Below are 115343 nucleotides of genomic sequence, written 5' to 3' on the forward strand. Positions count from 1 at the left end.
ATTTTTGGAGAATTATCCAGGTTAAACATGGTAAACGTACCATTTGTTTTAAAATAAGCAAATCCTACAAAATTAGAGACGTTGGTATCGGTTAAGGCTACGGATGCTCCCTCCTGATTTTTAGCATTGGTTGTTTCCCAAGGAGTGGAGGATAATAGCTGTGAAGGAGTGGATTGTGGTTCCGTAATCACGATTTCCTCTTCGTCGTCAGAGCACGAGGCAACTGTCGTTATGACAGCTAATAATGTCAGCAAATAACATAACTTTTTTAATATTTTCATAATGGATAGGTTTTAAACAGGACAAACTTATCCTTTATAAGAATCAAAAGATTGTATGAACTATTTCTTTTGTTGTAAAAAATATCATTGATTATTGCTATTCAGTTATATCAAAAATGATATAGCTGATCAACAATAAAAATTTTTGATATTTGTACATTTGATAATCCAAGATGAGAATATACCATGTATGATGAAACGCTTATTCTTGATAAAGAGATAAAGGATTCTTTTCAGGTCAGGAAAATTACCCGTTCGGTTTTTAAAAATGCCGGTATGGTAAGTGTTATCTATAATCGTGTATTGATTATTCATGAAGGAAATGGGAAAATTATTATTGATGACGAGCAATATGATATTACAGGCTCAGAAGTATTCGTCATATCCAAAGGTCAGCTATTTTCCTTTTCTTCTCTTACTCAATTATCCGGATTTGAGATAAGCTTTGGGGATTGTTTCTGGGAAAAAGCACCTTCAAGCGCATCTAACTGTAAATTATTGCTTTTTAATGACGCTGCTCTTCATCAGAGATTGCCCTTACGTGAGAAGGATTTTTACGATCTAAATCCCGTTTGTGAAATTCTTTTAAAGGAATATTCCGATGCAGACTATCCCAATAAGTTAGATGCTATGGCAGCTTATTTAAAAATTCTGATGATTAAACTGGCCAATGCAATGCCCTCATTTCAGCAAGGAATTGATGATTTTGATAATCAGATCTATCGTAGGTTTTTGGAACTGGTCAATACCCACTACAACCAGATGCATGATGTATTATATTATGCGCAAAAACTGTCTGTAACACCTCGTAAGCTTTCCGAAATATCAAAAAAGAAAAGTGGTAAAGGCGCTAAGGAAATTATTGCAGGACAGGTGATTGCCGAATCGAAGCGCCAGTTACAGTTTTCGGCTAAAACCGTAAAAGAAATAGCTTATGATCTTTCCTTCAGTACACCAGAACAATTCAGCCATTTTTTTAAAAAACAAACCAATACATCACCGCTTGATTACCGTAAGATTTTCGTAAATATTGGCAGGTAATACGAAGATTCTGACATTCCGGTCATAGACATACTCACCTATTTTTGTATCTATTAAAATATAAAAATATGTCAGTTCAAAGATTAAAAAATGTTGCAGGAATTGCCATTCCGGACAGTAAAATTGCTACAGAAGCTACCGAGTTATTATTAGAACACGGAACCGAATTCATCTATAATCATTCCCTGAGAGTGTTTCTTTTTTCTTCATTGAATGGAAAAAGGAACAATATGGATTATGATGAAGAACTTCTTTATGTAAGTTCTGTTTTTCATGACCTTGGCTTGGTACCTCATTATAGCAGTCCAGATTTAAGGTTCGAGGTTGATGGAGCGAATGCAGCAAGGGATTTCCTGAAAAGTCATGGGCTTCCAAAAGATCAGCTACAATTGGTTTGGGATACGATAGCATTTCATACAACAATTGGAATCGCAGAACACAAAGAAAATGAAGTTGCCCTTATGTATTCGGGGGTAGGACTGGATGTTATGGGAGAAGGCTATGAGCACTTAAGCGAGGCCAACCGAAATGCAATTATAGAGGCTTTTCCTAGAAATGATTTTAAAAATAAAATTATTCCTACATTCTTTGATGGATTTAAACACAAGACGGAAACTACTTTTGGTAATATAAAAGCTGATGTATGTGCTTTTATGATTCCTAATTTTGAAAGAAAAAATTTCTGCAATTGTATTTTACATTCTCCATGGAGTGAGTAGACCGTTTTATTGTAAATTTACATATAAATGAAAAATATCACCATAGCATATGGATTTACAACTTGAAAAGAACAAGGAGATCGTAAGACGTTTCAATAAGGAAGTTATTGAGGAAGGTAATGTTGAGGTCTTTGAAGAATTAATGGATGAGCATTTCATCAACCATTCCGCTCCGCAGGGTGCTGATAATAGAAAACAGGGAATGATTAATACCTTTAATGGGGTGTTAAGGCCAGCAATGCCTGATATTCAGGTGACTATTCTTCAACAAATTGCTGAGGGAGATCTTGTAACTACAAGAAAAAATATCTCTGGAACCCACACCGGAAATTTCATGGGGATTGCACCATCGCATAGAAGAATAAGCATCGATGTTATTGATATTGTTCGTCTTAAAAATGGAAAATACGCAGAACATTGGGGGATTAATAATTTATCAGTTGTTTTAGCACATCTAAAAAACGATCAGTAATCATTCATGGAAAAAAAAATCCTTATCGATAAATGATAGGGATTTTTATTAGTTCTTAAAATTACTTTCAATGGATAGAATGCATCTTATTGTATTTTAAATTTTTCATTTTTACAGTCAAGAATCACTTTATGATGTAGAAACAGTTTGTTTCCAACCATTCCCTGCATACCGGAAAATTTCATCAGTAAATTTTGAACACCGGAAGTTCCTTCAATATAAGTTACCTCCTGAAGCCTTAAACGGGTATTGCTAAATTGGATTTCCTTATTAGCTTTAGCAGAAATAATGTCCAGGGTCGCCCCCCACGAATTGCCTTTTTCCTTTTTTAAAATACTGTTTTTCGTTTTATATTTTTCCCAGTTTTCTTTGTTGGTAATGAGTTCATATGCACTGGTTCCACTGTCATACATTACTTTCAGGTTCTTCTGATCGATTTTTGTGGGAAGAAGTATTTTCCTTTTTTTAAATTCAAAATCATTAAAATCAATTTCTGAAACACTATCAACAAAAGAACAATAGTTATTGGGAAAATCCAAAACAATGATCCTCTTTTCCAGAAGGTCTGTCCCTATTGTCCCGATAATATTTTTGGCATCAGGATCTTGGTAATTCACCTTGCTCCCATAGTCAAGTAGTTGAAAATCATGAGATGAAATAATCATGTCACCAACATTCATATTCAGATTAGCCGTTCTATGGTCAATATTCTTTAACGGAGAGAAATGCGGAAAATTTGTAATAATAGATTGCAGGGAATGAGAATAAAAAACAGTGACCGGAGATCCAAAATCCAGCTGCATATATAGTGGGTAATCTACACCTTTAATTTTGATGGGAAGAAGTACAGCTGCATAAGGTGTATCTCCATCCGAAATCCACAATAAAGGAATTTTTTTTGCATTTCCTGATACCGTTAAATAATTTTCAGGGGGTGTAAATTTCTTATTAAAATAAACATATCCACCAATGCCTGAAAGAATAAGAATAAGCAAAAATATCACTACAATTTTCTTAAATATTTTCATTTTATTTTTTTCTTCAAGATTCGGAATTTATCAGAAGAATTATTGGTAAAATGAGATGACAATCTTACGTCAATTGTGTGCCAGCTTTATAAAATGTTGTTTTTCAGTTTTATGTATACTTTTCCTTTTTGATTTAAACTCATTCCATTTTTAAAAATGATAAACAAATTGATGGCAATGAGAATAATCAATACGGGAAGAAATATGGGAACTCGGGTGGAAATAGATTTCTGAATAAAAGGACAGATGATCATCAGAATACTGGTAAGGGCAGTCCATATAATCTGAATGGATAGTATGTCTTTGCCAAGTTTTCTGGTATTAAGATCTTTAGTTTTATAAGTTAAAAAAGCGGGAAGAATAATATTAGTAAATGGGATAAGCAAAAATAATGAAGCTGAAATATTAATAAGCTTTGCGCGGCTGATATCTGCCTCCTCATGACCTTTAGGTGACAGTATTCCGTCCGGCGATACTTCAAGAGCTTCAGCAAGGGATCTTAAAGTAAATCCTTTGGGAATATGGCCTGCTTCAATACGCTGAATAGTTCTTAAAGATAATCCGGATCTTTCTGCAAGTTCATTCTGGGTCAGATTTTTTTGTTCCCTTAATTTTTGGACCATGCTACTCATCAATGCTTTTGTTTATGAGGTCTTTGTTGTTATTAAAAGGATGAAAGATAAAAATAATAAGAGGAATTTATAGCTATATTTTTATTAAAGAGAAAAAATCTGCTATTTTGTTTAAATTTTTTAAATGAGCAGCATTCAACCATGTTCTTTATTTTTTTCAAACTCCTGGAAAGAAAACTATGGAGCTATTGTTAAAGACGAGCATCTACAGAACGTGGACAAAAATATTCTTGGATGGAAGACTGGGACTTTAGATTGGGATTTTCCGTATTTCAATGAAGAGATTAAAATAAACCGTGAGCAAAGCTTCAATCGTTTTATTTCTATTTTGGATAGTAAAAACTCCGATTCAGTTAAAGCTGGAAACCTGGAAAAAATTCCATTTGAATGCTGGCTTGATATTCTGGGGCAGCGGTTTACGTCAGCAAGTATCCGTGATGAAACAGCCATTCCTCCGCTGAAAAATGTTCTGATTGATAGTTGCCTGGAGCCCTTTAATGAAGAAATTACGGTTGCTCAGAGAGCCTGGGAAAAACATATTGGAAGAACCGAAGATCTGTTTTGGGGTAAAAGTATTGGTAATAACCTGCAAAAACAGGGAAAAGTGATGGAGAAAATTCATTATATCATCGACAATAAAACATGGTGGAATGTATTTTTTCATTACAAGCATGGCCTCGTTTATGAAATAAGAGAAAGAGAAGGACATGGCATTCGCTGGAGTCATGGAGGAACCCAACTAATTGGTTTTCTTGAAACTTTTATCAATGATTAATATATGCAACGTAAAAAGATTGCGTAGTAACGTGTTTATTTTGTGAAAATTTTCAGATCATGAAAAATATCTATAACAAAGGAACATTTCGTGCCCACGAATATGGTAAAATAGGACCTTATCTGAAAAGATATGGAAATAAGAAATGGCGAAGGACTGTACAGACTGAAATAGAGGATCAGCTCTGTGAGCTTATAAAATTTCGGAAATCAAGAAAGCGAAAACAAAGAATGATCTGGGTAAAAATCACTAAAGAAATCAATGGTACAAAACGTTCTCATCATAAAAAATTTTATACCGAAAAATCTTTAAGAAGTGCTGTAAATAGTCCCCACGTTGTAAGATATTTTTACATGACTGATAAAACAACAAAATAAAAATGAATACATACATTGATATTGGCATTAATTTGACCAATAAACAGTTCAATAATGAACATGATGAAATAATTAACCGGGCTCTGGATAATGGAGTGGAACATATGATTCTTACGGGAACCAGCGTGCGCGGGAGTAAAGAATCTGCTGACATTGCAGAAGGATATCCTGAAATTTTATTTTCCACTGCGGGAATCCATCCCCATGATGCAAAATCGTTCAATGATCACAGTAGTAAGGAACTCAGGGATTTATTGAGGCTTTCTCATGTCGTCGCCGTAGGAGAATGCGGATTGGATTTTGATCGTGATTTTTCACCCAGACCAGCTCAGGAAAAATGTTATCGGGCACAACTTGAATTGGCTATAGAAACTGATAAGCCTTTATTTCTTCACGAAAGATCCGCATTTAAAAAATTTAATGAAATCACAGACGAATTCCTGTCAAGTATTCCCGAAGCCGTAGTCCATTGCTTTACAGGTACTTTAGAAGAGGCAAAAATATATCTGGATAAAGGTTTTTATCTCGGATTCACGGGAGCAATAAGTGATGAAAGAAGGTTTAAACATTTGGAAGATGTCATCAGGTATATTCCTTTAGACAGGATGATGATTGAAACAGACGCACCGTTTATGCTGCCGAAAAACGTTTCATCCCGAAATCAGAACCGGAGAAATGAGCCTGCTTTTTTACCGTATGTTGCACAGACAATAGCCCGGTTAAAGAAAATAAGCATTTCTGAAGTGGCAGAAGAAACCACAGAAGTTGCCAGGAAATTTTTTAAGGTATAAAAAAGAGCTCTACTACAATTAGTAAAGCTCTTTTTTATTTTGGTTAAATGGTTGCTGAAAGGCAAAATCGAAAAACTGCAGAATCATTAAATCTTAATACCCTTTTTAATAAAAGGTTCTGTAATTAAGCGATTGTACTGTTTAGCAAATCAGCATTTTCGCCATTAAATACACTTCAACGCAGACTCCAGCGCCAATTCAATCATCGGTTTTAAAGCAGTTTCTCTCTGATCTGCTGAAATCTTTTCGTGAGTAGGGATAATGTCGGTTACTGTCAGAATAGTAGCTGCATTTTTTCCTAAATGTTGGGCATTGGCAAATAATCCGAAAGCTTCCATTTCTACAGCCGGACAATCATATTTCGTTGCAATGGCAGGAACTGTAAAATCCTTTCTGTAGAAAATATCACTGCTGTGAATCGTAACGGCTTTAGCTTTTAAAGAAAGTTCTTCTGCTGTTGCATTGATTGTATCAAAAATGTTTCCCTGATGAGAAAGATTATCACCTTCAATTTCCCAGGCATATTTTGCGTAGGTACTCTCACTTGCTGCACTTTCAACATTTAAAATATCATATACTTTCAGGTCAGTTGTATAAGCTCCACAGGTACCAATTCTGATAATAGTTTCTACATCGTATTCCGTATACAGTTCGTAAGAATAAATTCCTATACTTGGAAAGCCCATTCCACTTGCTCCTACACTAATTTCTTTTCCTTTGTAAAGGCCCGTATAATATAGAATACCTCTTGTTTTACTTACCAGTTTTGCATTTTCTAAAAAGTTTTCGGCAATATATTGTGCACGAAGCGGATCCCCCGGCTGCAATATAACTTTAGCTATTTCTCCTTTTTTTGCACTAATGTGAATACTCATAATCTTATTTTGAATGGGGACAAAGATAATAACTTTTAGTTTGACAATGTCATTGTGGAGAGCGAAGCAACAAAATGATCTCAATAAGCAAAAAGACAATAAAAAGACTAAAAAGTTGAAAAATAGGAGTGTTCTTTTTTATTACAATACAATATTTGTCATTCTGAACGCATTGAAAGAATCTCAATACTAAAAAATAAAACTAAATTCTCACAGAATACCTAGGTAGGACCACACAGCAGAATTGTCATTCTGTAAGAATCTAAACAAATTAAAACTGTTATTATTTTTTTAACCAAATTGTGGACAATCTGGATTCCTACGGAATGACAAGATAGCGTTTATAGATTTTAGCCAACGAAAAGCTCACATGTATTTTTGTTATGGATTGATCAAAAAAGTAAATATTATTTAATTTCTGAATCATTTATATAAAAATTTTATTCTCAAAGAAATAATTTTATTTTTGTTAGATGACCGAAAACACATCTCCTTTTCTGGATACCCTTTTTCTTCTCCGTAAGGAAGAATGTATCTCTGTTTTTTCAGATATTCAAAAGATTTCGGCAAAAGAAGAGCAGGATGCATCTGATTATTTTGAAGCAGAATTTGAAAAAGAAAGGTTAGAATTTCTGTCCGACCGGATAACCTATAATAAAGAATCGGCTATCTGGGCTGCAAAGGTCCTTTACTATGCTGCTCAATTATATTTGATCAGAGAAAATACAGCAAAAGACCTGGACCTTTTAATCCCTGAGTTTACAGGAACGAAAAATGCATTCTCTCAGCTATCTGCTGATCTCTCCCTGAGATTTTTACCACAAATAGTATCAGCTCTTCAGGTTTTGGATCCTGTCGATCCTTTGATAGGGAGATTGGAAAGTATTTTGCTACAGTTTCACTATTCAGGAATTGGATATGATCTTGATCTTGGAAAAATAGATTGGGAGGATGAGCTGAAAGAACCAACATACCGTAAATTATACATAGAAAGAATTGTTGAAAAGAAAGCCTATAGATTGGCTGAGATTCCATATATTAATCAGTTGTTGATGGCAGAATTTGGCTTGCATAAAGACGAATTTTGGCGAGAATTAAAAACTATAAACGAAGAAGAAAACAGATGATTCCGAATATTACAAAACTCAATACCGTACTTAATTACGTAAAAGATACTTTCGTAGGAAAAAATGATGTCGTTGATCTCTTGGGGATCTGCCTTTTGGCGAGAGAAAATGCTTTTTTATATGGCCCACCAGGGACCGCAAAATCTGCTATTATAAGAACCTTGTCACAGACCGTTAAAGATGGAAAGAACTTCGAATATTTACTGACGCGCTTTACAGAACCCAATGAAATTTTTGGTCCTTTTGATATCAGAAAGTTGAAAGAAGGGGAGCTTCTTACCAATACGGAAGGAATGATGCCCGAAGCTTCCATGGTTTTTTTAGATGAAATTTTTAATGCCAATTCAGCGATTCTCAATTCCCTGCTAATGGCTCTGAATGAAAAGATCTTTAAAAGAGGTAAGGAGACCAAGCACCTTCCCGCTTTAATGTTTGTGGGAGCAAGCAATGTATTACCGGAAGATGAAGCATTAAACGCATTGTTCGATCGTTTTCTTATCAGGATTAATGTAGATTATGTAAATCCGGAACTTCTTCAGCAGGTGCTTTTGGCGGGACGGAAATTGGAAAATATAGTTGAAACAGATATTCCAGGGATTCAGGCAGATGAAATCAGGGAACTTCAGAACCTCTGTAAAACAGTAGATCTGAAACCTATTTATGAAGTATATCTGAATACGATCATGAGCCTCCGAAATACGGGAATTGCCATTTCTGATCGTAGAGCAGTAAAAATGCAGAATCTGATTGCTGCAAGTGCCCTGATTTGTGGAAGAAATGAAGCCATTCTTTCTGATCTGTGGGTATTGAAACATATCTGGGATACAGAAGAACAGATTGAAATTCTGGAAGGAATCATTAACAGAACCATTGAAAAAGACGAAAATCCAAAGAGCCATCCTCAGGCATTACACAATAAAACACCGAATCCTGAAGAAGTAATGAAAGATGTACAGATTCTTACGGAGAAATGGGACAACGGATCATCAACTTTTGAAGAGCAGAACGTCATCAAGGATAAACTGAGATACCTCCAGACTCGTTGTGACTGGATCAAAAATCCTGAACAGAAGCAATATATCCAACAGGAAATAGAACGTTTATGGCAAAGGATCTTACAGAGCGTATAATAGATTTTTGGGCAGAACTGCCTCGTGCTGATGAAGATTTTTTAGGATCTATCAGGGACTGGAAGAATATTCAGATAGCAGTGGAGGATGATACGATCTGGCTTAAAGGTTTTACTGAAGAACAGGCTGTTTCTCCGGAGGTACAGCAATTGCCGGATTTCATTTTATATGAACTCCGTAATGGATTATTATTTAAAAAGTCGGCTTTGGTTCCTGCGAAGAAAATAAGGACGGCTTTGTTATGGTCGCCAATTGATAAAGCTTTACGCCTTGTTTTTCCACCTTCTAATCAGAATTTTTTTGGAATAAAGGAAAAAATAAAAATACAATTAAAACCGAGTACTGAAGAACAACCTGCCGTAGCATTATTAAGTCTGATATCGCAGATTAATGATATGGTCATTGCATTGCCAAAATTTAAACTCGAGAGAAATGAATGGATCGTTATTGAAGATAAAGCACTATTCCTGGGGATACCTTTATTGAGTTTACCTGGAAAAACATATTGGGAGAAAGATGGACATCTTTTACCCACCGGATTTGATTTTGAATTTAAAAATTTAAGTCCTTTACTTCAACGGAAATATAATGAACACCTGGATCAATGGCTTTTATGGAATGAAGACGGCAGCTATTTATCTATTGTTAAAAAAGATTTGAAAAAGTTGTCAGCAAGTTCTTACCGCCTCACACAAAAAGCGAAAGAATGGAATTAAATGAATATTTCCAATCCTATGAAGGGTATTTTTGGGAATGGAATACGGATGTAGATGTCCATGATGACTCAGGTTATCATGAGAATAATCTTGTTTCTATTCCAAATGTTGGTGCTATCGCTTACAGGCCCTACCTCATTGAGGTGCTAAAAGAATTACAGCAACAGGGAATTCCCCCTTTTGGAACGTTATTGCTGGTGCTGTACGCAACGCAGGAAGGATACCTCAATTTTGATGGACTTTCCTATTATTTAAAGAAAATTGAGCAGGAGACAAAAGCTAATATTGAGCTTGATTGCATCATCAATTTTTTAGAAAATCTTAATAAATTAGGAAAGTCTTATAAAAAAGGACAGAATAGAATTCTTCTGTTACAAGTGCTTTTTAATGATGCACATAACAGGATGTCTCCGGCATCCAGTGCTATTCTTCTGAAAAAGTTTGCGAAAAATCCATATGCTCTTTCCAAGAGTGCTGAAAAAATACCAATGACACCGTTATTTGTATTGAGAGACACCAGAATTTTAGTCTGGCTCAATGAAAAATTTCCGACGGTTGAATCAATGATCTATGCAATGAAAGGGTTTAGCAGTGAACCGGAATTGGATGATGAGATCGCAGAGGAAGAAATAACGGTGGAATCAAGTAAGGATTTTATCCAGGAATTAACCGAGGAGCCTAAAACATTTCAGGTAGGGAGTCTGATTAAAAGAATCTGGAGTGGACTCAAAATTCCGATGCGTCATCTTTCTCCTGGTGAACAGCCAATAGGAGGGATTTCCGATATGTCAAATAAAGGAGATTTTCACAGGATGCTCTTGTCAGAATTTGCCAATGAAGATGAGGTTTTTATGAGCAGGGTAGCAAACAATGAAACACTTTATATCCAAAGGGAAGTACCTCCTGAAGAAAATGTCTTTGAGAGAATTATTTTAATAGACACTTCTTTGAGAAACTGGGGAACCCCAAAAGTGATAGCTTATGCATCTGCAATTGCAGTTATAAAACATCCAAAAGCTCATTCAGAGTGTCAGGTTTTTACGCTGGGACAAACGAGTGTTCCTATTTCTCTTGACCGTGTAGAAAATGTGGTCGATCATTTGAATCAGGTAAGCCCGGTATTAGATGTTTCTCAGGCGCTTGATCAATTTTTTAAAGATGAACACACGGATAAGGATCTTGAAGTATTTTTTATCACCAATCAGGAAAATCTGGCCAATGAAAATTTACAAAGGGTCATTCATGAAAACAGGGATCGGCTTAAGTTTGTTGTAACCACTTCAACTGAAGGGGAGGTCAATTTTTTCAAACATCATAAAGGAACACGGAAGCATATTCAGAAAATTGTACTTCCATTACAGGAGTTATGGGCCAATCCACCACAGCGGAAACAGAAAGCCGATCAGGAATCTGTAAGTGGTAAGAAAACCGATGTTCCAAAAAACTATCCTATTTTGTTTCCCACTCCGGTTAATAAAATAGCTACCTTTTTATATGAGGGTGAGTTTTTTATTTTAAGCAATAAAAAGCAGTTGCTTAGAACCTATTTATCCGATAATTATTATAACAAAGACTATTATGACCGTTACAGAATACATCGGGGTTGTGAAGTTTTAATTGAAAATATTTCCATTAAGCCCCGGGGGCAGTTTGCTTTGGCGAAGAACAAGCAGCAGCAGTTTATTTTATGCCAGTACCAATCTGATAAAAATATTATTTCTAAACTCAACCTGAATACAAAAGAATATTCTGAGCTTAATCTGACTGGGAAAAATATTCCTGATGATTACCAATTGATTTATTTCAATAAAAGTTTCTATATGCATCATGCTGAATCTGACTGGATTTATCATATCAACATTGATGGGAATATTTCAATCGAATCTGTGAAAAATGATAAGGAAATTGCTAAGAATCACTCGAAAGTGGAAACGGAGATGAAGAAACTGGCCAATAACGGGATCAAGGTTTTAAACAATTTTAATAATATCGGAATCAATTCAGAAAATAGCTTGGTCATCTCGAATAACAGATTGACAAAGGTTTATGATAATTCTTTAACCTTATACAGGAATAATCACCCGATAAAAATAGCTGCAAATCAGTATAAAAATAAATTTACTTTTTCAGATGGAAGCGAGATCATTACAGACTCCCGTGGAATTTTAACGTTTAAAAGCAGTAATAAAAACATTCCGGTATTTTATATTCCTTCCACAGAACATGGCTTTCTTTCTCTGGCAACAAATACCGAGTTTGGAGGAGCAGAATATTATCTGCCGGAAACGACTCTACTCAAAATGAAAACAGTCGGGGACATGTATTCCGATTATATGGAACCGTTTATCACTCAAATTTTGGAATATGGAACTTAGAATAAAACCTTTTCCAAAAAATAATTATCCCAAGAAGGGTCTTTTGATTAAGAGTTCTTCACCATCGGTGTGGCTGAGAGAAATGGATGTGTTGGAAATTGATCTTAATCAGGTACAAACATTTGCGATCCCCTCTAATGAGCCTAATGTCCTCTACGGATGTTTTATTGTTTTTAATAATTCCGCTCCCCAGGAAATTGGAAAGAATTCTTATTTTCAATGTGTGGATGATGTATTGTTTATTCCGGAAAATTCTACTTTTTATCCCAAGGTTAATCCTGAAGACTGGCATCATATTGATTCTATATTTCTTATCATCCATCCCGAATTTGGGATGGTGAAATTAAAAGAAGAAATAGATTGGATCTCCTTACTGGATGAATCTGTAAAAGCTCAGGTTTCTATTAAAAAGCCATTGAATGGAGTGTACATTCCCAAGGAAATTAAGAGTTATACAGTCGAGATTGATGATGAGAAAATGATGGAATCACTCCAACAATCTCAGACAGAAGAAGAGTGGATGAAAAATCTTCCTTTTGATATGAAGAAAGTGATGGCGGGGAATAAAAAAGAAATAGAGAAATACCTAAAGTATATTGAGAAATATCCGGACAGAGCTGTAGATCTGGGTGTTCCTTTGGATATTCTCGGGACTTCAAGAGGAGATGGCTGGGGAAAATTTATATTTAATAATAGCTGGCTGAACCGATTACTGGGAAGGAATAATGGAGGCGGCAAACCCAGAGATTACAGATGGGTTCTGGTTGCTTTGTGGATTGTGATTATTGGTGGAAGGGTAATTATAGGTTTTACCAAAGATACCCCCAAGACTGAAGCTCCTGCTTCTTCAGGAAATGTAGTATCTAAAGATGCTTTAAAAAATCAGAATCCGGATAGAATAGCTTTTGAATCTGGGCTAACTGAGATTGATATGAAAATTGATTCCCTTTACCATGATGAAAGAAAAGAATTAACAAAAGAATATGCGGCTGCAGCTTCGAAAGGGCCTCGTGCCAAGGAATTGATAGAAGTAGAAAAGAAGCTCGAGAACTACAGAACAAAAGAAAATAAGACAAGAGATTTTCTTAAAAAAATATACAACAGGAAAATCGCAAAGCATGTTGAAAGCAAATCCACGGAATTTCAAAGGAGGATTTCGGATTCTCTTAAAAGAAAAAATCCGGACAAGCCTGTTAACCAAGGTGTCGTAAAAAGTGTCTGGACGAAGAAGCGGGTCCTTATGGAAGATTCTTTAGGACGGCTGTACGGAACGTTGGGAGGTATAGAGCCTCAATTTACGTCTGGTCAGAATACCAATACAAAGAAAACATTGAATACTGAAAACTCTTCATCACAAAAGATTTCATTCTCTGAAATTGTTTGGTTAATTATTCTGATTATTGGAAGTGTAGGTCTGTATTCCTATTTCTTCAGAAAAAAAACATTAAATATAGGAGGAGAAAACGTTCCAGGTGGGGTTAAAATATTCCTGGCTATTATTTTGGTAGGAATGCTGATCTATCTTTTCTACCCACTGATTGAAATGTATGGCTACAACTGGTTTGTATGGCTTTTGGTTGTGTGTGTGATCCTGCTTATCTATCGTTTATTCAGTGAAGATAAAACCATTTTAAAATCCGACAAAGATGAATAAGCAGAAGTTTATAGATAAATTTATCAGAGCATTTTTTATCCTGGTATTTCTTAAGATGTTGGGACTGACTGCCCAGCTGTTTCATCAGAGTTTCTGGAGTGTATTAGGTACCCTGGGGATTTTTCTTATCGTAGCTGTTATTATTTTACTTGTCATAATTAGTCTTAAGGATAAAGAAAAAGGGGATCGGAATTCAGGAAGGAGAGGAAGCTCCGGTGGAAGCTTCTATCTTGAAAATTCACTTTTTGACAGGATCCGCAGTAAATATGAAGAACTGGCCGAAAAATATATAGCGGACGGTGATTATAAAAAAGCGGCAAAAGTTTATATGAACCTTCTTCAGGACAATTACCGCGCTGCTAAAACACTGGAGAATGGAGGATTATATAATGAAGCTGCGGTTATTTATCTTAAAAGGTTAAATAATAAATCGGATGCTGCAATCTGCTATGAGAAGGCAAAACAATACAGAAAAGCAATTGATCTTTACAAAGAATTGGAGCAGAAAGAAAAGGTGGGTGATCTTTATAAAGAGATGAATGATATAAAAAATGCTCATATTTATTACCGGATGGTTGCGGATGATTTTGTTGAAAATAGTCAGATGGTAAAGGCCTCACTGGTATACCGGAAAAAAATGGAAATGCCGGAAGAGGCTCAAAAGGTTTTGTTAAAAGGCTGGCAGGAAAATAAAGATACATTCAACTGTTTGAATAATTACTTTGCTAATATTTTTGACCATAAAAAATTAGAAACTGAAATCCAGGCTTTGTATAACGAAACACCGTCAGACAAAAAACTGATCTATCTGGAAGCAATGAAGTATGAGTTTAAAAAGAATTCTTCCCTGCAGCTGGTGACAAGAAACATAGCTTATGAGATCATTTCGGAAAAAGTGGAAACCCATTCAGAAATTGTAAACGAGCTAAAGTACTTTAATCCTGATGATCCGCTTATTTTAAAAGATATTTCCAGGTATAAGACAGGAAGGAATAAAATGTTTAGGAATTAGGATTTAAAATTGAAAGATTTAGATGTTTCAATCTCATTTTATAAGTACTTTTTATAATCTGCAGAGAAGCTGAGGTTCCTGAAGCGACCATTTTATTAAGAAAAATATTATCTTTGCCAACATAAAATTATGACAAAACAAAGCGCACATATCAATGTAAATCTATGCGATTGCCCTATACTAAAGGGATCGTTTGGATATGAATGGACGATATGGAATGAGGCAAAATGTGCTGACTTTGGAAATTATTTACTGTAAACTCGTAAAGATTTAATCAAAATACTGCAAAAACGCCTCGATTATCGGGGCGTTTTTTGCGTTTTTAGAAGAGAAATTATTTAGAATGAAAAAAAATAACCAAAAAAGTGAAAATTTTTAATTAACGATGGAATTTTAATACAATAAAATAGAGTGATAAGAAAACCGGTGAGAGACAGTCATTTAGGTAATTAAAGGATCTGCAAAAAATTGCGGACAGGAATTTGCATGTCTTTATTTGAGTTTAAATTACTGATTTTCAAATAGTTGAATTAAAATTTTATTTGCGAATTCGAAAAAATCATATTTACTTTGCAACCGAAAATTAAAAGCAACAGGCTTTCTGGTTTTCAAAAATGTTTAAAACAAAAAAATATAATGAAACAATTACATTACATAATTAACCGCAATTCAAAACTACAGGGACAAGAGCCGAAGGGCTTCGCTTGTATTCTTGATCGTGAATTTATGAATGAAAGGTGCTTATATACGTGGGTCGACTAACGGCTTGATCCGTCAAAATATATACAGCACCTCCCGAAAAGAGGTGCTTTTTTTTATGGTTTCTTTAGCTTATTTGGTAAAGCGTCGGTTTGTGGCACCGGAGAACAGGGTTCGATCCCCGAAGATACCCAAAGTACAATCTCATAGCTCAATTGGTCAGAGCACCGGTCTTTTAAACCGGGGGTTGAAGGTTCAATTCCTTCTGGGATTACAAAAAGGTCTATTGAGGTAATGGCTAACCTGCCCGACTGTCTCTTGGGCACTGCGAGTTCGATTCTCGCATAGACCGCATAGGTTCATGGAAAACTTTGGCTCCGACTGTCTCTCGGAAAAGAAGTTGGAAACTGAACCTTAAAACTGGAAAGATAACGGTGGTTGTTTACCCGCCTTGGACGCGGGAGGCCATAGGTTCGAATCCTATTTTCCAGACAATTTGATTTCGTAGCTCAATTGGTTAGAGCATTGGTCTGATACGCCGAAGGTTGAAGGTTCAAGTCCTTCCGAAATTACAAAAAGATTTTGTAGCTCAATGGTAGAGCGCTGGCCTGTTAAGCCTGAAGTTGAAAGTTCGAATCTTTCCAGAATCGCAGACAACTAAATGTTAATTGTTTCGAAAGAGAAGAAAAAAGGTAGGTCAAGAGCAGAAGATCTTTACGCCAAATACAGAAAATACCGACTGCCTTTTTCTTTTTTATGAAATTGAAAATATTATTAGAAGATGAATAATAGAGAGTTTATACATTCACTATCAACTATCAACTATCAACTATCAACTATCAACTATCAATTATCATTTATAATCAATAAAAATCTGATGGTTCGCCGAAGTGGAAGAGTCGGGGCGGTCTGCAAAACCGTTGCATAAGCTGAGTGGGTTTGAATCCCATAGCCATCTCAAATAACTAAAATGAGATTAGTTCCGGAGAAAAAGTAAAAGTTTGTCGAGCGCAGAAGTTCTTATATCAAACAAAAAAATCAAGACAAGCTTTTTCTGACTCCACATTTTAGGCAGGGGTTAGATAATAGAGTGAAGTAAAATATCATTTAGCTATTATCGATCATCATTCATAAAGAAAGGAAGTGCGCCGGAGTTGGAGAGTCGGGGCAGACTGTAAATCTGTTGCTTTATTGCTGAGTAGGTTCGAATCCTACCACTTCCACAACAATCAACTGATAATGTAATGGCAGCATGCAGGAACTGTACTCTTGTCGCTTAGGTTCGATTCCTAGTCAGCTGATTATTATTAATAAGAGATAAAAGATAAACGATAAAAGATGGTTGATAAGCCTAAATGCCAATATAGGATCAATTATCAATAATCATTTATCAATTATACATAAAGAAAGAGGAAAGAGAAAAGTTTGTCAAGCGCAGAAGATCTTTACAAACACTAACAAGCAAAAGTTTATATAGACAGGCTTTCTCTAACCTTAATTATCAGTGACAGATGATAAAGATTATATCTTATCCATTATAATTTATTATTTATCATTGGTAAAATCCGCGGGAATGGCGGAACTGGCAGACGCACTTGATTTAGAATCAAGATACTAAGGGTTCGAATCCCTTTTCCCGTACAATATTGTTAATTCATAAAAATGTAAATGATAATGTGGTATTTATAAATAATTATCACTTATCTATGATCATTTATAATAACATCCGGATCAGTGGTGTAGTAGGTCTGCACGTTAGTCTGAAAAACTGAAGGTACAGGTTCAATTCCTGTCTGTTCCACGAAAATATAGGTAATAACTTATCATTTATAACTCATAACTCAAGATATTGATTCATAGTGTAATCGGTAGCACACAAGACTTTGACTCTTGTTGTTCAGGTTCGAGTCCTGATGGGTCAACAAAATAATTTACAAACCTCATTTATCAATAATAAAACAAATGTGTAAAACTTAAAAAATTTAAAAAAATGGAAACGCAACAAGAAATATGGCAAAATATGAGAGGGAAATTTTTCCACCAGGCTATCACTCAGTTGGTAGAAGAAGCCATCATCCGTGAACAGGCTAATGGACATCGACTTAAAGTTTGTGTAGGATCAGACTCTCATGTATATGGAGATTCTATTAGCTATGCTACAGCAGTAGTATTTATTCGCGAGGGAAAAGGAGCGTTTACTTTTATTAGAAAACAAAAGGAATTACAAACCATCAGTATTAAAGAAAGAATGCTTAATGAAGTGAACAAGTCCGTAGAAATTGCTTATGCAATCTGTCCTGTTTTGGATGCGTACGGAGTGGAAATGGAAGTGCATGCAGATATCAATACAGACCCGGAATTTAAATCCAATGTGGCATTAAAAGATGCAATGGGATATATTTTAGGAATGGGATATGTGTTTAGGGCTAAACCTTTTGCTTTTGCGAGTTCTAATTGTGCTGACATTATGGTATAATACAGCTATAAATTCACATGATGAAAATGATAAAAAGATTTTTGTTTTTGGATGATATAAGATTTCCAGTGGAAGCTTATCATTATACAGGAGAGAAGATTTTCCTTAATAAAGATTGGTATATTGTCCGAAATTACAGACAGTTCGTTAATCAAATTATACAAAATGGACTTCCTGAAATGATCTCTTTTGATCATGATCTTGCTGATATGAATTCCTCAGACTCTGATAATTTAAAATTTACAGAGAAAACAGGATATGATTGTGCAAAATGGCTGGTTGAGTATTGTATGGATAATCATCTGAATCTGCCAAAGTTTTACAGTCACTCAATGAATCCTGTAGGAAAGGAGAATATACTTAGTCTTTTAGAAAACTTTAAAAAAGTTAATAAAGACTCTTACAATAAGTTTCGGTAATTTTTACCGGAACTTTTTATATTACGTAAAAAGATTGCGTACTTGTGTTTTTTCTTTGCATAGAAATTTAAAAGTATTTCTTCTCAGGATATTTCTTCTCCTATCCTTTTTCCACTCACCAACTGAATAACAAAATGTAAACGATATTAGAAATAATATGCAGTATGAAAAACAATGAAAAACAAGACAACAAATGAAATAATAATTATCGACCTGGAGGCTACATGTTGGGAAAACGATAGAATTCCTACCGGGCAAAAAGTTGATATTATAGAAATCGGAATTTGCAAATTAGATATAGCATCAAAGATAATTTCTCAAAAACAAAGTATTTATGTGATTCCTGAAAGATCCGAGATCAACAGGTTCTGTACAAATCTTACAGGAATTACTCCACAATTAATAGAAGAAAAAGGGATTTATTTTGAAGAAGCTTGTGAAAAAATCAAAGATGAATACCATTCAGAATCACTTAGCTGGGCAGGTTTTGGAAACTTTGATAAAGAGCAAATCTTTGAACAATGTGATTGGCTCGGAATAGAAATTCCTTTCTCCTACGATTATCTGAATGTGATGTATGAATTTAAAGATCACTTTAATCTTCCAAAAATGATGGGTTTAAAAAGAAGCCTGGATTATTTGAAAATGGATTTTGAGGGAAATCATCACAGTGGAGCAGACGATGCTTACAATGCTGCCAGAATTTTGAGAGAAATTTTGAAGTAATTATTAACAACAAAAAATTTTAAACCAATGAAAACAACAGATACTATATTAATTATCGACCTCGAAGCTACTTGTTGGGATGACCGGCCACCAAGAGGTCAGGAAAGTGAGATCATAGAGATCGGAATTTGCATCATGGATGTAAAAACCGGTAAGATCACACAAAATGAAGGAATTTTAGTAAAACCACAGTATTCCAGGGTAAGTCCCTTTTGTACCGAACTTACTACGATTACTCAAAAAATGCTCGATGAAGAAGGCATTTTATTCGATGATGCTTTAGATATTCTCAGAGCTGAATATAATTCTGAGGACCTCACCTGGGCAAGTTATGGGAATTATGATTTGACCATGCTTAAAAATCAGGCCAGAAGATTTAATCTAGATTATCCTTTAAGTGATGATCATATCAATGTGAAAACATTATTTGGACAGGTACATCCAACCATCAGGAAAAGCGTTGGAATGAGCCGGGCGCTGGGAGAACTCAATTTTAAACTTGAGGGAACCCATCACAGAGGCGTGGATGATGCCCGAAATATTGCCAAGATCTTACACTGGTGTCTTCAGAATTACTCATTATAAAAGCTCCCTCTAAAAGGGAGCTTTTATTTTTCTGATCGTCCCACTATCTGCTTAACTTTTTCACACACAGGGGTGTATAATTCCGGTGGAATAGAATGCCCCATTCCTTCAATAATCATCAGCTCGGAATTAGGAATAGATTGAGCAAGGTCTCTGGCACAATCGGGGTGAAAAATAAGATCGTTTGTACCATGGATGATGAGAACAGGAGCTCCTATTTGCTTGAGGGTTTTAGGGTCGTATATCCACGAGCCCATAGCCAGTAATTGTCTGAATATGCCATTTTTGGATTGAGAACGGTTCAGCTCCTTTTCGATAATTTCCTCTTCGTAAATCTCATCTAAAGGGAAAATACCCGATATTTTTTTAGCAAAATCTAGTTTTTCTTTTATGTAATCCTTTTTATTGATGGCCGGATCGGTAGGAGGTTTGGTCATCATTGACATAATTTCCGGATCCGTGGGTGGCAAATCAGGGCGTAAAGAAGTTGACATAATAATTGTAAGTGACGAAACTCTTTCCGGAAAATAAGAACCTAAGAGCTGGGCAATGATACCTCCCATAGAACGTCCTATAAAATGTGCTTTTTCAATCTGTAAATGATCAAGAAGTCCGATAACATCCTTTGCCATATCCATTAATGAATAAGGAATGTCTTCTTTTTTAATCGTCGAAAAGAGCTGTTGGATATTACCCTGTAGGTTGATCTCTTTTTCAGCATGGAAAACAGAGTTTCCAGAGTCCCTGTTGTCAAAACGGATAACTTTAAATCCGGATGAAGCCAGTTGTTCACAAAAGGGTTCATCCCATCGTATCATCTGACTGCCCAATCCTGAGATCAGAACGACAGTTGTATTGTTATTTTCTCCAAAGGTTTCGTAGCATAAATCTACACTGTTGATTTTTACGGTTTTCATTATTTATTGCTTATGCACAATAGTTCTAGTTGATTTTTAAATTATCAGTAAAGGTTTTGAGGAAATTCATGACTTTCTATCAGGCATTTTTCTGCTTTTAAAACTTCCTGACGATAATTAATATAAGGATTGTTTTGGGCTTCCACTACAGCAATACACTCGAATAAAAAAGAATCTTCTCCATATTCGTTCCAGTCAGCCTGCAATTGTTGATGGGTGTATTGTCCAATCTTTAAAGAGAATTTCATTCTGTTTTCCAGTGCTTCAATATTCAGTGCCCCTTGAATAAGCTGCCTCCCGGTTACCTTGTTTTTAACAGCTAGAACACCCATTTTTACAGGATAGTCTTTGGCTTTTTCTTTAAGTTGCTGTTTAATGGAATTTTTCATTTCAATTCGGTTATCTGTTAATTATTGTATGTTTCCTCCTAACTCAAATAGCAGGTCAATAGTTGTTTTGAGTGATTTATTTTTTTTAAATGATAATATTTCTGAAGTAATATTTTCTGCTGTTTTTTGTGCTTCTTCAAATACTCTTTTTCCGGTGTCTGTAATCACAACGTAGCTCACACGGGCATCTCTTTCGTTGCTCTCTCTGGAAATAAGGCCAATTTTTTCAAGAGGATTAAGAAGCCTTGTAATCCCTGAAGCCGTTAAACCTATTTTTTCTGCAAGATCGATCCTGCGTATCTTATGATCCTGGGTATTATTTAGAACGTACAGGATCATAAAATCACTGAAGCTGAGCCCATGTACACTGAGTGCATCAAACTTTCTTGAAATAATGGACTGCACTTTGTTCATATTAATTAAAAGTAATAAATCGTCACTTATCATTGATATATATTTGAGTTATCAAGTAATTTAATTATGCAAATGTAATGATTTTAATCAATTACAATATTTTATTTACGGTTTTTTTTCAATTTGTGTATTGGGTAAATGAATTAATTACTGATTTTTTGCTTGCTGATGGGTTTGTTTTCACATAGAAATCTTCAATTTTTATGATCATAATTTTATTGCGCAAATAGATTGCGCGATTGTGTGATTACTTTGCATTGTCAAAAAGAAACAATAGTAAAGTTTTGAAAAACAGGCTTTACTCAAAATATCAGGGAAGTCCAGTTGAGTGTTTCAGTATATCACCATTGCAGAAGAATTTGTTAAGAAACATGATTTTATTTCTGTTCAGCTTGACTTGAAGGTTTGAGGAGTTTTCCAAAAAACTTCTACCATGTGCTATGGGTCGAAGGTTCGAATCCTTCTATTTCCGTACGGGAGTATAACTCAGTTGGTTAGAGTAATAGCTTTTTTATGCGTGGGTTCGATTCCCACTCTCATTTGGTTTGAGATAGCTCAGTTGGTAGAGCACTACACTATCATTGTAGTTTAAATAGACTCAAAATCTATTTTTGGAAGAGTTTCGGATGTTCTCATAAAAAAATATCTGCTATGGAAAACCTGAGCTTTTTCAGTTGTTGAATCAACATTTTAAAAAAGCTTGTAAGAAAAATGTTTTTCAGGAATAGAATTAATTAACGAATAATGATGACGAAGTAGATTTTCTAAAAAAGAGGTCTATGCGTGAGCGATGGTAACGGATATCCTTTTTTGCTCTGCAAAAAAGATAGAAGTGAACGTAGCGACCCAAGCTGTTGCTTTTGCAATGGCAAAGGGGCACGCCCAAGATTTGAATGATTGGAAATAAGCTTAAGACTCTTGTTCTGAAATGAATGATTTTTTACTGAATCCCTTTTCTTCCGCCAATTTTGGAAGAAAGAACCTCAGTTTTTCCTTTTTGTTATCATAAATAACCTTAAAATATAATATGATGTTTAGAAATGTACAAATTAAAGCATATCAAGTTGGTTTGGTATTTAAAAACCGGAACCTGGTTGAGATCTTAAAAGAAGGTAGTCACTGGATTTTTGGTAATAAATCCTTAGAAACCTATGAAATGAAAACATTATTACAAGCTAATGATGATCTATTGCTTTTGTTGAAAAATGAAGAGCTGAACACTATGTTGGAGCTTATTGAAGTAAAAGATGGGGAACTTGTTTTGGTGTATGAAAACGGAATCTTTAAAGAAGTGCTGCATGTAGGTCAATATGCGATCTGGAAAGGAGTAATGAACAGGGAATTCCTGAAAATTGATCTCACAAAGGTGGAAATTACAGAGAAAATTTCCAAAACAATCCTTGAAAATGCAAAATTGAAAAATCTTGTCAGAAAATTTGTCGTGACCAATCAGTATAAAGGTTTACTGATCATCGATGGAAAGCTGGTAAAGGTGCTGGAGGCAGGAACTTATTACTTCTGGATGAACGAAATTTCCGTTGAGGTGAAAAGTGTTGATACCCGTATGCAACAAATGGAAATTGCAGGTCAGGAACTTTTAACAAAGGACAAGGCAATGCTTCGGATCAATTTTTATGTGCGTTATCAGGTGGAAAACATTGTGAAAGCACTGATGAATAATAAGGAGTATGATAAACAATTGTATATCCTTATGCAATTAGCTTTGCGTGAGTTTGTGGGTGCTTTAACATTAGATGACCTATTGTTGAAAAAAGATAGTGTAGGAAAAGAGATTCTTAATAATCTGGGGAATAAAGCAGATGATCTGGGATTAAAAGCTTCAGATGCCGGAATCCGGGATGTGATCCTGACAGGAGAAATGAAAGAAATCATGAATCAGGTCCTGATCGCTGAGAAAAAAGCTCAGGCCAACAGCATTATGCGTCGTGAAGAGACAGCTTCCACAAGAAGTTTACTGAACACTGCAAAATTGATGGAGGAAAATGAGGTATTGTGGAAGTTGAAAGAAATGGAATATATGGAAAAGATTGCCGATAAGATCGGAGATATTACTGTATCCGGAAACAGCAATATTGTTTCTCAGCTAAAAGAGATTTTTGCTAAATAACACTAATAACCATTAATATAAACAGGCTTCATTGAAAGATGAAGCCTGTTTTATGTAATAAAGTCTTGTAGCTTAAAATGAAAATACCACCTGTAAAATTCCTTATTAAACTTGTACAGATGAATGGGGATAGTTAAGCGTTGGTTTTTTCAAGCCATTCCTCATATGAGATTACACCCCATTCCGGTTTACTTTCACCTTCGAGAATGGAGATAAATTCCAGCTGATTTCCATCAGGATCATTAAAGTAAATAGCCAAAGCAGGCATCCACGCGAAAACCATGGGTTTATCTAATCCATCTTTCAGGAAATTGTAAGGTTTCAAATTTCTGTTTTTTAAATAATCAGCAGAATAATTCAAAATATCATCTTTATCACTTGAGAAGGCAAAATGCCTTGGTTGTAAATTTTCTTTCTGCTCCCATAACCCAAGCATAAATTCTTTGTCTTGGCCTACCCATAAAAATGCAATAGGTCTTGTTGGGTCTCTATGTGCAAGCTTTAAGCCGAGAATTTCTGTATAAAATAGGATCGCCTCTTCTAAATTACTTACCTGAATATGGGTTTCGTATAATCCTTTGATCATAATCTTATTGTTTTAATGCTATAGATATGAACAAAAGTATAAATGAATTTTTTAAAAATAGTAAAGGATCAATTCCTTTATATAAAAAGAATGATAGATAATATGAGTTAATATATTGTGATCAATAAAAATAACAAAATAAAAGCCGGTAAAATATTCTTTACCGGCTTTTGTATTTTAATTAATTTCCTCCTCAAAGTTCTTTTTCCATTTTGCGATGGTGGTTCTACTTATTTTGTACTTTTTAGACATATAACTGGTAGAAAAACCGTGCTTTCTTTGGTATTGTAACAGTTTAAGCATTGTTTTTTTGTCATACGTCTTTAGCTTCTGGTTGTTTTTTGAGCTTTCTTTAGATTGTTCGAAAAGTCTTTCATTAAACTTCAGAACATCATCGGATGTATTAAGCCTTTTAAGTAGCTCCCTGATTTTAGGTTCTTCCAATTTATCAGGATGTTCCAGGCGGAGCATGTCGTGATAAATTTTACTGTAATTTGGTCGCATTATATCTTATTTAATTGGTGTGTTTATCTTTTGAAGCCAGCGATGAAGTGTGCTTTTGGGAATAGAATATTCTTTAATAACGTCATTCAGGCTCATTTCTCCGGATTGAATTCTTTTAATAATGAACTCTTTGATTTCCTGAGTGTAGATGTTCTTTCGGAAGTAAGGGATTTTCTCTGATTTTTCCGTGTTCTTATTTACGGCTGCTGGTGGAGCATATAAAATAAGGTGAGAACTGTACAGTCTGAAGAAATCATATTCCAATAATTTACAGCATCTTAACAGAATTTCAGAATCTATCGACTTGCTATTGAACATGTTTTCAACAAACTCTTCGTCCTTATTTAAAAAATTACAAATCCTTTCTAATGTAATTCCTTTATCATCAACTCTTTCTTTAATGAATTGTCCTATATGTATGTCTTTGTATAACATCTATTAAATAAAAATTTTGTTATTAGTAAATAGCTTCGATAAAGCACCAGGCTACACTTTCATGGAAATTTTGAAATATATAGTTATAATAGAATGTGTAAAAAAAATATATAATCTTTTGTTGAATTTCAAAGATGGTAAAACTACACGATCTGGTGCAGGATTTTTTGAGTATCTAAAAGAATTACTTGCGTATCCTTCTCAATTCCATCGATGCTTTTAGCGATTATTTAATTCTTTTTGTCTCGTCTAGTAAAATGCTATATAGATCAGATTTTATGATTGTAGCGATAATACATTACCTAAAGCCCTTTCATGCAATTTTTCTTTATATTGTTTACTCGTAGATTAATTTTTTATACAAAAGTTAAATTAGTAATGCTTATTTTAATTTAAGATGTACAAGAAATAATTAACTTATTGGTTTCCAAATATAGAAAAAAATGAATTTGATGCAAAAGATATAATACTAAATAATGTTAAAAAATGATTTATACGGAAAATTAGTGGTGTTAAATTTTTTTATTTTTAACAATATAAATTTATTTATGAATTATTATGAATAATGCTTATTCGTTTATGCTATTTTGAAAATTTAGTTATTGGATATAATGTTTCAAGTATTTACCTTTGTGCTTAGTTATGAGTGCCTATACCAATCTATTTGATCTTTCTAAAAAGATAAACTATAAGAATGAGTTGCTTGCAGGATTTACCGTTGCAATGACTATGATTCCTGAATCACTTTCGTTTGCTATTTTAGCAGGACTTTCACCTCTTACTGGTTTGTATGCCGCTTTTTTAATGGGGCTGATCACTGCTGTTTTTGGAGGGAGACCGGGAATGGTTTCCGGGGGTGCGGGGGCTACTGTGGTTGTCCTGATTGCTTTAGCTAAATCCCATGGAATAGAATATTTATTTGCAACAGTTGCATTGGCTGGTTTTTTCCAGATAATGGTTGGTGTTTTTAAACTTGGAAAATTTGTTCGTCTTATTCCACAGCCAGTAATGTATGGTTTTTTAAATGGTTTGGCCGTTATTATTTTTATGGCTCAGGTCGAGCAATTTAAATTTGTCGACCATAGCGGTGCTGTTCATTGGCTTCATGGAATTCCTTTGTATAGTATGGTTGGGCTTACCGCTTTAACTATAGCTATTGTTTATTTTTTTCCTAAAATAACCAAAGTGGTTCCCGCATCATTAGTTGCTATCATTATTGTTTTTGGACTTGTTTTAGGATTAAATATTAATACAAAAACAGTTGCAGATATTGCACACATCAGTGGAAATTTTCCGGCATTCCATATCCCAAAAGTGCCATTTTCACTGGAAACACTTACTATTATTTTCCCTTACGCTCTTATTATGGCAGGAGTAGGACTGATAGAATCACTTTTAACTTTATCGATGGTTGATGAAATTACGGATTCTAAAGGGAATGCCAACCGCGAATCTATGGCCCAGGGACTTGCCAATATTACCAACGGTTTTTTCGGAGGAATGGGTGGTTGCGCAATGGTGGCTCAAACCTTAGTGAATCTTAATGCCGGATCGAGAGCAAGATTATCAGGGATTATCGCTTCGCTCACTATTTTGATCATAATTCTTGTTGGAGCACCTTTTATTGAAAAGATTCCTATGGCGGCTTTGGTAGGGGTAATGATGATGGTCGCAATCAGTACATTCCAGTGGGTTTCCATAAGGATTGTCAATAAAATGCCCAAATCTGATATATTTGTGGGAGTAGTGGTTGCTTTAATAACCATTGTCCTTCATAATCTGGCATTGGCTGTTTTAGTAGGAGTGATTATTGCTGCTTTGGTCTTTGCCTGGGATAATGCGAAAAGAATAAGAGCCAGAAAATATATTGATGAAAATGGAGTGAAACACTATGAAATATTTGGTCCTTTATTTTTCGGTTCAGTAACTGCATTTACGGATAAATTTGATCCGGCGCATGATCCCGAAAGAGTGGTTGTGGATTTTAAAGAAAGCCGGATTGTAGATATGAGTGCAATCGATGCTCTGGATAAGTTGTCCAAACGGTATCATGATCTTAATAAAACATTGCATCTGCGCCATTTAAGTGAAGATTGCAGAAAAATCCTAAAAACAGCTGAAGCGGTCATTGATGTTAATATTGAAAATGATCCAACCTATAAGGTGATGCCTGAAAGATAAAAAAGGATTAAACCAAATAAGGACCGTAATTATATTACAGTCCTTATCTTTTTAGGTCACAACTATATTGGTGATGAATTCCGGCACCAAAGCGTAGTGTGATAATTTCATACTTATGGAAGCTCTTCCACTCGTTAAGGTTCTCAGATCAGAAATATATCCGAATGTAGAAGCTAATGGGACTTCTGCAGTAAATATTTTTCTTCCTGAACGTTCGTCAATGGAAGTAATGATCCCTCTTCTTTTATTAATATCCGCAGTTATAACTCCTGTATATTCTTCAATACTCTGAATTTCAACCTGCATGATGGGTTCCATTAATTTTGGTTTACACATTTTTGAGGCTCCTCTGTAGCCATCTCTTGCGACAATTTCAAAATCATAAGCAGCTGAATCCTGACTATGTGTGGATCCGTCTAATAATGTAACTTTCATACTTTCCAAAGGATAACCACTCAATGGGCCATTTTCCATAGCCTCTCTGAATCCTTTTTCGATGGAAGGGATAAATTCATTAGGAATTACACCACCTTTAATTTTATTAATAAATTCAAGTCCGAATTCATTATCATCTCTAGGCCCGATTTCAAAAGTGATATCAGCAAACTGTCCGTTCCCTCCATTTTGTTTGGAAAGCTTCTCCCTATGGATTATGGTTCGAGTTAAAATTTCCTTATACGAAACTTTTGGTTTGCCTTGATTTACTTCAATACCATAATTCAACCGAATTTTTTCCAAAGTAACCTCCAAATGCAATTCGCCTAAACCACTCAACAGAGTTTCTCCAGTCTGTCTGTCTCTCTCTACTAATAAAGAAGGATCTTCTTCCTGAATTTTTGCTAAAACCAAACCAAAGGATTTCTCATCGTTATTGGTCTTAGGTTCTATTGATACACGAATAACAGGAGTTGGAATCGTAATAGATTCTAACAATACAGGTTTTTCGAGACTTGATAAAGAATCTCCGGTTTTTGCATCTTTTATTCCTGTTAAAGCAACGATATCACCTGCTCTTCCTTCATCCACCGTTTGGGTCTTATCAGATTGCATCTTCAGAATTCTCGATACTCGAAAATTTTCACCCGTTCTGACGTTCTGAACGGTATCCCCGGATTTTATTTTTCCGGAATAGATACGAAGCATTGCTAACTTACCCATGTGCTTATCGATGACGACTTTAAAAATCAATCCTGAAAAAATTTCTTCCTGATTTCTTTCCAGTTCAATATTTTCTCCTGTTTCGGGATTCTTTGCTTGTACCGGAGATAATTGATCCGGAGCTGGAAGATAATTGACAATTGCATCAAGTAAAGGCTGAACCCCTTTATTTTTAAAGGCAGAGCCACATAAAACAGGAACAATCATCTGAGATTGACAGACTCTTTTAATAGTTTCCAGAATTACTTCGTTAGAAATAAGATTTTCTGAATTCATGAAAAGCTCAAAAAAAGACTCGTCATATTCCGCCAAAGTTTCCATTAGCTTCATTCTGTATTCGTCAGCTTCTACTTTCAAATGTTCCGGAATTTCTTTTTCTACAATGATCTCTCCATTTTCACCGGTCCAGTACAATGCCTTTTGACTGATCAGATCGATCACTCCTTCGAAATCATCTTCAGAACCGATTGGAATCTGTAGTGCAAGAGGGATTATACTAAGTTTTTTTTCAATTTCTCTCATTACATTAAAGAAATCTGCACCAATACGATCCATTTTATTGATGAAACAGATTCGTGATATACCATGTTTCTCGGCCTGGAACCATACGTTTTCCGTTTGGGGCTGAACACCGGAAGAGGCGCAAAAAACAGCTATCACGCCATCTAAAACTCTTAATGAACGCTCTACTTCTACAGCAAAATCAATATGCCCGGGAGTATCTATAATATTGATATTATAGATTTGGTTTTCTTTTTTCCACTGGGTAGAAATTGCGGCAGAAGAAATGGTAATTCCACGGTTTTTTTCCTGGATGTCTTTGTCCATTGTTGTATTCCCCTCGTCAACATTCCCTATTTTATGAATCATTCCCGTGTAATACAGTAATCTTTCCGTTAAAGTTGTTTTTCCTGCATCTACATGCGCTATTATCCCTATATTTCTTGTGTTGTATTTCATTTTTTTTAAAATTAAATGGTTGATTTTTGAGACTTCAGGAACGAAATCTCCTTTATTGTAAGATCTGGAAATAGGGTAGCAAAAAAGGCCTATCTAAATAGAAAGGCCTTCAATATATTTTTGTAAAATTAAGGTCGTAAACTATTCAGATAAATATTTAATGCTACCAAAGTACACCGCTCTGATAGGATTGCTTAAAGTAATAATATGTATCATTTTTGTTGACATGCTTGATTGTTAATCGGTTGCAAAAATAGTGAAATTTCTTAAAATATCAAAAAAATCGTCATTCCTATTAAAAAGAACGTTTGATAAATCTTAAAAAGTTATAAAAAAAACAGACTTTGGTTTTAAAAAATTATCTTTGGGAGGAATTGAATAATTCTATTAAAAACTAACAACAAAAAATAAAATTGTATTAAGCATTCTATTTTTTTAGAGGAGCTTCATATACATTATAATTGGTACCATTTTGAAAGCAGATATTGACATCCACAACCACCATCATTTTTCTTTTGATTTGTGGCTTACCTTAATAAAATCTCACCCTGAATTTAAAGCAAAAAGAGTTGAGCTGTTCACCTCGTTTTTTAGTATTAGCCAACCCGTAGAGGAGGTGGCAAAAACGGTAAAATACTACGATGATTTATGCAATACAATCAATGAGGTAATAGGAGGAAATGTGGATACTTTTGAAATTTATTTGCTCATATTAAATGCTCTGAACGTTGATATAAAACAAATTAACAGAGATGATCTGACTCTGTTTTATACCAAAAGTGAAGAATTATTTCTTGAATATAAACCTGTGATTATTTTTGAAAATGTTCATCAGTTTTTTGATGAGATCAAAAATCAGGGAAAAACAATTAATATATTAAGTAACACGGGATTTATAAAGGGGAAAACACTTCGGAAATTTCTGATTGAAGAAAATCTCGATGAGTATATCGATTTCCATATCTACTCTGATGAGATTAACTGTTCAAAACCCAATCCGATTGCTTTTCAGGAAGTGAAAAATAAAATTAAAAATCAGGATATTGAACTTCATCAGGTTTTACATATTGGTGATAATGTGATTGCTGATTTTAACGGAGCGAAGAGTTTTGGTTTCAATGCACACTTACTTAAACATTAAAGATAATAACGATGAACACGAGGTATAGTTTACATCACATTCATTCTGCAGAGGAATTCACTTTTTCTCCTGCGGAATACAGTTATTTTAAATATGGAGACAGGTCTTATGCTGAAAAGTTTGCTAAAGAACTGTTCGATGGATTTATTACTCACCATGAGGAAATTTTCACTACAGATAAAGAAATTGTGATATTGCCCAGTCCTTATATGGCAATTCCTACGGCTTCAAATTTTTTATGCTTTTACTTTAAAAAATGCTTAGACTTTTATCTGTTTCAAAAAGGGAAAAAATCAAGTGTTTTATCGAAGATCAACCGCAATCACACCTATACCACAGATTATGGAAATCTTAGCTTTGAAGATCGTAAAAATTTGATTGCCAACGATACTTATTATATCGATAAGGATTTTTTAAGAGGAAAACTTTGTATTTTTATAGATGATATTAAAATCACAGGAAGTCACGAACATACTGTAAATAAAATATTAAACGAATATGCTGTGAACGCAGATTTTATGTTCTTATATTATGCGGAACTCATGAACTTTGATATTGATCCTACTATTGAAAACTATTTCAATTATTACGCAGTAAAAAATGTAGATCATATTGCTGAAGTCATGATAAAGCCAAGTTTTCAGTTCAATACCAGGATTGTAAAATATATTTTAGGGTTGAATTCAAGTAATTTTGAATATCTTACGTCTAAAGTAAGAAAGGAACATATGGATGACTTGCTGGAATTAGCAATCAGCAACAATTATCATTTAATAAAAGAATACGAAAATAACATCAATACTTTAACACAAACCGAATTATATTATGGCTATTAACTTACAAAAAGGACAAAGAGAAAATATAAATGCCCCTAAATTTACAGTAGGTTTAGGATGGGATATCAATAATACATCTACAGGCGGAGCTTTTGACCTGGATGCTTCTTTATTTTTATTAGGAGAAAACAAAAAACTAGTTTCAGACAATCACTTTATTTTTTACAACAATCTGGAGTCTCCGGATAAAGCGGTGATCCATACTGGTGATAATTTAACTGGTGATGGAGATGGTGATGATGAACAGATCAAAATTGATTTAACTAAAATAGATTCTGCAGTAAAAGAAATCACGGTAGTCGTTACGATCCACGAAGCAGAAGCAAGAAAACAAAATTTCGGACAGGTAAGAAATTCTTTCATCAGAATTTTCAATACAGATACCAATGAAGAGCTTCTGAAATATGAATTAGATGAAGATTTCTCTATCGAAACCGCTGTTGAATTCGGAAGGATATATAACCGCAACGGAGAATGGAAATTCGAAGCTGTAGGAAGCGGACAGAGAGAAGGTCTTGAAAAATTTGTGTCAATCTATCAATAATTTAGTATGGATAATCAATCAAATCAACCTACTGATCCAATTCAGCCGATTGAACCTCTTAAAACATTTGAACCCGCTCCGCCAGTCCAGCCGACTCAGGGAGCTGCTCCGGTTCTGGTTGACAGAGATGGAAATGTGAATTTAACTCAGATACAGGATGCAGATCTTCAAAAATATGAAACTGCGGCTAATGCAATAGATGAAACCAACCCAGGTTCTATCGTGAACTTTGGTTCTGAACTTCAAAAGACTTTAGCCAATCAGAGTGATAGTTTTTTAAATAATGTAAGAAGATCAAATTCCGGAGAAGTAGGAGAGTTAATCAATAATTTATTGGTTGAACTTAACTATGTGGATGTGGATGAAATCAATGGCGGAAATAAAGTAAAAGGCTTTTTCAGTCGTTTGCCATTCATGAAGAAAATGATCACTCAGGTAGAAAACTTATTTGCCAAGTACGATAAAATTGTTAATAATATAGATCAGATCTCTTATAAAGTAAATGCAGGAATTATTACTTCTACAAAAGATAATGCTGTATTGCAGACTATTTTTGATAGTAATGTAAACTCGATCAAGCAGATTGAAGATCTTGTTATTGCAGGAAATTTAAGAATGGAAAGAGCAGGCAGAGAGCTTTCCGAAATGGAGACTAATGTTCAAAATTATGCTGATTATCAGATCGCTGATAAAAGAGATTTTATCAACAGATTAGACAGAAGATTGGCTGACCTTAAAGTGGTTCGTTTGATCATGATGCAGTCTCTTCCGCAGATCAGACTGGTACAAAATAATAATGTTTCTATTGCTGAGAAGGCACAGACCATCCTTACAACGACACTTCCTGTATGGAAAAATCAGCTTTCTTTAGCTGTTGCGATGCACAGGCAACAGCAGAATATTGAGATCCAGCAGAAAGTTTCTTCTACTACAGAAGAGATCTTGAGAAAGAATGCAGAACGTCTTGGACAGAATTCAAGAAATGTTGCTAAGGCTAATGAACAGACAATTGTTTCTGCTGAGACCTTGAAAGAAACAACAGCAATGTTGATCAATACGCTTAATGAAGTGAAACAGATTCAGAAACAGGGAACAGAGAACAGAAGAAAGCTGGATCAGGATCTTCAGTCATTAGAAAGCGAATTAAAAGCAAATATTAGAGGTTAATAAGACGGTATACCGGTGGATGATGAAGCTGTAATCATAATGTCTCAAAGTAAAAGAAGATTAACAAAGCTTAAACTTCTTGCTAACTTCTTTGAAAACGTTGATATAATATCCATTTATATTAAGACAGATATTATACACAACTTGTTTAATGAAAACAAGACATTGGATTTTCAGAAACTTGAGCTTTTTCATCTGCAGTATACAGATAGTCTGATAGAATTGTTGACCAAAATAAAGAAGAAAAAGGAAAACGATCTATTGGCTGTTATTAACGAGATCAATATCAATAGCCAATATATTTTGACTTTTGAAGAAAGGAAAGTTGATAGTTTTGAAATGGACAGGAAGATGTACAGTGGTATATTTTCCAAACATCTGAAGGCTTTGTATAAAGATTTGACGGAAGATCAGTTTACCCTGAACTGGAATGATGTTTTGTATTTCCAGAAAAAATATGGAGCAGAGTTTTACAGAACAGATGCAGATGAATCTAAACTTAAGTTTCATCCCGTTCCTTCCTATCAGTACCAGGATTATTCCATAGAAAGAAAATTATTGGGTAAGCTCAATATACAGAACTTTAAAGTTCGCTTTATGTGCGGATATCGCATTGATAGAAATGAGTATGAATTGTTTAAGATTTTTCAATCTGATGAACACTTTATCTTCAACGTTGAGGAAAAAAGATTATATCTCATTGATGATGAACTTGCCTATTTAAATACTTCTGAAAATGAATCCAATCAGATCCTGGTCATCAATCAGCTGAAAAGGAAAAATGAGGAATTGGAAGAATCTATAGATGAAAGAAAGCGAACGCTTCCGGAAGATGTAGAATCTGTTTTAAAAGACTATTTGCGGAACTTGGAAAGTGTTGATATTATGAGCAAAATATTTGATGTCAATGAAGAAACGAATATTCTTCGGGCAATGCTCAACTTGAATTTGAAAAATTAGCGAAAAGGCGGAAAGGCAGAATAGCGAAAAGGCAGAATAGCAAAATCGCTTAACCGTAAAATCGTTAAAGAAGAGTGTTATTGCAATGAAGTAGAATAGAAAGCGATTTTGCAATTCGGCAGTTTAGCAATTTCGCCATTTAACAAAAAAATAACTAAACATAAAAAAGATGGCTATTAACTTACAAAAAGGTCAAAGAATCAACCTGACCAAAGAAAACGGGACAGCTCTTACGCAAGCCTGTGTTGGAATAAACTGGGGTGCTATAGAGAAAAAAAGTTTTTTTGGCGGCAGTAAAAAAGAAGCAGTAGACTTAGATGGAAGCTGTATTTTGTACGATTCAAACAAAAATGCTACTGAAGTTATTTACTTCGGAAATTTGAAATCTAAAAACGGATCTGTAAAACACAGTGGAGATGATCTTACCGGGGATGTAGATGGAGATGATGGTCTTGATAATGAGGTGATCACAGTAGATTTCAGCCAGCTGGATTCAAGTGTTGAATATGTTGCAATGGTTTTGAACAGCTACAGAGGTCAGGATTTCGGTACAATTCCTTTTGCTTCTATCCGTATTTATGAAGGAACTCCTACAAATGTAAGAGAGGTTTTTGCTAAATATGACATCGCTAATGATAAATCATTTAGCGGGCATGTTGCAATGGTAATGGGAGTTTTCTACAGAAGAAACGGTGAATGGAAGTTCAATGCAATTGGTGATCCGACAGCAGATAGAAAATTGGAGCAAACGATTCAGACTGTTCAGCAAAAGTATCTATAAGATATAAATTTTTAAATAAGCTATTATCCCCAAATAACAGTCCTGACATCTATTTAATATAGAAATAATATGTGGAATGGGGTTTTGTCAGGTTGAGTTATATCGGAATTAGTTATATTTACGAAAATTAAAATAAATTAGCAATAATTGTACTTTGTACAGCTATTGCTTTTTATCATATAATAACACATAATAAAAGTGGAAAAACATCAAAGTATTTTAGAACTGCATCCAGGTTTGGTGTGGGGATTTGCGATAACGGTTGTTATCATGTTGCTTCTGGATTTAGGAGTTTTCAATAAAAAGAGTCACGAAGTTTCATCTAAAGAAGCTACCATCTGGTCTGTAGTATGGATTTCATTATCTATGATTTTTTCAGGAGTGGTGTATTGGGTGTTTAACCAATCGGACGGTCATGCGCTTGCAGTGGAAAAATTCACACAATATCAGGCGGCTTATTGGATTGAGAAAGCTCTTTCGGTCGACAACCTGTTTGTATTTATCCTTGTTTTCGGATTCTTTAAAGTTCCGAAATATTTACACCACAAAGTTTTATTTTGGGGAATTATAGGAGCTTTGATCTTCAGGGCAATATTTATATTTGCTGGAGTTGGCCTTATCAATTTAACTTATTTACCGGAGATGAACATTTTTGGTGAAGCTGTTAAAATTAATATTGTTATGATGCTGTTCGGTTTATTCCTTGTGTATGCAGGTATTAAATCCTGGGGTGATGGAGATGATGATGACGATGAAGACTACAGTAATACCGCAGGAGCAAGGTTAATAAAAAGCTTCTGGAAAGTTTCGGATAATTATGACGGAGATAAATTCTTTACCATCCAGAATGGAATTAAAATGGCAACGCCACTTTTGGTTGTGGTAGGAGTAATTGAATTCACTGACGTTCTTTTTGCCGTAGATTCAATTCCTGCAATTTTTGCAATTTCTGATGATCCATTCATCCTTTATACTTCGAATATTTTTGCTATTTTAGGACTAAGATCGCTTTATTTCCTGTTAGCGAACTTTATCCATATGTTCAGCAAGCTGCCATATGGTTTGGCGATTATTTTATCCTTTATTGGAGTTAAAATGTTAATTGCACCATGGATCCATATTTCGTCTCCTGTTTCTTTAGGAATTGTAGGCGGGGTATTAGTGATTTCGGTTATTTTATCAATTATGTTCCCTGAGAAAAAGGAAGATGAAAAAGAAAAATTAGAAGAAAATTAATACAAAAAAGCCTTACTGAAAAGTAAGGCTTTTTTATTGTTTACAATCGATAAGAATTAACTTAAAATGATTTCCAATTCTACGCTCAATCTACTCTAATCTTTAAATCATTCAATTTTTAAATCTTTACATTTAGTAATCATCCATGCAACAATTTATTGATCTTACGTCTGGTCTGTAATGAAACCTTGTACGCTTCATCCCGTAGTTTCTGTATTTTACCCACCGGATGGAAAATAGATTTACTTTCAAATGGATTAAAAGATAATAGTTCCGTTTCGCAGGATCTGGGATCCAATAAGCAGCCTTTCATCATTTTTACTTCCCCTACCTTTATAAAGGGTGAATTTTTCCATTCCTGATTGAGCTTGTTGATAGGCTGGTCATTCAGATCATAACATAGCTGGATCATAACATCAGCAGTATAATCATTTGATTCAAAATAGGATTCAAGGGCTTTTTGCATACTCATTTTCCTTCCGAAATTCTTTTTGACGGATTGGGGTTGAAGTTTTATTTTCATGACGTATTCTCCCATTCGATATGCCCCGACTGAATAATAGTCAAATGCTAAAAGGAAATCATTTCTTTTTCCTATAAACCTAAAGACATTTTTTATCATTGAAGGAGTGAAAAAATAAGGCGCTGCTTTTATCACCTGTGCTGTTAATGAAAATACATTGTTCCATTTTTTAACGAAAAATCGATTGACAGCAGTGAATAACTGTAAAAAAGTACTGACAGAATTAATTGGAAATAATGGAAAATTGACCATAGGATAATTAGCCAGTAGATCTCCATTTTCGTCTTTTATTTTTACAGCAAAACCATAAGCCGGGATTTCTTTCCTGTTTTTACCGACCTGGGGATGGGCATTTGAAAACCGGATCATTAAGTCATATTTGTCCTTATCAAAGAACTGCTGTAACTCTTCCGGAATACCCGGGTTGATTTTAAATTCTCCATGGGCTACGGCATATGTTTTTGCATGTGCATTTCGGGTTGCGTAATTGACATCGCTTACTGAAGATGATTGTTCAACAAAATCAGCTATGCTTTTCTTGTTGATTTCAAAGAGTGCTTTTTCCTCGTCAGTAAGTTGATCAAATTTCTTATTATATCTTATTGTGCTTGGCATTAGTTTTTTAAATTCAATTATAACACCAAGTTTTGAAATGAATGTTACGATAATGTTATTTTACTGCTTCATCTTCTTTAATTAATAGTTTTGGCTCTTTTTTAGAAAGTTTATCTTTGTAAAAAATTAAATAATGGGAGTAGCAGATATGTTATTTAAACGTAAAAAAGAACTGGCTGAGAAAAACCTTAATGAAGGAAAAGCTTTTATGGAGGAAAATGCCAAAAAAGAAGGTGTTGTAACGTTACCAAGTGGATTGCAATATGAAATCATTACAGAAGGTGATGGAGCTCAGCCAAAAGCAAAGGACACCGTAAAATGTCACTACCACGGAACTACGATCAAAGGAAATGTTTTTGACAGCTCTGTAAAAAGAGGAACTCCGGCATCTTTTCCTTTGAACAGAGTGATCTCGGGATGGACAGAAGCTTTACAGTTAATGCCTGTCGGAAGTAAATGGAGATTATTTCTTCCTCCAAATCTTGCCTATGGTGAAGAGCAAATCAGCAAAGAAATCGGACCAAACAGTACGCTTATTTTTGAAGTTGAATTGTTAGGAATTAAATAATTGACCTTATTAAATAAAGCTTAAAATTTACCTGAATTCCAGGTAAATTTTTTTATTTACTTTAAATTCGTATTTTAGATTTTAAGTTGATTGGAAAGGGGATAGATTATTTTTATCATAATCTACCATACAATTACAATTAACTGATTACACAAAAATAGATTGAATGAAAAAGCTACTTTACCTTTTTGCTATTTTTAGCTTACTGACTTCATGTGTTTCCAAAAAAAATCAGGCCATAAAGCAGAATATCCTCACATTGAAGGACAGCTACTGCAAGGCACCGTTTCAATATAATTACAGTAAAAAACTTCCTTCTTACAATTCAGATTCTATTTTATTAGCGAATAAGGAACTTAAAGGAACATTTTCTGACCAGAGCATTTTGATCTTGAATGCGTTAGATAATCTGGATGAAGTTCATGATATTATGAAACTGAAAAAAGATTCATCTTTAAGCGCACAGGTTAAAGTTCTGCAGCTTAAAACAAAGATAAACAGTAAGATAACCATTGCTCTCACAGAGCTGGATGCCGTAGCAGCAGAATTTGACTGTGAGGGAGAACGCGTTGCCCAGATTGGAAGCTATGTGGATAATTTAAACAATTCAAGAAATAATAAATTGATTCTATATTCTATTGTAGCCGGAGCTGCGGCATCTATTGCAGGAGGAATTGTAAAAGACGAAGGATGGAGTAGTGCTATAGATATTGGAGGGGGAGCCTTAGGAGCTGGATTTGGTTTGGCAACACTGAATCCTAAAGGAAAAAAAGTAGAATTTGTTCATCAGAGAAATCTTCTGAGGGATATATGGCATGAAAAACTTGAATCTCCAAATTTCCCACCTTTTATCTGGTATATGTACACAGAAAAGAAGTTTTCTAATAAAGAATCAAATTCGATTATTCAGAGTATGAAGCAAAGATGGCTTCACTATCAGTTTGATGATAACCAAAAAGAAGCTGATGGTTCTGTAATTTTTAGTGATGGAGGTTTTTACCGTGCTGATGATTTACAAAACCGTGCAGCGATGCTTAATCAGATGCAATCGGCAACACGGACAATCAATCAGAATATCAATTATTTATTATTGGATTTAGATAAATTAATACTTTAGGAAAAATTTAACTGTAATATAATTTGTTACATTTAAAATTTTGTTTTACCTTTGTCCGGTAATTATAATGAACAATACAAGATTTGCTACGGCAGTACATATTATGACCTTATTGGCAGAAAGTCCTCAGGAGTGGCTAACTTCTGAATGGATGGCCGGTAGTATTAATATTAATCCTGTAGTTGTTCGCAAAGAATTAAGTGTTTTAAGAACAACAGGTTTAGTGATAAGCAGACAAGGAAAAGAGGGTGGAAGCCAGCTTTCAAGAAGTGCAGAATCAATCAGTATTTCCGAAATTTATTCGGCGGTAAAGAACACTGAAGTTCTTGGAAAGAAAAATCAAAATCCAAATCCGGCATGTAGTGTTGGAAGGGAGATTAACAATCATTTAAATACTTTATTCGGTGAAACGGAAAAATTGGTTATTCAATTTTTAGGAGATAAGTCATTACAGGAATTTTGTAATCAATTCAAGTAAAAATTTTTTATCCTTAAATGTAACAAGATTTATTACAATTTAATTTAAAATAAATATTATGAAAAAAGTAGCAGTAATCGGTGCAACAGGATTTGTAGGTTCACATGTTGTGAAAGAATTGGAAAACAGAGGATACGAAGTAGAAGCTATCGTGAGAGATGCCTCTAAAATCGAACAAAATGACAAAGTAAAAGCAAAAATCATTGATGTAAACAATGTAGATCAGTTAGCAGAAGGCTTACAAGGAGCTGATGCAGTAATTAGCACCTATAATGCAGGTTGGACAAACCCAAATCTTTATAATGATTTTCTGACTGGGTCTGAAAATATTGAAAAGGCGGTTGAAAAATCAGGCGTTAAAAGATTAATCGTAGTTGGGGGAGCTGGAAGTCTCTATACTCCGGATCATGTACAAATTGTAGATACTCCTGATTTCCCTGAGGCGTATAAACCCGGAGCAACAGCAGCCAGAGATTATCTAAATAAGATCAAAGGAAACAATACACTGGACTGGACTTTCTTTAGCCCGGCGATTGAAATGAATCAGGCTAATGTAGGAACAAGAACGGGAAAATACAGAACTTCTTTGGAAACTCCGGTTTTTGATGAGAACGGAAGAAGTATTCTTTCTGTAGAAGATGTGGCGGTGGCCTTAGTAGACGAATTAGAGCAAAATAATCATATTCGTGAACGTTTTACAGCGGCATACTAATTAAAATATACAATGATGTTAAGAAAAAAATTATTATCATTAATTGCTGTATTGGCCTTCGTAAGTACTCTATTAGCTGGAAATCTTAAGATAAAGGTTTATAATCCCGGAACTAAGGCGATTTTTCCCATTTCTTCAACTCTGATTTACGGAGATAAGGATGCAATACTAGTAGATGGACAGTTTCAAAAGCAGTACGCAGAAGAATTGGTCAAAGAAATAAAAGCAACGGGAAAAAACCTTAAAACAGTCTTTATTTCTCATAGTGATCCAGATTTTTACTTTGGACTGGATGTTATTAAAAAAGCATTTCCTAATGTGAAGATTATTTCTACGGCTCAGACAGCTTATCTTATCTCTGCTTCAAAAGATGATAAATTAGCAGTTTGGAATCCGCAATTGAAAGCTGATGCTCCTTCAGAAGTTTTCGTACCGGAAGCGGTTAATTCTATCCCGGATTTAGAAGGAAATAAAATCGAGATCAGACAGAATCCTGATGATTCAGCGCATAGCTTTCTTTGGATTCCTTCATTGAAAACTATCGTTGGTGGAATTTCTGTTTCAGTGGATTCTCATATATGGATGGCAGATACTCAGAATAAAGAAGCTATTGACAAATGGATTGGACAGATTGATGCAATGAAAGCACTGCAACCACAGCAGGTAGTACCCTCTCATTTTGCTAAACTGAACCTATCACCGCAGTCACTGGATTTCGTTAGAACCTATCTGGAAAACTATAAAAAAGCGGTTGCTGATAATAAGACTTCAGATGCAATTGTAAAATATATGGTCAGTCAATATCCGAATCTTCCCGGCAAAGATGAGTTGGAAATGGGAGTAAAGGTATTTTTGGGTGAGATGAAGTGGGATTTAAAATCACCATATCCAGCCATAGGACAAAAAGTTGAAGTGGATTTTGGAAATGGAAAGTTTGTTCTGGATTATAAAAATAATACTACCATGTCTTTTACCGGAACAGAAGGTACTCTTAAAGGAATTTCAGATACTGTTCAGTATACTGTGACAGAAGTAGCAAAAAATGTATTCATGGTCTACTGGCACGAACCTAAAACAGGAGAGAATGTAACCCATGTTCAGGATTATAATAAGAATATCATCTATACGAATATTGCTGCAAAAGATGGTTCATTTAGCCACTTTAAAGTTCCATTCAAAATTTTAAAATAGATATAAATTAAAAAAAGGCCTAAAAATAGTGGCTGCCAGATGGCAGCCACTATTTTTAGTTGTTTAACGAGGCAAACCAATCAGCAGCTTAATCAAATCAACAAGTTGATTTCCTCTTTGCCTGCTTAAAATTGAAATGACAGAAAATAAAATCTTTGTGTAAATAAATTTCTCGCAGATTTAGCAACTCTCTTATTAATTTTTAATGTAATAGGCTTTACAAGAAAACAAAAAAACGGCTGCCTTTTGGCAGCCGTTTTTTATTATAGATTCATAAACAATTTCGGATTAACCGGCGTATTGTTTTTGTGTACTTCATAGTGAAGGTGTGGACCCGTAGAGCGTCCTGAGTTTCCGGACTTGGCAATGACCTGTCCTACTTTTACCTTTTGATTTACTTTTGCAATCAGATCAGATAAATGACCATATAAGGTTGCTAAACCATTTCCATGGGAGACAATTACGCAGTTTCCATATCCTCCCTTTTGTCCTGAAAAAATGATGGTTCCCGCCGCAGAGGCTCTTACATCAGATCCATAAGCAACCGCAATATCCAATCCTTTATGGAACTGCATCTGATCAGCTTCTGCAGGAGGATTATTTTTTTCTGTTGAAGTAATTTTAGAAGATGAAGAAGTAGCTGCAACCGATTTTGTCGAAGCAGGAGTGGAAGCGGATGCCGTGCTCGTTGCTTTTGGTGTTACCATCACTTTTACTTCTCTTTTATTTCCATAGCTGTCTGTCAGTTCAATGGTTTTTTCTACAGGTTCAGCTTTTACTTCAGGTTTTGAAGCAGCTGCCACTGTTGGCTTAGAATCAGAAGCCACGCTTGTTCCTACCGAGGCATATACGGTTTTAAACGGAATAGGATTTTTTCTGACCCCGAAGTTCGAGGAAATATAACCATCAGTAGGCATCCCTAATGGAACCTGCATCAGTTTCTTTTGTAAATCCATTAAATATTGGCTGTATCGGTTGGCTTGTTTTGCCAGGTAGACAGAGTTTGAAATACTGTCTTTGCTTAGAAACATCAGCTTTTCACTTGGGACATCTTTTGATTTTAAAAAAGAGTTAAGCTGTGCTACAGTCTCATCCACTAAAGTGAGATCTGTTTTCATTTTTAAGTAATCTACACTGTCTTTTTCAGTGTTTATTTTTACAAGGTTGACTTCATAGGTTTTATCATCCTTTTCAGAAGATAATTTGGCTATGAAAATTCCTTGTGCAAAAACTACTAGTAAAAGTCCTCCCAGGAGAATGTTTACGTTCTTTTTGCGGCTTAGAAATTTCTTCATATTTCTTTCACTTAGTATTAAAAAACGGTTTAAAGATTGCAAATTTAATTAAAAATAAGTTTTAGGATTATTTTTTAATTAAAATTTATTTATATCATTAATAAACGTTGATCTTGATATTTAATTGTATTGAAGTGTTAATTTTTTCAAAAAATTGACTTTTATCGTTCTTACAAAAGTGATGTTAATTCTTTGTTTTAATATATTTGCAATTCACATTTGAATTATGGCGAAAAAGAAAACAATTTCAGAATCTTCGAATCCGAAAAAGGATAAAAATGAAGTTTCCGTAGGGGTTGTAGGGAGTGGAAGTTTTGCAACTGCAATTGTAAAAATGCTTGTTGAAAACTGTAAAGTGGTGCACTGGTGTGTAAGAAGTGAGTTTGTAAAAGGAGCTATTGAGCTTCGGGGACATAATCCTACATATTTAACAGCGGTTAATTTTAATCTTAAAAATTTAAAACTAACGACAGATATTAATGAATTGGTTTCTGCCTGTGATGTTGTGGTATTGGCAACTCCTTCCATTTACCTTTCAGATACGCTGGAAAAGATGAATTGTGAATATAAAGATAAGATCTTTGTTTCTGCAATTAAAGGGATCATTCCTAAAGTGAATGATGTAGTAGCGCATTATCTCAGAGATGAGTTTCAGATTGGTTTTAGAAATCAGGCGGTTATTGCAGGACCTTGTCATGCGGAAGAAGTCGCAATGGAAAGACTTTCTTACCTTACTGTAGCTACAGTGGAGGACGAGGTTTCTGAAAAATTGCTGGGTATTTTTAATTCCGATTTCATTAAAATGCATTCCAGTAAGGATATTTTAGGAAATGAATACAGTGCGATCCTTAAAAATATTTTTGCTATTGGAGCTGGAATTGCAAGTGGATTAGGCTATGGAGATAATTTCACTGCTGTTTTTGTATCGAATGCGATCCGTGAAATGGAAACATTTCTGGAAGCTATCTATGAAGCACCAAGAGACGTGAATGAAAGTGCTTATTTAGGAGATCTACTTGTAACCGCATATTCCCTGTTCTCAAGAAACAGAAGTTTAGGAAATCTTATTGGAAAGGGATATACGGTGAAATCAGCTATACAATCCATGAATATGGTTGCAGAAGGATATTATGCTGCTGATTCCATTTATAAAACAGCCAAGCAAAAGAAACTGAAATTACCTATTGTAGATACCATCTACGGAATTTTATATGAAGGGAAAAATGCAGAGAAACAATTCAAAAAATTGACGACGAAATTAAACTAAGAGGATCTGAAAATTCTCGACAAAAATATAGGCATCAGCAAATTTGCTGATGCTTTTTATTTAGATATTACCTGCTTTTGTAATCCATATTTATTTGGAGTTAAGTATTATCAGTTTTATTTCAAACTTACCATATGATATTATTTCTAGGGATTACATTTTGTAAATTAGATACATGAAAAAGATAGGATTTTTATCATTCGGACATTGGGGAAACCACCCTTCGTACGACAATAAAACAGCAGGTGATACTTTGCTGCAATCTATAGATTTAGCAGTAGCTGCTGAAGAAATAGGGATTGACGGAGCATACTTTCGGGTACATCATTTTGCTAACCAGTTGGCTTCACCATTTCCTTTATTGGCAGCTATTGGTGCCAAAACCCAAAAAATTGAAATAGGAACAGGGGTAATCGATATGCGTTATGAAAACCCTTTGTATATGGTAGAAGATGCTGGCGCTGCAGATTTGATTTCGGGAGGTCGGTTACAATTAGGAATTAGCAGAGGTTCACCAGAGCAGGTTATTGATGGCTGGCGGTATTTTGGATATGATTTGGAAGAAGGTCAAACGGATATAGATATGGGACGTCATAAGGGCCTTGAGTTTTTTGACTTGTTAAAAGGAGAGGGGTTTGCGCGACCAAATCCCAATCCGATGTTTCCCAATCCACCTGGCTTATTACGGATAGAACCACATTCTGAAGGGCTACGCGACCGCATTTGGTGGGGATCTGCCTCGGATGCAACCGCTGTCTGGGCAGGAGAAATTGGGATGAATTTGCAGAGTTCCACTTTGAAATTTGACGAAAGCGGAAAGCCTTTTCATATTCAGCAAGCTGAACAAATCCGTTTATACAGAGAAGCTTATAAAAAAGCGGGACATACCCGTGAGCCAAGAGTTTCTGTGAGCAGATCCATTTTCGCCATAGTCAATGACCAGGACAGATATTATTTTGGACAGGAAGCCGGTAGAACGGATCAAATAGGTGTTTTAGAAGGGAATCAACGAGCTATTTTCGGAAGAAGTTATGCTGCAGAACCGGAACAGCTTATTAAAGAATTGGCACAGGACGAAGCTATTCAGGAGGCAGATACGGTATTGTTGACAATTCCTAATACTTTAGGCGTTGATTACAATGTACACGTACTGGAATCTATTTTGAAATATATTGCTCCTGAGTTGGGCTGGCGTTAAAAAAGGGAAAATGGCAGGAAAAATTTGGTATAAAACAAAAATTGCAATTATTGGAGCAGGGCAAGCCGGACTTTCTACTGCATATCATCTCAAAAAAATGGGATTGGAAATCGGAAAGGATTTTATTATTTTAGATGAAGCGCCTTCTCCAGGTGGTGCCTGGCAATCCCGCTGGGACTCATTGACTCTGGGGACAGTAAATCGAATTCATGATTTGCCGGGAATGTCTTTTGAAGAAACGGTTCAGGGAGATGAAACTGAAGTTCGGGCCAATGTTGCAGTTCCACATTATTATGATTTGTACGAGAAAGAATTTGGGTTACAGGTCTATCGACCGGTTAAAGTTGAGAAAGTCACCTTGAATGGAGACAGATTCTATATTGATACTTCTTCGGTTGCATTTTCTGCATTAGGAATAATTAATGCCACGGGAACTTGGGAGAATCCTTACATTCCGGAATATCCGGGAGCTAAGCTTTTTCAGGGCGAACAATTGCATACCCGGGATTTTAAAAATGCTGAATATTTCAAAGGAAAGCATGTAATCATTGTTGGTGGAGGTATTTCTGCAATTCAAATGCTTGATCAAATTTCAAAAATAACCACTACTACCTGGGTTACACGGAGACCACCGGAATTCCGGGAGGGACCGTTTGATGATATGGCGGGAAGTTTAGCGGTCGCTATGGTTGAGAAACGAGTGAGAAATGGATTATTACCGATGTCTGTCGTTTCAGTAACTGGATTGCCTGTTACTGCTGAAATTAAAGATATGGAAAAAAGAGGAGTACTTAAAAGATTCCCCATGTTTAGTGAAATTACCAAAGAGGGTATTAAATGGGAAGATGGAAAGGAAGAAAAAGCCGATGTCATTCTTTGGAATACGGGCTTCCGATGGTCTCTGTCCCATTTAGATGCTGTTTTACCTAAAGAAGAAGGTGGTGGTATCATCATGTCCGGAAGATTGGCGACCGAAGTTTCAAAAGAACCGAGAATTCATTTGGTAGGGTATGGCCCCTCAGCGTCTACCATTGGAGCAAACAGAGCAGGAAGTGCAGCAGCAAGGGAATTGGTTAAAACTTTGGGGATTTAAAAATAGATTTATAGATAAAGATGAAATTTATGCATCATTTCATGATATTGGTGAATAAATTTAAATTTCGGATAAAATACAATCTCAAATTCCCTCTTTTTCTAATGCAGATTTGGATTAAAATATACTCAATTAACTTTATGTTAAAATACCTAAACCCATTTCTGTTGTAAAAACTTTTCACGAAATTAGTATTAAATTTAATGTTTATGTCACATTCACTTACAAGCAGAACACCAAAACCAAAATATGACGTTGTTCTCATAGGAGGTGGTATCATGAGTGCCACTTTAGCCACATTACTTCATGAATTTGATCCCAATCTTGAGATCGCCATTTTCGAAAGGCTTGGCCGGTTTGCTAAAGAAAGTACAGCAGCCTGGAACAATGCAGGAACTGGACATTCGGCTTTTTGTGAATTGAATTATACTCCGGAAAAAGAAGATGGAACGATCGATATTTCCAAAGCGGAAAGTATTGCAGAACAATTTGAAATTTCTAAACAGTTTTGGTCTTATCTGCTCCAGAAAGGCTATATAAAAGATCCTAAAGATTTTATCAATTCATGTCCTCATATGAGTCTGGTATTTGGTGATAAAGATGCTGAATATCTTAGAAAACGGCATGATGCTATGATAAACTCGGTACTGTTCTCCGGAATGGAATTTTCAACAGATCATGAAAAGTTGAAAGAATGGATTCCATTGATAATGAGTAAAAGAAATCAGTCTGAGGTAATGGCAGCCACCAAAATGGATCTGGGAACAGATGTGAATTTTGGAAGCCTGACAAGGAAAATGGGAAGACATCTTTTGGAAGATTCTAATGTTGAGGTGTTTCTGTACCATGAGGTAAAAGATATTGATCCGCGGGAAAACGGACAATGGGAAATGAAAGTAAAAGATAGAATTCACAGTCACAAACAGGAAGTAGTTGCCGATTTTGTATTCATCGGTGCCGGTGGTTATGCGCTTCCATTGCTGGATAGTTCAGATATTAAAGAAAGTGCAGGTTATGGAGGGTTCCCTGTTTCAGGTGAATGGCTGGTAACGCACAATCCTGAATTGGTAGAAAAACATCAGGCAAAAGTGTACACGCAGGCAACCGTGGATGCACCACCAATGTCTGTTCCTCATTTGGATCTGAGAATTATTGATGGAAAAAAAGCACTTCTTTTTGGTCCTTTTGCAGGTTTCTCAACTAAATTTTTGAAAGAAGGAAGTTATCTCGATCTTCCTGAAAGTGTGAATACCAAAAATATCAGGTCTCTATTTGGTGCCTGGTGGCACAATATTCCTTTAACGAAATACCTGATTCAACAGGTGGCAATGACCAAGGCTCAAAGAATGCAGCACTTAAGAGAATTTGTTAAAGATGCCAATGAAGCAGACTGGGAATTGAAAGTAGCAGGACAAAGGGTTCAGGTGATAAAAAAAGATGAGAAAGAAGGAGGAAAACTGGAATTCGGAACTGAAGTAGTGGTTAACAAAAGCGGAACAATCGCTTCTTTATTAGGAGCTTCGCCAGGTGCTTCAACTGCAGCTTATGCTATGTTGAATGTTCTTGAAAAATGTTTTGGAGAGAAACTTCATGGAGAGTGGAAAGACAAATTACTGGAAATGATTCCTTCTTACGGACAAAAACTAGCAGATCATCCGGAACTTACGGAAAAGTTGAGAAATTATACGAAGGAGAAACTGGAGTTGGAGTATTAGTTCAGATAAAAAGATCATATAGCTCTGCAAACTTTGGGCTATAATAAAAACGATATAAAAGCCATCTGATATCAGTTGGCTTTTATATTTTGATGTACGAAATCCTTAACACAATCATAATCCATTCAAAATATCCGTATCAAATGAAATTTGAATAAATTTGCAGGATATTCATTACTCATTATCTATAAAGAACCGTGGAAGAAATTGTTATAAAGCCTATTATTGCTAAAGAACTTCTGGCATCTCTTAAAACGAAAGTGGAAGAGGAGAAGCAGGTTATTGTACATTGTTGTTTTCCTGCATCGCCCTTTTTAGGGAATCTGATCAGGATCTGGAATACCACTTATCTTTTTGATAATAGTTCAGAGCATCAAAGTAAGTTGATCCATGCAGAGAATATTACCATATTTCCGGATTGGACGCCGGTGCCTTTTATGCAGGATTTTTGGTTTACGTTAATATTTTCAGGATTGCCGAAAGGCTGTAAAAGTTTTGATCTTAAGGAAGTCATTCCTGAAGAAGGTGGATTTTTTGTAGAGTCTATTAAAAGAAATTCTATGGATGTATACCGGGTAAAAATTTCAGAATCTTACTAAATGAAAATGAGAGAAGAAAAACTGCAACAGATTGTTAATTGGGCAGAAAATAACCCGGATATCCGCGTGGTTTTACTGACCAGTTCTTTAGTGAATCCTTATGCTCCGGTAGATGACTTCAGTGATCTGGATGTTGAGTTCGTTTTTGAAAATATGAAATCTTATGAATCAGATAAAAAATGGGTAGAGCTTTTTGGAACACCTATTTCTATGGTTGAAGAAGATGATACTTTTTTTGATGGGAAGCACGCCATGAAAATGGTATTGTATGAGGATCATGTAAAAGTGGACTTCAAACTCTACCAGAAATCTGAATTTATAAAAGAAGTTCAGCAAGAAGAGCTTCCGGAAGATTGGGATGTCGGTTATAAAGTTTTGATTGATAAAGATGGATTGACAAAGGTTTTAAAAGCCCCAAGTTATCAGTCTATCATGATTCAGAAGCCTACGCCTGAGAGATTTCAGCAGTTGATCAATGATTTCTGGTGGGATACTACTTACGTAGCGAAATGTCTTAAGCGTGATGAAATTTTTTACGCTAAATTTATGACTGAAGATGTTATCAGAACAGATTATCTGGTTCCTTTGATAGAGTGGTATATCGCCAGTGAAAATGATTGGAAGGATATCACGACCAACAAACACGGAAGACTCTTTAAAAAATATCTTTCTCCTGAACTTTGGGAGAAGCTGGAAGCTACCTTTTCCGGAAGCAGCATCGAAGAGAATTGGCAAGCCTTATTTGCCTATGCAGATCTGTTTCATGAAATAGGAGTTGATCTGGCTAAGAAAATTAATTCAATATATCCTCAGGAACTTGAAAATAGGGTAAGAAAATACCTTAATGAAATCAAGGCTCAATAATTAAGCAAACTCATTCTGCCGGATTAAATTTTCTATACAATATTCAGTAATCGCAACAATCGTTACAAAAGGATTGACTCCAATAGTTCCAGGAATTAAAGATCCATCCAGAACAAAAAGGTTTTCGTGATCCTTTAATTTACCATATTGATTGGTCGCCTCACCTAATACGCAGCCTCCCAAAGGATGATAACATATATTAGGACCAAAACCATTTTTAAAAAGGAAATGACTTCTCGTTCCTCCATTGGCTCTGTTCATTTTTTTGATAAAGTAGTCCGCATTGGCCTTCATCTTTTCGGTGTGACTTTCGTTCCAGTCAATAACCAGTTTTTTAGTAACAGGATCGTAAGAAACCTTTCCTTTTTTATCTACTCTGTTGATTAGTAAATATAATGCGGTGGCTACGTCCATTCCCATTGGCAATGGTGCAATCTCAGTGAAAAAAGGATGTTCTTGATCATCCCAATTATCAACTCCACCCACAGGAATTGTGGATTGCTGAACTCCTGTACCACCGGATAATGGTCTTACCCAATTTCTACCGGTCATAAAATTTCCATTATTGCCCCAATTTTCTCCTACATTGTCATTAAGCGGAAGCTGATTTTTAATATTGGATTTCATAAGAAGCTCTAAACTTCCCATAGTTCCTGCGGATAATATCAGCTTTTTGCATTGGAAAGTTTTGTCTTTTACAACCTCTCCTAAAGTATTAATCTGGTGGACTTCCAATGTATAAGTTTTGTCCTCATTTAATCTGATAGAATCGACGGAATGCAGATCAAGAATTTCGAGGTTTCCAGTATCTGATGCTTTTTTTAGATAGGTTTTGTCCAAGCTATTTTTACCATGGTTATTTCCGTAAATAACCTCCGTATTAAGAGCTGATCTCGGAACCTCATTTTTAAATTCCTTTTCCATGTATTTGAAATCATATACATTCGGAACCCTGATGGTTTTAAAACCGGCTTTATGAGCCTCTTCTTCACCTACTCTTGTAAATTTATAATAGGGACAAGTATTTAAAAACTGTTCATCGATCACATTCACCTTCAATTCTTTTCGAGCCAGAGGAAAATAGTAATTATAAAATTTATCGGTATCGAGTTGCGGAAAAACTTCTTTAAAATAACTTTCCTTAGGTGTTACGGCCATTCCGCCATTAACGATAGATCCGCCGCCAACACCTCTTCCTACCCAGATATTAATGTGTTCAAAATCCAGCCGATCCAAGGCTCCTGTAAAAGGTGTTAAAGAGAAAAGATTCATGAAGGGAGCTATGGTTTTCTTTTTTAGCCAAGCAGCGCTTTTGCCAGGTTTTAATAAATTGGAAAATGGGATTCCTGACTTTTCCCAATTAAGACCCATCTCAAGAATCAATACTTTCTTTCCAGCCTCACATAAACGTAAAGCTGCTACAGCACCTCCATATCCCGAACCTATAATAATGATGGGTGCTTCAATGATTTCTTTTTCCAAGGTTATTTCCGATTTAGAACCATATAAAAGATCCGTACCTAAAAAATAAAAACCTGATACTCCAAGAATACCAGCTCTGATAAACTCTTTTCTATCCATGTCCATTATTTTCCAAAAACTATGCTAGAAAAACACAAAAAAATATAATTTTTAATTAAAGTAAGTGCGACTTTTTATTGTAATTTTAACCTTTAATAAACGAATTTTATGAAAAGATACTTTTTGTTATTCTTGCTTCTTCCTTTATTTGCCTTTTCTCAAAAAACAGTTGTCAAAGAGACCGCAGAAATAGAAAAATTTCAGAAAGACCTTAATGCAGAATACTTAAATCCTAAAGAAACTCCTTTAAGAGGGGATAACTTTAAGAATTTCGAGAAACATCCTTTCTTTCCGATTGATTTAAAATACAGAGTGACTGCAAAGTTTGTGAAAACGGAAAATGCAGAACCTTTTGAAATTCCTACTTCATCTGGTAAAACAAAACAATACAAAGAATATGGAAAAGCTACTTTTGAATTAGATGGTAAGTCGTATTCCCTGACATTGTACCAAAGTCTTGATTTAATAAAGCTGGAGAAATACAAAGACTATCTTTTCCTTCCATTCCGGGATGCAACAAATGAAAAGGAAACCTACGGTGGCGGAAAGTACATGGATCTCAAAATCCCAAAAGGAAATACAATTATTCTGGACTTCAATCAGTCATACCAACCTTATTGCGCATATAATGCCTATGATTATAACTGCCCGATCGTTCCTGAAGAAAATAAACTTCCAGTAGAAATCCGTGCAGGTGTTATGTATAACGATATTTATCATCATTAAAATATGATCAGTCTGCATTTTTACAAACCTGAAGATTTTTCCGGGTTAAGTTATACCTTAGATGAGGTACAGTCTCAATACACATCAACAGTTGAATTTGCAATAGAGAGGATCAAAGAACGGAATGATGGAAAAGGTTTTTCGGTTACTATTTTTGAAGATCAGAACCCGGCAGGTTATTTTGCTTTGGATTTTGGAGATGATAAATTTGAATTAACGGATAATCCTAATTCTGTTTTGTTGAGGTCATTATCTATCAATCCTCAGTTTCAGGGGAAAGGAGTCGGTAAAGCTGCGATGATTCAGGTGGATGATTTTGTAAGAACTCATTTTGAAAACTGTGACGAAATTGTTTTGGCAGTTAATCAGAACAATATCTCCGCTTATGAACTGTATATAAAAGTCGGATACATCTATGAGGGTAAAACGAGAATAGGGCGAAGCGGACCACAACTTCTGATGTATAAAAAACTTTAAGAAAAATTTAAAATAAAATCTCTTCATTAGCCTGATTCTTTCCACTAACTTTGAGTAACATCAAATAATAAGTATGGAAATATCACTTCGTAATCAGGTGGCTGTCGTTACGGGAGCATCAAGTGGAATTGGAACCGGAATCGCTAAATCTCTTGCCTCTGCAGGAGCTACAATAATAGTCAACCACTCTTCGGAAAGATCTACAGATGAAGCAAAGGCAGTCTTGAAAGAAATTACAGACACCGGAGGTTCAGGGATCACCTATCAATGTGATGTTTCGAAAGAAGATCAGGTGGTAGCCATGTTTCAGGATGTTGTTTCGCAATTTGGAACTGTAGATATCCTTATTAATAACGCGGGTATCCAGAAAGATTCTAAGTTTACAGAAATGACTATTGATCAGTGGAATGCCGTGATCGGGGTCAATTTAACGGGACAATTTCTTTGTGCCCGCGAAGCTATTAAAGAATTTTTACGCCGTGGAATAGATCTTTCCCGATCAAAAGCTTGTGGAAAGATCATCCATATCAGTTCCGTTCATGAAATTATTCCCTGGGCTGGACATGCGAACTACGCATCCAGTAAAGGTGCAATCAGAATGCTAATGCAAACATTAGCTCAGGAACATGGAGCAGATAAGATCCGGGTTAATTCTATTTGTCCGGGTGCAATTCAAACTCCTATTAATAAAGATGCCTGGAGTACTCCTGAGGCATTAAACAGCCTTCTTAACCTTATCCCTTACAACCGAATCGGACAACCGGAAGATATCGGAAATCTGGCGGCATTTTTAGCAAGTGACCTGGCTGATTATATTACGGGAACTAGTGTTTTCGTGGATGGCGGAATGACTACTTTCGAGAGCTTTTCTACGGGCGGATAATTGCCCCATTATTTATTATTCAAAACTTATCATCTATGATTGAGAAACAAAGACTTTCAGATGTAACATGGAAGAAATGGGGACCTTATGTAAGCAATAGGGAGTGGGGACTGGTACGTGAAGATTACAGTGCAAATGGAGATGCCTGGAATTATACCAATCATGATATTGCTGAGGCGAAGACTTACCGTTGGGGAGAAGAAGGAATTTGTGGCATCTGTGACGATTGGCAAAAGCTGGTATTTTCAGTAGGATTCTGGAATAAAAAAGATAAGATGGTGAAAGAACGTTTCTTTGGCCTTTCAAATGGGCAGGGAAATCATGGTGAAGATGTTAAAGAATATTTTTATTACCTCGATTCTACCCCTACGCACTCTTATATGAAGATGCTTTATAAGTATCCTCAAAATGCTTTTCCTTACGAAGATCTATTGAAGACCAATGCTGAAAGAAGTAAGAATGAGGCTGAATACGAATTAATTGATACCGGTATTTTTGACCAGAATGAATATTTTGATATTTTTATTGAATATGCCAAAGAAAGCCAGCAGGATATTCTAGTAAAATTGACAATCACGAATAAATCTGAAAAGGAAGCTCCGATTATCATTTTACCTACGCTTTGGTTCAGAAATACATGGAATTGGGGATATGATGAATATAAACCGCAGCTAAGCTCGGAAGAAGCAACCTCTATTAAAGTTAATCATAAAGATCTTGATATTAAAAATGTCTATTCGAAGCAGTCTGTAAAAACACTGTTTTGTGATAATGAAACCAATAATGAGAGATTATATCGATCAGCCAATACCTCCAGATACTGCAAAGATGGAATCAATGATTTTATTATCAATAAAAATTCGTCAGCAATAAACCCTAATGATACGGGAACAAAAGCATCTTTTTATATTGATGAGAATTTTAAAGCTAAAGAAACAAAAACCTTTGAATTTCGGATTTCGGATAAAATACTGGGAGACCCATTCAAAGATTTTGAAGAAATACTAAATAAAAGACAAAAAGAAACTGACGAATTTTATCATGAAATCCAAAAGGGGATTCAATCTGATGATGAAAAGCTAATTCAAAGACAGGCCTTTGCAGGGATGCTTTGGAATAAGATGTATTATCATTATAATGTCGAAAAATGGCTGAAAGGGGATCCCGGAGAAGTCCGACCACCTAAATCCCGTGGGAAAATAAGAAACTATGACTGGAAGCATCTCAATAATGAACATATCATTTCAATGCCCGATAAGTGGGAATATCCGTGGTATGCTACCTGGGATCTGGCGTTTCATGCGATTAGTTTTTCATTGATCGACCCGGATTTTGCAAAATACCAGTTGAAGCTTTTTCTTTTTGAATGGTATATGCACCCCAACGGACAGCTTCCTGCTTATGAATGGGACTTTAGTGATGTAAATCCACCGGTACATGCATGGGCTACTTTTAAGGTCTTTAAAATTGATGAGTACCTTAAAGATAAGCCGGACCTGCAATTTTTGGAAAGTGCTTTTCAGAAATTATTGATGAATTTTACCTGGTGGGTCAATAAAAAGGATAAGAACGGGAATAACATTTTTGAAGGTGGGTTTCTGGGACTTGATAATATTGGAGTTTTCGATAGAAACAGTACACTCCCTAATGGTGAACAGTTGGAGCAGGCAGATGGAACGAGCTGGATGGCGATGTTTGCGTTGAATATGATGAGAATTGCCTTGGAATTGGCTTTGTATAATCCGGTATATGAAGAAATGGCGATGAAGTTTTTTGAGCATTTTCTATCGATTGCACACTCACTGGATAATATGGGTGATGAAAAGTTTGGGCTTTGGGATGAAGAAGATGAATTCTTTTATGATGCAATCTCTTCTAATGGAAATCATATGTATTTGAAATTAAGAACTATTGTTGGGCTTATTCCTATGTTTGCCGTTGAGGTTATAGATGATGAAGTCATTGAGAAACTTCCTAATTTTAAAAAAAGAATGCATTGGGTGCTGGAGCATAAACCGGAATTGGCAGCACTGGTTTCCCATTGGGAAATAAAAGGACAGGATTCCAAACATTTACTTTCTCTCTTAAGGGGACACCGGTTAAAAAGATTACTCAACAGGATGCTGGATCCTAATGAATTTCTAAGTGAATATGGAGTCCGTGCATTATCTAAAGTATATGAGAAAGATCCCTATGCTATTAATCTCAATGGTATTGATTACTCAGTAAAATACACCCCTGCTGAAAGTGATAGTGGGCTTTTCGGTGGAAACAGCAATTGGAGAGGCCCTATCTGGTTTCCGATTAATTTTTTAATTATTGAAAGTCTCCAGAGTTTTTTCTTTTACTATAGTCCCGATTTTATGGTCGAATATCCTACAGGAAGTGGGAATTACTCTAATCTCGAACAAATTGCCGATGCTTTAAGTAAAAGACTATCAAAAATATTTTTAAAAGATGAAAAAGGGAACCGACCTGTGAACTCTCAATACCCGAGGTTTCAAACAGATCCTGATTTTAAGGATTACATCTTATTCTATGAGTACTTCCATGGTGATAGCGGACGTGGAGTTGGAGCCTCACACCAAACGGGCTGGACCGGGCTCATATCAAAAATTCTCCAACCTAAATTCCCTAAAAAAGAAATCGCCGAATCTCAAACGGAAATGCCTGAAGATGCCCCAAAATAAAATACCTTACTAAAAAGGACTTTTGATTTGAACAGTGGAGATATTAGCGAAAAGGCAAAAAAGCAAAATGGCAAATATTGTAAATGAAAAACGGGAAGTAAGCGATTTTGCAATTCAGCAGTTTTACGTTTTCACATATTCACCATTACTCAAATATCTGCTGAATCACCTCCAAAGAAGTAGGGATCTTAAAATCTGTAATGTGATAATGATAATACACGAGGATGCTATCAAGGAAATCTTTTCTTAAAGATGAATGGATCTTTATTTCATAAGGGTGCACTGAAGAGACAATTGACTTCCAGAAACCGGATATTTCATGATTAAATAGCTGATGAACCTGCTGAGGTGAAAAGGTTCCTGTTTCAGGATCCAAATAGGGATGATCATCAATTAAAGGAGCTACTCCCTGAATTTTTAAGATCTTAATTAAAAATATAAAATGGGATTGGTAGTTCTTTAAAGAAAGTTTATCAATAAACTCATCAATGCTTAAAAATAAGCTGGGGTTTTTCTGTTCATTTCTTAAGATCTGATTGAGAAAATCTGAAACAAAAAAGATGATCGTATTGATTTTGATATCAGTATATATGTCATTGTTTTTTACCAGTTCAAATTTTGCAATAGATTGGATTCCGCTGCTTTTTCCATTGCTAATGGAAAATATAAGTTGATTTAAAGGCAGTAGTAATGCTTTCTTCTTATTTCTTTTGGAGTAAATTCCTTTTAGAAAATAAGTCTGAAAACCATCCTCTTCTGTAAAACAATGCAAAACTGCATCGTTCTCACCATATTTAATAAACGAAAGTAAAAATCCCTTTTGTGAATTCATTAATTAACTACGGCTATTTTAGCGGTAGCCTTATCAGAACCATCTTCATTGGTCATTAATACAAAATAGATCCCTGAAGCAACTCTACTACCTCGCTGATTATTCAGATCCCACTCATAGTATCCCCCTCTGGCCACTGCTGAATGAATGACATTTCCTGCGGCATCAGTAATTCTTATGTTGGTCTTTTCAGCCAAGCCCTTAATCGTAACTTTTCCTTTGAAATTAGAGTATACCACAGGGTTTGGATACACAAGAACGTTTCCAAAATTAGAAGTTACATCAGCGATATCTCCCTGATAGGTTACAATTCCGCTGTAGGAAACAAAATATACTTTTCCTGTCTTTCTGTCTACTTTAATATCAGTGATGCTATTGGTAGGTAATGGTGAGTTTTCTTTTGTGAAATGTTTTATGGTCCGTTGTCCGTCTGAAGACATATAATAAACACCCCCTCCATCTACCGAGATCCATTTATAATCTCCTGCATCTACTTCTATCTGTAAAATTTGAGAATCCCGGAAAAGCTCTTCTCCAAGATTATTCTGTTCAATAATAATAGGCTTTACACTGACGTTAGGCTCTTTAATTGCAGAGGCTGCATTGGATAAAATTCGTAAACCCGAATCTGTACCGATCCACGCATCTCCGGCTTTGTCTATCGCAACTGACAATGTTCCTGCCGAATTAGTAGCAAATCCATTGGATTGATTTAAAACATAAGAAGTATCATCTGATACGTTGGTTGGTGTTTTTTTATAATCATATACCATGAAGTTATTGGTTCTTGGCATGGGGATCCATAATAAGTTTTCATAGTATAAAGCTTTTTGGATTCCAATACTTAGAACTCCCAGATCTTTTACGATAAAATTGTCTGTTGATTTATCATAAGGAGCTAGGGCAATAGAACCGGTTTCCATAAATGACACCGTAGCAAACAGGTTGTTCTGATCGTCATAAGTTAATCCCACCGGGCGTCTTGCGTACATATTAGGTGGTGATAAATCATAAAATTTTACAAAATCGAAATCTTTATTTGCGGAATTGTATTTCAGTTTGTAAACACCCTGTCCGCCGAAAGTATAATTAGTCGCGTATACTTCATCAAGATTACTTGGGTTGGCGATCACATCTAAAATATTGAATGCTTGGCTATTGCCTATAAAATAGGATGGGTAGATCCATTGCAGTCCATTGAAATAATAAAAACCTGGATTTTTTGGATTTGATAATGGGGTATTGAATCTCGATTCTCTACCACCAGAAGATATTAGAAGCTGATTTTCACCATATAAACTTAGCTTGTAAGCATTGTTGAAATAAGGTCCATCTGGCTTAAATGATTTACTGGTTTCATCTTTAATTCCCGAAACAATAGTTCCACCATATATCTTTGAACCTACTTTTATTGCTGTATTGCATTCTTCTCCAACACTTGCAGTACCGGCATAGGTTCCATTCGTGTTAAAAGTATAAATTCTACTCCCATCTGTGACAATAATATTATTAGCGCTTACAACCACATCCTGAACCTTACCAAAAGTCTGTGAAATAGGAGTCGATACCCCATTGTTATAAATGTAAGCGGTATTTTCTGAAGAAAAACTAAGAACAGGTTCTGAATCAATCTGGGTAAATGTACCAGGCATTTCAGTGGTCCATGTAGAATACACAGGGAAGGTAGTATTAATCTCGTGGCTTTTTAAACCTGTATTGGTAACCGAATAAACTTTGTTATCCACAAGTGTAGCTTCGTTACTGGCTTGGTAACTACCCCCTACAAGAAAAAAAGCAGAATCATTAAACTCTTTTTTCTTCAGATCAAAAATAGAAACGCCATATCCTACAGAAATAACGGCTTTTGTTCCTGTAATTGAGATATGATTTATTTTTTTACTTCCATTATATCCTGTAGCAATAGGAATATCAACAACATAAGTAACCCCATCAGGAGTTACAATATCCAAAGAACCATTTTGATAACCAATAAGCCCTATTTTATTTTGAGGATTATAGTCAAAGGCAGATATACCGACCTCGTGAAGGCCATTTGCTTTGGATAACTTCGTAATTTCACCTGTGGAAATGGTATAATAGAAAAGTCCGTTTTCTGCTGCTGCAATTATTTTTCCATTATCCTCCTTCATGGAGATAACATTATTATAAGAAAATATATCCGACCACTTTTTTGAAGAAATGACTTGTGCATTTACGAATTGCACGGATGCTAAAATACCAAGGGAAATTATGGAGAGTTTTTTCATATTATGCTATTATACTGCTGTCTATAACCTGATTGTTCCAAGAAATATGTTGTACGTTTTTGTTATTGTCAAAATAAAAATCGATTCTTCCTAACAGGAGTCCTGCCCATCCAACCTGATTAACCAGGACATTTTTGCCCTGTCGGTTTTTAAAGCTTTGCGGCTCTGGTAGAAAAGTATGAGTATGGCCACCCAGAATAATATCAATGTTTTCTGTACTGGCTGCCAGTATTTTATCACTTACTTTATCAGCTTCATTTTTATAGTCGTAACCAATATGGGACAGGCAGATCACAAGGTCACATTTTTGTTCGTTTTTCAGAAAGTTGGAATAGTGTTGTGCGACATCAATAGGACTGGAATACACGGTTTCCTGATACTGTTTTTTACCTACCAGCCCCTCCAGTTGGATTCCTACTGCAAAAATCCCAACCTTAATTCCATTTTTATTAAAAATCTTGTATGGTAAGGTTTTACCATCTAAAACAGTGTTTTTAAAATCATAATTGGAACAGATGAACGGAAACTGAGCGTTCGGCAAAACATTTAAAAATCCCTGAAGCCCATTGTCAAAATCATGGTTTCCCATTGTTGAAGCATCGTACTTCATCATAGACATTAATTTAAACTCAAGCTCGCCTCCAAAAAAATTAAAATAAGGGGTTCCCTGAAAAATATCTCCGGAGTCCAATAATAAGACATTATTTTCCTGGTTTCTGATCTGTTGAATTAAGCTTGCTCTTCTGGCAAAACCTCCCTGATTAGGATTTTTTGTATAGCTTTCATCAAATGGTTCTATTCTACTATGTTGGTCATTGGTATGAAGTATAGTAAGCTTGTTTGCAGAAGAAAGTCCTTTTAATTTTAACTCTTCTGCCATCATCATATTGGGAGCTAAAGCCATTGCTAAAGTTCCGCCACTTAGTACTTTTAAAAAACTTTTTCTATCCATTACTTCTTACCAATAAAATTTAAACGAATATCTGTATTAGGGACTACCTCGGAATTTTTCTTAAAATATTCAATAAATAGATCTCTCATCTTGATTCCTGTTGGGATTGATTCCCCTTTTGCGAAAAAGATCATATTATCTCCACCTAATGCCAGGTAATCAGAGGTGGCAATATAATATTCCTGGTTGGAATTTACCGCTTTACCATTGATCAAAGTTTTAGATAGCTGTCCGTTGCTGGTTTCTATATACAAATGAGAGACTGGGTTATTAACCTGGTTTTTTGCATAATAGTCAAATAAGCCTTGAAGATCTGATCCTTTCATTTTAACGATAACGACTTCATTTTCGAATGGCATTACTTCAAAAACATTTTTTAATAGAATATCGCCTTTGCCAATTGAAGTACGGATTCCGCCGATATTAATTAACGCAGCATCAACGTTTTTTTTGAGGTGATTTTTTGCCCATTCATCAGCGCCTTCAAAGGTGTAGTCTGCTAAAAGATTTCCAAGGTTGCTATTGTCCCCTTGTTTTGTAAGATCTGTATTGGTATGAGAAACTTTTTGATTCATTTCTTTGTCCAATTTTTGCTTATAAGGTTCAATAAATTTTACAAAAGCCTCGTCACTTTTTAGATCTTTATTAATAGAAATATTTTTTTGCGTTTCTACATTCGCTACCTGTAAAGAAGTTGTTTTACAAGATCCCAGCGAAAGCAATGCAATTCCTAGTAATAAGAATTTATTTTTCATAATTTCTTTTAGTATATGCAAATATAATTATATGTATAATAAAACATTATTATTTATTATAAATTCTTAGTCTAAATTATTAAATTTGGAAAAAATAATTCTAACAGATGAACATTTTAAAAGGAGTAGGTGTCGCTTTGGTAACACCTTTTAATGAAGATTTATCCGTTGATTTTGATAGTTTAACAAAACTTGTTGAATTTAATATTGAGAACGGAACCCATTATTTAGTTGTTTTAGGAACTACAGCTGAAGCTGCAACTCTTTCCGAAGGGGAGAAGAAACAGGTTATAGATCATATCATTAAGGTAAATAATAAACGCCTTCCTTTAGTTTTAGGAATAGGGGGAAATAATACGCTTGAAGTTAAAAAACAAATAGAAGAAACCGATCTTTCTTCTTTCGAGGCTATTCTTTCTGTTTCTCCATATTATAACAGGCCTAATCAGGAGGGACTTTATCAACATTATAAAGTGTTAGCGTCCACCGGAAAAAATATCATTATTTACAATGTGCCTTCAAGAACCGGACAGAATATTGAGGCAGATACGACGATTCGCTTAGCTAAGGAGTTTCCTAATTTATTTTTAATTAAAGAAGCAGCCCCAAGTATTCTTCAATATTTTGATATTCTGAGAAAAAAGCCGGAAGGATTTTCTTTAGTGTCCGGAGATGATGAGTTTGCATTGCCTGTAACGTTAGCAGGAGGTGATGGTGTTATTTCTGTGATCGGACAAGCATATCCAAAGGAATTTTCTACAATGATAGAATTGGCATTCGAGGGTAAAGTAAAAGAAGCTTATGCCATTCACAATAAACTTGTTGAAATGACACGTTTGATTTTTGCTGAAGGAAACCCATGTGGTGTAAAAGCTATTTTAGCTGAGAAAGGTATTCTTAAGAACTATGTAAGACTTCCATTGGTTGTTGCATCCGAAGGACTGTATGCAAAGATAAAAGCAGAGATGAATAATATCTGATAAAGTGTTTATAATAATGAAATAATGGATCCATTATTTTCAATTTCAAATAAATAATTTAGAGTGAAAGGTATATGCCTTTCACTTTTTTTAAGATCAAAATTATGAAACTTATAAAAGCAACAGAAAATGATATTCCTGTAATTCAGGAATTGGCGAGGAGATCCTGGGAAAATGCTTATGCAGAGATCCTTTCAGATGAACAGATGGAATACATGCTTACTACCATGTACTCGAAAGAAGAGATCTCACAACACTTAAAGAGTGTAAATTATCATTATTATTTAATCGAAGATGAAATAAGCCACTCCCTGGAAGGGTTTATCGGTTACGAAAATGACTATGAGGAAAAAACAACAAAACTTCACCGGATCTATTTGGTTCCTGAAAGTAAAGGAAAAGGGTTAGGAAAAGAAGCACTTGTTTTTTTAGCACAAAAAACCAAGGAATATGGGGATCGCAGAATTATTTTAAATGTGAATAAATTTAACCAAGCAAGGAAATTTTATGAATCTCAGGGATATAAAATTTATGGTGAAGGGGTTTTCGATATAGGAAATAATTTCGTTATGGATGATTATCTTATGGAATTTATAATTCACATATAATAGACTTATAATTCTGTAACATTATCTCATAATTCTATAACGGGTGACCTGTTTATTAGTAGCATATTTGCAAAAGAACCAAATCATTTTATAATAAAACATTCATATACTTGGTTTTAAACCATTTTGGTTTTTATCAGTATATTTTTTTCATCCTTAGTGTTTAAATTCCTGTATTCATTAATACAGGAGTTTTTTGCGTTTATAAATATAATTTTAACTTTATTGAACTATTTCACATTTATATGAAATAAAAGTTTATATTTACAAAATAATTAACACACTTATACTAGGATGAAAATGTATGTGAAATTCGATTTCAATGCTCTTTGTAAAAAAGTGTTGGATGAAAAACTTAAAGAACAAGGTTTAAAATATAGATTGCTGAATTTTGGAGAGGTAGAGTTTTATGAAGCGTTTACGCAAGAACAGCACGATATCTTCAAAAAAAACCTTGAAGATTATGGTATTGAAATTATAGAAAGCCAGAAAGTCGCTTTAGTACAGAAAATCAAAGATGCTATTGTAGAGCTGGTATTCTCTAAAGATACGATTGCTGTTAAAGCTTCCATCTATATTGCCGAAAAATTAAATCACAGCTATGGCTACCTGTCCAATCTTTTTTCAGAGGTAGCTTATACATCAATAGAGAATTTCATTATCTTACAGAAGATAGAATACGCCAAAGAACTTATTATTACAAATAAACTTAACCTTACTGAGATTGCTCATAAGCTTAATTATTCCAGCGTTGCCCACTTAAGTACACAATTTAAAAATACAACCGGCATTACACCCTCTCAGTTTCAAAAAATCATCGGTAAAAGACGGAAAGAGCAGAGTGTAGCAATGACTAATAAAATGCTTTATGAATAAAGAATATCTTAATGCAATACTTGTTGATGATGATGAAGGGAATATTATTTTATTTAAAAATATATTCAAAGATTTAAAGATTACAGTTAAGGTTCAGTCATTTCAAAATGGAAGAGATTTAATGAAATACCTTAGTAATGCTGAAGTTCTTGTTCCCGAAATACTATTGATGAATTATAATATTCCGCATAAAAACAGTATGGAATGTCTGGATGAAATAAAATTGGACCTTAGATTAAGCGGGATGATTACAGGAATATATTCTGATGTCTTATCGGAAGAAGATATTGAGAAAATATTTGTAAAAGGTGCTAATATTTATATTAAAAAGCCGGACAATTATAAGGACATGAAACGGGTAGTTTCGGAGGTTATTACATTGAATTGGCAATACCATACATCCGGATTAAACAAAGATAATTTAATTCTTAAAGTATGATGGATATTGGAATTTTTGAATTTTCAGTAAAAAGGTTGGGATGTATTTTATCGGTTAATACTCACTAAAAGGTGAAAATTTTATAACTATTAAATATAATAATATAAATGCTTATTAGTAACAATATATGAAATTTGTAACAGAAACGTGCTAACAAAAATTAATCATATAAAACAATTAATGTGAATAATTTTTCTTTGAATCTTGAGAGTAAATTATATTCATCACAATGTTAGTAAAACAAAATGGATTATCAATTTCCAATGTAGAGCGCAGAAGATCTTTAAACAAAACGGTACAATCATGAAAACTCAAAAAGTTGGAGGGAAATTATATTCGTTTCTTTTAAAATCCTTTCAACAAACACAGTTAGTTTTTATAATAAGTAAGTTGGAAACATAATTCATTTTGTTTTTTTAAATTTATTTAGTAGTGGCTTAAATAAAATGCAAATGCTATAAATATTTTCACTCCACACCAAATTACAGAATAGTAAGCATTCTACTAAATAAATTTTTATGATAAGAATAATTTCTTCTAAATAACAGTTTTATAAGGGGGCCGCGGAAAGATCTTTTTCTTTTTGCGGTTTTTTTATGATATTTTACTCCATTTATTTTTCCCTTTGTAATATTTCAGATAATATATTTTTATGATCTGATGATCTGCCAAAGTTAAAAGCGGATCCTTTTCTAATATCTTTTCTACCGCTTTTTTTGTAGTTTTTATAATTTCAGAATCCTTTACCAGATCTAATCTTTTAAAATCGACAACACCACTTTGCTGGGTTCCTAAAATATCGCCAGGTCCCCGGAGCTGCATATCAACTTCAGAAATTTTAAAACCATCGTTGGTTTCAGTCATCGTTTTGATCCGGGTTCTGCTTTCTGTGGATAGCTTGTCCGATGTCATTAATATGCAATAGCTTTGTTCTGCACCACGGCCCACACGTCCTCTCAACTGATGCAGCTGAGACAATCCAAATCTTTCAGCACTTTCAATAACCATTACGGATGCATTGGGTACATTTACTCCAACCTCAATAACAGTCGTTGCAACCATGATCTCTGCCTTTCCGGAAGCAAAATAATTCATCGCAGTGTCTTTTTCATCTGGTTTCATTCTGCCATGAAGCATGCTTACGTTATAATCTGAAAAGGAATTCATAACATGATCAAGACCCTCCATGAGGTTCTTATAGTCCAATGTCTCGGATTCCTCTATCAATGGATAAACAAAATAAACCTGTCTCCCTTTTTTAATTTCGTCTCTGCAGAAATTATAGACATATGTTCTGTCCTTTTCCCGCCTATGAGCAGTGATGATAGGCTTTCTTCCTACCGGCATTTCATCGATTACCGATACATCCAGATCAGAGTAAAAACTCATGGCCAGCGTTCTTGGAATAGGTGTGGCGGTCATCACTAAAATATGCGGTGGGATCTTATTTTTTGCCCATAGTTTTGCTCTTTGTGCGACACCAAATCTATGCTGTTCATCAATAATAGCCAAGCCAAGATTTTTAAACTTTACTTTGTCTTCTAAAACAGCGTGAGTTCCTACCAGAATTGAGAGTTCTCCGTTTTCAAGTTCCTGGTGAATAACCTTTCTTTCAGATGCTTTTGTAGATCCCGTCAAAAGACGGATATTGATTTCGGTTTCTTCTAAAAGTTCTTTTATCCCATTGTAATGCTGTTGTGCCAGAATTTCGGTAGGAGCCATTATACAGCTTTGGAATCCATTGTCCATGGCAATGAGCATAGTGAGTAAGGCAACCATCGTTTTTCCGGAACCTACATCTCCCTGAAGCAACCGGTTCATCTGAATAGGTTTTTTCATGTCTAATCGGATTTCTTTTAAAACCCTTTTTTGGGCATTAGTCAATTCAAAAGGAAGGTGATTTTCATAAAACCCTGTAAAATGATCACCCACAATGGGGAAGGGGTTTCCGAATGCCTGACTTTTATGGTGAATTTTTTTTAAGCCATAACCTAATTGAAAGAAGAAGGATTCTTCAAATTTTAACCGGTTGTTAGCCTTTTCAAAATAGTCTAGATTTTGTGGAAAATGAATATTTAAAAAAGTATGTTGTCTCGACAGGAATTTAAAAGACCTTATGAGATAGTCGGGTAGGTTTTCTTCGATGAGATTGGGAATTTCTTTGCAGATATTCCGTAGGATTGTCTGAAAGAATTTCTGATTGAGGCCTCTTTTGGTTAGTTTTTCCGAACTGGGATAAATAGGTCTCAGCCGATTGTCATTTTCTTTTTTTTCTTCGATTTCAATTTCAGGATGGGGCATTGAGAATTGATTATTGAAAAGATTGATCTTCCCAAAAATATAGACTTCCTTGTTGATGGGGAGTTGCTCTTTCAGCCATTTTGAATATTGAAACCAAACAAGATCCATTGCTCCGCTCTCATCATTGAATTTAGCAGTTAGTCTCTTGGTTTTCCCCGTTTGTATCTCCTGGACGTGCGTGATTTTTCCTTTTAACTGAATTTCAAGGTTGCTTTCCTGAAGTTGCGCTATTTGATATACTTTATTTTTATCCAGATAACGAATAGGGTAGAAGTTCAGTAAATCTTCTACAGTGGAAACTCCGAGCACATTTTTTATGAGCTTGGCTTTTTCGGGTCCTATACCCTTAACATATTCTATGGAAGTTTCAAGATTCAATTTCGGCTACGACTCGAGTTTCGAGATCCGGGTTTCAAAAGCAAAAATAAAAGTCCGAATTTCGGCAAAAAAAAAAAGACTTCCAAAAAAATTGAAAGTCTTAATTCTGTATTTTGGAAACTCGAAATTTGAATCTACGGTTAGTTCTTTATTTTCGATTTAAACTTCTTTTGATAATCCTCCCATTGTTCCTTAGATCTTATTTTTTTAAACAAATCCTTAGAAATAAACTCCAGATAGGGTTCGAGCTCTATCGCTGAAAGTTCTCCCTGAAGAATTGTAATTGGGCCCCCATTTTCATCAAGAAATACGGTGCTTGGAACTGCAGCAACATTCATATACTGTGTAAATTCATGAAGCGAATTTTTTCCTTTTTTGTGCTCCGTATTAAGATTTGAAAATGTTCTTCCAAAAATTTCAATATCCTTTTTTTCTTCAGCATTGAACTTTACAGGGTAATAATTGTCATTTAAGATCTTAGCAATAACCGGATGTCCGTAGGTTTTTTTATCCATTATCTTACATGGACCACACCAATCAGCATAGAAATCAACAAGGATTTTTTTTGGATTTTGTTTTTGAGCTTTCAATGCCTCTTCAATGGTCATCCATTTTACCTGGGCAAAGTTGAAAGTTAACAATAACAAACTTATTATGCTTAGAATTTTTTTCATATCATTTAATTATTAATAAAATTAAGCATAATAAGCTTATCTTTTATTTTACGTCTTGCATTAATTTTCTCACGAACGTGGATATCAAAATTAATACCACACCCGCAACTAATGCATAGATTCCCAAAGTTTTATATCCATCCGTATAGGCTAAGAGTTTACTCATATTGGTATTTCCTGTGTTGGCTTCAGAGAGGCTAGCTCCAATTTTTCCGGCAGCGAATTGTCCAAACGCACTGGCCAGAAACCATAATCCCATCATCATACCGAACATTTTCTTTGGAGACAGTTTGGTTATAATTGACATTCCTATTGGGCCTAAACACAATTCCCCGAATGTGATCACCAACCATGTGAATGTAAATAAATTAAGAGAAGATTTTCCATCTGCACCTGCAAAGTATCTTAAACTATAGAATATGAAGAATCCTGCAGCCAGAAATAGAAATCCTATTCCGAACTTATTGATTGTATTAGGTTCAAGTTTCCTTTTATTTAAAGCAATCCATGCCAGTCCAATTAAGGGGCTGAAAACAATAATGAAAAACGAATTAGCGCTATTGTTAATAACATTAGGGTCCATTCCAAAGCCTAATAATTTGTGAACAAGATTATCTTTTGCAAATAGTGATAAAGATCCGCCACTTTGCTCATAGATAGAATTGAAGACAAAATACATGAAGATGAATATAAATGCAGCAACGAGCTTTTTCTGATAGGGGGTAGTTTGTTTAAGGGTTTCTATGACAAAATATCCCACAGCAACAATACCGATTAAATACATGAAATAGTCTGTGTAATCCGTATTCTTTACCATGATGAATATAAGAGGCATGCTTAGCAATGCACCAATATAGACTAATACTTCACGTAAAGTTCTTTTGGATTGTGGAAGTACCTGTAATGGAGAATCACCAATAGGTCCCAGGGTTTTTTTTGTAGCAAAAAAGGTAATCAATCCCAGAATCATGACAACTGCAGCTGCTAAAAAGCACCAGGACCATGAATAATATTTTCCCAAATACACACATAATGCACCACCTAAAAGTCCACCGATATTAATTCCAGCATAGAATAAGCCATATCCAGCGTCTCTTCTTGGATCATCTTCCTTATAAAGCTCGCCTACCATGGACGAAATATTAGGCTTGAAAAATCCTGTACCTATAATGGAGCAGGTGATACCAAAATAAAAGAAATCATGAGGCGAAAAGGCAATAATAAGATTACCGATAGACATAATAAGACCTCCGAAAACCAGGGATCTTTTAAACCCAAGGATCTTATCTGCAAAAATACCTCCTATAAAAGTAAAGGCATAAATGAAAGCCTGGATGGCCCCGTATTGCAAGTTGGCTTTGTCTTCTAATAAACCTAATTGGTCTACCATAAAAATGGTAAGAACCCCGCGCATCCCGTAAAAACAAAAACGCTCCCACATTTCTACTGTGAATAGCGTCCAAAGTTGTTTAGGGTACTTGCCTTTAAAATTTTGTATTTCTTCTAATGTATACATAGTTAATGAAAATAAACGATAAGATGTTTCATTTTGAAACAGCGTGCTAATTTATAAAAAAACCTCTGACTAAGCAGAGGTTTTATAGTATTTTATTTATGCAACTACTTTACGCCGTGCATCATTTTCTTTAAGAGTGGTGAAATTAAACCTAAAATTACAGCAGCAATACCACAAAGGACAACGAATACCATAAAGAACTCAAATAAGTTATGGATTTCAAATCCTGCAAATGTAGGATTGTGTAATGGTAGCTGAGCTTTATCAAAAGCAGCGATCTGATCACTTGTTAAGGTTACTTTTTTATCTAAAACATCCTGAAGGTTTACTCCTATTTCTTCAGCCTTTTTGAATTTATCACCTGTTGCAGGGATAAGTGCTCCTAATGAACCGGCTAATGCATAACCTGCTGCATTGGAAATAAAGAAAACACCATATAGCAATGAAGCAAATCTTTTTGGAGCTAGCTTACCTACTAATGATAAACCGATTGGAGAAAGACAAAGCTCACCACATGTCTGAATGAAGTACAATAACATCAGCCATTTAATTGCCAGCAAACCTGAACTTCCAAGGTCTTTTACATTGTGGGCAATGATGAAATAAGAAAGTGCAATTAATGCCAATCCCATAGCTTGTTTAAAAGGAGATACCGGTTCTTTACCTCTTGCTCTTAATTTATCCCAGATCAAACTGAATGGAACCGCTAGTATAACGACGAAGATCCCGTTAAAGATCTGAACCATTGAAGGTGGCATATTCCATCCGAAAATGCTTCTGTCTGTTTGGTTATCTGCAATGAATGTTAATGAAGATCCTGCCTGCTCGAAAGCAGCCCAGAAGAAAATGATAAAGAATGAAACGATATAGATTACCCAAATTCTTTGTCTTTCAACTTTATTTTCTGCAGAACTCATGATCAGGAAAGCTAACGAAATACCAGCTGCATAGATAAAAGGATAAATAATTCCTTTGATCAGCTGCCCCATTTCTACAGAATTAAATCCGAACTCTCCTACCAGTAAATACCTGAAAGCAAAAAATAATACAACAAATATAATCCCTGTAAAAGCCAGAAACTGTCCAGAGAATTTTGCGGTCTGCGTTTCTCCTTCTTCAAAGTCTGCACTTGTATTGTGTTTTGGTAATCCTCCGATAGGTCTTCCTTCCGGAGTTACCACATATTTATTTTTAAGGAAAAAGAACGTTACCGTTCCTACGATCATTGCCATTGAAGCGGCTAAGAATCCCCATTTAAAAGCAAAAATATCTCTTACTCCTGTCGTAGCATCTTTTACGTCACCAAGATATGGACAGATAAACTGACCTAAGAAAGCCCCAATGTTAATACCCATATAAAATATGGTAAACGCTGAGTCAAGTTTTGATTTTTCTTGTTTGGGATAAAGACTTCCTACCATTGAGGAAATGTTTGGCTTAAAGAATCCATTACCAAAGATAATAACGAATAATGCAAGCCACATAATCAGTTTAGCATTTCCTACGCTCGCTGAAAAAGTTGATGCACTGAGGAAAAGTAAAAACTGCCCAATAGCCATTAAGGATCCACCGATGATAATAGCATATCTGTTACCAATATATTTATCCGCAATAAATCCTCCTAAAAGGGGAGTTAAATAACATAAAGCTAAAAATCCACCGTAAATGATCGCTGCATCAGCTTCTTTTATTAATAGAGAGTTGACCATAAAGAGCGTTAAAAGTGCTCTCATTCCATAAAAGTTGAAACGCTCCCACATTTCTGTTCCGAAAAGAACCCATAACCCTTTTGGATGTCTGGAACCCTTATTCTCTACAAATTCATCCGGTTTCGGACTTAATGCTTCAATATTATCCATTCTTATTGTTAATTTTTGTTAAGACTAGCAAATATAGTTTTTTTTGAGTTTTTGGCAAGATTTTAATTTTATATTTAAATAAAAAAGCTGTAGAACTCTGCTACAGCTTTTATTATTTGTTAAAAAGGAGTAATTAATGTCCTTTTTCTTTCATGATCCTGTTTAATCTTTTTAACATAGAGAGGCCTAATAATGTTGCAAAAATTAATAAAGCAAAATTGACAAGGAAATAATTAACCTTATTATCATAATTATACCACGTACTCGCTAATATTCCCGAAAGTTTATTTCCCACCGAGTTGGCCAGGAAGAATCCTCCCATCATTAAAGCCGTGATTCTTTGGGGGGAAAGCTTTGAAACAAAAGATAACCCCATTGGAGAGAGGCAGAGTTCACCTACGGTAACCACACCATAACCTGCGATCAGCCACCAGGGAGAAACCTTTACACTTCCATTATCTCCGGCTATAACTGCTAAAACCATTACCAAACAGGATAGTCCCGTAATAAATAACCCTATAACAATTTTTGTAGGTGTCAAAGGTTCCTTTCCTTTTCTCCTTAATAATGCCCAGAATCCAACGATCAAAGGCGTTAGGGCAATGACCCAAAACGGATTAATAGACTGAAACAGTTCGGTATTGTATAAGAAAACTTGTTTCTCCGGATTTTTCTCTAGTTCCGCACGTTGGGCAGGGGAGATATTTTTAAAGTAAACATCCTTACCCATTGTTTTTATAGTTTTCCCATCTTTATCTTTTTGAGACTGATACTGATCATCGTATACAGGAACTTCTTTGTCTTTATAGCTTTTCCCGTCAACCATGTAAATCTTCTCAAGAGGTTTTTCTACAGAAGCAGGAACACTTCTGTCAGTGTAATAATTGGCCCAACGTGTCAACGCAGTCCCATTTTGTTTAAAAACTGCCCAGAAGAACATGCTGATTAAGAATACAGACAACAAAGCCCCAATAGAAGTTTTCTCTTCCGGTTTTGCTTTAAAATAAAGGGAAGCATAGAAGTAGATAACAGGAATACATGCAAAAATAAATGCATCTGTACTATCGCTTCCAAAAATATTGTTTGGAATAGACCAGCCTATTGCTCCGGCAATAACTGCAGGTAAGAAAACCTTCAGTAGGATTTCGGAAAGTTTGGTATCCCCTTCTTGTACCGGCTTCATCTGAGCGGCATGAATGTAATGTTTCCTTCCAATCGTAAAAATGATCATACCAATAAGCATTCCTACTCCCGCAGCAATAAAAGCTTCACCCCATCCGAATTTATTACGCATAAAAGCAGCAATAATATTGCATATAAATGCTCCAATATTTATTCCCATATAGAAAATATTGTAGCCTGAATCTTTATTGGCCTTATAAGGCTCCTCTGAATATAGATTTCCTAAAAGTGTAGAAATGGTAGGTTTAAAAAAGCCATTTCCAATAATAATTAATGCTAAAGACCCATAGAATAATGGTAAGTCTTTAAAAACTCCCATTCCTATATATCCTGCCGCCATTAAGATTCCTCCTAAATAGATAGATTTGATGTATCCTAAAACTCTGTCTGCTAAAAAACCACCAATAAAAGGGGTTAGATAGGTCAATGCAATGTAAGTTCCGAAAATATCATCAGCAGTTTTGTCTGGAAGTCCAAGACCTCCTTTTAAACCTGTTGGTTCAATGGCATACAATACAAAAATTCCGAGAATTAAATAATACCCGAAACGTTCCCACATTTCAGTAAAAAAGAGAAAAGGCAGGCCTTTAGGATGTTTAGTCTTCATCTATACAAATTTCAAATTTCCCAAAAATAAGTTTTTAATTTTAATTGATAAAATAAATACTCTTTGAGAAAACGATTAATAAAATAAATAAAAAAGCTTTCAAATAAAATTTGAAAGCTTTTTTATTTATTTTTTTGTAGACATAGGCGGCGGCGGAGCCGTTTCTACAACTTCTTTTCCTTTTTCAGAGGGTACTAAGCCGTTAATAAAATCGGCCATTACTTTCTTATTTTCCTCATATTTATTACCATATGTATATGAGGATATACTGCAGTATCCTTCCGGAGTTAAGTACAGATTGGAAATGTATTCAAAATCAATTCCCTTTGCATTAGCACTGTATGCCAGATAAAGTACTTTGATATTATTAACAGTTCTGTACTCGGACTCTTTTAATCTAAAATAATCTGCATTTTTTTGAATCCCCGATATGATTATTTCTTTTAGGTTCTTAAGTGTTTGTATGGGAGCATTTTCAGTTGTAAATACCCCAAAAACAGTTGGACTTGCATTATTGGTAAAAACATATTCTATGGAAGGGGAGTTAAATGGACTTTTTGTTATCTTCCATATTTTCGGATTAAAGTACAGCCCAGCATCTAATTTTCTGCTTTTAATTAAAAAGCTGGCATCTTTAGATCTTTCAAAGGGTTGATCATTGGTAGAAATCGTTTCAAGTGTTTTTTCATCACTGTCATTTACAAATTTCCACGTTTTATTATCAAAAAGAATAACTTCTTTTCCATCTTCTGTTAAAGCTTTAATTTGGGATTTTACAGAAAATGAAAATATAAGGGATAATGATAGAATAATTTTTTTCATTAGAGCATTATAAATTATTCAAAATAAAATCTGTCATTTTTTGATATAATTGAGGTCTGGTTTGTCCGCCATATATTCCGTGGTTTTTATCCGGATATGCCATGAAATCAAACTGTTTTTTATTTTGAATTAAGGCTTCAGAGAATTCCATAGAGTTCTGGAAATGTACATTGTCATCAGCTGTACCGTGGATTAACAGTAATTTTCCTTTCAATAGATTTGCGTATTCTGTAGGAGAATTTTTATCATATCCATCAGCATTTTCCTGTGGTGTTCTTAGGAATCTTTCGGTATACACTGAATCATAATACCTCCAGTTTGTAACGGGAGCAACTGCAATTCCTACTTTGAATACATCAGCTCCTTTTGTAATCGCTAAACTTGTCATATATCCACCAAAGCTCCATCCGAACATTCCGATTCTGCTTTTATCAATATAAGATTGGTTTCCAAACCACTTTGCTGCGGTGATCTGATCTTCAATTTCGTATTTTCCTAAATTCATGTAGGTTACTTTCTTGAATTTTGCTCCTTTATAACCAGTTCCACGCCCGTCTACACAAGCTACGATATATCCCTTTTGAACCAAATGATTAAACCATATCGCATTTCCCTGATCCCAGGAATTGGCAACCTGTTGAGATCCCGGTCCTGAATATTGATACATAAACAGGGGATACTTTTTATTGGGATCAAAGTTCTTAGGTTTCATTACCCACGCATTCATTTGGTCGCCTACAGCATTTGGAATGGTGATGAATTCTTTGTCTACGAAATTATCAGCCTTTAATTTCTGAAGTTGGTCATTATTGTTCTGAAGTTCTTTTACTGTCTTTCCATTTCCATCTTTTAAGACAAAGGTGTATGGTTTTGAGGCTGTCGAAGAAGTTTCAATAAAATAATTATAATTTTTACTGAAATTTGCAGCGTTATTTCCCTCGGCATTGGAAATCAATTGTGATTTTCCATTTTCAATATTCACTTTTGAAACGACCTTATTAATGCTTCCTTTCTCAGTAGTCTGAATAAATATTTCTTTAGATTTTGGATTGTAACCATAATAGTCTGTTACCTCCCAATTTCCTTTTGTTACTTGTTTTTTTAGCTTACCATCCTGATCGTACCAATACAAATGACGATGTCCGTCTCTTTCTGACCCCCAAAGGAAAGAATCATCCTCAAGGAATTCAAGTGTTGGACTGTCAGTATCGATCCATTTTTCGTCGGTTTCTGTAAATAATTTCTGAACAGCTCCTGTTTTTGTATTTACTTTAAGGACATCCGAAGCATTCTGAATTCTTTCGGAAGTAATTAATACAATTTCGTCAGCTTTTGCAGTCTGGAAAACATTCGGGATGTAATAATTTTTAAATGAGCCTAGGTTTAAAGGAATTGTTTTCCCGGAATCAAGACGATATAGCTGTGCGGATACAACAGAATTTTTTTCTCCTGCTTTAGGATACTTATAACGCATTTCCGTAGGGTACAACGATTTTCCGTAAATAGGAATGTATATTTCAGGAACCTGGCTTTCATCTGATTTTACAAAAACGATAGCATCTGAATTTTTAGTCCATTCAAACTGTCTTGCGTGGCCAAATTCTTCCTCATATACCCAATCTGCCAATCCATTAAGAATCGAGTTTTTCTTTCCGTCAGTTGTAATCTGAGTGATCTTTCCTGAATTCAGATCTTGGAAAAACAGATTGTTATCAACAATGAATGCCAATTTTGAAGCATCAGGTGAGAACCTTGGCTCCTGAACTGTTTTTCCATCGTTAATAGAAATGACCTTTCCTGACTTAAGGTCTTTTACTTCAAACTTCCCAAGAAAAGAATGTCTGTAGATAGGTTGACTCTCTTTTAGTAAAAGGATCTTAGATTCATCATCTGAAAATTCATAACTTTCAAATTGTCCGTCTACAATATTTCCTTCTTTCTGAGAATTTTTATAAGCATATTTAGCAATACCTCCCTGTTCAATAACCAGATAGTTTTCTCCGTTTTTCATAGAAGTAATTCCCGCAATGTTTTTCCCACGGTAATATCCGGAATATATTTTATCTAAAGTGATTTCCTGTGCCGATACATGTTGAAGTGCTGTAAGAACAGCAAGACTTAAGAGTATTTTTTTCATTTCTAATTTTAAAGAGATTCAAAGATAATAATTTTATCAAATGCACAAAAAAGCTTTTTAATGTAAGGCTTTGGCAAAAAAATTGAATGTATTATTATAAATCAAGCTAAAATAATAATTATGGAAACGAATGCATTCAATCAGAAATTAAACCGTTACGTTTTGAGTGATCAAATTGTATATACGGGGTTTTCGAGCTTTAAAGATGCTGAAGCATGTGCGCAGAAAAAAGGGGGAACTTTAGTTGAAGTAAGTTTTAAAGATGGAAATGATAATCCCCAAATTTCCGATGAAGCAGGTCTTATTGAAAAAAAGCTCCATTATTATGTATATGCGGGGGATGAATATAGATTTATCCACTCCTCGGATCCGGGTTTTAAAAAATATGCAGATGAGTTACAAAAGATAAAAGCTAAAAATGATACCACCAGCCCGGAAGAAAGATATTTCGCCAATTTTGAAATCGAAAATACAGAAGACCCGATTATTGTGATTAAAAATGATCGCTTAGAATCGGTTACTTCAAGAGAGCGTTCAAAATATTTGAAGCACGCTGAAGTTTATGAAATAGGGGTATCCCTGCCAAAATCTTAAAAAATGATATCATGAGCAAGACAAAATATTCTGATAAAGCTCAGGACAAAGTAGGAAAAGTAATGCACGAATTCAAGGAGGGTACATTGAAGTCCTCTTCTGGAAAAAAAGTGACGAGCAAGAAACAGGCTGTTGCTATAGGGATTTCTGAAGCAAGAGAAAAAGGCTTAAAAGTACCTAAAAAGAAAAAAGATTGATCCAAAATAAAAAAACGTAGACAGAATCTACGTTTTTTTATTTATTTAAGAATTATCACATCTTTAATTTGAATTATCCCCTATAATTATAAATTACATGATAATATTCATCTGCCATACGGTCACTATTGAACTGGCTTTTGACATCATCCATAGAATGGTATTGAATTTTTCTCCAGCCGCTCGGATTGTCATAATAAGTTGGCAGGATTTCATTTTCTAGAATTTCATATAATTTATTCAAATCATAATTATCCTGCTCGTAAATGCTCATATTCATATAGTCAATCTTCGGAACAACAAAAGAATTTATGGTGTGTCTGGCGAATTCCGGAATCCAACCATCATCAGTTGATAGGTTTACAGAACCATTCATTGCTGCAGTCATTCCTGAAGTTCCTGATGCTTCTCTTGGAACTCTTGGATTATTGAGCCAAAGATCAGAACCCTGTTTTAATGATTTGCTTAAAGCAAGTTCATAACCCGTTAATACAGCCATGTTTTTATGGTTTTTACTTTCTTCTACTAAAGTGTTGAAAGTTGAAATGGCGGAATAATCCATTGGATAAGGTTTTCCAGCCCAAATAATCTGAACCGGATATTTAGGATTATTTAATAACTTATAAAATCTGTCTTTGTCGTGTAAAAGTAAATCAGCTCTTTTGTAGCCAGCAAATCTTCTCGCCCATACAATGGTGAAAATATTTGGATTGAATAGATTCCCGGTTTGATCAGCAACGATCTTAAAAAGCCTCTTTTTTAAATATTTTTTTCTGTAATCAAATGCATCATCATCATTTTCATCTTTAGAATTATAGAGACGTTTATCTGCCCAGTATTTAAACTCCTGAGCATTGGTAATTGATTTTATTTCACAAATCCCGGGATATTTATTCCACATTGCTCTTGAAACAACACCATGCAGCTGGGAAACTCCATTGGCAACCATGGCCATCTTCAGGGCACAAAGAGAGTGGTTGAAGCGGTCATCGTCCGAGCCCTCAATGTTTTTTGCTTCTTCCATGCTAAAACCTGAAAAATAAGACATATCATAGCATAGTTTTAAATTATGCTTTTCATTTCCTGCTTCTTCGGGAGTATGTGTTGTAAAGACTAATTTTTCTTTTACTTTATTTAAATCTCCATTGTATTTTTTCAGTAAATGAAAGGCTGCGGGAAGCGCGTGTGCTTCGTTAAGGTGGTAGATATCCCTTTCGAGATTCATTTCATCAAGTAATTGAGCACCTCCTTTTCCTAACAGGATATATTGGGCCAGCTTGGTCGATTCATTGGCATCATATAATTTATGGCAAATGGTTTTTGAAACATGATCATTTTCAGGAACATCTGTAGAAAGGAAGAACATAGGTGCTGTATTGAAAATTTCGGGATCCAGATACCAAACTTTTACCCAGACCGGGGCACTGTGAATTTCAATCTGAAATTTTATTCCTGTATCTTCAAGGAAACTGTACATTTTTTTTGTCCAGACTGGCTGTAAAGTCTGGTCGTGATTTCTTGCCTGGTCATAATATCCGAATTTCCACAGTATTCCTATTCCGATAAAATCCTGTTTTAAATTGTAAGCGCTTCTCATATGTGAACCTGCCAGGAAACCAAGTCCGCCGGAGTATATTTTTAAAACCTGCTCAAGAGCAAATTCCATTGAAAAATAAGCAACTTTTTTAGAATATTGAGGATTGATGTTGAAAGGTATTTTAAAGTTTTTAAAATCCATGTATCACAATTTTGTATTAAAAGTTCAAAGGTATTGATTATGAAAGTAAACTATACATTAATTATTTGACAAATTATTTTTAAAAGTATCTGTTGAATAGTTTTTTTACTTACCTTTAAGTGTAATTTTTTGATAATCAAAAACTTCTCAGATGAAACTTTAGGTTCCATATTTTATTAACCGTAATAAAAAGGCAGACATGAAAAAGGTGTTTTCGGATGAAGATTTAATCAAGAATCTAAGCTTATATTACCTGAATCGACATTTGAAAAAAAAGCCGATAGAAAAGTATCATCGTAAAATAGATGAATCCCAGCTTCACGACAGGGAAAAATATAAGAAAAAATCAGAAATTTTACTGCTGAATTCCTTTATGCATCATTTCCCCGATGTAAAATTTGAAAACCTTACCTGCGAAAGTCCTGACTTTATTGCAAATTTAAACGACAAAAAGATTGGGATTGAACTTACGGAGGTAATCAATCATCTGGAAATGAAGAAAATTGAAAGTAATTTAAATAAGATTTTCCGTCAGGCTGAAATATTATTGGAACAGGAGGACACTACGAAATATCGTGGTGTTTATTTTTTAGAATTCCACTCAGATTTTAAGTTTGATGTTTTAGAAGAACAACAGGAAAATATTCTTGCGATCTATAAAAGCATAAAAAAGAATAAGCCGGTAGGTTGTGTGAAAGGTCTGAGAAAATCATTCCATCGAAGGAATGTTTTTATTACCCATGAGTACAGTATGAACTTATTCGATGAATTATGTTCTGATAAAATACTGGAGCTGATTGAAAAGAAAAATGAAAAATTCCCCTATTATGATACGTCTGTAGATGAATGCTGGCTCGTTATTGTATCAGATATGAATTCTATAGCATCCCGTTACACCTTCATTCAAGATAAAGAACATTTAAATGAAGTGAAGAGCCCTTTTCATAAAATTTTCCATCTTGAAAATCTGTGTGGAAACATGACGAGTATAAAATAATTTCTTTGTTTAAAGCTTTTACGTTTATTAGTTTCTTCTATTTACATTAAATAATTTATGATTTTTCTGTTTTTATTATTTTTAATGAAATAATAAGTATATTTGATATATGTGTTGTGTATTGATTTAATTATTGATTAATTTTTAATAAAAACATGTATTTTATGAGGAAAAATCTACTTATTGCTTTTTTGTTTTTATCACAAATTGTATTTTCTCAGGCAGATTGTTCATCGGCATTATCCGTTTGCGGAAATTCGAGCATTACCTATTCTCCTTTGGGAATTGGAGCCGTTAACGAAAGTTTAGGAGGGTGTTTAATCACAGGTGAGCACAATTCAATATGGTATAAAATTACGATTGCCACAGGGGGAACGCTTACTTTCGACCTGATTCCGAATGACCCTGATGCAGATTATGACTGGGCAATTTACGGGCCTAATGTTGCCTGCGGAAGTCTCGGAGCTCCAATACGTTGCAATGCTGCAACTGTAATTGGGCCAGGGCCATCTACAGGATTGAATATGACAAGTACTATTTTAGATGCTCCGGGAGGTTCGCTTACTCCTTATTGCAAATATCTAGATGTTTTACCGGGTCAAAGCTATTATTTATATATAGACAATTGGGTGGGACCAGCGAGTACTACAATGGCACCATTTTCCTTAACCTGGGGTGGGACGGCTGCATTAGCATCTCCATTTACAGATCCGGCAATACAGCCTCATCCATTTATTCCTCCCGGGATTCCTGCTGCAAATCCTGCTGATCCAAGAGAGGTGATTATATGTACTGATCCTGCTATTTTTGATTTCAGTACTTTAACAGCAGGTATTTTAAATGCAAATCCAAATTTCCTGATAAGCTATCATACGTCACAAAATGAAGCTCTTTCCGGTGCCAACCCTATTTTAACACCGATTACCGTTAATACAACGAGTATCTACTATTATAGCATACATTATCAGGATCCTGCAAATCCTAGTAACCCGATCAATTCCTGCAGACAGGTGGGTACGTTCAAATTTAAACAAGGAAATATAACGGGTAATAATGTTTCTTTATTTGCCTGTAACAACAATAATGCCGGTACAGCAACATTCGATCTCACAACAGCAGCTGTCTTTAGTGATCCTACTGCAATTAAGAAATATTATCCAACAATGAATGATCTTAATGCAGGGACCAATGAAATTTTAACCCCAACGGCATATATATCTGCAGAGGGGACAGTATATGTGAAGATAATTTCTCAACTGGGATGTATTGGGACCGGACAGATCTATCTTAAGTTTTATCCTGTAGTTATAGTCAATGAGGCTACTTTGAGATCTTGTTTCATTGAAGGCAATCCTTCAACAGCGTCCTTTAACCTGACTGCGGCTTCTGTAACGACACAGGCACCTGTGACTAAAAAATACTATCCTTCTCTTACAGATGCAATCAATGGAACAAATGAAATTACAACGCCCACTGCTTATATTGCTCCGAATGGGGTAATTTATATAAGAGTATCCAATTCAAACAATTGTTTCGCTGTAGCAAAAGTTACCTTAATTGTATTGTCTCCGGTAAAATCTACAGTTCTTGTTGATAAGACGATCTGTATGGAAGATACTACGACTCTCGATGCCGGGCCGGGCTTTGCTTCCTACCTTTGGAGTACAGGAGCTACCACTCAGGCAATTACGGGTGTGACGGTAGGAACTTATTGGGTGAAATTAAAAACCGGAGACTGTATTACAACACAGGAGGTAAAAGTGTATCCAACTGAACAGCCCGTTATCAATAGTATAGATATTTCTACGAATACTATAACCGTTACCGTTAATGGTGGAACACCACCTTACAAATACTCATTAGACAATATAAACTGGCAGGATTCCAATGTTTTTAATAATATTCCAAGAGGGGATAGCCATATTTATGTAAAAGACGTTTATGATTGTGATCCTATTGATATTACAGTAACCGTTCCTAATTTAATTAATGTAATCACTCCGAATAGTGATGGAATTAATGACATGATCGATTATTCTGCATTAGCCCATAAGCAAAATTTAATATTAAACATTTTTGACAGATACGGAAATAAAGTCCATCAGGCGGATAAGACAAATGGTTATAAATGGGATGGTACCACCAATGGAAGTAAGAAAGTGCCGACAGGAACCTATTGGTACTCTGTGACCTGGAATGAAAATGATAAGAAAAATACGCCAATCAAATTCTCTAGCTGGATTATGGTGAAAAACAGAGAGTAATGAATAGAAACAAGAAACCATCTTTATGTAAAGATGGTTTTTTTTCTTAAATTTAGTTCATGAAAGAATTATTTATTAAACGATTTCATTATTATAAATCCCTGGGGGATAAATCTTTTGAACAGCTTTCTGAGGAACAAATGTTCTGGCAGTTTAATGAAGAAAGTAATTCAATTGCAGTGATCGTAAAGCACATTGCAGGGAATATGCTTTCAAGATGGACTCACTTTTTAACGGAGGATGGGGAAAAACAGAACCGAAACCGCGATGAAGAGTTTATTAATACTTTTAAAACAAAGCAAGAGGTTATTGATTTCTGGGAGAAAGGCTGGAAGTGTCTTTTTGATGCTTTAGATCTTATTAATGATGAAAATTTATATACTACGATCTATATTCGGGGAGAGGGACATCCGGTAATAGATGCTGTTTTCCGTCAATTGGCTCATTATCCATATCATATTGGACAGATTGTTTACATTGCGAAAATGATCACAAATGCCGATTGGGAAACACTTTCAATACCAAGAAATAAATCTCAGGAATTTAATGCAGAAATGAAAAAAAAATTCGAAGGGGATGAACTTAACGCCAATTCTTCACCGGTTTGTTTTGAAAATAATCCTGAAGTTAGGGACGATTACAAACAATAGAAGGAATCAATTTAGAGTCTTTATTTAAATTACTATCTTTGCACTCATAAAATTCAGGACTAATACAATGTCAAATTTTCATAAAACCGCTGCTTTTCATACCCTTGGCTGCAAATTAAATTTTGCGGAAACTTCTACTATTGCCCGTCAATTAACAGGTGCAGGTTATGATAAGGTAGGTTTTGATGATAAGGCTGATGTATATGTGATCAATACCTGTTCAGTGACTGAAAATGCTGATCGTGAATGTAAACTTCACGTAAAAAGGGCAATGAAAGCTAATCCGGAAGGACTGGTAGTAATTGTTGGCTGTTATGCACAGTTAAAACCTGAAGAGATTTCACAAATAAATGGAGTTGATTTAGTTTTAGGAGCTAAAGAAAAGTTCAATATTTTAAGCTATCTGGATGATGTAGAAAAGTCCGGAGGTGAGGGTATTGTCCATTCTTGTGAGATTGAAGAAACTGACTTTTTTATCGGAAGCTATTCTATTGGAGACAGAACCAGAGCTTTTTTAAAGGTTCAGGATGGATGTGATTACAAATGTACTTATTGTACAATTCCTTTAGCACGTGGAATTTCCAGATCGGACACCATTGAAAATGTTTTAACAAATGCTAAGGAAATTGCAGCAAGAGATATTAAAGAAATTGTGCTTACAGGGGTCAATATTGGTGATTATGGAAAAGGTGAATTCGGTAATAAAAGGCATGAACATACCTTTCTTGATTTGATCTCAGAGCTCGACCAGGTAGAAGGTATTGAAAGAATACGCATCTCGTCTATTGAACCTAATCTTCTTAAGGACGAAAGTATTGAATTGGTATCTAAAAGCAGGAGCTTTGTTCCTCATTTTCATATTCCTTTACAATCCGGATGCGACGATTTATTGAAAAAAATGAAACGCCGCTACTTAACGAAACTATACAACGACAGAGTTAATAAAATTCGTGAGGTTATGCCTCATGCAGCGATTGGTGTGGATGTGATTGTAGGATTCCCGGGAGAAACTGAAGAGAGATTTATGGAAACATATAATTTCCTGAATGCACTTCCTATCAGTTATCTGCATGTTTTCACATATTCTGAAAGAGAAAATACGGAAGCGGCAGAAATGGAAGGTGTGGTTCCGATTCCTGAAAGAAAAAAACGAAATAAAATGCTTCGTATTCTTTCTGAAAAGAAAAAGATGTCATTTTATCAAACTCAGCTTGGGAAAACACTTCCCGTTCTTTGGGAGCATGAAAATAAAGAAGGAAAGATGTACGGCTTCACAGAAAATTATGTAAGAGTTCAAAAAGATTTTGACCAGAAATCTGTAAACCAAATCGAGTTTTTAAAGCTTGAAAAAATTGAAACGGATGGTATCGTTTCAGTATTGAATTCTTTCGAAAGTTTTCTGGAAAAGATTTAATTCAGACTTTTTCGAACATTTATCTTTGAGCAACATTATGAAATGGAGGTGAATCTTTTTTACCTTCTATTGCTGAAGAATCATTTTTGATGAGGTTTCATCATCGTACTAATATTTTTTTTAATCCAATACTTCATCATATTTTTTTGATGTCTTTATCTTTTTGAAATTATTTGAAATTTTGAAAGATGTGTCCTACTCGTTTGATAATCAATTTGATTTTGATTGAAATTACTTATCGAAAAACTACAATCGTTTACTTTATAATTCTATAGACTGTTTATTTTTAGATAATTCTCCTTAGTCGCCCGTAGTGGCATGATTTTCCTTGTTTTGTTTTAAAGATACAGATTTTCTGTTGTTCGATCGAAGACCAAGAAAAGCAAAATGACTGTAAAATTCAATTGTTTTTAATGGATTAGATGAGGGAAAGTATTTTGTATTTTTTTAACTTTGATAAAATTCAAAAACGATATGAGAGATAAATTTTTGTTGTGGGGAGCAATTATTTTAATTGTTTCCTGGGCAGTTGCTTTTTTGATAATGGCAGATTGGTGGATTCCTATTTTATTTACTATTATTTATGCTATTGGAGTTTATAATGTTACACAGTCCAAGCATGCCATTTTAAGGAACTTTCCCGTGTTAGGTTATTTTAGATATTTCTTTGAAGATATCTCTCCTGAAATGCAGCAGTATTTTATTGAGCGGGAAACAGATGGGAAGCCTTTTCCAAGAAATCAGCGATCTGCTGTTTACCGGCGTGCAAAAAACCTTAGTGATACTGTTCCGTTCGGAACACAGCTGGAGGTTAATCAAAGAAAATATGAGGGAATTAAACATTCCATTTATGCTAAATCGCCCTCAGAAGAATTGCCGAGAGTATGGGTAGGAGGAGAACAATGTACGCAGCCTTATCATGCTTCTTTATTTAATATTTCAGCAATGAGCTTTGGGGCGTTGAGCGATAGAGCGCAGATTTCTTTGAACAGGGGTGCGAAAAAGGGGAATTTTTACCATAACACTGGTGAAGGAGGAATTTCTCCCCATCATTTAGAGGGTGGTGATCTATGTTGGCAAATTGGAACGGGGTATTTTGGATGTAGAGATGAAGAAGGAAAATTTAATCCGGATTTATTTGTAAAATATTCAACGCTTCCCAATGTGAAAATGATTGAAATCAAATTGTCTCAGGGTGCAAAACCAGGACATGGAGGGGTTTTACCAGGGGTAAAAAATACACCTGAAATTGCAAAAATTCGTCATGTAACACCAGGGATGACTATTATTTCACCACCATCTCATTCGTCTTTTTCTAATGCTGCAGGACTGTTGAGGTTTGTGGAACAACTTAGAGAGCTTTCGGGGGGAAAACCGGTAGGTTTTAAACTCTGTATAGGGGATACAAAGGAATTTGAAGATATCTGTGTTCAGATGAATGTGCTGAAAATTTATCCTGATTTTATTACGATAGACGGTGCAGAAGGAGGAACAGGAGCAGCACCTCCAGAGTTTTCTGATGGAGTAGGAATGCCATTAGAACCTGCTCTTATCTTTGTAAACAAAACACTTAATAACTATAATGTAAGAAATAAATTAAGAGTTATTGCCAGTGGTAAAGTACTAACGAGTCTTGATATTTTGAGGGCTATATCTATGGGGGCGGATATGTGTAATAATGCCAGAGGATTTATGTTTTCTTTGGGATGTATTCAGGCGCTCAGATGTAACACAAACAATTGTCCTACAGGTGTTGCTACACAGGACAAAATGTTGATTAAAGGGCTGGATGTTACCGATAAAAGTGAAAGAGTGTATCATTTTCATAAAAATACCCTTCATACCTGTAATGAGTTGATTGCTGCGGCCGGGAGAAGTTCTTATGAAGAAGTAGATGCTTCTATGTTTATGAGAGGAGATGAATTTGATCATCTTGCGGATCTGTATTTTCCGGATGTCTTAGGAAATGTAAGGCAGAAAACCAGAATATAAAAAAAGCGCTTCAATTGATGAAGCGCTTTTTTGTTTATTGTTATTCCTGACTGGTAGGTCTGGTTTTCGTATCATAAACTTGAAAGTTAAAAACGAATGTTCTGTTTTGAAGAGAATATCCTATGTAGTTATAGTGTGCATCTCTTGCAAAAGCAGCTCTTGAAGGTACGATGATCACACCCTGTAAATTATAGGCTGCACCATCAGGTCTGTCGTCATAGCTTTTGAAATACTTTAATCCTTCCTGAAGCCCTTCAATTTCATAATATTTTCTTTCTTTTGCTGCTCCGGTAACATTAGGGTCATTCAAAACTGAATTCTTTACATAATACCACATAGGATCAGAAATTGGAGATCCTCCTCCATTGATCGTATTAACAAGATATGGAGCTACAGGAGAAATGGTAAGAGAAACAGTGCCATCTATGTTAGTGGCAAGATAATTACCCGCTCTAACCATCATTTTAAGAACATCTGTTCCCCCTATGGTTTTTGCCGGAGAAGGCTGTGCACCATTCCTTACAATATAAACAACCCCTGAAGGAAGTTTTATAGGATTTAGCTCTGCTAATTTTTTCTCATGATCATCAATGGTATCTGTCGCGCTGAATGCTTTTATATTTCCTTGAGTATCCAGATAATTATCATTTAAGAACTTTTGGATTGCCTGATCATCATAGGTATTTCGTACTGCTACATCATCTGGCTCTACAAATGTTTGTGGATCGTCATCTTTTTTACAAGCAGAAAAACATAAAGATCCTGCAAGGATATATAAAAATATTTTTTTCATTTCAAAAACTTTAATTACTTTACAAATAATATAACGGCAAAAGTATAAAAAATTATGAGAATAGATAAATTTTTATGGAGCATTCGTTTTTATAAAACGAGAACTATTGCAACTGAGGAGGTTAAAAAAAATAGAGTTTCTATTGGAGACTCTGTTGTAAAGTCATCTAAAGAGGTAAAAGAGGGAGATGTAATAAAAATCCGTAAAAATCAGGTAGACTACAAAATCAAAGTAATTCAGATTCCAAAAAGCAGGATGGGTGCCAAATTAGTGCCCCTCCATATCAAAGACGTTACGGATAAAGAACAATATGAATTGCTCAGATTACGTAAAATGACTCAGGACTATTACAGAAATAGAGGGGAGGGAAGACCCACTAAAAAAGATAGAAGAGACATGGATGGATATGTTGAAAATGATGTTGCTTCAGATTTTACGGATTGGGACGACTTTTTCGGTGAAAACAGTAATGAGGAAGATGAAGGAGACGAGAAATCATAAGTAGAGTTTCTCAACGATTTCATCAACAATATCCTGCGGCTCTCTTGAGTCGGTATTGACACTGATTAAAGCTTTGTTATAGAATTCATTTCGTTCAAACAAATGCTTTGCTATAAACTCAGGAAGGTTTTCATCAGAAATATTGGCTATCAACGGTCTTTTTTCTTTTTGTTTTGAAAGCCTTTCTGTTAATGTACCAATAGAAGCACGGAGAAATATGCTTTTTGAATTATTATTAATAATCTCCATATTGTTATAATAAACAGGAGTTCCTCCACCAAGACTTAAAATAAGATTTTCCTCGGTCGCAAGTATTTCTTCTAAAGTTTCTCTTTCTAGCTTTCTAAAGTAGATTTCGCCCTTTTTTTCGAAGATTTCCGGAATGGTTAATTTATTTCGCCTGGAAATCTCTTTATCTAGGTCAATTAATTTAAAATTTATTTTTTCGCTTAAAATTTTGGAAATGTGTGATTTGCCACAACCCATGTATCCGACTAGTGAAATTATCATGAAATATTTTTAAACAAATTTGCGAAAAAGTTTTGAGAAATTAAAAAAAGTTATATCTTTGCACCACTTAAAACAAGGGACATTACTTAAATGAAAATTGTTTGAAATAAGTGGCCGACTCGGTAGCTCAGCTGGTAGAGCAATACACTTTTAATGTATGGGTCCTGGGTTCGAATCCCAGCCGGGTCACTAGCAAAAAATATTACTAGATTCTGTAATTTTTTTGCCTGCGTGGTGAAATTGGTAGACACGCCATCTTGAGGGGGTGGTTTCCTAAGGATGTGCTGGTTCGAGTCCAGTCGCAGGCACTGCAAAGAAAATAAATTTTAGATTGTATATTGATTTAAAATTTGTAAATTAGAAATTGATGACCGACTCGGTAGCTCAGCTGGTAGAGCAATACACTTTTAATGTATGGGTCCTGGGTTCGAATCCCAGCCGGGTCACAAGTTTACTGAAAAGTAAATTTTTTTCATATTAATATTTTGTGATTTGGTGTTCAAAGGCTTCCTTCCGGAAGCCTTTGATTTTTATGTCTGTTCTTAATCTAAGTGCATATTGTCAATCAATCGTACATCATCTACAACCACAACGATAAAAGCTCTGTAAGATTTATCCTTATAAAAGAAATCTGTTTCTTTTAATGAGTTTTCATCTGCAATCATAAAATATTCTAACTTCATCCCATGTTGTTGGTCGAAAATATCAATGACTCTTTCTTTGATCTCAGGAACTGTTATAACCCTAAACCAGTCGTTAACTTTTTTCAGCGTTTCATAGATTACCTTTGATGCTTCTTTCCGGTCTTCATGCAGTCTTTGGTTTCTTGAGCTTAATGCTAAACCATTTTCAGCTCTATAAATAGGTACTCCTGTAATTTTTATCGGGAGCTGTTTCTTTTCTACCATTTTTTTGATGATGGCTAATTGCTGGAAATCCTTTTCTCCAAAATAAGCATTGTCAGGCTTTACCTGTCTGAAGAGCTCTTCTACAACGGTGCCCACTCCATCAAAATGTCCTGGTCTGGATTTGCCTTCCATCTCATTTTCAAGACCGTCAAAATCATAATGCTGACTTTCAGCTTTTTCAGGATAAATGTCTGCAACCTCAGGAATGTATACAGCGTCTACTAATCCGGAATTTTCTAAAATAAGAAGATCTCTATTAATATCACGTGGGTATTTTGACAGATCATCAGGATTGTTAAATTGCGTTGGATTAACGAAAATTGAAGAAATAACAAGGTCATTTTCTTTTCTGGCTTCTTCATATAAGGATAGGTGTCCATTATGCAAAGCTCCCATAGTAGGTGCAAAGCCTATTTTTTTTCCCATTTCTTTCTGTCTCTCAATGAAATCCTGAAGTGTTTTTTTATTTTTTAAAACTTCCATAATTAATTTTAATAGCAATTCAAAAATAGTAAAAATATCAGATAATAAAATGCGTTTTTGATAATTTGGAAAAGGTAATTTTCGTAAAAAAATGTTAATTAAAATAATGTTGGATGTTTTTTTGTAATTTTGCACATTAAAGCATTTTTACAAAAAATTAGATAGAAATTTATGCCGAATCAAAAAATACTGTACATTACTACGGAAATGTATCCATATCAGGAAGATACAAACATGGCTACTGTGGTAAACAAAATGGCACTTAAAATGCACAATGAAGGCAATGATGTAAGAGTTTTTATGCCAAGATTTGGACAAATAAGTGAAAGGAAGTTTCAACTTCATGAGGTAATCCGTCTTTCAGGAATGAATATTATTATTAATGATCTGGATCAGCCTTTGATCATTAAAGTAGCATCTCTTCCAGGAGAAAGACTTCAGGTTTACTTTATAGATAATGAAGAATATTTCAAAAGAAAACAATATTACTTTGAAGATGACGGCACCCCTTTCGAGGATAATGACGAAAGAGCAATATTTTTTGCAAGAGGAGTAATAGAAACAATTAAAAAGCTTAACTGGGTTCCGGATATTATTCATTTAAATGGATGGATGGCTTCTTTTGTTCCTATTTATCTTAAGACTTACTACAAATCAGATACTTACTTTAAAGACGCTAAAATTGTTCTTTCTCTGTACAATGAGAAAGATGCTCCTCTTAATGATAAGATTGGAGAAAAACTGGAATTTGATAATATTTCCGGACTAAAAGCGTTAGATAAACCAAGCTTTCAGAGTTTTGTCATTGAAAGCATGAACTATGTTGACGGTGTTGTAAAAGGAGATGAATTTTTGGATGGGGACTTGGATAAAGCCTTCAATGAAACATCAATTTCCAAATCGGAATATCTGGATATAGATTCTATAAACAAACTTTATTAAAAAGACATTTAATGACTCGTACTATTAAAAGAACTTTTGCCATACTTTCTCTGGCAATTTTCGGCAGTGTATTACTTTATAATTGTGAACCGGATCCGGATTCTTTGGGTGAACAATTATTTCTTGATGGAGCAGCTCAGGGTAAAGAAGTACCTTATGATATTATAGCCTTTAATATCGATAATAAGGATTCTATTAAGAGTGATGCTACTCAATTAGGATCAGCAGTTTTAGGTGCTTTTAAAGAAGGGCAATTTGGGATGCAAAAGGCATCTTATATTACTCAGTTGAGATTATCTACCTATAATCCTGATTTTGGGGCTAATGCTAAAGTAGATTCAGTCGTTTTAGTTCTGAAGCCTACCTATGCTTCGGATTCTCTTACAACCACTACCAACGAGGATTATATTTATCCGGATGGAAATGTAGCTGCTAAAAAGGAAGTGAAAACATATCCTATTAATAAATATGGTAAGGCTAAAACAACTTTCCATATTAATGTAAACGAGGTTACTGATTTCTTAAGATCTGCAACGGATAGTGTAAAATCAAATCAGAATTTTGCTTACGACGCAACCGTATTGGGAACAAAAGAGTTTAAAGGAACAATTAATACTGTAGCTATTACTAAAGATTCTGATAATAGCTCCATATTTACAACAACTACACCGGGAATAAGAATTCCTTTGGATAATGCCAAGACCCTGTTTCAGGAAAAAATTATTGATAAAAAAGGAAAGCCTGAATTGGCAGATGCTTCGAACTTTATCAGACATTTCAAAGGTCTTAGAATTTCTGTTCAGGAAAACGATGGGTATTTATTTCAGTTCTCTCCTAATGACATGGAATTGATCATGTATTATAAATATGACAAGACAGATAATGGAACAACGACAAGACCGCAAGCAACTTATGCATTTTCGTTAGGAGCTGGGAATACGCATATCGGACAATATACATATGACAGATCTGGATCTGGATATGGAACGGCATTATCAAGTGGTATGGTAGGAAACCGTGACAGTGGTGATAAAAAACTATTTGCTCAGGGAATGGGTGGCCCTTCTATTGGAGTGAAAATTCCTGATTCAGAAATCAATAAATTAAAAACCTTATATCAGAATGATAAGGCTGTTATTATCAGTGCTAAAATCAGAATATATACAGATGCATCAACCTGGAGTAATAATTATGGGAAACCTAATCTGTTTACTTTCTTACAAAAAGACAGAAAAGAAAAACAGGTGACACCTTATGTAACTACTACGGCGTTCACCAGCGATGTAGCTACGCTTGTGGGTTCTCCTAATTATACAATTTATAAAAGTTTCGATTTAGATAAAAATCCTGCTCACTATGATTTTATCGTTACAAAATCAGTAAAAGATCTAGTAGAAGGAAAACCGGAAGATTATACATCAAACAATACTAATAAATATTTTAGAATTGATATTGGTGGTTTCTTAGCAAATTCAGATAATACAGGTTTAGCAGGTTATAAATTCACATCAAGATCTTACACAAGAGACAGAGCTGTCTTTGTGGGTTCTGATCCGGCAGATGCCAAAAGAGTTCAGTTAATTGTTACTTACGCTAAAAAATAAAATTACAAAATACACCAAATAAAATAAATTATGTGCGGAATAGTTGGATATACAGGCTTTCAAGATGCTTATGATATAGTTATTAATGGTCTTAGAAGACTAGAATACAGAGGGTATGACAGTGCGGGAATTGTTCTGGAAAATGAAAACAATTCGTTTGAAGTTGAGAAAACAAAAGGAAAAGTTGATGATCTTTTCAATATTTCCCATCAACTGAAAGGTACTGCAAAAATGGGAATGGGGCATACACGTTGGGCAACCCATGGGGTTCCAAGTGACAGGAACTCACATCCGCATTTATCAAATAATAATAAAATAGCAATTATCCATAATGGAATCATAGAAAATTATGATACCATAAAAAAAATGCTTACTGAGAAAGGATTTACTTTTAAGTCTGAAACAGATACGGAAGTATTAGTAAATCTTATTCAGTATTTTATGGATATGAATGCTGAAACGGATTTTCCTACAGCGGTAAGATATGCTCTTAACGAGGTATATGGTGCATATGCGATCACAGTAATGCATGAAGATTACCCTGGGGTGTTAGTTGTCGGAAGATTAGGCTCTCCTTTGGCTATTGGAATTGGTGATAAAGAATATTTTATTGCTTCCGATGCATCTCCTTTTGTAGAATTTACAAAAGAAGCGATCTATTTAGAAGAAGGACATATGGCAACAATTTCTTTAGAAAAAGGAGTCGATATCAGAACGATCAACGAAAACTCTAAAATAGAGCCGGAAATTCAAAAATTGAAACTAAGCTTAGAGCAGATTGAAAAAGGAGGTTATGAACACTTCATGCTTAAGGAAATTTTTGAACAGCCCAAGTCCATTCATGATACAATGAGAGGAAGATTACTGGTAGATGAAGGGGTGATCAAAATGGCGGGGATCTGGGACCATGTTGAGAAGTTCAAGAATGCTAACAGAATTATTATCATTGCTTGCGGAACTTCATGGCATGCAGGTCTAATTGGCGAATATCTTATAGAGGAGTATGCTAGGATTCCTGTAGAAGTAGAATATGCATCAGAATTCAGATACAGAAATCCTATTATCACAGATAAAGATGTTGTCATAGCAATTTCCCAATCAGGAGAAACTGCTGATACAATGGCAGCTTTAAAGCTTGCAAAAGAAAAAGGAGCATTTATTTACGGTATTTGTAATGTAGTAGATTCGTCTATTGCAAGAATTACAGATGCAGGTTCATATACTCACGCAGGACCAGAAATTGGTGTTGCTTCTACAAAAGCGTTTACTGCTCAGCTTACCATTCTTACATTAATTGCATTGAAACTGGGTAAACATAATGGTAACTTAGGAAATGCAGAATTCATGAGCTTAATTGCAGAGCTGGATGCTATCCCTAAGAAAATTGAAGAAGTATTAAATACCACCAATGAACTTACGCAAGAGATTGCAAAAGATTTCGTAGGTGCTACTAATTTCCTTTATTTAGGTAGAGGATATAATTATCCGGCAGCTTTAGAGGGAGCTTTAAAATTAAAAGAGATCTCCTATATTCACGCAGAAGGGTATCCTGCTGCGGAGATGAAGCATGGTCCAATTGCACTCATTGATGAGAACATGCCAATTGTGATTATAGCTCCTAAAAAAGGGCATTATGATAAGATTGTAAGTAATGTTCAGGAAATAAAGGCTAGAAAAGGGAGATTGATTGCTGTAGTTAATAAAGGAGATCGACAGGTAAGTGAAATGGCAGACTATGTTATTGAGATTCCGGAGACCTCAGAATGTTTCTCTCCAATCGTGGCATCTGTGCCGCTACAATTGCTTGCTTACTACATTGCGGTGTACAGAGGAGCCAATGTAGACCAGCCCAGAAATCTAGCTAAGTCGGTAACTGTAGAATAAAAATACTTGGAAATAAAATAAATTTAGATTTCTCGCGTTATTTCAAAAAAAATCTTAAAAGTTTCTTAAAAAAATTATATATTTACGGCTTAATTATAAAAATTAACATGAAAAGGATATTTCTTTTATTATTGTCTGCGTCGGTAGCGTCGGTATCTTGTTCAGGTGGTGGTAGCTCTTCTGTAGGGAAGCCAGGAACAAAAGGAGAATTGATACCAAGAGAAAAAACTAAATCATTTGTTGCTGAAAGACCATACGGTATGGTTGCAATTCCTGCAGGATCATTTATTGCAGGTTTGGCTGATCAGGATATTACACATACTCCTGAAAAATCAACATTGAAAACAGTAACTGTTTCCTCATTCTTTATGGATGAAGCTGAAACTACTAATGCAGAATACAGAGTATTCATTAATTACGTAAGAGATTCTATTGCGAGAACTCTACTTGCTGAAGCTGCCGGAGAAGGTGGTGAAGGTGGAGGAAGAGGAGCAAGCATCGGTGATTATGCATACCTTGCTAAAAAAGAAGAAAATCTTACCCCGTATCAGGAGTATTTAGAAGGACAAGGAGGAAGAGAAGACGGGAGTTATGATGCCAGCAAAAGATTAGACTGGAAAATCCCTTTGCATTGGAATACTACAAAATATCCTGATGTAGAATATGCAGAGGTTTTGGAGTCTTTATATTTGCCAGCTTCTTCTAGAATGGGTAATGAAAGAATCCTAGATGTTAGTAAATTAAAATATAATTATCAGTGGGGAGATATGGATGCTGCACTTGCTGACAACGAAAGAGGAGTAAACTACCTTAAAAGTAAAAGCATTGCCATCTATCCAGATACTACAGTTTGGGTAAAAGATTTCCATTTTGCATATAACGAGCCTTTATTCGAACAATATTTTTGGCATAAAGCTTACAAAGATTATCCAGTTGTTGGGGTGACTTGGGATCAGGCGAGAGCTTATTGTAATTTTAGATCAAAGTTAAAGACAGATTACAATGAAAGCTTAAAGAGAAAAAAACAAAGACCATTACAATTCCGTTTACCTACAGAAATAGAATGGGAATATGCAGCAAGAGGCGGTATGCAAAATGCTACATATCCTTGGGGAGGTCCATATTTAATGGATGACAGAGGTTGCTACCTGGCAAACTTCAAACCTAAACGAGGTAATTACATGGAAGATGATAAGAAAGGGACTTATACATATTCAGCTCCAGTAAAGAAATTTAAGAAAAATGGATTTGGGTTATTTGATATGGCTGGAAACGTTTCTGAATGGACAGAATCTTCTTATAACAATTCTTCATACGGATTTTCTTCAACTTTAAATCCTTCTACTAAAGATAAATCAGATTCTAAAAAATCTGTAAGAGGAGGTTCTTGGAAAGATATAGGTGCAATGCTTATGACTGGTGCAAGAGATTGGGAAAGAAAAGATTCCGCGAGAAGTTATATTGGATTCAGAACTGTACAGGATATTCCTGAGGCTGCTGTTAAACCAAGAAGAGTTAACAGATAATCAGATAACTTAATTTATTTTTCTATACAATTTATTTTTAATCATTAAAAAAACTAACTTATATGTTTAAGACTAAAGATGCTTGGATGAATTTCTTTTATTCATTCGGTGCTGCAATTGTAATCCTTGGAGCTTGGCTTAAGATTACTCACATTAACATAGGGCCAATCAGTGGTAACGTTGCACTTACGGTAGGACTTATTACTGAAGCTATCATCTTCATTATTTTCGCTTTCGACCCTCCAAAATCTGAAGAGTCTTATGCTTGGGAAAATGTATATCCTGAACTTTTAGATAAACATGCAAACCCGAACCCTTTACATTCAAATGTTTCTTCTAGAAATAATGCAGCAGCTCAATTTGCAGAATTAGAAAACTCTTTATCTACGAAATTGGATAAAATGTTACAGGATGCTAAATTAGATGTTCAATTATTTGACAGACTAAGAACAGGGATTGATAAATTTTCAAATTCTGTAGATCAGATTAATCAAACAGTAGACGTTTCTGCATCTACTCACAAATATAATGACCAACTTAATAAAGCTGCTCAACATATGGAAAGCATGAACGCTTTATATACTATGCAAATCGAGAATGGAAAAAAACAATCTGAATTTGCCAACAAGTATGTAGCAGATATGCAGAAATCAGCTGAACATTCAGAAAAATTCAATCAGGAGTTACAAGGTTTAACATCAAACTTAAATAATTTAAACAGAGTTTATGGTGGTATGTTAACTGCTATGAAATCTTAATTTCCTAACCATTTTTAAATTTAATTTTTAATCCAAACAAAAAAAAAGAATGGCACAAGGAAAACAGACTCCACGTCAGAAGATGATCAACCTTATGTATTTGGTGTTCATCGCTATGATGGCCCTAAATATTGATGCAGAAATTATCAGATCATATTATGACTCTACTATATCATTAAGAGAAACTAGAAAGCTGACTGAAGCTAAAAATGAAGATATCTTTGAAAAAACTTTAGAAGCAAAAGCTCAACAGGTACCGGATACTTATTCTCAGCCTTGGGAGCAATATAAAGTATTAAAGCAGAAGATTAACGAATTGGTTTCTCATGCTGAAAAGATCAAAGACAAATTAAAAACTGAATCTGAATTTGTTGAGAAAGATGCAGCGACAGGAAAATTAACAGATGTTAGTGAAAACTTCTCTGCATTAAATAATAATGAAGCTACAACCCATTATTTCTTTAAAGATGGAGATGAAAACTCTGCTTCAACAGGAGCTGATGATTTAAAGAAAAGAATTGATGATGTTAGAAACTACATTAATGCAACTTTTTCAAATAATCCTCAGTTACAGGCTTTAGTTGAAAGAGCAAATAAATCTTTAATTGCTGAATATGGTAAAGGACAATCACCAAATGATAAAACCTGGTTACAGAATAAATTTTATCATCAGCCTTTGATTGCTGCGATCTCTAACTTAGAGATTATCCAGAATGATGCAAGAAATGTACAATCAGATGCATTAGCTTTATTACTAAGAGAAAAAGTAGATGCTAGTATTAAATTCAGCAGCTATGAACCAATTGTTTCAGGACCTGTAGATATTCAGTCTGGAAAACAAGCTGAAGTTAAAGTAATGTTGGGAACTTATTCTACAAGTAATAAGATTAACATTACAGGTGTTAGCAAACTAGAGAATGGAAAAGGAACTATTTCAATTTCAGGATCAGGTCTTGGAGAGCATAAATTAAATGGTACTATTACTTTAACAGATGCGTCTGGTAAACCTCAGAGTTTCCCTTGGACACATACATATAATGTAATTGCAGGACCAAGAGAAGTAAAACTTGAAAAAGGATTATTGCTTTCTCCGGATAAAATGAATGTACTTTACAGAGGATTAGAGAATCCTTTATCAGGTTCTATCTTAGGTGCTGATAATTCTAAATTATCATTATCTGCTGCCGGAGCTGTTGTAAAAGGTACTGGTCCAGGAAAGTGGAATGTTACTCCTTCTACTGGAAATACGATTAAATTGACATTATCTGGAACTGATCCTTATGGTAAAACAGTTTCTCAGGTATTTGAATATAGAATTAAAAACGTTCCTCCTCCACAAGGTCAGATGAGAGGTCAGACGGTATTGAACATTCCTGCATCTTCGATTCCAAATCAGATGGTACAGGCTGCTTTACCAGATTTCGACTTCCCGGTTTCATTTACTGTAAATCAGTTTATGGTTAAAGTTCCAGGAAAGGCTGCATTATTAATTAAAGGCAACAGTCTTGATGAAGCTGCAGGGTTAGTGAGAAACTTGAGAGCGGGCGATGTAGTGTATGTTTTTGATATTAAAGCGACTGCTACAGGATTAGGAAATCAAACATTGAAAAATATTTCTCCTGTTGTAATCAATGTTCAATAATTTTAATAAGTTAAATAATATTATGAAAAAATATATAAGCGCTTTTTTAGTTGTAGTTTCGGGGGTTGCTTTTTCCCAGACTATTCTGAATGCCTCTTCTCCTGAAGAATTCAGACAAATGAGAGCTGAAAACAAGCAAAAAGTTGGAGATACAATTGTCGATAAAACAGTAAAGCCTTTGGAATACGGTTTTGTAGAAGATAAAGATATCCTGAAAAGTATGTTTGTTTGGGAGATTATTGATATGAATGATAAGATTAATCAGCCATTGTATTATGATAATCCTGATGGTCTTCTTGCAACTCAAACAAGATCTTTATATCAGTTGCTTTTAGATGCTGCTACTACTGGTAAGATTCAGGAAGTATATGACGACGAAAACTTTGTAACTAAGCTTAGCCCTGAAGGGATTCAAAAAAGATTGGAAAGTGTAAGAGTTTCCGATGCTGCGATTGATATCTTAAACTCAGGAAGACAGTTAACGGATCAGGAGAAAAAAGAGTATACTGATATCTTTAAAACTACGACTGATAAAGTAAAAGTTCTTAAAATTATGGGTATGTGGTTCATCGACAAGAGAGATGGTCAAATGAAATACAGACCTCTAGGTATTGCTGCTATGGGACCAGATCCAGCTGTACAAGGAAGAACAGGACCAGACGGACAACCTTTAGCAGGTGCTAATGAGCTGATCGATCTATTCTGGATCTATTATCCAAGTGCAAGAGAAATATTAGCTAATAACTATGTTTATAATAGAAAGAACTCTTCTGCTGACCTATCATTCGATGATATTATTAACGCAAGACGTTTCTCCGCTATTATCTACAAATCATCAAATGGTTTAGGAGATGGTACGATTAAGGACTATATTCCAAGAAATGCTGATGAGCAGATAGAAGAAAGCGATAGAATTAAAGCGCAGATTCTTGACATGGAAAATGATATGTGGAATTATTAAATTTCACTTGATATTTATACAAAACCTGAGTATTTTTACTCAGGTTTTTTTATTATGAAAAATGTAGATTATATTATTGTAGGGGATGGATACGCCGGACTTTTTTTTGCTCATCAGCTGATAAAGAATAATAAGTCATTTGTTATTTTTTCTGAGGGGAGAAAAAGTGCATCACAGGTTTCTGCGGGAATTATTAATCCTGTAGTTCTAAAGAAATTTACAACATTCTGGTTGGCCCAGGAGCAAATAGATTTTCTTAAGGAAAGTCTTCGTGAGATTGAATCATATACGGGTAAGAACTATTTAATTAATGCTCCGATTCATCGGGTATTTCATGATGAGAGTGAACAAAAACTATGGTTAAAGAAATCCGATAACAGCGAATTATCAGGGTTTTTAAACAAAGATTTTTATGATTTAGATGGAATTAACAATCCTTTTCATACAGGAAAAGTTAATCAGTCTGCAAGGCTGAATGTAAATGGCTTTTTTGGCGACCTTTTCAATTATTTTAATGAACATGGACAGCTTATCAAAGAAAAGTTTGAATACGAAAAAGTAAATGCTCTTGATTCAGTTTATAAAGATATTTCTTTTAAACATATTATTTTTTGTGAAGGAATGGGAGTGAAAAATAATCCTTACTTTTCTGATATTGCTGTAATCCCGAATAAAGGACATCATATTAGAGTTAAATTATTGCAAGCCATTCAAACTGATGTTACAATAAAAAAGAAACATTTTTTGTTTCCAATAGATGGTGGGCTTCACTTTTATGGCGGAACCTATGACAGGGAACAATTGCATAACCATATTGACGATTCTGCTGTCGAACAACTTAGAAGAGGGCTGTCTGAAGTTTATCCTGGTGATTTTGAAGTAAGCGAAGTTCATTTTGGATTCAGACCTACTGTTAAAGATAGAAGGCCTATCATAGGAAATCATCCTGAATATAGAAATTTTTATGTTCTTAATGGACTTGGAGCACGGGGAATTCTGAATGGGTGTTATTTTTCGCAAAGTTTATATCAGCATATTGAAGAAGGAATCTCTTTGCCTGACGAAGTTTCTCTTTCAAGATTTTCTTAAGATTCTGAAGCGGTTTTCGGAATTTCAACTATCTTCAAGTTTTAGAAATCGATATTAAAATGAATGAAAATGTTCTGGGGATTACAGCGGGTGTACTTACATCTATTTCAATGATCCCGCAGCTTATAAAGGTAATAAAAGAAAGAAATGTTGATGATATTTCCTGGCTTATGCTGCTGATCCTTATTGGCGGACTCTCTTTGTGGGTCTGGTATGGGATATTAAAGGATGAGTTGCCTATTATTTTATCTAATTCGTTTGCTGTACTATTGAATATGTCACTTTTAATTTGTTTTATAATTTACAGGAAAAAATAATAAAGGCACTCTATAAAAATGGAGTGCCTTTTATTTTTTTATTATATGCTAAGTTTTTTACTTCTGTAAAATGAATTTTGCCAGTGGTGCCATCTTAGCCTTATTAAGGGTTAAAGTATTCCCATTTAATGAATAATTGTCTGCAGCAAGAAGAGCTTTGGTGAAAAGCTGTTCAGTCTCTAAATCATCACAAGCCATCATTGTAGACATGCCCTGATTGAACTTTATACGCATGATATCCGGTTTGATTTCAAAAGTGCCGCCAATACCGTTGCAGCCTGCATTCCCACTATATCTCATATCATTTGTATTTAATGAAAAATAAGGGTTGTTTTTTGGGTTTTTAAGCTTTATCGGTTGACCATTAATCTCAGTTAATTTCCATGTTTTCCCGACAATATCGGTGTCATTTTTTTGTACAGTTGTTTTGCTTGTGCAGCACATCAAAAATAAAAAAAGACAAAATACAAATGAGAATTTGAATAGTTTTTTCATGATTATTGGTTTTAATTGGAATGGAACACCTAAAATTCTACTTATTTAGTAAGACGCCATTTTACTGTCTCCTTGTGCTTTTTTATCTTGTTTATGGTGGAATAATACCATATCAACATTTCTTTTCAGAAAAGTAATATTTCCCCTGATATTTGAATATTGATACTCCGAATTTGAGGCAGTATAATCAGGCAGATCTTTATTTTTTTTAAGTTCATAGGATTTGCCGTCTAAGTGCACTACAGCTGTATTATCTGTATTGTTAATGGCAACTTCTATTTTGTCTCCGTAGTTGTCTGTAAAAACATCTTTGATTATTTCATCTGTTTCCACAGATTGTGTTGCAACAATTTCGGGTTCTTCCTTAGCTGAAGTTTTACATGCTGTTACTGATGCTACAGCCAGAACAAGAATGATGGATTGAAATATTTTTTTCATAATTATTTGTGATTAGGTGTTTCACGATTGGACATTTGTGGACTGTAAAATTACAATTATTTTATGGAATATTTGTTAATTTTTAATAAATTAATTGAATATTCATATGAATTATTGAGAAAATATTTTGGTTTCAAAAAGGGTAATTTTGCTTTTTTAACTATTTTTTATTCATTTAAGAATAATTTTCATAGTTGGTGAGTTGAGATTTATTTGTATAAAAAGTGTTGGGAAGTATCTTTAAATCTATAATCTTTCGATATTCTGATTGAAATAAAAAGAGGATATTCCCATTAATAATATTTAGAGGTGAGTTAAATTTTGTTAATCTGTATCATAATATTCAAATCTAAGCTTACCTTTGCCACTTCAAAATGAGAAACTATATTGTGTATTTTTTGACAAGCTTATTTCTGCTTTTTATAGTAGAGAGTAAGATCAATGTCAAAACATTACATAATCATCTTCCTGACCATGTTTCCCATCATTTACCTAAAAAAGCAAACCGCTTAAATCAAACCTACGATAAATTATCTATTCAACAAATGTTGGATAATGTGGATAATTCTTCTTTAGAACTTACCGAAGATGATTTTCAGTTATCGGATACTGCACAAAATGCTGTCCTTTTTGTGGGTGTTTTTAGTTTGGTCTATTTCTTTGGTCTATTTAACTACAGACGTTTAAAACCCAATATACAAGGGTTTATTTCAAGTTATTCTTCCGTAAAAAAATTCATTCTGATACGTTCTATCAGAATTTAAAATTTATTTTTCGATTTACTTTTCTGCTCTAAATATGGAGTAGAATATCCTGCGTTGTGTTTTTGGTAATGGGCATAGCGTTTACTCTCAGTTACCATTTCTATTCTATTAAACATTAACGATTTATATAATTTCAAAATTATGAAAAGAGCTGCCTCAGGCATAGCGCTAAGCACCCTCTTGTTGTTTGTTGGTTGTAACAACAAAAAAGAAGAAAAAGAAGAAGTAACAACTTTTCCGATTACATCTCCAGTAAAAATGGACACTGTGATTAATAAGGAATACGTTACTCAGATTCAATCAGTTAAGAATATTGAAGTACGTGCACAAGAAAAAGGATTTCTTGAAAAAATTTATGTAGACGAAGGCCAGTACGTTCATGCAGGCCAGACCTTGTTCCGTATCATGCCTCAATTGTACCAGGCTGAATTAATGAAATCTAAAGCCGAAGTAGAACAAGCCAATATTGAATTGAGAAATGCAAGTACTTTGGCTAGTAATAATATTGTCTCAAAGAATGAAAGAGCAATGGCAAAAGCTAAATTAGATGCTGCCAATGCAGAAATGAAATTGGCCCAGATCCATCTGTCATTTACGGATATAAAAGCTCCATTCTCCGGAATTATCAACAGAATTCCATTAAAGCTAGGAAGTCTTGTTGACGAAGGTGATCTCTTGACAAGTTTATCGGATAATACCAATGTGTATACCTACTTTAATGTTTCAGAGCCTGAGTATCTGAACTATCAGACCCATGCTGCGGATAGAGGAAGTAAAGAAGTAACACTGATTATGGCCAATGGAGATGCTCTTCCTCAAAAAGGGGAAATTCAGACAATAGAAGGAGAATTTGATAATGAAACAGGTAATATTGCTTTCCGTGCAAAATTTCCAAACCCAGATAAGTTATTGAGAAATGGTGAAACCGGAAAGGTGAGAATGACATTACCTCTCAGAAATGCTTTAATTATTCCACAAAAGGCAACGTATGAAATTCAGGATCAGAAATATGTATTTGTTGTTGGAAAAAATGGTGTATTGAAATCCAGAAATATTAAAGTTGCCTATGAATTACCGGATTTATATGTATTGGCATCAGGACTTGCTGTAGGTGATCAGATTCTTCTGGAAGGAGTTCAGAAAGTGAAAGATGATCAAAAAGTAAAAGTGAAATTCCAGGATCCTAATAAAGTGATTCAATCATTGAAATTAAAAGCAGAGTAGTGTACTCTTAAAATGAAGTTTGTATGTTTAAGAAATTCATTCGCAGACCTGTTCTGTCTATTGTAATCTCATTGATTATTGTATTTATGGGAATTTTGTCGTTGGTGAAACTACCAATCACGCAGTTCCCTTCAATTTCTCCTCCAAAAGTAAATATTACCGCAGAATATCCGGGAGCTAATAACGAGCTATTGATTAAATCTGTGGTTATTCCTTTGGAAAGAGGGTTAAATGGTGTTCCGGGTATGAAGTATATGACTTCAGATGCGGGAAACGATGGTGAAGCCTCTATTCAGGTTGTATTTGATTTAGGAACTGACCCAAATGTCGCAGCGGTAAACGTTCAGAACCGTGTATCTTCTGTTGTTAATAAATTACCTCCATTGGTAGTTCGTGAAGGAGTAAAGATCACTCGTGAAGAACCTAACATGTTGATGTATATTAACTTGTATAGTGATGATCCTAAGGCTGACCAGAAATTTCTATTCAATTATGCAGATATCAACGTGATGTCCGAATTGAGAAGGGTAAGTGGAGTTGGTTTTGCTGATATCCTGGGAACCCGGGAATATGCGATGCGTGTTTGGCTGAAGCCAGATCGATTAACGGCTTACAATATTTCAGCAGATGAAGTAATGGAAGCTTTAAATCAGCAGAGTTTAGAAGCTTCTCCTGGAAAAACGGGAGAGAGTTCTGGAAAACGTTCTCAATCATTTGAATACATTTTAAAATATCCAGGGCGTTTCAGTAGTGAAAAGGATTATGGAAATATTATTCTAAAAGCTAAATCAGCTGGAGAATTTGTAAGGTTAAAAGATGTTGCTGATATCGAATTTGGGAGTTCAATGTATGATATTTACTCAACATTGAATGGAAAACCTTCAGCCGCAATCACCGTAAAGCAGTCGTATGGTTCGAATGCAAGTGATGTTATTAAAAATGTAAAAACCTTAATGGCTAGCCTTGAGAAGACCTCATTCCCTAAGGGTATGCATTATGATATCAGTTATGATGTTTCCAGATTCCTTGATGCTTCGATTGAAAAGGTAGTTCACACCTTGTTTGAAGCATTTATCTTGGTAGCAATTGTGGTATTCCTCTTCCTGGGAGACTGGCGGTCAACATTAATTCCAGCCTTAGCAGTTCCGGTTTCGTTGGTAGGAACATTTGCAGTCATGTCTGCATTTGGAATTACTTTGAATATGATCTCGCTCTTTGCGTTGGTAATGGCAATTGGGGTTGTTGTGGATGATGCAATTGTTGTTATTGAGGCAGTCCATGCCAAGATGGAAGAAAAAAATCTTTCACCCCTAAAAGCGACAGAAGAAGCGATGCATGAGATCAGTGGGGCTATTATCGCAATTACATTGGTGATGGCATCCGTTTTCATTCCAATTGCATTCATGTCGGGTCCTGTAGGAGTATTCTATCGTCAGTTCTCTATTACAATGGCTTCAGCAATTATCCTCTCCGGAGTTGTGGCCTTGACACTGACTCCTGCTTTATGTGCTTTGATCTTAAAGAACAACCACGGAAAAGTTAAGAAGAAAACACCAATTTCAATGTTCCTGGATAAATTCAATGCATTATTTACTAAAGGAGCTGGGAAATATGAGAAGCTATTGAACAAAACAGTTACCAAAAAGATGTTTACATTGCCATTGCTATTAGCATTCTGTCTTTGTACGTTCTTTTTAAGTAATTCTCTTCCTTCAGGATTTATTCCAAGTGAAGATCAGGGAATGATCTATGCTATTATTCAGACACCTCCGGGATCTACTTTGGAAAGAACGAATCAAATAGCAAAGGAACTTTTAAGAGAGTCGGAAGACATTGATGGAGTACAGTCTGTATCATCCCTTGCGGGTTATGAAATTTTGACTGAAGGTACCGGATCAAATTCGGGAACCTGTTTGATCAACCTGAAAAGCTGGGAAGACCGTAAAGAATCTGCTGCAGAGATTATCGAAAAGCTGGAAGAAAAAGCTAAAAATATTCCTGGTGCCAACATCGAATTTTTCCAACCGCCTTCTATTCCGGGATATGGTGCAGCCGGTGGTTTTGAGCTCCGTTTATTAGATAAGGCGGGAAGTGGAGATTACCATAAGATGGAGCAGGTGAGTAATGATTTTGTAAAGGAGCTGAAGAAACGTCCTGAACTGGGATCTGCATTTACCTTTTATTCTGCAAGTTTCCCTCAGTATATGCTGAAGGTTGATAATGATCTGGCAGAGCAGAAAGGAGTAACTATTGCAAGTGCGATGGATAATCTTTCAACCTTAATTGGTTCGAACTACGAAACCAGCTTTATCCGTTTCGACAGACCTTATAAGGTAATTGTTCAGGCTGGACCGCAATATCGTGCTTTACCGAGCGATCTATTAAAACTGTACGTTAAAAATGATAAAGATCAGATGGTTCCTTATTCTGATTTTATGAGGCTTGAAAAAGTGTATGGACTATCGGAGATCACAAGACATAATATGTATAATTCTTCTGAGGTTAGTGGAACACCTGCACCGGGCTATAGTAGTGGTCAGGCAATTAAAGCGATCCAGGAAGTTGCCGATAAGACATTGCCAAGAGGATTTGGTATTGACTGGGCAGGTATCTCTAAAGACGAAGTGAGCCGTGGAAATGAGGCGATCTTTATTTTCCTTGTGTGTTTAGGATTTGTTTATTTGATCCTTTCTGCACAGTACGAAAGCTTTATACTTCCTTTACCGGTAATCCTTTCACTTCCTACAGGTATATTTGGTGCATTTTTATGTCTGAAACTTTTAGGATTAGAAAATAACATTTATGCTCAGGTGGCGATGGTGATGCTCATAGGACTATTAGGGAAAAATGCGGTATTGATTGTCGAGTTTGCGGTGCAGAAGAAGGCTGAAGAGGGAATACCAGTGATGAAGGCTGCCATTGAAGGTGCGACCATCCGTTTCCGTCCTATTTTAATGACCTCTTTTGCATTTATTGCCGGACTTATACCACTGGTAATGGCAACAGGGCCGGGAGCAGTCGGAAACAGAACGATTGGAACTGCAGCGGCTGGAGGAATGCTGATAGGAACTATTTTCGGGTTAATGATCATTCCTGGATTGTATTACATATTCGGAACGATTGCTGAAAAATCAAGACTGGCCAGATATGAAGAAGAGAATCCTTTAACAGAACAAACTGAACCTTATGAACATGATGGAAAATTTGAAGACTAAATCAATACTCACAGCCATTGCAGCATCACTTGTTTTAGCAAGTTGTAAAGCTCCTATGGCGACAGTTATAAAAGACGAGGTAAAAGAGAATGTACCTCAGAATTTTGGTGAAAACAACCAACAGGATGCGAACGCTAATAGTGGTACGACCCCCTGGAGACAGTTTTTTACAGATCCTAATCTGGTAACCCTAATCGAGACTGCCCTGAAAAATAATCAGGAGCTGATGATTACCCTGCAGGAAATTGAAATTGCAAAAAGTGGAGTCCTTTATAAGAAAGGTAAATTAAGTCCTACAGTTGCAACCTCAATAGGCGCAGGAGTTAAAAAGTCCGGCCGGTATACCAGTGAAGGGGCTGGTGATGCAACGACTGAAATTGAACCCGGAAGAGAAATGCCGGACCCACTGGGGAATTTTGAAGGAGGCTTGATGGCTAACTGGGAAGTTGATATCTGGAAAAAATTAAGAACTGAAAAAGAATCTGCGGTGGCTCATTATCTGTCCACTGTAGAAGGTAAAAACTTTGTTCTTTCCAACCTTATCGAGGAAGTGGCAGATAGTTATTACGAACTGTTGTCGCTTGATAACCAACTGGATATTATTCAGCAATATATTAAACTTCAGGAAAAAGCGCTTGAGATCTCTAAAATTCAGAAGCAGGCGGCTGCAGCCACAGAATTGGCTGTTAAGAAATTTGAGGCTGAATTGGCAAAATCAAAAGCTACTGAATACACGATCCGTCAGCAGATCACTGAAAAGGAAAATGGAATCAATGCTCTTTTAGGAAGATTTCCTCAGCCGATTGTAAGAACGAAAGAGAGCTTTATGTCAACAATTCCACAAACGGTTTACACAGGGATTCCTTCGCAGTTATTAGCGAATCGTCCCGACATAAAACAGGCTGAATTAGAATTGAAATCTGCAAAACTGGATGTAGAAGCTGCCAGAAAAGAATTTTATCCTTCTCTAGAAATATCAGCCACATTAGGTTTGGAAGCATTTAAGCCATCTTACCTGGTGAAAATGCCGGAATCTATCGCGTATAATCTGGTAGGAGAGGTAGCAGGTCCATTAATCAATAAAACAGCGATTAAAGCTAATTTTCAGACTGCTGACGCAAAACAGATCCAGGCATTGTATGAGTATGATAAAACAATTTTAAATGCTTATCTGGACGTAGCCAATCTAATGTCAAAGGTTAAGAATATAGATCAGTACTATAAGCTGAAATCAGAAGAAACGCATGCCTTGGATCAATCCATAGATATTGCCAATCAGCTATTCAGAAATTCAAGAGCAGATTATCTTGAAGTACTTTTAAATCAAAGAGATGCCTTAGATGCCAAAATGGAATTGGTAGAGGCTAAAGAAAAACAGCTGAGTACAGTTGTTGATATTTATAAGAGCTTAGGCGGAGGCTGGAAGTGATTATAAATCTTTAATGTTTTTTTAATAGAAGGAGACTGTCGTTTGACAGTCTCTTTTTTTTGTGAATGAGATTAAATAAAAAATAAAGGGCTCAGTAATTAAACCGAACCCTTTGTAATTTACCTGCCATTAGCAACTAAATTATATATAAACATGGTTGTTAGTTCATAATATTACCCCGTTCAGATTCTTTTAATATTACTGCTGGGTTTTCCAATGAGTTCCATTCTTTACTGGCGGATCAGCTTCTTTCAGTTCCTCCCCGTTGTTTGGTTTTGACTGAGTGTTATGTATTGTTTTATTACTAATAGCACTTGTTTTTGCCTGTTGAAAGTCGTTTTCATCATCTTGTCTGCAAGCTCCTAAGGTCATAAGGGTAGCTACTGCAATTAATAAAGGAAACGTTTTTAATGAGATAAACTTTTTCATAAAATTTCAGAGTTAAAAGGTTATCCCGGCCAGGTTTATCATTCAGAATTCTGACTCCGAAATTATAGGCATAAAATGATAAAAAAAAGTACTTGTTGTCTCTATTCGGCAATTAAGACGTCCTAATTCATAAATAAGGACAATGTTATAATGTTGATAATCAATTTGTTGAATGAGTGTTTTTCAATTTTAAAACAGGCTGTATTAAATCATTAATGTGTGTTAAGATTTAAATGATTTTATGTATTTTTGATTACTAAACAGGTGCTATTAATCTCTCAAGGTGATAAAAAAACTGCTTTTTATATTTTCTTTAGTAATTTTTAAACTTTTCTTTTCTCAAGAGGGGTATAGTGATTATTATAAGTTGCGCGTTAAATATGAAGATTTCGAAGAAAATAATACGAAGGCTTTTCCTTACATTCAAACGTATATCAATAAGGCGAAAAAAGACAAAAACTATGAAAAGCTTCTTCAGGGCTATAAGGATGGAGTTTTCTATTCTTCTTCCAATGAAAAAAAACTTGTGTATGCTGACAGCGCGATATGGGCGGCCAGATTATCTGAGAATAAGGACCTCATAAGCACTGCCTATATAGAAAAGGGAGTTGTATACTATTACCATTATAAGAGATTCCAGGCAGCATTAAATGAATATCTTCAGGCATACGAGTATTCTAAGAATACAAAAAATGATTTCCTGAGATACCAGAATTTGTATCATATTGGTGTTGTAAAGAGCTATCTCGGATATTATGAAGAAGCTTCGAAGCTTTTTGAACAGTGTATTGCGTATTATAAGCCCAAATCTCAGTCAGCTTTACACCCCAATGAAGTATATAACAATAAGAAGGGTTATCTTAATAGTTTACATCAACTCATCATTTGCTATCGCAATCTTCATAAATATAAAGAAGCAGATCTTGCTATACAGACAGGGCTTGATGAAGTAAATAATGATCGTGACTACGCACAGGAAAAAGGATATTTTTTACTCTCAAAAGGGATTTCAGAATATGATAAAAAAAATTATGTAGCGGCAAAAGATTATTTAAAACAATGCATTCCTTCTCTTAGTAATGGTGGAGATTTCGCGAGGCTTTCAGTTGATTATTTTTATGTAGGTAAAAGTTATGCCGGATTAGATAAGAATACAGAATCCATTTCTTATTTTACTAAAGTTGATTCCATTTTTCAGAAACATCAATTCATTCTTCCGGAACTTAGGGAGAATTATGAGCTATTGATCAAACATTATAAAGAGGAGGGCAATCAGAAGCAACAGCTCTATTTTACAAGTCAGCTCTTAAAAGCAGACAGTATCATCTCAAAAGACTTTATTTATTTGTCGAGTAAGATTCATAAAGAATATGACACAAAAGCATTGCTTGAAGAAAAGAGAAAACTTGAGAAAGCAAATTCCTGGGGAAGTATTATTATCGGAGGATTGATTGTGGTGGCAATTATTCTTTTAATTCTTTTAATCGTAAGATATAAAAGAGAAAAGTATATTCAACAGAAATATATTCTTTTAGAAGAAAAATTTAGCTTACAACAAACTGTGGTTTCAGAAGAATCTTTTGTTAATATAGATGTAGAAGAAAAAAAGACAGGATTGGATGAAAACAAAGTTGAAGAATTATTGACGAAATTGAAGGTTTTTGAAGATAAAAAAGAGTATACGCAAAAAGGACTTACTATCAATAAACTTGCCGGTCAGTTGGGAACTAATTCCAATTATCTCTCACAGGTTATTAACGACTGTAAAGGAGTCAATTTTAATAAATACTTAAGCGAACTGCGCATCAATTATATAACCGGGCTTTTATTTGAAAATAAGGAATACCTTAAATATAGAATAGAAACCCTGGCAAAAGAATGTGGAATAGCATCGAGGCAAAATTTCTCAGATTTATTTTATGAAATTAATGGGATCCGCCCTACCGATTTTATCAGAAAAAGAAGACAGGAACTTGACAATAAAAATAATTTTTCGGCTTTCAATCCGGCTTAAATAATAGGTAATTCCGTTTGAGTTTTGTAATGTGGACTACTTTGAGTTTTTTTTATATAAATATCTTTATTATATTTATTGAAGAAGCCAACACAAAACCAGACTACCATGAAAAAAATTCTTTTGGCAATTGTAGCCATTATAGTTGTTATCGTTGCTATACTTTTGATTAAAACATTTACGTATCCATTTAAAAAAAACAGTACCAATACAGTTCCTGAAACAAAATGGGTAAAAAATGATTCTGCAATCCAAAGACTTTCCGGTGGAATTAAAATCCCAACAGTGTCTGGAGGTGACCTCGACGTTTTCAATTATGAGCCGTTTGCTCAATTCAAAGAATACCTGAAGAAATCTTACCCTCTGGTATATCAAAATACCGAAAATTATGAAGTCAATACCTATGGATTGGTTTTTAGGCTAAAAGGAAGCAAGGCAAATCTTGAACCCATTCTTTTTCTCTCACATATGGATGTAGTACCACCTGGAGATGCTGATATCATAAACAATGATCAGAATATTTTCAGACCCGATGATAAAGCTTTACCAGGCGTGACAAAAGTTGCAGAAGATTGGGATTTTGCACCTTTTTCAGGAGCCGTTGCTAACGGAAGGATCTATGGAAGAGGGGCAATTGATATGAAGGGAATGTTGTTTTCTTTGATGGAATCTCTTACAAACATGATAAAAAGCGGGAAGGTTCCACAGCGGGATATCTATTTGGCTTTTGGTTTTGATGAAGAAGTAGGAGGAAGAAAAGGGGCTAAGCAAATTGCCAAGCATTTTAAAGATAAAGGTTTGGTATTCGATGCAGTATATGATGAGGGTGGTTTGATTTTACAGAAGGGAGGGATCAAAGGGATTGATGCTGATGTGGCTGTAATTGGTTGTGCGGAAAAAGGATTTCTTTCTGCAAAGATAAAAGTAAAAGGCCTGGGGGGACATTCCTCAATGCCGCCAATGGAAAGTGCTATTGGTAAAGCGGCTGTTATTATGCAGAGATTGGAGAATGATCAGATGAAACCAACGATTACTCCACTTATTAAGGAATTCTTTGATAACATTGGAGGGACGATGTCATTTGCAAATAGACTTGCTATTTCAAATCAGTGGCTCTTAAAATCCGTATTGCTCTCTCAGCTGGCTAAAAATAATTCTACGAATGCATTGATCCGCTCAACAACAGCACTTACAATGATGAAGGGGAGTGATGGAACAAATGTTCTTTCTCCGGAAGTTGAATTTGTAGTTAATTTCAGGCTTCTTTCGGGGAACTCTGTGAAAGACATCCGGGATCATATTGCAAAAGCAACAAAAGGTTTTGATGTTGAAGTGGAAGAAATTGATAATACCAGAGAAGCCTCTGCTGTGTCACCAACGAATGTTAAAGCATATCAGATCATTGAACAGGGAATCAGGGAAGTTTATCCGAATTCAATTACAACCCCTTATTTGACGATTGCCGGAACAGATGCTTATAAATACCAGATCGTTAGCAAGAATATTTATAGATTTATGCCCATCAGGATTACCGATGCCGAAAAACAAAGTATTCACAGTACCAACGAATACATCAGCATAGAAAACTATATGAAAATGATTCACTACTTTGAATTTATCATGAAAAATTATGATAGGTAGGAGTGATTAGGTAGTAGGTGTTAGGTGGTAATAATCAGGTAATTAGGTGGTATCTGATGAGTTTCGGGCTACGGATGATACTTATGCGATTTTTTCAATCTTTTAATTTTTCAATCTTTCAATAATTAAATATTACACGTCGAGTTTTGTCGCATTACAGAAATAGCTTTGTCCTATCAAAACATAAAGCTATGGAATTGCCTTTTTACTTAAGCTATAAAGAATTCGAAAATCAGTACTACAATAATCTTGAAAAATGGTTTGAAGAATATCTCAATACCAGTGAAACAGATTTTTTAAAAAGTATGGCCGATATGTATCGTCCCTATTTATATTACAATTTTGCAAATGACAGAGTTCAGGCGGATGCTTCTACACAAATCAAAGACTGCTTTTTTCCATATTATGAGAAAATAGGTTTATCTTTTTGTACCAACTGTGAAAATGATAAAGATAAGAAGAGCAATAAAAAAGAAATGAACCATGTTTTTGAATGGAAAACCATTTCCATGATGGAATATGCGCAACATGTCCTGGATAAGATCAACCGTTATTTTTTGAAAAATGGGATTTCTCCTAAAAATGAAAATGTTCTTGACTATATTAATAACTGTGAAATAGTAACTTCCAGAGATGGTGCAGGGTACTGTGTAAATTATAGCCGCCATCAGCGTACCATTTCATTTTTAAAAGCATACCTACCTTGTTATGGACAAACTGTAGACATTACAGTATATCGGGATTTTGTTTTTTCGGTTGTGCAGATCGCTCAATTCATTGATCAGAAATTGAGAGCTATTGACGCAATAGAATCTACTATCTATAATAAATTGAAATCAGATGCAAGGTTTAAATTGCAGATGAGTCATCAGTTTCTAACGATTTGCAATTAGCATTGCAGGTTTACAAAAGACACCAAAACATTCATTATAACTAAATTACCGTTTGATTGATATTTAATATTTATCAGACAAACAAATCCTGATCGAGAGATCAGGATTTTGTTTTTAATATTCGGATATCTGTATAGGATATTTCAGTTTAAGAGAAAATTCCTGAAGATACTTTTGCCAGTCCTTTGCTGAGGTGATTTCGCCTGCTTTGTCCCAGGCAGCTCCCGCATAGAAGGTGATGGTCTGTTTATTTTTTAAGATAATTTCTGAGCCCAGATGTTTGTTTTTATCTGTAATAGTATAGTTCGCATTAGGGAAAATAATAGCTGTTCCCACAATCCCATTTTTTGAATTTTCCGGCCAATAAGCTGCTAAATGATTGTCCTGATCTATTATTTTTTCACCCTTACCATCCCAATGAACAATACCTGCAAAAAGAGGAAGCGTTTGTTCACCCTTAAATTCATATTTGATAACGGATTTGTTCAGTTGTGAACCTGCATCCAGACTGATTCTTTTTACAGCAGAAATTTCATACCCATTCTTTTTGACTTGAGAATAGGTAAGATCAAATGTAAATCGAAGCGGGCCCTCCTCAACAATTTTATATGAAGTGTAATTTCCAAGATAAACAAAGTCATCAGATATAAAAGGCAAAATATCTCCAGCTCCCAAAGTTCTTCCAACCTGAAAGAAATCCAGGCCATCTCCATTGTCCTGGTGATAATTGTTTTGTTTATACCATTCGTTGATCACCATTCGATGGGTTCTCTTCGCCCAGGCATCCATTCCCCATCCGTTTTGTTCCGGGACTTTTTCTAATTCTTTTCCGTACATCCGAAAAGCGATCTTATCATTTTCCCAGGCAAAATCCTCCAGACGTTCCGGTACAAAGCGTCCATATACTTTAGCATCCACAGATTTTGGTGGTGTCTGGTAAAATTCTATTTTTTTTATCTCCTTCGCATTAAAATCATCCTGGATAAGGAGATCTCCATTTGAAAGCCATTGATAGGGTATTTCCTTTTTTGTCGCAGCCTCAATGATACTGAAGTTTTTACCAGCTAGAAGTCTTACTTTTTTGGAAGGGATTTCTATTGATTCGGTATTTCGGGAAATAGTAAGGGTATTCCTGATTTGTAATTTCAATAATAGGGTGGATTGTTGAGCATTAAATAATGATGTCATGCTCACCATTATTAAGGTCCATTGTATTGATCTCATTAATTTTAGTTTAAATACCAGTCTTTATATCTTTTTAAAGCTTCCAGAAAATAATAATCCGCATAGATCAAAGGAACATCAATTTCTGAGTGAAGGGGCAATCCTCCTGTGCTGTGTTTTAAAAGGAATCCTCCATTTTCTCCGAGTTTGGACTGATAGTTCTCTCCAGATAAGCTTACAAGAATTTTTCTGGCACTATCTACATAATTTTTCTTTTCACTTTTATTTACATACTGACCCAATTCCAATAAAGCAGAAGCTATAATTGCTCCGGCAGAGGCATCTTTTGGAACTTCCGGGATTTTTGGGTCATTGAAATCCCAGTAAGGAATTTTATCTTCTGGAAGGGCAGGGTTATCCAAAATGAATTTTGCGATATGACGGGCCTGATCCAAATATTTTTGGTTCTTCGTAAAACGATACATCATCGTATATCCATATAATGCCCAGCCTTGTCCTCTCGCCCAGGCTGAGGAATCTGAATAGCCCTGAAATGTTTTTTTGCCTAAAACTTCACCTGTCTTTACATCGTAGTCAATAACATGATAAGAGCTGTAATCAGGACGGAAATGATTTTTTATGGTCGTATTTGCATGAGCAATTGCTACTTCTTCAGTTTTTATGCTCCCACCATTTTTTGCCGCCCACATCAGCATTTCCAGGTTCATCATATTGTCAATAATTACCGGACCTTTAAAATCAGCCATTTTATCCCAGGACAAAATAGCTTGCATTCCCGGATAGAACCGGGTTGATAATGATTCAGCTGATTTGAGGATGACAGCCTTATATTTTGGATCCCTGGTAACCCTGTATGCATTTCCAAAACTATTGAACATCATAAATCCTAAATCATGATCTCTCGTAAATGTTTTATTTGGCTCTATTAATTGAAGTCTTTTCTCTGCTTCTTTTTTGATTTCAGGATCGCTGGTCTGCTCATAAATCAGCCACAATGATCCGGGGTAAAAACCTGAACACCACCAGGTAATATCTTTAGTGGTAACTTTTTCAGTAGAAGAATTGTAGGATTGGGGCATTTTATCCTCGGGAATCTCCTTCATTAAATATTTATATTGCTTATCAGCAAATTGAAACTCACTCTGAATGAGTTCGGACATTTGTTTCTTATTTTGGGAGATCATTACCGTGCTGATAGCCAGAAATACTGATGTTATAGTTTTTTGTAAAGTCATTGATTTTTGATATTCATTAGTACAATTTACTTAAATTTTGCAAAAAATATTCAAAATTTATGGTGTTGTTATTATTTAATTAATAAACTTTAACTTATTTTTTAATATCGATTTTCTTTTTTTGTATCTTTGAGTATACACTGAAAAATATTCTTATCAGAATAGGTGAAGCAGAGGAATTTAGGTTGTATCAGAATTTGTTTTTTTTCATTTAGGTTATTTAAAATTGAACTATTTATAATATCTAATCTTTAAAACCAAATCAAGTTATGAGAAAAACTATTTTATTTTACTGTTTATGCTTACCAATATTTTATTATTCACAGGTTGGTATCGGAACAACAAACCCTCAGGCTGTATTACATGTAGACGGAGCTAAAGATAATGCTACTACTGGTGCGCCAACGGCTGCTCAGGAGGCTAATGATTTAGTTGTGACGGCTACTGGTAATGTAGGTATTGGTAATGCCAGTCCCCAAAGATCATTAGATGTAGATGCTAAAAATCAAAGTCTTAGAGTTCGAAATTTGATCAGGCAAGTACCAATGAGTTATGATATTCTAACAAGAGATATAACTACGGGTGATGTTGTTGCAACATCATACAGCTATACGGAAGCTGTAACAGTGGCGGCTGGTGCAAGTGCAACCGTTACAGTGCCGGCCACCGTGAATATTGCCACTGGTCTTTTTGTTGTGAAATCTACAAATGGCTGTTCAAGAGCCATGATAACCAGTTTTGTATATAATGGATTATCCCTGGGATATGTATCCGGTGTTGCAAGGGATAAAATTGGAAATGCAACTATTGCTCCCATACCTGTTTCTGCGAACTCTTCAGGGATTTGGTCTGTAACCTTCTCAAATGTTACCACTTGCGCAGATGGTGGAACTGGGACACAATTTGACTTTACGGTTGTAAAACCTACTACAGATTCCTATACTATTACCAATAATGGAAATATTGCAAAAACATATCAATTAACTGTTACCCGTCTATAGATCAGATTAATGATAGCTTGCTATTTGCAATATGGAAAAGAAGAAAATAAAGCAATGAATTTCATTGCTTTATTTTTTTATGTTGATCACGATTCAGGGGGAAACTTTTACTTGAATCTACAATGAATAGGAAAAAAGGTTTGTTTTTAATCCGGCTAAACTCCTGTTTATTATGTATCATTTTATCAAATTGGCTAAAATATTTTCATGAATATTTCGGGGTCATATAAATTTGGCTTGTTTTATGTAATAGATAGTTAGATTAATTATTAAAATAAAAATATGAAAAAGAAGTTATTTGGCTTATTAGCTTTTGGTTTATTTGCAACAGCTGTTAATGCCCAGGAAACTGTAAAACAAGAAGTGAAAAACGTTGGTACTGCAATTCAAAAAGGCGCAAAAGCAACAGGAGACGGAGTGAAAGATGGTGCAGAATGGGTAGGAGATAAAACTGTAAAAGGAGCAAAAGCCACAAAAAAAGGTGTAAAACAAGGTACGAAATGGGTTGGTAAAACAGCAACCAAAGGTGCGAAAAGTGTTAAAAACACCGCAGTAAAAGGAGCTGATGCAGTTTCAGACGGTTATAAAGATG

105 protein-coding genes and 15 tRNA genes (2 of these 120 running past the window's edge) are annotated in these 115343 nt (G+C 35.0%); 86 read left to right on the forward strand and 34 right to left on the reverse strand.

Annotated features, from left to right (window positions below; translation table 11 throughout):
- On the reverse strand, positions 1–281 hold the 5' portion of the coding sequence (locus CEY12_RS18260; protein WP_089029041.1) for a DUF4822 domain-containing protein. 205 nt of this gene lie to the left of the window's left edge; 281 of the gene's 486 nt are visible here — the first part of the coding sequence; it begins with the start codon at positions 279–281; its stop codon lies off the left edge, out of view.
- A 186-nt stretch (positions 282–467) separates the two neighbouring features.
- Here CEY12_RS18260 and CEY12_RS18265 point away from each other — a divergent pair, with 186 nt between their 5' ends.
- From CEY12_RS18265 to CEY12_RS18275, 3 genes are all read left to right on the forward strand, one after another.
- Positions 468–1322: a helix-turn-helix domain-containing protein gene (locus tag CEY12_RS18265; RefSeq protein WP_089029042.1), complete on the forward strand. Its 855-nt coding sequence runs from the start codon at positions 468–470 to the stop codon at positions 1320–1322.
- 68 nt (positions 1323–1390) lie between these two features.
- The gene (locus CEY12_RS18270) at positions 1391–2041 is read left to right on the forward strand and encodes an HD domain-containing protein (protein ID WP_089029043.1); all 651 of its coding nucleotides are present in this window, start codon (positions 1391–1393) and stop codon (positions 2039–2041) included.
- 49 nt (positions 2042–2090) lie between these two features.
- Complete coding sequence (locus CEY12_RS18275; RefSeq protein WP_089029044.1) at positions 2091–2513, forward strand: ester cyclase; 423 nt, start codon at positions 2091–2093, stop codon at positions 2511–2513.
- A gap of 86 nt (positions 2514–2599) precedes the next feature.
- Here CEY12_RS18275 and CEY12_RS18280 read toward each other — a convergent pair whose 3' ends face one another.
- Positions 2600–3541, reverse strand: a complete 942-nt coding sequence (locus CEY12_RS18280) for a hypothetical protein (RefSeq protein WP_089029045.1) — start codon at positions 3539–3541, stop codon at positions 2600–2602.
- Between the two features lie 86 nt (positions 3542–3627).
- Positions 3628–4173: a helix-turn-helix domain-containing protein gene (locus CEY12_RS18285; protein ID WP_089029046.1), complete on the reverse strand. Its 546-nt coding sequence runs from the start codon at positions 4171–4173 to the stop codon at positions 3628–3630.
- Positions 4174–4297: 124 nt separating this feature from the next.
- On the opposite strand from CEY12_RS18285, the gene CEY12_RS18290 reads away from it, so the two are divergent.
- The 3 genes from CEY12_RS18290 to CEY12_RS18300 are packed head-to-tail and all read left to right on the forward strand — an operon-like array spanning position 4298 to position 6116.
- A complete protein-coding gene (locus tag CEY12_RS18290; RefSeq protein ID WP_089029047.1) occupies positions 4298–4948 on the forward strand; it encodes a hypothetical protein in 651 nt (216 codons plus the stop codon).
- A gap of 59 nt (positions 4949–5007) precedes the next feature.
- Complete coding sequence (locus CEY12_RS18295; RefSeq protein ID WP_089029048.1) at positions 5008–5325, forward strand: hypothetical protein; 318 nt, start codon at positions 5008–5010, stop codon at positions 5323–5325.
- A 2-nt stretch (positions 5326–5327) separates the two neighbouring features.
- A complete protein-coding gene (locus CEY12_RS18300; protein WP_089029049.1) occupies positions 5328–6116 on the forward strand; it encodes a TatD family hydrolase in 789 nt (262 codons plus the stop codon).
- A gap of 164 nt (positions 6117–6280) precedes the next feature.
- Here the strand turns inward: CEY12_RS18300 and deoD are convergent, their stop codons facing one another.
- Positions 6281–6991 carry a purine-nucleoside phosphorylase gene (gene deoD, locus CEY12_RS18305; protein WP_089029050.1) on the reverse strand — a complete coding sequence of 237 codons (711 nt, stop codon included), beginning with the start codon at positions 6989–6991 and terminating at the stop codon, positions 6281–6283.
- A 473-nt stretch (positions 6992–7464) separates the two neighbouring features.
- On the opposite strand from deoD, the gene CEY12_RS18315 reads away from it, so the two are divergent.
- The 22 genes from CEY12_RS18315 to CEY12_RS18405 all read left to right on the forward strand — a co-directional run bounded on the left by CEY12_RS18315 (position 7465) and on the right by CEY12_RS18405 (position 19910).
- A complete protein-coding gene (locus CEY12_RS18315; RefSeq protein ID WP_089029052.1) occupies positions 7465–8118 on the forward strand; it encodes a hypothetical protein in 654 nt (217 codons plus the stop codon).
- Positions 8115–9248 carry an AAA family ATPase gene (locus tag CEY12_RS18320; RefSeq protein ID WP_089029053.1) on the forward strand — a complete coding sequence of 378 codons (1134 nt, stop codon included), beginning with the start codon at positions 8115–8117 and terminating at the stop codon, positions 9246–9248. Before CEY12_RS18315 ends, CEY12_RS18320 begins: the two co-directional genes overlap by 4 nt.
- Positions 9221–9964, forward strand: a complete 744-nt coding sequence (locus CEY12_RS18325) for a hypothetical protein (protein WP_089029054.1) — start codon at positions 9221–9223, stop codon at positions 9962–9964. The genes CEY12_RS18320 and CEY12_RS18325 overlap by 28 nt, the downstream gene beginning before the upstream one ends.
- Positions 9955–12339, forward strand: coding sequence for a hypothetical protein (locus CEY12_RS18330; protein ID WP_089029055.1), 2385 nt, complete (start codon positions 9955–9957; stop codon positions 12337–12339). The genes CEY12_RS18325 and CEY12_RS18330 overlap by 10 nt, the downstream gene beginning before the upstream one ends.
- Positions 12329–13993, forward strand: a complete 1665-nt coding sequence (locus CEY12_RS18335; protein WP_089029056.1) for a hypothetical protein — start codon at positions 12329–12331, stop codon at positions 13991–13993. The genes CEY12_RS18330 and CEY12_RS18335 overlap by 11 nt, the downstream gene beginning before the upstream one ends.
- Positions 13986–15005, forward strand: coding sequence for a tetratricopeptide repeat protein (locus CEY12_RS18340; RefSeq protein ID WP_089029057.1), 1020 nt, complete (start codon positions 13986–13988; stop codon positions 15003–15005). The genes CEY12_RS18335 and CEY12_RS18340 overlap by 8 nt, the downstream gene beginning before the upstream one ends.
- A gap of 129 nt (positions 15006–15134) precedes the next feature.
- Positions 15135–15263, forward strand: a complete 129-nt coding sequence (locus tag CEY12_RS18345; RefSeq protein WP_089029058.1) for a penicillin-binding protein — start codon at positions 15135–15137, stop codon at positions 15261–15263.
- 561 nt (positions 15264–15824) lie between these two features.
- Positions 15825–15897 (forward strand) — tRNA-His (locus CEY12_RS18350).
- A gap of 7 nt (positions 15898–15904) precedes the next feature.
- A tRNA-Lys gene (locus CEY12_RS18355) sits at positions 15905–15978 on the forward strand.
- A 6-nt stretch (positions 15979–15984) separates the two neighbouring features.
- A tRNA-Asp gene (locus CEY12_RS22345) sits at positions 15985–16056 on the forward strand.
- Between the two features lie 68 nt (positions 16057–16124).
- A tRNA-Pro gene (locus CEY12_RS22350) sits at positions 16125–16196 on the forward strand.
- A 6-nt stretch (positions 16197–16202) separates the two neighbouring features.
- Positions 16203–16276 (forward strand) — tRNA-Ile (locus CEY12_RS18360).
- Positions 16277–16282: 6 nt separating this feature from the next.
- Positions 16283–16354 (forward strand) — tRNA-Asn (locus CEY12_RS18365).
- Between the two features lie 226 nt (positions 16355–16580).
- Positions 16581–16662, forward strand: a tRNA-Cys gene (locus tag CEY12_RS22355).
- A gap of 181 nt (positions 16663–16843) precedes the next feature.
- Positions 16844–16927 (forward strand) — tRNA-Tyr (locus CEY12_RS18370).
- Between the two features lie 344 nt (positions 16928–17271).
- Positions 17272–17345 (forward strand) — tRNA-Leu (locus CEY12_RS18375).
- A gap of 87 nt (positions 17346–17432) precedes the next feature.
- Positions 17433–17505, forward strand: a tRNA-Phe gene (locus CEY12_RS18380).
- Between the two features lie 49 nt (positions 17506–17554).
- A tRNA-Gln gene (locus tag CEY12_RS18385) sits at positions 17555–17626 on the forward strand.
- A gap of 68 nt (positions 17627–17694) precedes the next feature.
- Entirely contained in the window at positions 17695–18180 is a 486-nt protein-coding gene (locus CEY12_RS18390) for a ribonuclease H-like YkuK family protein (protein ID WP_089029059.1), read from the forward strand.
- Positions 18181–18227: 47 nt separating this feature from the next.
- Positions 18228–18599: a cyclic-phosphate processing receiver domain-containing protein gene (locus tag CEY12_RS18395; protein WP_228409728.1), complete on the forward strand. Its 372-nt coding sequence runs from the start codon at positions 18228–18230 to the stop codon at positions 18597–18599.
- Between the two features lie 174 nt (positions 18600–18773).
- A complete protein-coding gene (locus tag CEY12_RS18400) occupies positions 18774–19325 on the forward strand; it encodes a 3'-5' exonuclease (RefSeq protein ID WP_089029060.1) in 552 nt (183 codons plus the stop codon).
- A gap of 27 nt (positions 19326–19352) precedes the next feature.
- Positions 19353–19910, forward strand: coding sequence for a 3'-5' exonuclease (locus CEY12_RS18405; protein ID WP_089029061.1), 558 nt, complete (start codon positions 19353–19355; stop codon positions 19908–19910).
- Positions 19911–19933: 23 nt separating this feature from the next.
- On the opposite strand, the gene CEY12_RS18410 is transcribed toward CEY12_RS18405, so the two are convergent.
- From CEY12_RS18410 to CEY12_RS18420, 3 genes are read right to left on the reverse strand one after another with little or no spacing between them, the layout of a single operon-like run.
- Entirely contained in the window at positions 19934–20827 is an 894-nt protein-coding gene (locus tag CEY12_RS18410; RefSeq protein ID WP_089029062.1) for an alpha/beta fold hydrolase, read from the reverse strand.
- A 44-nt stretch (positions 20828–20871) separates the two neighbouring features.
- Positions 20872–21216: a GIY-YIG nuclease family protein gene (locus tag CEY12_RS18415; RefSeq protein WP_089029063.1), complete on the reverse strand. Its 345-nt coding sequence runs from the start codon at positions 21214–21216 to the stop codon at positions 20872–20874.
- A gap of 21 nt (positions 21217–21237) precedes the next feature.
- A complete protein-coding gene (locus CEY12_RS18420; RefSeq protein WP_089029064.1) occupies positions 21238–21663 on the reverse strand; it encodes a MarR family winged helix-turn-helix transcriptional regulator in 426 nt (141 codons plus the stop codon).
- Between the two features lie 442 nt (positions 21664–22105).
- On the opposite strand from CEY12_RS18420, the gene CEY12_RS22365 reads away from it, so the two are divergent.
- Positions 22106–22169, forward strand: a tRNA-Lys gene (locus tag CEY12_RS22365).
- 488 nt (positions 22170–22657) lie between these two features.
- On the forward strand, positions 22658–23758 hold the full coding sequence (locus CEY12_RS18425; RefSeq protein ID WP_228409729.1) for a slipin family protein: 1101 nt from the start codon (positions 22658–22660) through the stop codon (positions 23756–23758).
- Positions 23759–23891: 133 nt separating this feature from the next.
- Here the strand turns inward: CEY12_RS18425 and CEY12_RS18430 are convergent, their stop codons facing one another.
- The 3 genes from CEY12_RS18430 to CEY12_RS18440 form a co-directional block, all read right to left on the reverse strand.
- On the reverse strand, positions 23892–24344 hold the full coding sequence (locus tag CEY12_RS18430; RefSeq protein ID WP_089029065.1) for a VOC family protein: 453 nt from the start codon (positions 24342–24344) through the stop codon (positions 23892–23894).
- Between the two features lie 177 nt (positions 24345–24521).
- The gene (locus tag CEY12_RS18435) at positions 24522–24848 is read right to left on the reverse strand and encodes a hypothetical protein (protein ID WP_089029066.1); all 327 of its coding nucleotides are present in this window, start codon (positions 24846–24848) and stop codon (positions 24522–24524) included.
- Positions 24849–24854: 6 nt separating this feature from the next.
- On the reverse strand, positions 24855–25283 hold the full coding sequence (locus CEY12_RS18440) for a helix-turn-helix domain-containing protein (RefSeq protein ID WP_089029067.1): 429 nt from the start codon (positions 25281–25283) through the stop codon (positions 24855–24857).
- A gap of 642 nt (positions 25284–25925) precedes the next feature.
- On the opposite strand from CEY12_RS18440, the gene CEY12_RS18450 reads away from it, so the two are divergent.
- Positions 25926–27464, forward strand: a complete 1539-nt coding sequence (locus tag CEY12_RS18450; protein ID WP_089029069.1) for a SulP family inorganic anion transporter — start codon at positions 25926–25928, stop codon at positions 27462–27464.
- Between the two features lie 51 nt (positions 27465–27515).
- Here CEY12_RS18450 and fusA read toward each other — a convergent pair whose 3' ends face one another.
- Positions 27516–29582, reverse strand: coding sequence for an elongation factor G (fusA, locus tag CEY12_RS18455; protein ID WP_089029070.1), 2067 nt, complete (start codon positions 29580–29582; stop codon positions 27516–27518).
- Positions 29583–30054: 472 nt separating this feature from the next.
- On the opposite strand from fusA, the gene CEY12_RS18460 reads away from it, so the two are divergent.
- The 7 genes from CEY12_RS18460 to CEY12_RS18490 all read left to right on the forward strand — a co-directional run bounded on the left by CEY12_RS18460 (position 30055) and on the right by CEY12_RS18490 (position 36247).
- The gene (locus tag CEY12_RS18460) at positions 30055–30723 is read left to right on the forward strand and encodes an HAD family hydrolase (protein ID WP_089029071.1); all 669 of its coding nucleotides are present in this window, start codon (positions 30055–30057) and stop codon (positions 30721–30723) included.
- An 11-nt stretch (positions 30724–30734) separates the two neighbouring features.
- Complete coding sequence (locus tag CEY12_RS18465) at positions 30735–31559, forward strand: phosphoribosyltransferase family protein (protein ID WP_089029072.1); 825 nt, start codon at positions 30735–30737, stop codon at positions 31557–31559.
- The gene (locus CEY12_RS18470; RefSeq protein ID WP_089029073.1) at positions 31549–32103 is read left to right on the forward strand and encodes a TerD family protein; all 555 of its coding nucleotides are present in this window, start codon (positions 31549–31551) and stop codon (positions 32101–32103) included. The genes CEY12_RS18465 and CEY12_RS18470 overlap by 11 nt, the downstream gene beginning before the upstream one ends.
- Before the next feature lie 6 nt (positions 32104–32109).
- A complete protein-coding gene (locus tag CEY12_RS18475; protein ID WP_172821048.1) occupies positions 32110–33270 on the forward strand; it encodes a toxic anion resistance protein in 1161 nt (386 codons plus the stop codon).
- A 39-nt stretch (positions 33271–33309) separates the two neighbouring features.
- The gene (locus CEY12_RS18480; RefSeq protein ID WP_157676853.1) at positions 33310–34230 is read left to right on the forward strand and encodes a hypothetical protein; all 921 of its coding nucleotides are present in this window, start codon (positions 33310–33312) and stop codon (positions 34228–34230) included.
- A 169-nt stretch (positions 34231–34399) separates the two neighbouring features.
- The gene (locus CEY12_RS18485; RefSeq protein ID WP_089029075.1) at positions 34400–35011 is read left to right on the forward strand and encodes a TerD family protein; all 612 of its coding nucleotides are present in this window, start codon (positions 34400–34402) and stop codon (positions 35009–35011) included.
- 198 nt (positions 35012–35209) lie between these two features.
- On the forward strand, positions 35210–36247 hold the full coding sequence (locus CEY12_RS18490) for a TerC/Alx family metal homeostasis membrane protein (RefSeq protein ID WP_089029076.1): 1038 nt from the start codon (positions 35210–35212) through the stop codon (positions 36245–36247).
- A 139-nt stretch (positions 36248–36386) separates the two neighbouring features.
- Here the strand turns inward: CEY12_RS18490 and CEY12_RS18495 are convergent, their stop codons facing one another.
- Positions 36387–37385 carry a catalase gene (locus CEY12_RS18495; RefSeq protein WP_089029077.1) on the reverse strand — a complete coding sequence of 333 codons (999 nt, stop codon included), beginning with the start codon at positions 37383–37385 and terminating at the stop codon, positions 36387–36389.
- 133 nt (positions 37386–37518) lie between these two features.
- Between CEY12_RS18495 and CEY12_RS18500 the strand changes: the two genes are divergently transcribed.
- The 5 genes from CEY12_RS18500 (at position 37519) to CEY12_RS18520 (ending at position 41451) form a co-directional block, all read left to right on the forward strand.
- Entirely contained in the window at positions 37519–37953 is a 435-nt protein-coding gene (locus CEY12_RS18500; protein ID WP_089029078.1) for an FKBP-type peptidyl-prolyl cis-trans isomerase, read from the forward strand.
- A 166-nt stretch (positions 37954–38119) separates the two neighbouring features.
- On the forward strand, positions 38120–39070 hold the full coding sequence (locus CEY12_RS22675; protein WP_089029079.1) for a hypothetical protein: 951 nt from the start codon (positions 38120–38122) through the stop codon (positions 39068–39070).
- 67 nt (positions 39071–39137) lie between these two features.
- Positions 39138–39548, forward strand: coding sequence for an Rrf2 family transcriptional regulator (locus tag CEY12_RS18510; protein ID WP_089029080.1), 411 nt, complete (start codon positions 39138–39140; stop codon positions 39546–39548).
- Between the two features lie 58 nt (positions 39549–39606).
- The gene (locus CEY12_RS18515) at positions 39607–40260 is read left to right on the forward strand and encodes an NAD(P)-dependent oxidoreductase (RefSeq protein ID WP_089029081.1); all 654 of its coding nucleotides are present in this window, start codon (positions 39607–39609) and stop codon (positions 40258–40260) included.
- A 12-nt stretch (positions 40261–40272) separates the two neighbouring features.
- The gene (locus CEY12_RS18520; protein WP_228409730.1) at positions 40273–41451 is read left to right on the forward strand and encodes an MBL fold metallo-hydrolase; all 1179 of its coding nucleotides are present in this window, start codon (positions 40273–40275) and stop codon (positions 41449–41451) included.
- 263 nt (positions 41452–41714) lie between these two features.
- Here CEY12_RS18520 and CEY12_RS18525 read toward each other — a convergent pair whose 3' ends face one another.
- Complete coding sequence (locus CEY12_RS18525) at positions 41715–42746, reverse strand: M23 family metallopeptidase (protein WP_089029083.1); 1032 nt, start codon at positions 42744–42746, stop codon at positions 41715–41717.
- Positions 42747–42972: 226 nt separating this feature from the next.
- On the opposite strand from CEY12_RS18525, the gene CEY12_RS18530 reads away from it, so the two are divergent.
- From CEY12_RS18530 to CEY12_RS18555, 6 genes are all read left to right on the forward strand, one after another.
- The gene (locus CEY12_RS18530; RefSeq protein ID WP_089029084.1) at positions 42973–44013 is read left to right on the forward strand and encodes an NAD(P)H-dependent glycerol-3-phosphate dehydrogenase; all 1041 of its coding nucleotides are present in this window, start codon (positions 42973–42975) and stop codon (positions 44011–44013) included.
- Positions 44014–44188: 175 nt separating this feature from the next.
- On the forward strand, positions 44189–45211 hold the full coding sequence (locus CEY12_RS18535) for an LLM class flavin-dependent oxidoreductase (protein WP_089029085.1): 1023 nt from the start codon (positions 44189–44191) through the stop codon (positions 45209–45211).
- Between the two features lie 10 nt (positions 45212–45221).
- Positions 45222–46304: an NAD(P)-binding domain-containing protein gene (locus CEY12_RS18540; RefSeq protein WP_089029086.1), complete on the forward strand. Its 1083-nt coding sequence runs from the start codon at positions 45222–45224 to the stop codon at positions 46302–46304.
- A gap of 209 nt (positions 46305–46513) precedes the next feature.
- Positions 46514–48019: a malate dehydrogenase (quinone) gene (gene mqo / locus CEY12_RS18545; protein WP_089029087.1), complete on the forward strand. Its 1506-nt coding sequence runs from the start codon at positions 46514–46516 to the stop codon at positions 48017–48019.
- Positions 48020–48216: 197 nt separating this feature from the next.
- Complete coding sequence (locus CEY12_RS18550; RefSeq protein ID WP_089029088.1) at positions 48217–48618, forward strand: hypothetical protein; 402 nt, start codon at positions 48217–48219, stop codon at positions 48616–48618.
- Positions 48619–49482 (forward strand): AadS family aminoglycoside 6-adenylyltransferase, encoded by an 864-nt coding sequence (locus CEY12_RS18555; protein WP_089029089.1) that lies wholly within the window; start codon positions 48619–48621, stop codon positions 49480–49482.
- Here the strand turns inward: CEY12_RS18555 and CEY12_RS18560 are convergent, their stop codons facing one another.
- The gene (locus CEY12_RS18560) at positions 49483–51063 is read right to left on the reverse strand and encodes a GMC family oxidoreductase N-terminal domain-containing protein (protein WP_089029925.1); all 1581 of its coding nucleotides are present in this window, start codon (positions 51061–51063) and stop codon (positions 49483–49485) included. It lies immediately after the preceding gene.
- Positions 51064–51171: 108 nt separating this feature from the next.
- On the opposite strand from CEY12_RS18560, the gene CEY12_RS18565 reads away from it, so the two are divergent.
- From CEY12_RS18565 to CEY12_RS18580, 4 genes are all read left to right on the forward strand, one after another.
- Positions 51172–51789 (forward strand): DUF1684 domain-containing protein, encoded by a 618-nt coding sequence (locus CEY12_RS18565; protein WP_089029090.1) that lies wholly within the window; start codon positions 51172–51174, stop codon positions 51787–51789.
- A gap of 3 nt (positions 51790–51792) precedes the next feature.
- Positions 51793–52266 carry a GNAT family N-acetyltransferase gene (locus tag CEY12_RS18570; RefSeq protein WP_089029091.1) on the forward strand — a complete coding sequence of 158 codons (474 nt, stop codon included), beginning with the start codon at positions 51793–51795 and terminating at the stop codon, positions 52264–52266.
- Positions 52267–52339: 73 nt separating this feature from the next.
- On the forward strand, positions 52340–53149 hold the full coding sequence (locus CEY12_RS18575; protein WP_089029092.1) for a glucose 1-dehydrogenase: 810 nt from the start codon (positions 52340–52342) through the stop codon (positions 53147–53149).
- Positions 53150–53184: 35 nt separating this feature from the next.
- A complete protein-coding gene (locus tag CEY12_RS18580; RefSeq protein ID WP_089029093.1) occupies positions 53185–55839 on the forward strand; it encodes an MGH1-like glycoside hydrolase domain-containing protein in 2655 nt (884 codons plus the stop codon).
- Positions 55840–55984: 145 nt separating this feature from the next.
- Here CEY12_RS18580 and recO read toward each other — a convergent pair whose 3' ends face one another.
- The 4 genes from recO to CEY12_RS18600 are packed head-to-tail and all read right to left on the reverse strand — an operon-like array spanning position 55985 to position 60645.
- On the reverse strand, positions 55985–56671 hold the full coding sequence (recO, locus tag CEY12_RS18585; protein WP_089029094.1) for a DNA repair protein RecO: 687 nt from the start codon (positions 56669–56671) through the stop codon (positions 55985–55987).
- Positions 56671–58938, reverse strand: coding sequence for a T9SS type A sorting domain-containing protein (locus CEY12_RS18590; protein ID WP_089029095.1), 2268 nt, complete (start codon positions 58936–58938; stop codon positions 56671–56673). Before CEY12_RS18590 ends, recO begins: the two co-directional genes overlap by 1 nt.
- 1 nt (position 58939) lies before the next feature.
- The gene (locus CEY12_RS18595; RefSeq protein WP_089029096.1) at positions 58940–59890 is read right to left on the reverse strand and encodes a bifunctional metallophosphatase/5'-nucleotidase; all 951 of its coding nucleotides are present in this window, start codon (positions 59888–59890) and stop codon (positions 58940–58942) included.
- A complete protein-coding gene (locus CEY12_RS18600; protein WP_089029097.1) occupies positions 59890–60645 on the reverse strand; it encodes a 5'-nucleotidase C-terminal domain-containing protein in 756 nt (251 codons plus the stop codon). Before CEY12_RS18600 ends, CEY12_RS18595 begins: the two co-directional genes overlap by 1 nt.
- 107 nt (positions 60646–60752) lie before the next feature.
- Here CEY12_RS18600 and dapA point away from each other — a divergent pair, with 107 nt between their 5' ends.
- The 4 genes from dapA to CEY12_RS18620 all read left to right on the forward strand — a co-directional run bounded on the left by dapA (position 60753) and on the right by CEY12_RS18620 (position 63548).
- Positions 60753–61625: a 4-hydroxy-tetrahydrodipicolinate synthase gene (gene dapA / locus CEY12_RS18605; RefSeq protein ID WP_089029098.1), complete on the forward strand. Its 873-nt coding sequence runs from the start codon at positions 60753–60755 to the stop codon at positions 61623–61625.
- A gap of 104 nt (positions 61626–61729) precedes the next feature.
- Positions 61730–62233 carry a GNAT family N-acetyltransferase gene (locus CEY12_RS18610; RefSeq protein WP_089029926.1) on the forward strand — a complete coding sequence of 168 codons (504 nt, stop codon included), beginning with the start codon at positions 61730–61732 and terminating at the stop codon, positions 62231–62233.
- Between the two features lie 294 nt (positions 62234–62527).
- The gene (locus tag CEY12_RS18615; protein WP_089029099.1) at positions 62528–63109 is read left to right on the forward strand and encodes a helix-turn-helix domain-containing protein; all 582 of its coding nucleotides are present in this window, start codon (positions 62528–62530) and stop codon (positions 63107–63109) included.
- On the forward strand, positions 63102–63548 hold the full coding sequence (locus tag CEY12_RS18620) for a response regulator (RefSeq protein ID WP_089029100.1): 447 nt from the start codon (positions 63102–63104) through the stop codon (positions 63546–63548). Before CEY12_RS18615 ends, CEY12_RS18620 begins: the two co-directional genes overlap by 8 nt.
- A gap of 594 nt (positions 63549–64142) precedes the next feature.
- Here CEY12_RS18620 and recG read toward each other — a convergent pair.
- From recG to CEY12_RS18665, 7 genes are all read right to left on the reverse strand, one after another.
- The gene (gene recG, locus CEY12_RS18630; protein WP_089029102.1) at positions 64143–66227 is read right to left on the reverse strand and encodes an ATP-dependent DNA helicase RecG; all 2085 of its coding nucleotides are present in this window, start codon (positions 66225–66227) and stop codon (positions 64143–64145) included.
- Positions 66228–66367: 140 nt separating this feature from the next.
- Complete coding sequence (locus CEY12_RS18640) at positions 66368–66901, reverse strand: thioredoxin family protein (protein ID WP_089029104.1); 534 nt, start codon at positions 66899–66901, stop codon at positions 66368–66370.
- 43 nt (positions 66902–66944) lie between these two features.
- On the reverse strand, positions 66945–68417 hold the full coding sequence (locus tag CEY12_RS18645) for a peptide MFS transporter (protein ID WP_089029105.1): 1473 nt from the start codon (positions 68415–68417) through the stop codon (positions 66945–66947).
- 104 nt (positions 68418–68521) lie between these two features.
- Positions 68522–70276, reverse strand: coding sequence for a peptide MFS transporter (locus CEY12_RS18650; protein WP_089029106.1), 1755 nt, complete (start codon positions 70274–70276; stop codon positions 68522–68524).
- A gap of 133 nt (positions 70277–70409) precedes the next feature.
- Positions 70410–72065, reverse strand: coding sequence for a peptide MFS transporter (locus CEY12_RS18655; protein ID WP_089029107.1), 1656 nt, complete (start codon positions 72063–72065; stop codon positions 70410–70412).
- A gap of 126 nt (positions 72066–72191) precedes the next feature.
- Positions 72192–72887, reverse strand: coding sequence for a hypothetical protein (locus CEY12_RS18660; protein WP_089029108.1), 696 nt, complete (start codon positions 72885–72887; stop codon positions 72192–72194).
- Positions 72888–72894: 7 nt separating this feature from the next.
- Entirely contained in the window at positions 72895–75024 is a 2130-nt protein-coding gene (locus CEY12_RS18665; protein ID WP_089029109.1) for a S9 family peptidase, read from the reverse strand.
- A 120-nt stretch (positions 75025–75144) separates the two neighbouring features.
- Between CEY12_RS18665 and CEY12_RS18670 the strand changes: the two genes are divergently transcribed.
- The gene (locus tag CEY12_RS18670) at positions 75145–75618 is read left to right on the forward strand and encodes a hypothetical protein (RefSeq protein ID WP_089029110.1); all 474 of its coding nucleotides are present in this window, start codon (positions 75145–75147) and stop codon (positions 75616–75618) included.
- 11 nt (positions 75619–75629) lie between these two features.
- Positions 75630–75815: a DUF6496 domain-containing protein gene (locus CEY12_RS18675; RefSeq protein ID WP_089029111.1), complete on the forward strand. Its 186-nt coding sequence runs from the start codon at positions 75630–75632 to the stop codon at positions 75813–75815.
- Between the two features lie 73 nt (positions 75816–75888).
- Here the strand turns inward: CEY12_RS18675 and glgP are convergent, their stop codons facing one another.
- Positions 75889–77553 (reverse strand): alpha-glucan family phosphorylase, encoded by a 1665-nt coding sequence (gene glgP, locus CEY12_RS18680; RefSeq protein ID WP_089029112.1) that lies wholly within the window; start codon positions 77551–77553, stop codon positions 75889–75891.
- A gap of 199 nt (positions 77554–77752) precedes the next feature.
- Between glgP and CEY12_RS18685 the strand changes: the two genes are divergently transcribed.
- The 5 genes from CEY12_RS18685 to CEY12_RS18705 all read left to right on the forward strand — a co-directional run bounded on the left by CEY12_RS18685 (position 77753) and on the right by CEY12_RS18705 (position 84870).
- Entirely contained in the window at positions 77753–78550 is a 798-nt protein-coding gene (locus tag CEY12_RS18685; protein WP_089029113.1) for a hypothetical protein, read from the forward strand.
- A gap of 164 nt (positions 78551–78714) precedes the next feature.
- Entirely contained in the window at positions 78715–80814 is a 2100-nt protein-coding gene (locus tag CEY12_RS18690) for a gliding motility-associated C-terminal domain-containing protein (RefSeq protein WP_089029114.1), read from the forward strand.
- A 59-nt stretch (positions 80815–80873) separates the two neighbouring features.
- A complete protein-coding gene (locus CEY12_RS18695) occupies positions 80874–81464 on the forward strand; it encodes a DUF1572 family protein (RefSeq protein WP_089029115.1) in 591 nt (196 codons plus the stop codon).
- A gap of 67 nt (positions 81465–81531) precedes the next feature.
- Complete coding sequence (gene mtaB, locus CEY12_RS18700) at positions 81532–82878, forward strand: tRNA (N(6)-L-threonylcarbamoyladenosine(37)-C(2))-methylthiotransferase MtaB (RefSeq protein WP_089029116.1); 1347 nt, start codon at positions 81532–81534, stop codon at positions 82876–82878.
- A gap of 474 nt (positions 82879–83352) precedes the next feature.
- A complete protein-coding gene (locus CEY12_RS18705; RefSeq protein WP_089029117.1) occupies positions 83353–84870 on the forward strand; it encodes an FMN-binding glutamate synthase family protein in 1518 nt (505 codons plus the stop codon).
- A 40-nt stretch (positions 84871–84910) separates the two neighbouring features.
- Here the strand turns inward: CEY12_RS18705 and CEY12_RS18710 are convergent, their stop codons facing one another.
- Positions 84911–85663 (reverse strand): hypothetical protein, encoded by a 753-nt coding sequence (locus CEY12_RS18710; protein ID WP_089029118.1) that lies wholly within the window; start codon positions 85661–85663, stop codon positions 84911–84913.
- A 54-nt stretch (positions 85664–85717) separates the two neighbouring features.
- On the opposite strand from CEY12_RS18710, the gene CEY12_RS18715 reads away from it, so the two are divergent.
- Positions 85718–86164 carry an RNA-binding S4 domain-containing protein gene (locus tag CEY12_RS18715; RefSeq protein WP_089029119.1) on the forward strand — a complete coding sequence of 149 codons (447 nt, stop codon included), beginning with the start codon at positions 85718–85720 and terminating at the stop codon, positions 86162–86164.
- Here CEY12_RS18715 and CEY12_RS18720 read toward each other — a convergent pair.
- The gene (locus CEY12_RS18720) at positions 86159–86674 is read right to left on the reverse strand and encodes a shikimate kinase (RefSeq protein ID WP_089029120.1); all 516 of its coding nucleotides are present in this window, start codon (positions 86672–86674) and stop codon (positions 86159–86161) included. The two genes, CEY12_RS18715 and CEY12_RS18720, sit on opposite strands and share 6 nt — an antisense overlap.
- 116 nt (positions 86675–86790) lie before the next feature.
- Between CEY12_RS18720 and CEY12_RS18725 the strand changes: the two genes are divergently transcribed.
- The 3 genes from CEY12_RS18725 to CEY12_RS18735 all read left to right on the forward strand — a co-directional run bounded on the left by CEY12_RS18725 (position 86791) and on the right by CEY12_RS18735 (position 87120).
- Positions 86791–86863 (forward strand) — tRNA-Lys (locus tag CEY12_RS18725).
- Positions 86864–86899: 36 nt separating this feature from the next.
- Positions 86900–86982, forward strand: a tRNA-Leu gene (locus tag CEY12_RS18730).
- A 65-nt stretch (positions 86983–87047) separates the two neighbouring features.
- A tRNA-Lys gene (locus CEY12_RS18735) sits at positions 87048–87120 on the forward strand.
- A gap of 96 nt (positions 87121–87216) precedes the next feature.
- Here the strand turns inward: CEY12_RS18735 and panC are convergent.
- The gene (panC, locus tag CEY12_RS18740) at positions 87217–88065 is read right to left on the reverse strand and encodes a pantoate--beta-alanine ligase (protein ID WP_089029927.1); all 849 of its coding nucleotides are present in this window, start codon (positions 88063–88065) and stop codon (positions 87217–87219) included.
- 171 nt (positions 88066–88236) lie between these two features.
- Here panC and CEY12_RS18745 point away from each other — a divergent pair, with 171 nt between their 5' ends.
- The 9 genes from CEY12_RS18745 (at position 88237) to CEY12_RS18785 (ending at position 98788) form a co-directional block, all read left to right on the forward strand.
- Positions 88237–89007, forward strand: coding sequence for a glycogen/starch synthase (locus tag CEY12_RS18745; protein ID WP_089029121.1), 771 nt, complete (start codon positions 88237–88239; stop codon positions 89005–89007).
- Between the two features lie 11 nt (positions 89008–89018).
- The gene (locus CEY12_RS18750) at positions 89019–90611 is read left to right on the forward strand and encodes a DUF4270 family protein (RefSeq protein ID WP_089029122.1); all 1593 of its coding nucleotides are present in this window, start codon (positions 89019–89021) and stop codon (positions 90609–90611) included.
- A gap of 30 nt (positions 90612–90641) precedes the next feature.
- Positions 90642–92495: a glutamine--fructose-6-phosphate transaminase (isomerizing) gene (gene glmS / locus CEY12_RS18755; RefSeq protein ID WP_089029123.1), complete on the forward strand. Its 1854-nt coding sequence runs from the start codon at positions 90642–90644 to the stop codon at positions 92493–92495.
- A 107-nt stretch (positions 92496–92602) separates the two neighbouring features.
- The gene (gene gldK, locus CEY12_RS18760; protein WP_089029124.1) at positions 92603–94021 is read left to right on the forward strand and encodes a gliding motility lipoprotein GldK; all 1419 of its coding nucleotides are present in this window, start codon (positions 92603–92605) and stop codon (positions 94019–94021) included.
- Positions 94022–94083: 62 nt separating this feature from the next.
- Positions 94084–94779, forward strand: a complete 696-nt coding sequence (gene gldL / locus CEY12_RS18765) for a gliding motility protein GldL (protein WP_089029125.1) — start codon at positions 94084–94086, stop codon at positions 94777–94779.
- A gap of 49 nt (positions 94780–94828) precedes the next feature.
- Entirely contained in the window at positions 94829–96421 is a 1593-nt protein-coding gene (locus tag CEY12_RS18770) for a GldM family protein (RefSeq protein ID WP_089029126.1), read from the forward strand.
- A 22-nt stretch (positions 96422–96443) separates the two neighbouring features.
- On the forward strand, positions 96444–97382 hold the full coding sequence (gene gldN / locus CEY12_RS18775) for a gliding motility protein GldN (protein WP_089029928.1): 939 nt from the start codon (positions 96444–96446) through the stop codon (positions 97380–97382).
- A 54-nt stretch (positions 97383–97436) separates the two neighbouring features.
- Entirely contained in the window at positions 97437–98471 is a 1035-nt protein-coding gene (locus CEY12_RS18780; protein WP_089029127.1) for an NAD(P)/FAD-dependent oxidoreductase, read from the forward strand.
- A 59-nt stretch (positions 98472–98530) separates the two neighbouring features.
- Positions 98531–98788 (forward strand): SemiSWEET transporter, encoded by a 258-nt coding sequence (locus CEY12_RS18785; RefSeq protein WP_089029128.1) that lies wholly within the window; start codon positions 98531–98533, stop codon positions 98786–98788.
- 57 nt (positions 98789–98845) lie between these two features.
- Here the strand turns inward: CEY12_RS18785 and CEY12_RS18790 are convergent, their stop codons facing one another.
- Together CEY12_RS18790 and CEY12_RS18795 are read right to left on the reverse strand one after the other, a co-directional pair.
- Positions 98846–99283, reverse strand: a complete 438-nt coding sequence (locus CEY12_RS18790) for an META domain-containing protein (RefSeq protein WP_228409731.1) — start codon at positions 99281–99283, stop codon at positions 98846–98848.
- Between the two features lie 45 nt (positions 99284–99328).
- Positions 99329–99721, reverse strand: coding sequence for a hypothetical protein (locus CEY12_RS18795; protein ID WP_089029130.1), 393 nt, complete (start codon positions 99719–99721; stop codon positions 99329–99331).
- Between the two features lie 374 nt (positions 99722–100095).
- On the opposite strand from CEY12_RS18795, the gene CEY12_RS18800 reads away from it, so the two are divergent.
- The 4 genes from CEY12_RS18800 (at position 100096) to CEY12_RS18815 (ending at position 106353) form a co-directional block, all read left to right on the forward strand.
- Positions 100096–100485, forward strand: a complete 390-nt coding sequence (locus CEY12_RS18800) for a hypothetical protein (protein ID WP_089029131.1) — start codon at positions 100096–100098, stop codon at positions 100483–100485.
- Positions 100486–100626: 141 nt separating this feature from the next.
- Positions 100627–101709 carry an efflux RND transporter periplasmic adaptor subunit gene (locus CEY12_RS18805; RefSeq protein WP_089029132.1) on the forward strand — a complete coding sequence of 361 codons (1083 nt, stop codon included), beginning with the start codon at positions 100627–100629 and terminating at the stop codon, positions 101707–101709.
- Between the two features lie 23 nt (positions 101710–101732).
- On the forward strand, positions 101733–104924 hold the full coding sequence (locus tag CEY12_RS18810; protein ID WP_089029133.1) for an efflux RND transporter permease subunit: 3192 nt from the start codon (positions 101733–101735) through the stop codon (positions 104922–104924).
- Positions 104896–106353, forward strand: coding sequence for a TolC family protein (locus tag CEY12_RS18815; RefSeq protein ID WP_089029134.1), 1458 nt, complete (start codon positions 104896–104898; stop codon positions 106351–106353). Before CEY12_RS18810 ends, CEY12_RS18815 begins: the two co-directional genes overlap by 29 nt.
- Before the next feature lie 198 nt (positions 106354–106551).
- Here CEY12_RS18815 and CEY12_RS18820 read toward each other — a convergent pair whose 3' ends face one another.
- Positions 106552–106782 carry a hypothetical protein gene (locus CEY12_RS18820; RefSeq protein WP_089029135.1) on the reverse strand — a complete coding sequence of 77 codons (231 nt, stop codon included), beginning with the start codon at positions 106780–106782 and terminating at the stop codon, positions 106552–106554.
- 283 nt (positions 106783–107065) lie between these two features.
- On the opposite strand from CEY12_RS18820, the gene CEY12_RS18825 reads away from it, so the two are divergent.
- The 3 genes from CEY12_RS18825 to CEY12_RS18835 all read left to right on the forward strand — a co-directional run bounded on the left by CEY12_RS18825 (position 107066) and on the right by CEY12_RS18835 (position 111330).
- Positions 107066–108796 carry a helix-turn-helix domain-containing protein gene (locus CEY12_RS18825; protein ID WP_089029136.1) on the forward strand — a complete coding sequence of 577 codons (1731 nt, stop codon included), beginning with the start codon at positions 107066–107068 and terminating at the stop codon, positions 108794–108796.
- Positions 108797–108904: 108 nt separating this feature from the next.
- Positions 108905–110437 carry a M20/M25/M40 family metallo-hydrolase gene (locus tag CEY12_RS18830; protein ID WP_089029137.1) on the forward strand — a complete coding sequence of 511 codons (1533 nt, stop codon included), beginning with the start codon at positions 108905–108907 and terminating at the stop codon, positions 110435–110437.
- Positions 110438–110628: 191 nt separating this feature from the next.
- Positions 110629–111330 (forward strand): hypothetical protein, encoded by a 702-nt coding sequence (locus CEY12_RS18835; RefSeq protein ID WP_089029138.1) that lies wholly within the window; start codon positions 110629–110631, stop codon positions 111328–111330.
- 114 nt (positions 111331–111444) lie between these two features.
- On the opposite strand, the gene CEY12_RS18840 is transcribed toward CEY12_RS18835, so the two are convergent.
- Both CEY12_RS18840 and CEY12_RS18845 read right to left on the reverse strand, forming a co-directional pair.
- On the reverse strand, positions 111445–112554 hold the full coding sequence (locus tag CEY12_RS18840; RefSeq protein ID WP_089029139.1) for a DUF4861 family protein: 1110 nt from the start codon (positions 112552–112554) through the stop codon (positions 111445–111447).
- 5 nt (positions 112555–112559) lie between these two features.
- Positions 112560–113750 carry a glycoside hydrolase family 88 protein gene (locus CEY12_RS18845; RefSeq protein WP_089029140.1) on the reverse strand — a complete coding sequence of 397 codons (1191 nt, stop codon included), beginning with the start codon at positions 113748–113750 and terminating at the stop codon, positions 112560–112562.
- A 269-nt stretch (positions 113751–114019) separates the two neighbouring features.
- Between CEY12_RS18845 and CEY12_RS18850 the strand changes: the two genes are divergently transcribed.
- Positions 114020–114751, forward strand: coding sequence for a hypothetical protein (locus CEY12_RS18850; RefSeq protein WP_089029141.1), 732 nt, complete (start codon positions 114020–114022; stop codon positions 114749–114751).
- Positions 114752–115033: 282 nt separating this feature from the next.
- On the forward strand, positions 115034–115343 hold the 5' portion of the coding sequence (locus CEY12_RS18855) for a hypothetical protein (protein ID WP_089029142.1). It continues 23 nt past the right edge of the window; only the first 310 of its 333 coding nucleotides appear in the window; the start codon lies at positions 115034–115036; the stop codon falls past the right edge of the window.

The organism is Chryseobacterium sp. T16E-39, assembly GCF_002216065.1.
GTDB lineage: Bacteria > Bacteroidota > Bacteroidia > Flavobacteriales > Weeksellaceae > Chryseobacterium.

Coding starts and splice junctions, on each gene's coding strand:
- CEY12_RS18615 (WP_089029099.1), top strand. CDS start 62,528: ATGAAAATGTATGTGAAATTCGATTTCAATGCTCTTTGTAAAAAAGTG.
- CEY12_RS18425 (WP_228409729.1), top strand. CDS start 22,658: ATGATGTTTAGAAATGTACAAATTAAAGCATATCAAGTTGGTTTGGTA.
- CEY12_RS18560 (WP_089029925.1), bottom strand. CDS start 51,063: ATGGATAGAAAAGAGTTTATCAGAGCTGGTATTCTTGGAGTATCAGGT.
- CEY12_RS18320 (WP_089029053.1), top strand. CDS start 8,115: ATGATTCCGAATATTACAAAACTCAATACCGTACTTAATTACGTAAAA.
- CEY12_RS18685 (WP_089029113.1), top strand. CDS start 77,753: ATGAAAAAGGTGTTTTCGGATGAAGATTTAATCAAGAATCTAAGCTTA.
- CEY12_RS18565 (WP_089029090.1), top strand. CDS start 51,172: ATGAAAAGATACTTTTTGTTATTCTTGCTTCTTCCTTTATTTGCCTTT.
- CEY12_RS18270 (WP_089029043.1), top strand. CDS start 1,391: ATGTCAGTTCAAAGATTAAAAAATGTTGCAGGAATTGCCATTCCGGAC.
- CEY12_RS18840 (WP_089029139.1), bottom strand. CDS start 112,554: ATGAGATCAATACAATGGACCTTAATAATGGTGAGCATGACATCATTA.
- dapA (WP_089029098.1), top strand. CDS start 60,753: ATGAACATTTTAAAAGGAGTAGGTGTCGCTTTGGTAACACCTTTTAAT.
- CEY12_RS18475 (WP_172821048.1), top strand. CDS start 32,110: ATGGATAATCAATCAAATCAACCTACTGATCCAATTCAGCCGATTGAA.
- gldN (WP_089029928.1), top strand. CDS start 96,444: ATGAAAAAATATATAAGCGCTTTTTTAGTTGTAGTTTCGGGGGTTGCT.
- CEY12_RS18590 (WP_089029095.1), bottom strand. CDS start 58,938: ATGAAAAAACTCTCCATAATTTCCCTTGGTATTTTAGCATCCGTGCAA.
- CEY12_RS18595 (WP_089029096.1), bottom strand. CDS start 59,890: ATGGATAGAAAAAGTTTTTTAAAAGTACTAAGTGGCGGAACTTTAGCA.
- CEY12_RS18525 (WP_089029083.1), bottom strand. CDS start 42,746: ATGAAGAAATTTCTAAGCCGCAAAAAGAACGTAAACATTCTCCTGGGA.
- CEY12_RS18330 (WP_089029055.1), top strand. CDS start 9,955: ATGGAATTAAATGAATATTTCCAATCCTATGAAGGGTATTTTTGGGAA.
- CEY12_RS18520 (WP_228409730.1), top strand. CDS start 40,273: ATGATGTTAAGAAAAAAATTATTATCATTAATTGCTGTATTGGCCTTC.
- CEY12_RS18820 (WP_089029135.1), bottom strand. CDS start 106,782: ATGAAAAAGTTTATCTCATTAAAAACGTTTCCTTTATTAATTGCAGTA.
- CEY12_RS18485 (WP_089029075.1), top strand. CDS start 34,400: ATGGCTATTAACTTACAAAAAGGTCAAAGAATCAACCTGACCAAAGAA.
- CEY12_RS18265 (WP_089029042.1), top strand. CDS start 468: ATGTATGATGAAACGCTTATTCTTGATAAAGAGATAAAGGATTCTTTT.
- CEY12_RS18390 (WP_089029059.1), top strand. CDS start 17,695: ATGGAAACGCAACAAGAAATATGGCAAAATATGAGAGGGAAATTTTTC.
- CEY12_RS18495 (WP_089029077.1), bottom strand. CDS start 37,385: ATGCCAAGCACAATAAGATATAATAAGAAATTTGATCAACTTACTGAC.
- CEY12_RS18600 (WP_089029097.1), bottom strand. CDS start 60,645: ATGAAAAATAAATTCTTATTACTAGGAATTGCATTGCTTTCGCTGGGA.
- CEY12_RS18715 (WP_089029119.1), top strand. CDS start 85,718: ATGAGAATAGATAAATTTTTATGGAGCATTCGTTTTTATAAAACGAGA.
- CEY12_RS18315 (WP_089029052.1), top strand. CDS start 7,465: ATGACCGAAAACACATCTCCTTTTCTGGATACCCTTTTTCTTCTCCGT.
- CEY12_RS18780 (WP_089029127.1), top strand. CDS start 97,437: ATGAAAAATGTAGATTATATTATTGTAGGGGATGGATACGCCGGACTT.
- deoD (WP_089029050.1), bottom strand. CDS start 6,991: ATGAGTATTCACATTAGTGCAAAAAAAGGAGAAATAGCTAAAGTTATA.
- CEY12_RS18530 (WP_089029084.1), top strand. CDS start 42,973: ATGGCGAAAAAGAAAACAATTTCAGAATCTTCGAATCCGAAAAAGGAT.
- CEY12_RS18675 (WP_089029111.1), top strand. CDS start 75,630: ATGAGCAAGACAAAATATTCTGATAAAGCTCAGGACAAAGTAGGAAAA.
- CEY12_RS18280 (WP_089029045.1), bottom strand. CDS start 3,541: ATGAAAATATTTAAGAAAATTGTAGTGATATTTTTGCTTATTCTTATT.
- CEY12_RS18325 (WP_089029054.1), top strand. CDS start 9,221: ATGGCAAAGGATCTTACAGAGCGTATAATAGATTTTTGGGCAGAACTG.
- CEY12_RS18480 (WP_157676853.1), top strand. CDS start 33,310: ATGTCTCAAAGTAAAAGAAGATTAACAAAGCTTAAACTTCTTGCTAAC.
- CEY12_RS18655 (WP_089029107.1), bottom strand. CDS start 72,065: ATGAAGACTAAACATCCTAAAGGCCTGCCTTTTCTCTTTTTTACTGAA.
- mtaB (WP_089029116.1), top strand. CDS start 81,532: ATGTCAAATTTTCATAAAACCGCTGCTTTTCATACCCTTGGCTGCAAA.
- CEY12_RS18800 (WP_089029131.1), top strand. CDS start 100,096: ATGAGAAACTATATTGTGTATTTTTTGACAAGCTTATTTCTGCTTTTT.
- CEY12_RS18850 (WP_089029141.1), top strand. CDS start 114,020: ATGAGAAAAACTATTTTATTTTACTGTTTATGCTTACCAATATTTTAT.
- CEY12_RS18795 (WP_089029130.1), bottom strand. CDS start 99,721: ATGAAAAAAATATTTCAATCCATCATTCTTGTTCTGGCTGTAGCATCA.
- CEY12_RS18415 (WP_089029063.1), bottom strand. CDS start 21,216: ATGAAAAATTCCATTAAACAGCAACTTAAAGAAAAAGCCAAAGACTAT.
- CEY12_RS18345 (WP_089029058.1), top strand. CDS start 15,135: ATGACAAAACAAAGCGCACATATCAATGTAAATCTATGCGATTGCCCT.
- CEY12_RS18335 (WP_089029056.1), top strand. CDS start 12,329: ATGGAACTTAGAATAAAACCTTTTCCAAAAAATAATTATCCCAAGAAG.
- CEY12_RS18835 (WP_089029138.1), top strand. CDS start 110,629: ATGGAATTGCCTTTTTACTTAAGCTATAAAGAATTCGAAAATCAGTAC.
- CEY12_RS18290 (WP_089029047.1), top strand. CDS start 4,298: ATGAGCAGCATTCAACCATGTTCTTTATTTTTTTCAAACTCCTGGAAA.
- CEY12_RS18410 (WP_089029062.1), bottom strand. CDS start 20,827: ATGAAAACCGTAAAAATCAACAGTGTAGATTTATGCTACGAAACCTTT.
- glgP (WP_089029112.1), bottom strand. CDS start 77,553: ATGGATTTTAAAAACTTTAAAATACCTTTCAACATCAATCCTCAATAT.
- CEY12_RS18570 (WP_089029091.1), top strand. CDS start 51,793: ATGATCAGTCTGCATTTTTACAAACCTGAAGATTTTTCCGGGTTAAGT.
- gldK (WP_089029124.1), top strand. CDS start 92,603: ATGAAAAGGATATTTCTTTTATTATTGTCTGCGTCGGTAGCGTCGGTA.
- recO (WP_089029094.1), bottom strand. CDS start 56,671: ATGAATTCACAAAAGGGATTTTTACTTTCGTTTATTAAATATGGTGAG.
- CEY12_RS18660 (WP_089029108.1), bottom strand. CDS start 72,887: ATGAAAAAAATTATTCTATCATTATCCCTTATATTTTCATTTTCTGTA.
- CEY12_RS18580 (WP_089029093.1), top strand. CDS start 53,185: ATGATTGAGAAACAAAGACTTTCAGATGTAACATGGAAGAAATGGGGA.
- CEY12_RS18555 (WP_089029089.1), top strand. CDS start 48,619: ATGAAAATGAGAGAAGAAAAACTGCAACAGATTGTTAATTGGGCAGAA.
- CEY12_RS18430 (WP_089029065.1), bottom strand. CDS start 24,344: ATGATCAAAGGATTATACGAAACCCATATTCAGGTAAGTAATTTAGAA.
- CEY12_RS18515 (WP_089029081.1), top strand. CDS start 39,607: ATGAAAAAAGTAGCAGTAATCGGTGCAACAGGATTTGTAGGTTCACAT.
- CEY12_RS18640 (WP_089029104.1), bottom strand. CDS start 66,901: ATGAAAAAAATTCTAAGCATAATAAGTTTGTTATTGTTAACTTTCAAC.
- mqo (WP_089029087.1), top strand. CDS start 46,514: ATGTCACATTCACTTACAAGCAGAACACCAAAACCAAAATATGACGTT.
- CEY12_RS18845 (WP_089029140.1), bottom strand. CDS start 113,750: ATGACTTTACAAAAAACTATAACATCAGTATTTCTGGCTATCAGCACG.
- CEY12_RS18665 (WP_089029109.1), bottom strand. CDS start 75,024: ATGAAAAAAATACTCTTAAGTCTTGCTGTTCTTACAGCACTTCAACAT.
- CEY12_RS18405 (WP_089029061.1), top strand. CDS start 19,353: ATGAAAACAACAGATACTATATTAATTATCGACCTCGAAGCTACTTGT.
- CEY12_RS18610 (WP_089029926.1), top strand. CDS start 61,730: ATGAAACTTATAAAAGCAACAGAAAATGATATTCCTGTAATTCAGGAA.
- CEY12_RS18645 (WP_089029105.1), bottom strand. CDS start 68,417: ATGTATACATTAGAAGAAATACAAAATTTTAAAGGCAAGTACCCTAAA.
- panC (WP_089029927.1), bottom strand. CDS start 88,065: ATGGAAGTTTTAAAAAATAAAAAAACACTTCAGGATTTCATTGAGAGA.
- CEY12_RS18440 (WP_089029067.1), bottom strand. CDS start 25,283: ATGTTATACAAAGACATACATATAGGACAATTCATTAAAGAAAGAGTT.
- CEY12_RS18830 (WP_089029137.1), top strand. CDS start 108,905: ATGAAAAAAATTCTTTTGGCAATTGTAGCCATTATAGTTGTTATCGTT.
- CEY12_RS18750 (WP_089029122.1), top strand. CDS start 89,019: ATGACTCGTACTATTAAAAGAACTTTTGCCATACTTTCTCTGGCAATT.
- CEY12_RS18745 (WP_089029121.1), top strand. CDS start 88,237: ATGCCGAATCAAAAAATACTGTACATTACTACGGAAATGTATCCATAT.
- CEY12_RS18770 (WP_089029126.1), top strand. CDS start 94,829: ATGGCACAAGGAAAACAGACTCCACGTCAGAAGATGATCAACCTTATG.
- CEY12_RS18510 (WP_089029080.1), top strand. CDS start 39,138: ATGAACAATACAAGATTTGCTACGGCAGTACATATTATGACCTTATTG.
- CEY12_RS18450 (WP_089029069.1), top strand. CDS start 25,926: ATGAGTGCCTATACCAATCTATTTGATCTTTCTAAAAAGATAAACTAT.
- CEY12_RS18575 (WP_089029092.1), top strand. CDS start 52,340: ATGGAAATATCACTTCGTAATCAGGTGGCTGTCGTTACGGGAGCATCA.
- CEY12_RS18670 (WP_089029110.1), top strand. CDS start 75,145: ATGGAAACGAATGCATTCAATCAGAAATTAAACCGTTACGTTTTGAGT.
- gldL (WP_089029125.1), top strand. CDS start 94,084: ATGTTTAAGACTAAAGATGCTTGGATGAATTTCTTTTATTCATTCGGT.
- CEY12_RS18470 (WP_089029073.1), top strand. CDS start 31,549: ATGGCTATTAACTTACAAAAAGGACAAAGAGAAAATATAAATGCCCCT.
- CEY12_RS18720 (WP_089029120.1), bottom strand. CDS start 86,674: ATGATAATTTCACTAGTCGGATACATGGGTTGTGGCAAATCACACATT.
- CEY12_RS18420 (WP_089029064.1), bottom strand. CDS start 21,663: ATGATAAGTGACGATTTATTACTTTTAATTAATATGAACAAAGTGCAG.
- CEY12_RS18300 (WP_089029049.1), top strand. CDS start 5,328: ATGAATACATACATTGATATTGGCATTAATTTGACCAATAAACAGTTC.
- CEY12_RS18805 (WP_089029132.1), top strand. CDS start 100,627: ATGAAAAGAGCTGCCTCAGGCATAGCGCTAAGCACCCTCTTGTTGTTT.
- CEY12_RS18275 (WP_089029044.1), top strand. CDS start 2,091: ATGGATTTACAACTTGAAAAGAACAAGGAGATCGTAAGACGTTTCAAT.
- CEY12_RS18465 (WP_089029072.1), top strand. CDS start 30,735: ATGAACACGAGGTATAGTTTACATCACATTCATTCTGCAGAGGAATTC.
- fusA (WP_089029070.1), bottom strand. CDS start 29,582: ATGAAATACAACACAAGAAATATAGGGATAATAGCGCATGTAGATGCA.
- CEY12_RS22675 (WP_089029079.1), top strand. CDS start 38,120: ATGAAAAAGCTACTTTACCTTTTTGCTATTTTTAGCTTACTGACTTCA.
- CEY12_RS18500 (WP_089029078.1), top strand. CDS start 37,519: ATGGGAGTAGCAGATATGTTATTTAAACGTAAAAAAGAACTGGCTGAG.
- CEY12_RS18535 (WP_089029085.1), top strand. CDS start 44,189: ATGAAAAAGATAGGATTTTTATCATTCGGACATTGGGGAAACCACCCT.
- CEY12_RS18710 (WP_089029118.1), bottom strand. CDS start 85,663: ATGAAAAAAATATTTTTATATATCCTTGCAGGATCTTTATGTTTTTCT.
- CEY12_RS18400 (WP_089029060.1), top strand. CDS start 18,774: ATGAAAAACAAGACAACAAATGAAATAATAATTATCGACCTGGAGGCT.
- CEY12_RS18285 (WP_089029046.1), bottom strand. CDS start 4,173: ATGAGTAGCATGGTCCAAAAATTAAGGGAACAAAAAAATCTGACCCAG.
- CEY12_RS18695 (WP_089029115.1), top strand. CDS start 80,874: ATGAAAGAATTATTTATTAAACGATTTCATTATTATAAATCCCTGGGG.
- CEY12_RS18790 (WP_228409731.1), bottom strand. CDS start 99,283: ATGAAAAAACTATTCAAATTCTCATTTGTATTTTGTCTTTTTTTATTT.
- CEY12_RS18810 (WP_089029133.1), top strand. CDS start 101,733: ATGTTTAAGAAATTCATTCGCAGACCTGTTCTGTCTATTGTAATCTCA.
- CEY12_RS18340 (WP_089029057.1), top strand. CDS start 13,986: ATGAATAAGCAGAAGTTTATAGATAAATTTATCAGAGCATTTTTTATC.
- CEY12_RS18295 (WP_089029048.1), top strand. CDS start 5,008: ATGAAAAATATCTATAACAAAGGAACATTTCGTGCCCACGAATATGGT.
- CEY12_RS18705 (WP_089029117.1), top strand. CDS start 83,353: ATGAGAGATAAATTTTTGTTGTGGGGAGCAATTATTTTAATTGTTTCC.
- CEY12_RS18690 (WP_089029114.1), top strand. CDS start 78,715: ATGAGGAAAAATCTACTTATTGCTTTTTTGTTTTTATCACAAATTGTA.
- glmS (WP_089029123.1), top strand. CDS start 90,642: ATGTGCGGAATAGTTGGATATACAGGCTTTCAAGATGCTTATGATATA.
- CEY12_RS18815 (WP_089029134.1), top strand. CDS start 104,896: ATGAACATGATGGAAAATTTGAAGACTAAATCAATACTCACAGCCATT.
- CEY12_RS18540 (WP_089029086.1), top strand. CDS start 45,222: ATGGCAGGAAAAATTTGGTATAAAACAAAAATTGCAATTATTGGAGCA.
- CEY12_RS18620 (WP_089029100.1), top strand. CDS start 63,102: ATGAATAAAGAATATCTTAATGCAATACTTGTTGATGATGATGAAGGG.
- CEY12_RS18650 (WP_089029106.1), bottom strand. CDS start 70,276: ATGGATAATATTGAAGCATTAAGTCCGAAACCGGATGAATTTGTAGAG.
- CEY12_RS18435 (WP_089029066.1), bottom strand. CDS start 24,848: ATGCGACCAAATTACAGTAAAATTTATCACGACATGCTCCGCCTGGAA.
- CEY12_RS18785 (WP_089029128.1), top strand. CDS start 98,531: ATGAATGAAAATGTTCTGGGGATTACAGCGGGTGTACTTACATCTATT.